This is a genomic window from Streptomyces sp. NPDC006602, from assembly GCF_042870385.1.
Classification (GTDB): Bacteria; Actinomycetota; Actinomycetes; order Streptomycetales; family Streptomycetaceae; genus Streptomyces.
Window position 1 is genome coordinate 733,063 of the sequence record NZ_JBIAHG010000002.1, and the last position, 112,389, is coordinate 845,451.

The following is a 112,389-nucleotide window of genomic DNA, read 5'->3' on the forward strand; positions in this document are numbered from 1 at the left end:
ACCCGGCTGCGCCGGGACCGGATCGGGTTCATGTTCCAGTCGTTCAACCTCATCCCGACGCTGAACGCGGCCGAGAACATCACCCTGCCCATGGACATCGCGGGCAAGAAGCCCGACGAGAAGTGGCTGGACCAGGTCATCGACACGCTGGGGCTGCGGGACCGGCTGGGGCACCGGCCGTCCCAGCTCTCCGGCGGCCAGCAGCAGCGCGTCGCGTGCGCCCGCGCGCTCGCCTCCCGGCCCGAGCTGATCTTCGCGGACGAGCCGACCGGCAACCTGGACTCGCGGGCGGGCCTGGAGGTCCTCGGGTTCCTGCGCGAGGCCGTCGACCAACTCGGGCAGACCGTCGTGATGGTGACGCACGACCCGGGCGCGGCCGCCCACTCCGACCTCGTGCTCTTCCTCGGGGACGGGCGGATCGTGGACGAGATGGAGCGGCCGACGGCGGAGGGGGTCCTGGAGCGCATGAAACGGTTCGACGTGACCCGGGCCCCGTTCACCGCCGAGAACTCAGGCACCTCGTCCGACGTCACCCTCGACAAGGACTGATCCCGTGCTGAAGGCGACCCTTCGCAGCTTCCTCGCCCACAAGGGGCGGCTGCTGCTCTCCGCGCTGGCCGTCGTCCTGTCCGTGGCGTTCGTCGCGGGCAGCCTGATCTTCTCCGACACGCTCAGCCGGACCTTCGACCGGCTCTTCGCCTCGACGGCGCCCGACGTGACCGTCAGCCCGAAGGAGGATCTCGACGAGGCGGTGCCGTCCGGCCGTACGGCCACCCTGCCGGCCGAGCTCGCGGCCCGGGTGGCCAGGATCGACGGGGTCGCCGCCGCGCGCTCGGACGCCGAGGTCCAGAACATCACCGTCGTCGACGACGAGAACGAGTCCGTCGGCCCGACCACCGGCGCACCGACCATCGGCACCGACTGGAACCCGGACGAGCGCAGCCCGGTGGAGCTCACCTCAGGTCACGCCCCGCGCGGACCGGCCGAGGCGATGCTCGACTCGGAGACCGCCGACCGCAAGGACGTGGGGATCGGCGACACGCTCACCGTGATCGCGGGTCCGGGTTCCTTCAAGGTCGAGGTCGTCGGCATCGTCACCTTCACCACCACCAACCCCGGTGCCGCACTCGTCTTCCTCGACCCGCCGACCGCGCAGCAGAAGCTGCTGGGCGACGCGAAGGCCGCCACCAGCATCTCGGTCGACGCCGACGAGGGCGTCAGCGACGACCAGCTGAAGCAGCGCGTGGCCGCCGCGCTCGGCGCGGACACCTATGACTACCGGACCGCCGACGAGCAGGCCGAGTCCGACGTCGAACAGCTCGGCGGATTCCTCGACATCATCAAGTACGTCATGCTCGGCTTCGCCGGCATCGCCGTGCTGGTCGGCGTCTTCCTCATCGTCAACACCTTCTCGATGCTGATCGCCCAGCGCACCCGCGAGCTGGGCCTGCTGCGCGCCCTGGGCGCCGACCGGCGCCAGGTACGCCGATCCGTCCTCACCGAGGCCATGCTGCTCGGCCTGGTCGGCTCCACACTGGGCCTGGCCACCGGCATCGGGCTCGCGGCCGGGCTGATCGAGCTGATGAACGCACTCGGCATGAACATCAAGGCCAGCGAGATGGTGATCGGCTGGGGCACGCCGGTGGCGGCGTACGTCGTCGGCGTCGGCGTCACCTTCGTCGCGGCCTACCTCCCGGCCCGGCGCGCGGCCGGAGTCTCCCCGATGGCCGCCCTCGCGGACGCCGAGATCGCCGGGATCGGCCGGCCGCTCAGGACGCGGGCGATCGTGGGCGGTGTCGTCGGCGCGCTCGGCGCGGCCGCGCTCCTCGGCTGCGTGACGGCGTCGGAGACCGGTTCAGCGGCCTCCCTGCTGGGCCTCGGCATCATCCTCACCCTCCTGGCCACCGTGATCGCGGGCCCGCTGCTGGTGCGGCCGGTCATCCGGGTGCTGGGCGGCGCCTTCCCCGCGCTGTTCGGGTCCGTCGGCCGGATGAGCCAGCGCAACGCCCTGCGCAATCCCCGCCGTACCGGCGCCACCGCGGCCGCGCTGATGGTGGGCCTGGCCCTGGTCGGCGGGATGTCGGTGGCGAGCGCCTCCATGAGCGAGTCCTTCGACCAGCAGATCGACGAGACGCTGGGCGCCGACTTCGTCGTGCAGAACGGCAACTTCCTGCCCTTCCCGCAGGAGGTCACCGACGCGGTACGGGACACGGAGGGCGTGGGGCTCGTCGTACGGTCGCGGTTCGCCCCGGTCGCCGTACGGCTGCCGGACGGCGACCGGGTCGAGACGACCGCCGCGGCCTACGACCCGCAGCTCGACGAGGTCGCCAACATCACGTACGCGCAGGGCGACACCGCGGCCGCGCTCGCGGACGGCAGGTTCGCCATGGACGTGGACTTCGCGCGTGACCACGGCGTCCGGGTCGGCAGCGCGATCCCCGTCGAGTTCCAGGGCGGACGCACCACCGAACTGACCGTGGGCGCCCTCACCGACCAGGACGCCGCCGAAGGGTTCGGCACGGAAGGTGGTCTGTACTTCGGCCTGGCCACGCTGGAGAGGTTCGCGCCCGGCGGGCAGGACTCCGGGCTGTACGTGAACGCGGCCTCCGGGACGAGCGCCGACGACCTGCGTACCGGCCTGGAGCGCACGCTCGACCCGTATCCGCAGGTACAGGTGCGCGACCTGGCCGACTACAAGGAACTGGTCCACGACCAGATCGCCGTCCTGCTCTACCTCGTGTACGCGCTGCTCGGGCTCGCGATCGTCATCGCGGTCCTCGGCGTGGTCAACACCCTCGCCCTGTCGGTCGTGGAGCGCACCCGGGAGATCGGTCTGCTGCGGGCCATCGGGCTCGCCCGGCGTCAGCTGCGCCGGATGATCCGGCTGGAGTCGGTGGTGATCGCGGTGTTCGGCGCGGTGCTGGGGCTCGCCCTGGGGCTGGTGTGGGGCGTGTGCACCCAGCAGGTGCTGGCGCTGCAGGGCATGAACGCGCTCGCGATCCCCTGGACCACGATCGTCGCGGTCGTGGTCGGCTCGGCGGTGGTGGGTGTCGTGGCGGCCCTGCTGCCCGCGTTGCGTGCATCTCGCATGAATGTGCTGGCGGCCATCGCGCACGAGTGATGGAATCACGGCGGGTACTCAAGTCGCTTTCCGCTGAGGAGAGTTCATGACCCGTCCGTTCCGTTTCGGCGCCAGCATGATCGTCCCCGGGCCCGCCGAGGAGTGGCGCGCCAAGTGCCGCCGGGCCGAGGAGCTCGGTTACGACGTGATCCTGGTCCCCGACCACCTCGGCATGGTCGCGCCCTTCCCGGCGCTGGTCGCGGCGGCGGAGGCGACCGAGCGGCCGCGGCTGGGCACGTTCGTGCTCAACGCCGGTTTCTGGAACCCCGCGTTGCTGGCCCGCGAGGTCGCCACGACCGACGCGCTGACCGGCGGGCGGCTGGAGCTGGGCCTGGGCACCGGATACGTGCAGGCCGAGCACGACACGGCCGGACTGCCGTACGGCTCGCCGGGCGAGCGGGTGGACCATCTGCGGCGCACGATCGAGGAGGTGGAGCGCCTGCTCGGCTCCCCCGATCTCCCCCACTCTCGACTTCGCTCGAGCGGGGGGACCCCCATGCCGCGGCCGGTGCAGCCCCGGGTGCCGCTGATGGTCGGCGGCAACGGCGACCGCATGCTGCGGCTCACCGCCGAGCACGCCGACATCGCGGCGTTCACCGGCGCGCGCCCGGTGCCGGGGGACACGGCGGGGAAGCTGCTGCCGATCACACCCGAGGAACTCGACGAGCGCGTGGCCCGGTACCGGGATCTGGCGAAGGGGCGCGTGGAGCCGGCCGAACTGAACCTCCTCCTCCAGCTGGTGGTGATCACCGACGATCCCGAGGCGGCCGTCCGGCCTCTCGTGGAGCGGGTGCCGGACGTGACCGTGGAGCAGGCCCTGGAGCTGCCCCTCGTGCTGGCCGGCACGCTGGAGGAGATCACCGCGAAGGTGCTCGCGCAGCGCGAGCGGTACGGGTTCTCGTATCTGACGGTCCTGGAGCCGTACATGGAGGCGTTCGCGCCGGTGGTCGATCGGTTGCGGGGTCGATGACCGTCCGGATGCTGGAATTCCGCGTCCCGGTCCGGTGGGCGTGATGGGATCGGCGTATGACTGACCTGCGGATACGGGCCGCGACGCCCTACGACCTGGACGCCGTGCTGGCCTTCTGGAAGGTGGCCGCCGAGGGGACGAGCATCAGTGACGACCGGAGCGGTGTGGAGCGGCTGGTCGCCCGCGACCCCGAGGCCCTGCTCCTGGCCGAGCTCGGCGGGGAACTGGTCGGCACGGTGATCGCGGGCTTCGACGGCTGGCGCTGCCACCTCTACCGGCTCGCGGTCCACCCGGACCGCCGCCGCCGGGGCATCGGCGGCGCCCTGCTCACGGCCGCCGAGGAGCGCTTCGTACGGCTGGGCGGGCGGCGCGGGGACGCGATGGTGCTGACGCGCAACGAGACCGGGCACCATGCGTGGCGGGCGGCCGGGTACACGCCCGAGGAGCACTGGCGGCGCTGGGTGAAGCCCCTCACCGACTAGGGAACCGACCGCCGAAGGCACTCTTTTGCCCATCCTTTACCATTGGAGGGCCACTCGGTCCTCCATGAAAGGTGTGAGCGTCCGCCCATGGGCGAGCCTCCCAGTACCAGTACGCGACATCGCGCGATCCTCCCCGCCCTGTCCGACCATGGGACGGAGGTGACCCGATGACGGAAGTGCTCCTGCTGCTGGTGGCGATCCTGCTCTCGCTGATCTGTGGCGCCTTCGTCGCCGCCGAGTTCTCGCTGACCACCGTCGAGCGCGGCGAGCTGGAACGCGCGGTGGAGCGCGGCGAGCGGGGCGCGGCCGGCGCCCTCAAGGCCGTACGGAACCTGACCTTCCAGCTCTCCGGCGCGCAGCTCGGCATCACGGTCACCAACCTGGTGGTCGGCATGCTCTCCGAGCCGTCGATCGCCGCGCTGATCGCCGGCCCGCTGGAATCGGCCGGCATCTCGCGCTCCACGGCGAGCTCCCTGGCCCTGGTGCTCGGTACGGCCCTGTCGACGGTGTTCCTGATGGTCGTCGGCGAGCTGGTGCCGAAGAACTGGGCGATCTCCTCGCCGCTGGCGGTGGCCAAGAGCGTGGGCAACGCGCAGCGCTGGTTCAGCGCCGCGTTCCGCCCCTTCATCTCCCACCTCAACAACACCGCCAACCGTGTGGTGCGCCGGTTCGGTCTGGAGCCCGCCGAGGAGCTGGCCTCCGCGCGCGGGCCGCAGGAGCTGGCCGCACTGGCCCGGCACTCCGCCCGGGAGGGCGCCCTGGAGGCCGACACCGCCGAGCTGTTCGTACGGACCCTGAACCTCGCCGACCTGACCGCGGAGAACGTGATGACACCGCGCGTGCAGGTCATCGCCCTGGACGTCCAGGCGACCTGCGAGGACGTGGCGAACGCGACCCGGGCGACCGGCCTGTCCCGGTTCCCGGTCTACCGCGGCAACCTCGACTCGGTCGTGGGCACCGCGCACATCAAGGACGTCGTGGCGGTGCCCGCCGAGCGCCGCACCCGCGTGTCCGTGTCCGAGCTGATGCGTGAGCCGCTGCTGGTCCCGGAGTCCCTCACCGTGGACCGGCTCCTGGACCGGCTGTCCGGCAAGCGCACGATGGCCGTGGTCATCGACGAGTACGGCGGTACGGCGGGCGTGGCCACCCTGGAGGACATCGTCGAGGAGGTCGTGGGCGAGGTGCGGGACGAGCACGACCCGCACGAGACGCCCGACCTGGCCCGGGCGGGCACCGACGACGACGGCCGCACCCTGTATTCGGCGGACGGCTCCACCCGCACCGACCAGCTCGCCCGCGTCGGTCTGAAGGCGCCCGAGGGGCCGTACGAGACCCTGGCCGGCCTCGTCGCGACGGAGCTCGGCCGCATCCCCGCCGTCGGTGACCGGGTCGAGGTGGCGGGCTGGCGGCTGGACGTGGTGGACGCGTCGGGCCGCAGGGCCGCGCGGCTGGTGCTGCACGCGCCGCTGAACGAGGGAATGACGGAGGTGGAGGGCCAGTGACCGCCGTTCAGTTGCTGATCGGTCTGGCGACCCTCGTCGTCAACGCCTTCTTCGTGGGCGCCGAGTTCGCGTTGATCTCCGTGCGCCGCAGCCAGATCGAGCCGCATGCCGACCTGGGCGACCGGCGTGCGAAGAGTGTGCTGTGGGGGCTGCAGCACGTGTCCGCGCTGATGGCGGCCGCACAGCTCGGCATCACGCTGTGCACGCTGGTGCTGGGTGTGGTCGCGGAGCCTGCCATCGCGCATCTGCTGGAGCCGGTGTTCCACGCGTCGGGCGTGCCCGCCGGTGCCGGACACGCGGTCTCCTTCGTGATCGCGCTGGCCCTGGCGACGTATCTGCACATGCTGCTCGGCGAGATGGTGCCGAAGAACATCGCGCTCGCGGAGCCGGTGCGCAGCGCGCTGCTGCTCGGCCCGCCGCTGGTCGCCCTGTCCCGGGCGCTGCGGCCGGTGATCTTCACGATCAACGCCTTCGCGAACGCCCTCCTCAAGCTCCTCAGGGTCGAGACCAAGGACGAGGTCGCGGCCACCTTCTCGGACGCCGAGCTGGCCCGGATCGTACGGGACTCCGGCGAGGCGGGCCTGATCGACGACCGTGCACTGGAGCGGCTGCACGACGCGCTGGAGCTGGGGCGCCGGCCGGTGCGGGACGTGGTGCTTCCCCTGGAACGCGTCGTCTACGCGCGCGTGGGCATCACTCCGGAGCAGTTGGAGCAGTTGTCGGCCGAGTCCGGGTTCTCCCGCTTCCCGGTGGTGGACGACGGGCGCCGCATCGTCGGCTACCTGCATGTGAAGGACGCGCTCGACGCCGCCCCGCGGGACGTGCCGTTCCGGGTGCAGGACATGCGGCCCAGCGCCCGGGTACGGGAGAGCACGCCGCTGGACGACGTCCTCACCGCGATGCGGGGCAGCCGTACGCATCTCGCGGCCGTGCTGGGCTCGGACGGGCGGCTGACCGGCCTGGTGACCATGGAGGACGTGCTGCGGGAGTTGTTCGGGCAGCGGACCTGAGCGGTGAGACGGGGCCCGGGGCCGACCGACCGACGGGTATGGCCCCGGGTTACCATCGCTGACGCCATGCAGAAGAACCCCACACACACCAGCCTCGTCGCGGTCGGCGACTCCTTCACCGAGGGCATGTCGGACCTGCTGCCGGACGGCTCCTACCGGGGCTGGGCCGACCTGCTCGCCGGGCGGATGGCCGCGCACTCCCCCGGCTTCCGGTACGCGAACCTCGCGGTGCGCGGAAAGCTGATCGGGCAGATCGTCGCCGAGCAGATCGACGTGGCGGCGGCCATGCGGGCCGACGTGGTCACGCTGGTCGGCGGTCTCAACGACACGCTGCGCCCCAAGTGCGACATGGGGCGGGTGCGCGCCCTGCTGACGGAGGCCGTGGAGCGACTCGCCCCGTCCTGCGAGCAGCTGGTGCTGATGCGCAGCCCGGGCCGCCAGGGGCCGGTCCTGGAGCGCTTCCGGCCGCGCATGGAGGAGCTGTTCGAATGCGTCGACGGCCTCGCCGAGAAGCACGGCGCGCTGGTCGTCGACCTGTACGGCGCGCCCTCGCTGGGTGACCCGCGCATGTGGGACGTCGACCGGCTGCACCTGACGGGCGAGGGCCACCGCAGGGTCGCGGAAGCGGTGTGGCAGGGCCTCGGCTACGAGCCCGAGGACACCGAGTGGCGCACGCCTGTGCCCCTCACGCCACCGCCTGGCTGGGGCGCCCGCCGGGCCGCCGACGCCCGCTTCGCCCGGCAGTACCTGCTGCCGTGGATCGGCCGCCGCCTGTCGGGCCGCTCCTCGGGCGACGGCCTGCCGCCGAAGCGGCCGGAGCTACTGCCGTACGAAAGGCCGACGGGGTAATCCGCCGACCACGCGGGGCACTCGTCGCGCGGTAGGTCGCGGCCTGTGAGGAGGATGGGCGTTCAGCCGCGCAGCGGTTCAGCCAGCCGTCCGAGCAGTCCGGCGACCAGGGCGGTCTGGGCGGGCACGGTGTCGGGGTAGACGAATTCGCCCCGGGCGTGGGCGCCGTCGCCGACCGCGCCCATGCCGCACAGCACGGGCAGGCCGAGGGCGGCGACGAAGTTGGCGTCGCTGGCACCGCCGACGGCGGCGTCGGCCAGGTCGCGGCCCTGTTCGCGGGCGACTTCGCGGGCGAGGTCCAGGAGGGGGGCGGAGGCGGCGTTCAGGGTCATGGGCGGGCGGTTCCAGGCGTGGTCGACTTCGATGCGGACGCGGGGGTCACTGACCCTGATGGCGTCGAACTCGGCGTCCACGCGGTCCTGTTCGGACTCGACGCCGACCCGGATGTCGATGGTTGCGGTGGCCCGGCCGGCGACGACGTTGGTGGCGGAACCACCCCTGATCAGCCCGGTGTTGACCGTCGTGCCCCGCTCGGGGGCGGCGACGGCCGCGGCGGCGACCACGAACTCGGACAGCGCGCTGATCGCGTTCGCCCCGTCCTGGGGCGCGAGCCCGGCGTGCGCCTCGACGCCGGTGGCCGTGACCCGGAAGATCCCGGAACCCTTGCGGGCGGTCTTGACCGCTCCGTGGGCGGTCGGCTCCAGGACCAGCGTGACGTCGGCCTTCTGCGCGACCTCCTCGATCACGGGACGGGAGGACAGGGAGCCGATCTCCTCGTCGCCGTTGAAGAGAAAGGTCACGGTGGGGACGGGTGCGCCGCTCTCCCGGGCGAGCCTCAGGGCCCAGACGCCCTGGGCCAACCCGGTCTTCATGTCGAAGATGCCCGGTCCGCTGAGCTTCCCTCGGCCGTCGCCGTCCGGCTCCGGCTGCTGCCATCCGGCGAGCGTGCCGGTCGGCCATACGGTGTCGTAGTGGCCGACGAGCGCGACGTGCCCAGGACCGGTGCCGGTGTAGGTCAGGGTGAGGGTGTCTCCGCACGTGCCGCCGGAATGGCGGTGCTCGTGGTCGGGCCGCCCGAGCCGGTGGACGGTCACCTCGCGCAGGAGGTCCAGGCCTGCCGCGAGGCCGGGCAGGTCGTAGCTGCCGGTCTCGTGGCGGACGAGGGTCAGGATGTCGGTGACGATCTCCGACGAGACCTCCTGGGCGCGGGCGGTGAGGGCGGAGGCAGCGGGCGATGCGGTCATGATCGGCTTTCTCGTGTGTCCACCACGTCCCGTACTTCTCGTACGGAGGTGGGGGGTGGCGTGGATGGGTGAGGGTGGGGTCAGCTGACGCCGAAGGGGATGCCGAGCAGGTACCAGGCCACGAAGAACGCGACCCAGACGATCCACACGACGGCGGCGATCGGGATCGTGAAGGAGGCGAGGGTGCCGATGCCGGCGGACTTGCGGTACTGCTGGATGAAGCCGAGTGCCATCACGAAGTACGGGCTCATCGGGGTGACGCAGTTGGTGACCGAGTCGGCGACGCGGTAGACGGCCTGGGTGGTCTCGGGCTCGATGCCGATGAGCATCAGCATGGGCACGAGGACGGGGGCGGCCAGCGCCCACAGGGCGGAGCCGCTGGTGATGACGAGGTTCATGAACGTGATCAGCACGGCGATGCCGACCAGGACGGTCCAGCCGTGCATCTCCAGGTCACGCAGGGTCTCCGCGCCCTTGACGGCGAGGATGTTGCCGATGTTCGTCCACTTGAAGTAGGCGAGGAACTGGGAGATCGCGAAGAAGAGGACGAGGATCGGGGCCATCGAGCGGGTGCCGTCGACCATTGCGGCGATGACGTCGCGTGCCGCCGCGAACGTGCCGGTCATGCGGCCGAAGACGGTGCCGAGCACGGCGAAGAACACACCCAGGACGAGAGCCATGCCGCCGATCAACGGGGAGTCGACGATGCCGCCGCCCTCGCCGCGCAGGGGTGAGGACGCCGGGGTCATCGCCAGTGCCAGGAACGTGATGAAGCCCAGCGCGACCAGACCGGTCACGCGCAGCGCGCGGTGCTGCTGTTCCGTGACCTCGATCGCCTCCAGTTCCTCGGCGTTCAGCGCGGTGACCGGCTCGTCGGGCTCCAGGTCGGCGCGGCGGGCGAGGACCTTGTCGACGACGAGCGTGATCACCAGGGCCACGAGGACGGACGAGCCGAGGCCGAAGAAGTAGTTGGCCACGGGGGTGACCACGTAGTCCGCGTCGATGGTGTGGGCGGCGGCGGTGGAGATCGACGACAGCAGGACGTCGGTCGTGGTGAGGGACGGCGAGGCGTCGTAGCCGGCGGAGATGGAGACATAAGCGACGATGCAGCCGAGCACCGGGCTGCGGCCCGCAGCCCGGAAGACGAGTGCGCCGAGCGGTATGAGGGTGACGTAGGCGGCGTCACCGGCGACATGGCCGACCATGGCCGTCATCGACAGCGCGAAGGTCAGGTACCTGCCCGGCACCCGCGCGACCATCCGGCGCAGCAGCGCCGAGAACAGTCCGCTCCTCTCGGCGACGGCGATGCCGAACATCACGGTGAGGATGGTGGCCAGCGGCGGGAAGGCGGCGAAGTTGTCGACGGCTCCCTCGACGGCCATGGTGAGGCCGTCCCTGCTGAGCAGGTTCTCCACCTTGATCGTCTCGTGCGTGCCGGGGTGTACGGCGCTGACGCCGGCCGCTGCCAGGACGGCGCTGAGGACGGCGACGACCCCCGCGAGGATCCAGAACAGCCAGAACGGGTTGGGCAGTTTGTTGCCGGCCTTCTCGATCGCCGCGAACGCGCGGAACGCGGCGCGCAGGGCTCTCGATGGAGGCTCGGTCGGCTGGGGTTGGGTCGCGGTGGCACTCATGGGTACCTCTTCGTGCATTCAGAGGGAACTGCCGGGGACGTTCCTGCAAACCATGGCACTCAAATGAGAGATTCTCCAGCCTCGGTGTGTAACAGTGGGATTAACCGGCAAGCTTCGGCAGTCTAAGGTGGGACACCATGACCCGTCCTCTCCTCGACGAGCTCGACCGGCGCCTCATCGGTGCACTTCACCTGGCGCCCCGGGCCACCTGGGACGACATCGGCGCGATCCTGTCCGCCGACGCCAGCACGCTGAAGCGCCGTTACGACCGGCTGCACGAGGCCCGGATGGTCCGCGTGATCGGGCAGTCCGACTGGGGAATGCACTCCACGGCGATGCCGGTGCACGTTTTCCTGGACATCGCGGGCGAGACGCCGCTGGCCGTCCTCGACCGGCTCCGTGACCTGCCCCATCTGCAGCTCCTGGCCCAGATCTCCGGCGACCATCCGCTCTACGCCGTCGTCCACGCCCCCTCGGAGGCGGCCACGAGCGAGGCGATCGACCGGATGTTCTCGGTCCCCGGCGTCCGCCGCGTCAAGGCCCTGCCCGCGCTCAGCACGCTGCGCCGGGGCATCACCTGGGACCCTCGGTTCCTGACCGACACCGAACGGGCCGAGCTGCTGAAGCTGACCGGCGCGCCGGCGGAAGGCACCGCGACCGCGACCGCGACGCCCCCCGCGAAACCCCTGAGCGAGGCCGAGCGCACGGTCGTCGCCCAGCTGATCCAGGACGGCCGGGCCTCCGCCGCGAGCATCGCCCGGGCCGCCGACCTCGCCACCTCGACCGCCCACCGCGTCGTACGCCGCGTCCTGGACGAACGCTGGGTCCAGCCGCGCCTGGAGATCGTGTCGCAGTGGCTGGGCTTCCAGACCCCGTTCATACTGCGTCTGCGGGTCGCCCCCGGCGAGACCCCCGACGTCATGCGCCGCCTCGATCAGCTCGCCCAGACCCGACTGGCCGTCCACGTCGCCAGCGACCTGTCCGTCCTCGCCACCGGCCTGGTCACCGACCGCTCCGCCCTCGCCCTCTTCATCGACAACGAGTTGGCCAAGATCCCCGGCATCCTCACCGTCAGCGTCGACGTCATGCTCGCGGAGCCGCGCCGCTACTGGCTGGACCGGGACCTGGCCTCCGGCCTCGGGGAGTTCCACGCGCCGACGCTGCTGCGATGACGTGGGGAGCGAGGTCGGCCCAGCGGCACGTCAGCCTCCTCCCGGAGCCTGCCCGCGACCAACTTGGCGCCTCTGACCTGCACTTTATGGACTGAGGGGACGTGCAAGGGCCGCCCTGGACAGCGGGTAAACTCCGTACACGTGACTTCCGCTCCCGCCAAGCCCCGCATCCCGAACGTCCTCGCCGGACGCTACGCCTCCGCCGAGCTCGCCACGCTCTGGTCGCCCGAGCAGAAGGTGAAGTTGGAGCGTCAGCTCTGGCTCGCCGTGCTGCGGGCCCAGAAGGACCTCGGGATCGAGGTGCCGGACGCGGCGATCGCCGACTACGAGCGCGTCCTCGACCAGGTCGACCTGGCTTCCATCGCCGAGCGCGAGAAGGTCACGCGGCACGATGTGAAGGCGCGGATCGAGGAGTTCAACGACCTCGCCGGGCACGAGCAGGTACACAAGGGCATGACGTCCCGCGACCTCACCGAGAACGTGGAGCAGCTGCAGATCCGGCTCTCGCTGGAGCTGGTGCGCGACCGTACGGTGGCCGTGCTGGCGCGGCTCGGGAAGCTGGCGGGCGAGTACGGCGAGCTGGTCATGGCCGGCCGCTCGCACAACGTGGCCGCGCAGGCGACGACCCTCGGCAAGCGCTTCGCGACCGCGGCGGACGAACTGCTCGTGGCGTACGGCCGGGTCGAGGAACTCCTTGCCCGCTACCCGCTGCGCGGCATCAAGGGCCCGGTCGGCACGGCGCAGGACATGCTGGACCTGCTCGGCGGGGACGCGGGCAGGCTCGCGGAACTGGAGCAGCGGATCGCCGGGCATCTGGGCTTCTCGCAGGCGTTCACCTCGGTCGGCCAGGTCTACCCGCGCTCACTGGACTACGAGGTCGTGACCTCGCTGGTGCAGCTGGCGGCGGCCCCGTCCTCGCTGGCGAAGACGATCCGGTTGATGGCCGGGCACGAGCTGGTGACCGAGGGCTTCAAGCCGGGCCAGGTCGGCTCGTCCGCGATGCCGCACAAGATGAACACCCGTTCCTGCGAGCGCGTCAACGGCCTCATGGTCATCCTGCGCGGCTACGCGTCGATGACCGGCGAGCTGGCCGGCGACCAGTGGAACGAGGGTGACGTGTCCTGCTCGGTGGTGCGCCGGGTGGCCCTCCCCGACGCGTTCTTCGCCCTCGACGGTCTGCTGGAGACGTTCCTTACGGTGCTCGACGAGTTCGGCGCTTTCCCGGCGGTCGTCGCCCGTGAGCTGGACCGCTACCTGCCGTTCCTCGCCACCACCAAGGTGCTGATGGGCGCGGTGCGCGCGGGCGTCGGCCGTGAACTCGCGCACGAGGCGATCAAGGAGAACGCGGTGGCCTCCGCGCTGGCGATGCGCGAGCAGGGCGCCGAGCGCAACGAGCTGCTCGACAAGCTGGCCGCCGACGAGCGGATCCCGCTGGACCGCGCCGGGCTGGACGCGCTGATGGCCGACAAGCTGTCCTTCACGGGCGCCGCGGCCGACCAGGTCGCCACCGTGATCGGCCGCATCGAGGAGATCGTCAAGCAGCGCCCGGAGGCCGCGGGTTACACCCCCGGAGCGATCCTCTGACGCGCTTGACTCCCGAGGAGTTGGAGGCCGCCCGCGGCCGTCTGGTACCGGACGTCGTCGCGGACGACCTGCGCGTGCTGTTCTGCGGCATCAACCCCGGTCTGATGACGGCCGCGACGGGCCACCACTTCGCCCGCCCCGGCAACCGGTTCTGGCCGGTGCTGCACCTGTCCGGGTTCACACCGAGGCTCCTGAAGCCGTCCGAACAGCAGGAATTGCTGTCGTACGGGCTCGGCATCACGAACGTCGTGGCCCGGGCGAGCGCGCGGGCCGACGAGCTGGGCGCGGAGGAGTACCGGGAGGGCGGGCGGCGGCTGGCGCTCAAGGTGGCCCGGCTGCGGCCGCGTTGGCTGGCCGTCGTCGGGGTCACCGCCTACCGGGCCGCGTTCGACGACCGCAAGGCCCGGGTGGGGCCGCAGGAGCGGACGATCGGGGACACGCGCGTGTGGGTGCTGCCGAACCCGAGCGGGCTGAACGCGCACTGGACGGCGGCGACGATGGCGGAGGAGTTCGCGCGGTTGCGAGTGGCGGCCGAGGACTAGGGTTTGCCGGTCGGACTCCCGGGGCCTTCGCCGTCTCGCGGCACGAGGACACCCCCTGGGGGGACGTCATCCCTCCCGCCACGCGGTCGCTTGCGGCAGGAAACGGTGCTCGGCCGCGTAGGCCGCCATGCGGGCGTTGCGCGCCTGGGCCTCGGGCCCGTCCGGCAGGTGGAACTCCTCGCCCGCCCGCGCGGAACCGGCCTGCGCGCTCGTGGCGGTCGCCAGCCGTCGGCGCGCGTACCGGTCGAGCGCCTCGGGTACTTCCGCCGGCTTCGCACCCGAGAGGGCGTCGCCGAGCACGGCCGCGTCCAGGATCGCCTGCGCCGCGCCCTGGGCCTGGAACGGCACCATCGCGTGGGCACTGTCGCCGAGCAGGGTCACCCGTCCGATGTTCCAGCGGGCGAGCGGGCTACGTGTGTAGATGCCATAGCGGAACACCTGCCCCGCGCGTTCGAGGACCTTGAGCACCCGGGAGTCCCACCCGTCGAACACGTGCAGTTGCTCTCCCGGCTCCGCCCGAGCGGTCCACGACTCCTGCGCCGCCTCCGCGCCGAACACGGCGACGACGTTGAGCAGTTCCCCGCGGCGCAGCCGGTAGTGGACGAAGTGCCGGCCCGGTCCGAGCCAGACGCCGAGTTCCGGCAGATCGAGATCGGCCACCTCGTCGGCCGGGAGCAGCGCGCGGTAGGCAGCGGTCTTGGAGAAGACCGCCTCGTCCGCGCCGAAGAGCCACTGGCGGGCCGCGGACCGTATCCCGTCGGCGGCCACGACCAGGTCCGCGCCCAGGCGCTCACCGCCTGCCGTGGTCACATAGGCGGACTCGTCATCCTGGTCGATTCCCACGACAGCGGTGTTCAGGCGTAACGACCGGGGCGGCACCGCGGCGGCCAGGGCCTGGTGCAGATCGGCCCGGTGGAGGAGCAGGTAGGGCGCCCCGAACTCGACCTCGACCTCGCGGCCCAGCGTGTAGCGGCAGATCTCGGACCCGTCGGACCAGGTGCAAAAGCTCAGGTGGGAGGGTCGGGCGGCCTGCGCGGCAACCGCGTCGAGGAGGTCCAGTCGGCGCAGCACGCGTGTGGCGTTGGGCGCGAGCTGGATCCCGGCCCCGACCTCGGCGAACCGGGACGTCTGCTCGACGAGCGTGACCTCATGGCCGGCGCGGCGCAGGCTCAGTGTCGCGGCGAGTCCCCCGATACCCGCCCCTACGACGATCGCCCTCATGCCACGACCTCACTTCGACGCCAGTCGCACGCCATGCCCACGACCGGCGACATTGCCGAACACGAGGGCATCGGTCAACGGAAAGCTCCGAACAGGCCGGTACTGGCTGCTGGTTCAGGGTGGGTCGATCTCGGTGACCACCGCGAGGAGTCGGACCTCGTCCGAGGTGTTCCGGTCGGCGACGGCCACCGCGAGCCAACGGCCGGTCCCCTCCACCTCCCACAGATAGGTCATGCGTGCGTCGGCGCTGAACGACGCCCACGGCTCGGGTATCTCCTCCCGGTCGGTGCGCAGCAGGGTGGTCTGCAGGCTCAACGGGTCCGTGTGTCCCCAGCGCGGCGCCAGCAGTTCGTACAGGGCGTCCCGGTCCTTCTCGTACTGCTCCACCGTCGTGGCGCGCACGCCGCAGTCGCAGTCCGCGAGGCCCTGACTGCTGTCCAACACCGCGACGTGGTACCCGGGTCCCTCGACGCCGAAGTCCGACCGGCGGCGCTCCGCCGGAAAGGGGCGGAAGCACAGCTCGTCGATGAGGGCGATGTGCCGTGCGATGTTCATGTGGTCCAGTAAACCCGGCACCACTGACAATTGGCGTGCCGTCAGACATCCCCGGCGTCAGGCGTCCCGGTGCCGCATGCTCCACGCTCCCGCCAGCAGCGCCGCCACCGTCCACAGCGCGGTCACCCCGAGCCCGGACCACGGCCCCAACGTGCCCTCGTGCGTCTGGTACAGCACCACCTGGCCCGCCTTGTCGGGCAGGAAGTCGGCGACGGTGCCCGTCGCGTCCCCGACGACGAACGAGACGACGAGGATGAACGGGATCAGAAGGGACAGGGTGGCGACTCCGCTGCGCAACAGGGCCGCGAGTCCGGCCGCCAGCAGTGCCATCAGCATCAGGTAGATCCCGCAGCCCACGACCCCGCGCACCTGTTCGCCGACGGTGAGTCCGCTCGCCGCGTCGCCGAGCCCGGCCCGAGCCACGACGAGGGCGGCGAAGGCGGTGAGCAGTCCCACCAGGAGGGACGGTACGGCGATCGCGGTCACCTTGGCCGCGAACCATCGACCGCGCTGCGGCACCGCGGCGAAGGTCAGTCGGAACCCACCCCCGTGGAGCTCCGAGGAAACGGCCATCGCGCCGAAGGAGATCGCGGCGATCTGGCCGAGCACGGCCCCGGACAGGGCCATGAACAGCGGGTCGAACTCGGGGTCGGACGTCTCGGAGGCCCCGGCGACGGCGGAGAAGGCGGTGGTCGCGGCGAACACCGCCAGCAGTGCCCCGCACAGCGAACGGAGCGTGCGGATCTTCAGCCACTCGGCGCGCAGGACGGGTGCGAACGACATGTCAGGCCTCCAACGGCTGCGTCGTGGACGGGTGGGAAGCGGGGGCGGCGAACTCGGTTTCCGAGGCCGTCAGATCGAGGTAGGCCTGCTCCAACGTGGCCTCCTCCGCCGTCAGTTCGAGGACCGGCACGCCCGCAGTGGACATGAGGCGGCCGATGTCGTCCACGCGCGCGTGGTGCACGGTCCAGTGCCCGTCCGCGTGCTGCTCGGCGTCGTGGCCGTGCCGGGCGAGGACCGCCTTGAGCGCGGTGGGGTCCGACGTGCGGATGCGTACGCGGGGCCGCACGCGCGCGTGGATGAACTCCCGCATCGGGGTGTCGGCGAGCAGGCGGCCCCGGCCGAGGACCACGAGGTGGTCGGCGAAGGACGCGGTCTCGTTCATCAGATGGCTGGAGACCAGGACCGTGCGGCCCTCGGCCGCGAGTCGGCGCAGCAACTCGCGGATCCAGATGATGCCTTCGGGGTCGAGGCCGTTCGACGGCTCGTCGAGCATGACCACCTCGGGGTCGCCGAGCAGGGCGGCCGCGATGCCCAGCCGCTGGCGCATGCCCAGGGAGTACGTCCGCACCCGGCGCCGGGCCACCGAGGCGAGCCCGGTCTCCTCCAGTACCTCGTCGACCCGGCGGTCCGGGATGCGGTTGCCGGCGGCCAGTGTGCGCAGGTGGTCGCGGCCGGTGCGGGAGCCGTGCGCGGCCTGCGCGTCGAGCAGGGCTCCGACGTGGTGGAGGGGTTCGCGGAGTGTGGCGTAGGCGCGGCCGCCGATGGTGGCGGAGCCGGAGGTCGGCCGGTCGAGGCCGAGCACCAGCCGCATGGTGGTGGACTTTCCGGCGCCGTTCGGGCCGAGGAAGCCGGTGACGCGACCGGGGAGGACACGGAAGGTGAGGTGGTCCACGGCTCGCCGGGTGCCGTACTCCTTGCTGAGGTCCTGGACGTCGATGCTGGTCATGGCAGCAGCCTGGCCGAGGGACGGGGCGCGGGCCTCCCCCGCCGGTGGGGACCGTCTCCCCCACGCGGGGGAGGTCCGTTGTCAGTGGGGGCTGGCACGATGACGAAATGGCCCGCATGCTGCGCCCGTTCACCCGGGCGGTGACGTACACACGATGGCTGCATCTGTTCATGGCTGTCGTGTGGCCGGCCATGTGGTGGTACATCTTCGATCCGGTGTGGGCGTGGTTCACGGCGGTGGTGCTGCTCGCAGTGGCGGGACTCGTGCCCGCGATGCGCACCGTCGAAGGGCTGCAGGCCAGGCTGTTGCTGCTCGGCCAGCGGCACGACGACGGGAACGCGGACATCGTCACCGCGCCGTCCGTCACCTGGGGCGACCGCGGGCGCACCACGCTGTGGCTGGAGACCCGGCTGCTCGTGGGCTGTGCGGTCTCCTTCCTCACGATCCACCTGCCCATGCTCACCGACGACTTGGTGCGCACCGCTCGGGGAGGCAGTCCGGACCCGGCCACATTCATCCAGGTCCCGGGCCACCACTGGTGGTACGCCCTGCTCACGCCCCTCCCCCTGATCGCGCTGGCCGCCGTCGTGGTCGCCTCCGGAGAGCTGATCACCGTCATTGCCCGCCGTCTCCTCGGCCCCTCCCCCGCGGAGCGGCTCGCCGCCCTGGAGGAGCGCACCGAGCAGTTGCTGGAGCGCACGCGCATCGCCCGGGAGCTGCACGACTCGATCGGCCACGCGCTGACCGTCGCCGTGGTGCAGGCGGGCGCGGCACGCGCGGCGAAGGACTCCGCGTTCACCGAGCGGGCCCTGGACGCCATCGAGGAGACCGGCAGGGCCGCGCTGGAGGATCTGGAGCGGGTGCTGGGCATCCTGCGGGAGTCGGAGCGGCCCGTGAGCAGTCGGCCCACGCTCACGGACGCCGACCGGCTGCTGGAGTCCGCCCGCGCCTCCGGGGCGAAGGTCGAGGCCGAACTGACCGGTCCCCTGGACACCGTGCCCGGCCCCGTCTCCCGGGAGGGCTACCGCATCCTGCAGGAGTCGCTGACGAACGTGCTGCGGCACGCGGGAGCGGTCCCCGTCCGGGTCCGTATCGAGGTCACCGGCGGCGCGCTCGGCCTGGAGGTGCGCAATCCGCTCACCGCCGAGATACCGGGTCCCGGGCGGGGCAGCGGGCTGCGCGGCATACGCGAGCGCGCGGCGCTGCTCGGGGGACGGGCGCGGACCGGCCCGGACCAGGGTGACTGGCAGGTGCAGGTAGAGCTGCCGTTGCGCTGATCTACGCTGGCCGGATGCCGGTCACCGTTCTCCTCGTCGACGACGAACCCCTCGTACGTGCCGGTCTGCGGGCCGTGCTGGAGGCGCAGCCCGACATCGAGGTCGTCGGGGAGGCTGCCGACGGGGCGGCGGTGATCCCGCTGGTGCGGCGGCTGCGGCCGGACGTGGTCGCCATGGACGTACGCATGCCGCTCATGGACGGCATCGAGGCCACGCGCGCGGTGCTGCGGACGGTCGACGAGCCGCCGAAGATCCTTGTGGTGACGACGTTCGAGAACGACGAGTACGTGTACGAGGCGCTACGGGCCGGTGCTGACGGGTTCCTGCTGAAGCGGGCGCGGCCGGCCGAGATCGTGCACGCGGTGCGACTGGTGGCCGAAGGCGAGTCGCTGCTGTTCCCGGCCTCGGTGCGGCAGCTCGCCGCCGAGTACGGCGACGACGGCGGCAACCCCGCGGCCCGTGCCGTGATGGCGCGCGCCCAGCTGACCGAGCGGGAGGCCGAGGTGCTGCGGCTGATGGCACGCGGGCTGTCGAACGCGGAGATCGCCGCCCGGCTGGTCGTCGGGACGGAGACGGTGAAGTCGCATGTGAGCGCCGTACTGGCGAAGTTGGGGGCGCGGGATCGGACGCAGGCCGTGATCGCGGCGTACGAGTCGGGGTTCGTGGCACCCGGCTGACCTCGGCTCGTCGCCGGTCCGGGGGGATGCGCTCCGGAACCCGCTGCTGGGCCGGGCGGACGGCCGACTCAACCCGTCGGGGGCCCGCAGGCCCGCTGACCGGAACCCGTCGGTGGAGGCAGGCGGTCGGCTCGTGCGTCCCGGCACTCGCCGGGGTGCGCCGCGCCGAGTACGATCCGGCCAACACGCGCACGAGCTGGGAGGACGGACGTTGGGGCGGCTGACCGGCGGGGATCCCTCGCTGCTGCGAAGGATCAATTCCGCGGTGGTGCTGCACGCGCTGCGTGCCACGGACTGCGCGACGCTGACCGAGATCACCCGGGTGACCGGACTGTCCCGGCCGACCGTCGAAGGTGTCGTCGAAGGGCTGATCGAGGCGGGTTACGTCGTCGAGAAGGCCGCCGACGAGAGTGTGGTGCGGCGCCAGGGGCGGCCCGCGCGGCGGTTCCGGTTCCGTGCCGAGGCCGGTCATCTGCTGGGCGTGGAGATCGGGGCGCACCGCGTCGCCGTGCTCCTCTCCGACCTGGACGGCCGGGTGATCGGCGCGCAGGCCAAGGACGTCGACGAGACGGCCTCGGCGGACGAGCGCCTGGAACGGCTGCGCACCGCGGTGGCCGAACTGCTGCGCCGGGCCGGGGTCGCGCGCGGCTCCCTGCGGGCCGTGGGCGTCGCCACGCCGGGGATCGTCGAGGCGGACGGCACGGTCCGGCTGGGGACCGCGCTGCCCGAGTGGACCGGTCTGCGTCTCGGCGAGCGGCTGAGCCGCTCCTTCAAGTGCCCGGTCCTGGTGGAGAACGACGCCAATGCCGCGGCGGTCGCCGAGCACTGGAAGGGCGCCGCCACCGAGTCCGACGACATCGTGTTCGTGCTGGCCGGGCTGAGCCCGGGCGCCGGCGCGCTGATCGGTGGGCAGCTGCACCGGGGCTACGGCGGGGCGGCCGGCGAGATCGGTGCCCTGCACCTGCTGGGCCGCGAGGTCACCCCGGAGACGCTGCTGTCCACCACGGACGAGCCCCTGCACCCCCTGGACGAGCAGGCCGTCGCCGAGGTCTTCGCCCAGGCACGGGAGGGCGACCAGCGGGCCCGCGCGGCCGTCGACCGTTTCATCCAGCGGCTGGTGCACGACGTGGCGGCCCTCGTGCTGGCCCTCGACCCGGAACTGGTGGTCGTCGGCGGCTGGGCGGCCGGACTGGACGGCGTACTGGAACCGCTGCGGCGCGAGTTGGCGCGCTACTGCCTGCGGCCTCCGAACGTGGCCCTGTCCCTGCTGGGCGAGGCGGCCGTGGCGACGGGCGCGCTGCGGCTGGCGCTCGACCATGTGGAGGAGCAGCTGTTCGCGGTGGAGGGGACGATGACGGCACGCCGCTGAGGGCCGCCTTCATGGAACAGCGCCCCGGAGCCAGCTCCGGGGCGCTGTTCCATGAAGGCGGCCCTCACGACGGTCAGGAGGCCCGGCGCTCCGGGCCCTGGTGGAACTCGACGCCGCTCGGGTCACCGAAGGTCAGCCGGCAGGTGTCCGCGCGGTAGGTGGCGACGGAGACCGCGGCCGTGCGGCCCTCGGCGATGTAGCGGGTGGTGACGACGAGGACGGGCGCCCCGGGGAGGCGGTCCAGCTGCCGGGCGTCGTCCGCGCGGGCGGAGCCCAGCTCGACGGCGCTCTCCTGGCCCTCCAGTTCCAGGCGCTGGAGCTCGCGCAGCACGGCACGCGCGCGTGCCGCTCCGGCGGGCGCGCCGACGGCGGAGACGTCGGGTACCGCCGACGACACGATGTAGAGCAGTTCGGCGGCGACGGGCTGGCCGTGCGTCGTGCGGGAGCGGCGCACCAGGTGGACGGGCTGGTCGGTCCCGGTCTCCAGCGCGTCTGCGACCGCCGCGGGCGGCACCTCCTGCGTGCAGTCGACGGGCTGCCAGTCGTCGCCGGCCGCGCCCGGCCAGGCGTGCTGCTCCGTGCCGACGGCCACGCCCATGCGGGGCGGCGCGACGGTCGTACCGACTCCGCGGCGCCGCTGGAGACGGCCTTCCAGTTCGAGCTGTTCCAGGGCTTGGCGGAGCGTGGCGCGGGCCACGCCGAAGCGGGCGGCGAGGTCGCGCTCGTTGGGCAGGATCTCGCCCACCGTGAACTCGGTGTCCAGTGCCTCACTGAGTACGGTCTTGAGATGCCAGTACTTCGGTTCCGGCACCGTTTCCAGCTGCGTGGTCCCCACCCTTGCCTCCGCAATCGCCGTGGTCCGGCGGCGTTTTAGCGCCCTTGTTTATTAAAGGTTGTTGCACTTCTCTGCGACCATAGGACGACCCCCACCCTTGGTCAAGACCAATCCTCGATCCCTGGCGCAGCGCATGACGGTGTTGCCGCACAGCGTTCACGAGGCGTTCGTGCAGCGGGCCGGGCGCCGGGCGTCAGAGTGCGGCCAGGGACCGCAGCTTGTCGGGATTGCGGATGACGTAGACGGACTGGATGCGCCCGTCCAGGACGTCCAGCTGGAAGACGGAGTCGGGCTTGTCGCCCGACAGGGCCAGGATCGCGGGCCCTGCGTTGAGTTCCAGGAAGCGGATGGACAGGTCGGGGATCCCGCCCTTCTGGGCGACACCGACGATGAAGCGGCCCACCTTGTCGGCCGTCTCCAGGACCCGCAGCGGCGCCTTCGACTTGCCGCCGCTGTCGCCCACGAGCCGTACGTCCGGGGTGAGCAGGGACATGAGCCCCTCCAGGTCGCCCTCCTCAGCGGCGGCGAGGAACCGCTCGGTGAGGTCACGGCGCTGCACGGGGTCGACCTCGTAGCGTGGCCGGCGCTCCTCGACGTGCTTGCGGGCCCGCCCGGCGAGCTGCCGCACGGCCGGTTCGCCGCGCTCGAGCATTCCGGCGATCTCGGCGTACGGATAGCCGAAGGCCTCCCTGAGGACGAACACCGCACGCTCCAGCGGCGACAGCGACTCCAGGACGACGAGGACGGCGAGGGACACCGAGTCGGCGAGGACCGCCCGCTCCGCGGTGTCGGGCACGGTGTCGCCGAAGTCCGTGACGTACGGCTCGGGCAGCCACGGGCCGACGTACGTCTCGCCGCGTGCCTTGACCTGGCGCAGCCGGTCGATGGCCAGGCGGGTGGTGATGCGCACCAGATAGGCGCGCGGTTCGCGCACCTCGGTCCGGTCGGCGCCCGCCCAGCGCAGCCAGGCCTCCTGCACCACGTCCTCCGCGTCGGCCACCCGCCCGAGCATGCGGTAGGCGACGCCCAGGAGGACCGGGCGGTGCTCTTCGAAGACGTCGGTCACGGTGTCGGCGGTCACGGATCCATCCCAGCGGACACCTGCGGTCGTGTCCAGGCGATTGCGGAGGCGCGCCGCCCCAAGGACTCCAAGGGGCTACCCGCCGGTAGCAATTGCTGACAAGCTGTCTACCATCGCGTTCGTCAACGACTCCCCACCGTCGAGGAGCAGCCTCATGTCCGCCACCGTCGCCTTCAAGGTGCCCACCGCACAGGGCCCCCAGTCGGTCACCGTGTCCTACACGCGCAAAGGCAGGGGCGAACCGCTGCTCCTGCTGCACGGCATAGGTCACCACAGGCAGGCCTGGGACCCGATAGTGGACATCCTCGCGACCGAGCGCGACGTGATCGCCGTGGACCTGCCCGGGTTCGGCGTCTCCCCCGGCCTGCCGGACGGCCTCGCGTACGACCTGCCCACGACCACGTCGGTGTTCGGCGCCTTCTGCGAGGCGATGGAGCTCGACCGGCCGCATGTGGCGGGCAACTCGCTCGGCGGGCTGCTGGCGCTGGAGCTCGGCCGGGAGCGGCTCGTGCGCTCGGTCACAGCCTTGTCGCCGGCCGGGTTCTGGTCGCAGGCCGAGCGGCGCTACGCCTTCGGCGTGCTCCTCGCGATGCGGCGGATCGCCGAGCGCATGCCGCTTCCGGTGGTCGAGCAGCTGGCGCGCACGGCGGTCGGTCGCGCGGCCCTGACGAGCACCATCTACGCCCGCCCGACCCGCCGTTCGCCCGAGGCCGTCGTCGCCGAGACGCTCGCGCTGGCGCGGGCTACGGGATTCACCGAGACCCTTCGGGCAGGCAGCGCCGTCCAGTTCACCGACGACGTGCCCGGCATCCCCGTCACCCTCGCCTGGGGCACGAAGGACAGGCTGCTCATCCGGCGCCAGGGCGTGCGCGCCAAGCAGATCATCCCCCGGGCACGGCTGGTACGGCTGCCCGGCTGCGGCCACTGCCCGATGAACGACGACCCCGCGCTGGTTTCGCGCGTCATCCTCGACGGCAGCCGCTGAGGGGCCCGCCCTCGGGACGCGAGGGCCTTGAGGGCCTCTCACGGGACCGCCGGGTCACGGGCAAGGGCGGCGTGCGGGCGAGTAGTTGAGCGGTGGCCGTTGGCCTGGTCCCGCCGCGGCACGGTCAGTTGTTCACTTGCGGTTTCCGTGGGCGCTGCGGCGTACGAGTAGGTGTGGCACTGCACACTGGCCCGAACTCGTCCCTGGAGGCGCATCCATGTCACACCGTCCGTTCCCGGGCCGCCGCGGCGTCCTGCGCGGCTCCCTCGCCGCCTCGGCGGCCCTGACCCTGCCCGCCGCCGTCGGTGCGGCACCGGCGTTCGCACTGTCCGGGCGCCCCGGGGCGGGCTGGGGCGTGCAGACGGGAGACGTCACCGACGACTCGGCACTCGTGTGGGTGCGCTCCGATCGTCCGGCCCGGATGGTCGTGGAGACCTCCGCCACCGAGTCGTTCCGCAACCCGCGCAGATGGCACGGGCCGCTGCTCGGCGCGGACACGGACTTCACCGGGACGACCCCGCTGCGCGGACTGCCCGCGGGCGAGCAGATCCACTACCGAGTCCTGCTCGCCGACCCGGACGACCCGCGACGCACCGGCGAGCCGGTCACCGGCACCTTCCGCACGGCGTCCGCCAAGCGGCGCGACGGCGTGCGGTTCGTCTGGTCGGGCGATCTGGCCGGGCAGGGCTGGGGTATCAACCCGGAGCTCGGCGGTTACCGGATCTACGACGCGATGGCGAAGCTCGACCCGGACTTCTTCCTCTGCAGCGGCGACAACATCTACGCCGACGGCCCGCTCACCGAGACCGTGCCCCTGCCGGACGGGCGTACCTGGCGGAACCTCACCACCGAGGAGAAGTCGAAGGTCGCCGAGACACTGGCGGAGTTCCGCGGCAACTTCCGCTACAACCTCCTCGACGAGAACCTCAGGCGCTTCAACGCCCAGGTCCCCTCCATCATCCAGTGGGACGACCACGAGGTCACCAACAACTGGTTCCCGGGCGAGATCCTCGCCGACACCCGCTACACCGAGAAGAGCGTCGACGTGCTCGCCGCCCGCGCCCGGCAGGCGTTCTCGGAGTACTTCCCGATCTCGACCCTGCGCCGCCCCGGCGGCCGCGTCTACCGGGTGCAGCACCACGGTCCGCTCCTCGACGTCTTCGTCCTGGACATGCGCACCTACCGCAACGCGAACTCGCCGGACGACCAGGCCACCGACCCGCGGGGCATCCTCGGGCGCGAGCAACTGGAGTGGCTCAAGCGTGAACTGGCCCGCTCCCGGGCGGTGTGGAAGGTGATCGCCTCCGACATGCCGCTCGGCCTGGTAGTCCCGGACGCCACGGACGGCAGGCCGAACATCGAGGCGGTCGCGCAGGGCGACCCCGGCGCCCCGCTCGGCCGTGAGCTGCAGATCGCCGAACTGCTGCGGTTCATCAAGCACCGGCGGATCACCGGCACGGTCTGGCTCACGGCCGACGTGCACTACACCTCGGCCCAGCACTACGACCCGTCGCGGGCCGCGTTCAAGGACTTCGCGCCCTTCTGGGAGTTCGTCTCCGGACCGCTCAACGCGGGCGCCTTCCCGGCGAACGCGCTGGACGGCACCTTCGGCCCGGACCGGGTCTTCGTCAAGGCACCCACCACGGCCAATGTCTCTCCCGCAGGCGGATACCAGTTCTTCGGCGAGGTCGACATCGACGGGGCCGGCGGGGAGCTGACGGTACGGCTGCGGGAACAGGACGGCACCGTGTTGTTCACACGGGTGCTCCAGCCGGGCCGTATCGGTCAGTAACGGCCACATAAGAATCGTACAAAGAAAAACAAAAGGTACGGAACCATCTTTTACCGATCAGTCACAAAGCGTTCGTGATCACGCAACACCGTTCCTCCACAGTGGGTGCATGACTCGAAAAGTGTCCGATGTGACGCGTACCAAGAACGGTCGCCCTGTCCACCACTGGCGGCGCGACGTGGTCGAACTCGCGGCCCTGTTCACCGCCGTTGCGGTGGCGGACGCCGTGGCAAACCTGGTGGGGCACGGGCCCGACGGCCCCGAGCTGCTGCTGGTCTCGGCGATGGTGCTGATCGCCACGGCGGGGTTCCACACATGGTGGTCACGCCGCCACGGTCACGCCCCTCCGACCGGCGATACGGGTGCCCGGCCGCTGCCCATGGAGCAGCAGGCCGGGCCGTCCGACCGGGTGTCGGCGACGCCGGACCCGGTGGCCGCGGAGAGCACCCTGTGGCGGATGCGGACCACCGTGAAGGACACACCCGGCTCGCTGGCCGCCCTGTGCACGGCCCTCGCCGGGCAGCGGGTCGACATCCTCAGCCTGCAGACGCACCCGCTGGCCGACGGCACGGTGGACGAGTTCCTGCTGCGTGCTCCCGGCGACCTCGCGGGCGCCGAGATCACCCGTGCGATCGCGGCGGCCGGCGGCAGCGACACCTGGATCGAGCGGGCGGATGCCCACGACCTGGTGGACGCGCCGACCCGGGTGCTGGGCCTGGCCGCCCGTACGGCCCTGGACGCGGCGGAACTGCCGTTGGCCCTGCGCCAGTTGCTGGGCCGCTGCACCATCCGGTCCCTGCCCGCCAAGCCGGTGGCCGGTGACGGCCGGGGAACGGAGGCTGTACCGGCGGAAGGCGTACTGGAGGACACCGTGATGCGGCTCCGGGCGCCGGAAGGCGGAGTGATCACCGTGGAGCGGCCGTACCTGCCGTTCACCCCGACGGAGTTCGCACGGGTACGGGCGCTGGTGGAGCTGGACGCGCGGCTCGGTCCGCGGATGCCGCGCAGCCACGACGTACTGACCCTGCCCGAGGGCAACGACATCACCGTACGCCGGGCCGACGTGGACGACCTGGAGGCCGCGAAGGCGATGCACGAGCGGTGCTCGCAGCGGACCCTCGGCATGCGGTACCACGGTCCGGTCGGTGACGCCGACCGCTACCTCAACCACCTGCTCAGCCCCCGTTTCGGCCGGACGCTCGCCGTACAGACCGCCTCCGGGCGCGTCGTGGGGCTCGGCCATCTGCTGTGGGACGGGGACGAGACGGAGGTCGCGCTGCTCGTCGAGGACGCCTGGCAGCGGCGCGGCATCGGCGGCGAACTCCTCGGACGGCTGGTGGCGATGGCCGTCGAGGCCGGCTGCGCGAGCGTGTACGCGGTGACGCAGTCGTCCAACACCGGCATGGTCGCCGCGATGCGCGGCCTGGGGCTCCCCCTCGACTATCAGATCGAGCAGGGCACCCTGGTCATCACGGCCCGCCTGGACGTGGCTCCGGTCGGAGCGCCGCCGGCGTACGAGCAGGAGCGGGAGCTGGAGCTCAGCGAGGAGACCGTCCGCGACTAGGAGTCGCGGGCTCCGGCCGGGTGGACGGTTCGGCACGTGGTGCCGAACCGTTCGCCCAGCGCCCGGTCCAGGTCCTCCCACAGGTCCTCGACGTCCTCGAGGCCCACCGACAGCCTGAGCAGCCGGTCGCTCACGCCCGCGCCGCGCCGGTCCTCGGCGTCCACGATGCGGTGACTGATGGAGGCCGGGTGCTGGATGAGGGTGTCGACGCTGCCGAGACTCACGGCCGGGGTGATCAGGCGGACGCCGCCGATCACCTCGTGCGGGTCGCCGTACACCTCGAAGGCGATCATCGCGCCGCCGATGCGCGGATAGTGGACGCGGCCGACGCGCGGGTCGGCGGCCAGCCGCCGGGCGAGTTCCGCGGCGTTCGCGGACGCGGCCCGTACCCGCACCGGGAGGGTCGCGAGGCCGCGCAGCAGCAGATAGCCGGCCAGCGGATGCAGCACACCGCCCGTGGCGAACCGGACCTGCCGCAGCCGCCCGGCGAACTCCTCGTCGCAGGCCACGACCCCGGCCATGACGTCTCCGTGCCCGCCCAGGTACTTCGTCGCGCTGTGCAGCACCAGGCGCGCACCGTGCTCGGCGGGACGCTGGAGCACGGGGGTGGCGAAGGTGTTGTCCGCGAGCAGCGGCACCGAGCCGCAGGCGTGGGCGACGGCCCTCAGGTCGACCTCGGCGAGCGTGGGATTGGCCGGGGACTCCACCATCACCAGGCCGGTGTCCGGTCGCAGCGCGTCCGCGATCCCGGCCGGGTCGGTCCAGGTCACCTCGGAGCCGAGCAGCCCCGCGGTGAGCAGGTGGTCGCTGCAGCCGTACAGCGGGCGCACGGCCACCACGTGGCGCAGGCCCAGGGACGACCGTACGAGAAGGACCGCGCTCAGCGCGGCCATGCCGCTGGCGAACGCGACCGCGGCCTCGGTGCCCTCCAGACGGGCGAGGGCCGTCTCGAAGCGGGCGACGGTCGGGTTGCCGAGCCGCCCGTAGACGGGCGGGCCCTTTGGCTCGGCGCCGGTGGTCGCGAAGGCGTCGATGCGGGCGGCCTCGCCGCGGCTGTCGTACGAGGGATAGGTGGTGGACAGGTCGATCGGCGGGGCGTGCAGTCCCTGCCGGGCGAGGTCGTCGCGGCCGGCGTGGACGGCCTCGGTGGCCAGTGCTCTCGTGGCGGTGCGTACGGCGTCATGCGAGGACGTCTGCCCGCTCGCTGTGTCCCTGCTCGCTGTGTCCATGGACGGAAGGGTGAACACCGGCCGGGTCACAGGGGTGGGATCCCGTGCTACGTTCGGCCGATGGCCGAATCTGTCGTACTGGATCCGGTGGACCTGCATCTGCTGCGCCTGCTGCAGAACGACGCCCGGACCACCTACCGGGACCTCGCCGCGCAGGTCGGGGTCGCCCCGTCGACCTGTCTGGACCGGGTGACCCGGCTGCGCCGCGCCGGCGTCATCCTCGGCCATCAGCTCCGGCTCGATCCCGCCAAGCTGGGCCGGGGCCTGGAGGCGCTGCTGTCCGTACAGGTGAGGCCGCACCGGCGGGAGTTGGTGGGACCGTTCGTGGAGCGGATCCGGGCACTGCCGGAGTCCCGGACCTTCTTCCACCTCACCGGCCCGGACGACTACCTCGTCCATGTGGCCGTCGCGGACATGACCGACCTGCAACGCCTGGTCATCGACGAGTTCACGTCCCGGCGTGAAGTCGCCCGCGTGGAGACCCGGTTGATCTTCCAGCAGTGGGACTGCGGGCCTCTCCTGCCTCCCGGTACGCCCTCGGCTCAAACCGGGTGACGTGCGGCGACCCGTCGTACGAGGATGGTCCACATGTCTGAGACCAAGAGCCCGCTGCCCCGTGAAGTCGCCGACGCGTATGTCGACGAGCTCATCGCCCTCGACCCGGTCACCGGTACGTATCTCGGTGTGAAGGACAGTTCGAGCAGGCTGCCCGACCTCTCACCCGCGGGCCAGGAGGCGCTCGCGGAGCTGCACCGGGCCACGCTGGCGCGGCTCGACGAGGCCGAGCGGCAGCCCGGTGCGGACAGTGACATCGAGCGCCGGTGTGCGCGGCTGCTGCGTGAGCGGCTCAGTGCGGAACTGGCGGTGCACGAGGCGGACGAGGGGCTGCGCTCGGTCGGCAACCTGGGCACGGTCGCGCACTCGGTGCGGGAGGTCTTCACGGTCACACCGACGGAGACCGACGAGGACTGGGCGGCCGTCGCCGAGCGGCTGCGCGCGGTGCCCACCGCCCTGGCGGGCTACCGCGAGTCGCTCACGCTGGGCCTGGAGCGCAAGCTGTACGCGGCCCCGCGGCCGACGGCCACCTTCGTCGATCAGCTCACCGAGTGGGCGGACACGGACGGCAAGGGCCGGGGCTGGTTCGAGGACTTCGCGTCGGCGGGCCCCGAGTCGCTGCGCACCGAACTCGACGAGGCGGCCCGTGCGGCGAACGCGGCCGTGGCCGAGCTGCGGGACTGGATGCGCGAGGTGTACGCGCCGGCCATCGAGGGCGCCCCGAACACGGTGGGCCGGGAGCGCTACGCCCGCTGGTCGCGCTACTTCAACGGCACCGACCTCGACCTGGACGAGGCGTACGCGTACGGCTGGGCCGAGTACCACCGCCTGCTCGGCGAGATGAAGCAGGAGGCCGAGAAGATCCTGCCCGGCGCCGAGACGCCGTGGGTGGCGCTCGCGCACCTCGACGAGCACGGCAAGCACATCCAGGGCGTCGACGAGGTCCGCGACTGGTTGCAGGGCCTGATGGACCAGGCCATCGACGCGCTCGACGGCACGCACTTCGAACTCGCCGAGCGGGTGCGGAAGGTGGAGTCCCGGATCGCTCCGCCCGGCGGCGCGGCGGCCCCGTACTACACGCCCCCCTCGGAGGACTTCTCACGCCCGGGCCGCACCTGGCTGCCGACGATGGGCCAGACCCGCTTCCCCGTCTACGACCTGGTCTCGACCTGGTACCACGAGGGCGTCCCGGGTCACCATCTCCAGCTCGCGCAGTGGGCGCACGTCGCCAAGGACCTCTCCCGCTACCAGGCCTCCATCGGCATGGTCAGCGCCAACGCGGAGGGCTGGGCGCTGTACGCGGAGCGGCTGATGGACGAACTCGGCTTCCTCACGGACGCGGAGCAGCGCCTGGGGTACCTCGACGCGCAGATGATGCGGGCCGCCCGGGTCATCGTCGACATCGGCATGCACCTGGAGCTGGAGATCCCGGCGGACTCCCCCTTCCACCCGGGCGAGCGCTGGACTCCGGAGCTGGCCCAGGAATTCTTCGGCGCGCACAGCAGCCGTCCGGCGGACTTCGTGGAGAGCGAACTGACCCGCTATCTGACGATCCCGGGGCAGGCGATCGGCTACAAGCTCGGCGAGCGGGCCTGGCTGCTGGGCCGGGAGAACGCCCGCAAGCGGCACGGCGACGCCTTCGACCTCAAGTCCTGGCACATGGCCGCTCTTTCGCAGGGCTCGCTGGGACTGGACGACCTGGTGGACGAACTGTCGCAGCTCTGACTCTCGCAGGGGTCAGCGCCGGAAGCCGCCCTCCGAGTCGATCACATTGCCGGTGACCCAGCCCGCCTCGTCCGTCGCGAGCCACGCGATGAGGCGGGCGGGGTCGTCGGGCATCCCCCAGCGACCGCCGGGGAACATCGCGGCGACGGTGTCGTACGCCTCCCCGGTCAGGTAATCCGTGTCCACCGGGCCGGGGTTGACGGTGTTCACCGTGACCGTCTGCTCGGCGAGTGTGGTCGACAGGGAGCGGGTGATCGAGGCGAGGGCGCCCTTCTGGAGGGCGTAGGCCATCTCGCCTGGCATGCCGGCGCCGTGGTCCTGGCCGGAGGTCATCATCACCACCCGGCCGCCCGGGGTGCGCGGCGGCAGCTCGGCCCGCAGCCGGGCATAGGCCTGCACGAGCAACAGCACCGAGCGGGTGTCGGTCGCCCAGTGGGCGTCGAGCATCGCGGCGTCGATCGTGTCGAGAGTGCCGTCGGAGCCGCTGAGGGCGTGGTTGGCGACGAGGATGTCGAGCCGCCCGCCGAGCGCCGAGGCGGCGGTGGCGATCAGCTCGGCGGGCACGGCCGGGTCGGACAGGTCACCTGGCCCCGATACGACCCGGGCGTCCGGGTCGCCCAGCACCTCGCGCACTAAGGCGGCGACCTCCTCGGGCCGGTCGGCGCCCCAGGGCATCTCCTCGTCGTGCGGAACGTGATGGTGCAGATAGACGCTCGCCCCGTACGCGGCGAGCCGCCGCGCCACCGCGTATCCGATACCGGCACGCCGACTGGCGCCGGTGACCAGGGCGGTACGGCCACGCAGAGGCAGCGGGTCGCGGCGCAGTTCTTCGGGGATGGGGTGGGGAAGAAGAGGCATGGAGATCAGGATGCGCGGTGACCCAGCGACGCCGCAGCCGAATTTACGCGGCGGCGCAGTCGGGCGGCCGCCGCGCGAGGAGGCGGTCCCGGCAGCCGCCGCACGAGGAGGCGGTCCCGGCAGCCGCCGCACGAGGAGGCGGTCCCGGAAGCCGCCGCACGAGCCGGATCAGTCCCGCAGCCGCCCCACGAGGAGGCAGTTCCGACAGCCGCCGCGCGAGGGGCCGGTTCCGGCGGCCGCGCCACGAGCCCGATCAGTCCGGCAGCCGCCGCAGCTGTACGAGTCCCAGCCACGTCTCGGGGCCGGGACGCACATGGGCCGCGCGTACGGCGTACCGGCCTGGAGTGAGGGCGACCCTCACGTGGTCGGTGCGTGCGGAGGCGGCGCCGGGCCACGCCGCGTCGAACAGCAGCACGGCTCCGGGCACGTTCCAGCGCATCTCCGGCTCCCACGCCGCCGCGGCGAGCGCCGCCGGGATCTCCGCGAGGAGCGCGGCCTCGGAGTCGGCCGCGGACCACCGTACGAAGGTGTGGTGGTCCGGCAGATAGGTGGTGGAGGCGGGCTCGTCGCCGAACACCAGCGCGGCGCTGTCCCCGACGGGCAGCAGCCCGATGAACCCGTCGACCTCGCACGCCCGGTCGTAGTCGGACGCCGTCTCGTCGCCGTCGGCCCCTGCCCAGAACGGCAGGACCGTCTCGGGCACCGCTATGAGCGGACCGCCGCCCGACTCCACCCACTCCACCGTGCCCGGTTCCGCGTATCGCACCATGCGCCAGAACCTACACGTTCGCAAAGCCGACCGAACTCCGGCCTCAACAGCCGCAGTCCTCCGCGTCCGCCGGTGCGGTCAGCTGGTCGGCGGCGCGCCGCTCGCGGCCCTGCCAGGTCTCGAACTCGAAGCCCTCACGCGCCCAGTACTCGAAGCCGCCGAGCATCTCCTTGACCTGGTAGCCGAGTTCGGCCAAGGCCAGGGCGGCCCGGGTGGCGCCGTTGCAGCCGGGACCCCAGCAGTACGTCACGACCGGCACGGACTTGTCGAGCAGCTGCTCGGCCTGCTCGGGGATGAGCGCGGTCGGGAGATGGACCGCGCCCGGGACGTGGCCCTGGTCCCAGGACTCGGTGGAACGGGAGTCGAGGACGACGAATCCGGGGTCACCGCCTGCCGCGAGTGCCGCGGCGACGTCGGACACGTCGGCGTGGAAGACGAGGTTGGCGCGGAAGTAGGCGGCGGCCTCGGCCGGGGCGGCGGGGGCGACGCGCAGGACGGGGTTGACGGCGGTCGTCGTGGTGGTGGTCATGGGGAGGCCCTCTCCGTGATCGTTCCGATGACCGGAAATCTACGGTCGCCGTTCACCGAACTGAAGGGGTGATTCACGGCGCGGACCTTGCCGGGCCGGGGATTCCCCTGCTATCTCTCGGTGATGACCGTGTATTCCCCGGACGCCACCGACTGGCGCATCCTCGACGTCCTCCAGCGGGAGGGCCGGGCCAGTTTCGCCGAGCTGGCCCGGGCCGTGTCCATGTCGCCGAGCGCGGTGACCGAGCGGGTACGGCGGCTGGAGGAGGCCGGCGTCATCAAGGGGTACGCGGCCGTCGTGGACCCCGAGCGGCTCGGCCTGCCGATCCTGGCGTTCGTCCGGCTGCGCTACCCGAACGGCAACTACAAACCCTTCCACGACCTGGTCGCGGCGACGCCGGAGATCCTGGAGGCGCACCATGTGACGGGCGACGACTGCTTCGTCATCAAGGTCACGGCGCGCTCCATGCGCCATCTGGAAGAGGTGTCGGGCAAGATCGGCGCGCTGGGCTCGGTGACCACGAGCGTCGTCTACTCCTCGCCGCTGCCAAGGCGCCCGCTGGGCCGCTGAGTTCAGCCGACCCCGCGCTGCCGCAGCACCGACCCCGAGCGCCCCTTCACGACCTCCAGCTGCGCGTGGATGCGCCGCCGCAGATCGGCGACGTGGCTGACGATGCCGACGCTGCGGTCGCGCTCGCGCAGCGAGTCGAGGACGTCGAGGACCTCGTCGAGGGTCTGGTCGTCGAGACTGCCGAAGCCCTCGTCGATGAAGAGGGTGTCCAGGCGGACCCCGCCCGCCTCGTCGGTGACGACGTCCGCGAGGCCGAGGGCGAGGGCGAGCGAGGCGAAGAAGGTCTCGCCGCCGGACAGGGTCGCCGTGTCGCGCTCGCGGCCGGTCCAGGCGTCGACGACGTGCAGTCCGAGGCCGCTGCGGCCGCGTCCGCTGCGGTCGTCGGAGTGGACGAGGGTGTAGCGGCCGGACGACATGCGCTGCAGCCGTACGGTCGCGGCGGCGGCCACCTGTTCCAGCCGGGCCGCCAGGACGTACGACTCCAGGCGCATCTTGCGTTCGTTGTCCGACGAGGTGCCCGCGGCGAGGCCGGACATGCGGGCCACGCGGTCGTACTCCTCGCGCAGCGGCGCCAGGCGCCGTACTCCCGCGGTGGCTCGCGCGGACAGCCGGTCGAGTTCCGTGCAGCGCCGGTCTGCCGCGTCGCGCGCGGAGGCGGCGTCGCGCAGACGCTGGGCCGCGGCGGCCGCGGTCCGCTCCGCCGCGGTGAGATCGGCGGGCGGCTTCTGGGCGGCGGCCGCGGTGTCGGTCTCGGCGAGGACGGCCCGTACGGCGGCCTCCTCGAACTGCCAGGCGTCCAGCCGCCGTTGCAGCTCGCGGTGGGCCGCCTCGTCGAGGAGCGCGGCGGCCGCCGCCGGTGGGGTGTCGAACCCGGCGCGGAAGGCGGCGTCGGCGAGACGGGCGTCGGCGTCCTTGAGGCGCTGGGCGGTGTCCTCGGCGGCGCGCGCGGCGTCGGCGGCGTCGGTGAGCAGCGCGGCCCGCCGCTCCAGTTGCGCGGCCCGCGCGGCGACGCTGTCGGCGGCACCGCGCGCCTGCGCCAACTCGCCTTCCAGAGTGGCCCTTTCGTGGTCGAGCCGCTCGCGGTGGCCGACCCGGGAGGCGGCTCTGACCGCAGCCTGCTGCTGGGCGGCGGTCCGCTGCTCGTGCTCGGCCCGGGCCCGGCGCAGCTCCTCGTTCGCGGGATGCAGCGCGGCGGCGTCCCTGCGGGCCTGTGCGTAGAGCCGCTCCAACTCGTCGGCTTCTTCGGCAAGTTGTCCGGTGGGGGTGTCACCGGCCTCCGCGGTGGCGGCGGCCAGTGCTTCTCGTACGACGCCCAGGCGCCGTTCGTCCTCGGCGCGCTGTTCGTCGGCGCTCTGGTAGGCGGCGAGGGCGCGCTCCTCCGCCTCGCGGCCGACATGGCCGGCGACCTTGCGGGCGGGGGCGGGGTGTTCGGTGGCCCCGCAGACGGCGCACGGTTCGCCGTCGGCGAGGTTCGCGGCCAGTTCGGCGGCGATCCCGTTCAGGCGCTGTTCCTTGAGGTCGAGCCAGTGCGCGCGGGCCTGGACGGCGCGTTCCGCCGTGGCGAGTGCCTGCCGCTGTGCCGCGTCGGTGTCGACCGCGAACTGGTCGCGCTGCCGGGCCGCCCTCAGCCGCCGCTGGGCGGGTTCGCGCCGGACGGCGAGCTGTTCTGCCCGGGCGGCGGCGTCCTGCGCCGACTCGATACGGCTCTGCAGTCCGGCCCGGGTCGCCTCCCACCCGGCGAGCCATGCCTGCGCCTCCTGCCGGACCTCCTCGTCGTCCCGCTCCTGACGCTCCAACTTCTCCCGCTCCTGGACGAGTTCCGCCAGCCGTCGCTCGCCGCGACGGGCGGACTCCAGGCCGCCCAGCTCCTCGGCGGCGCGGCGGGCGGCCGCGGCGAGTCCGGCGGCACCGGCGTCGGCGAAGACGACCGGCGGCCGGGAGAGCGGATGCCTGTCGGCACCGGCGCGCTCCGGACTGGTGTCAGCCGACTCCTCGCCGAGAACGGCTCCGGGAGGAAAATCGGCCTCCCCGTCCCCGAGGGCATCTCGCAGCACGGCACGCGCGCGTGCCTCCTCCGCCGCGGCCCGCCGGTGGTCCGCGTCCGCCGCCTCCCGGAGTTCCAGCGCCGGCGCCACCGCCTCCGCCTTGCGTGCCCGCTCCATCCGCGCCTGCGCCTGCCGGTACGCGTCGGACCGCTCCTCCAGCAGCGCGGCCCGCTCCCGCGCCTCGGCGAACCGCCGCTGCAGCCGGGCCCGTTCGCGTACGTCGGCCAGGGCGCGGTCGGTCGCGGCCTGGGCGGACTCGGCGGCCGTGAGGCGGCAGTGGGCGATGGTCAGCTGTTCGCGGACGGTGCTGCGGGCGACGGCGGCCGCACACAGCACGGCGTCGGCGAGGCCCGGTTCGCCCGGTTCCAGGTCCGGCAGCTCCATGGCGGCACCGGCCGCCTGCTGCATGCGGTGCGCGTCGGCCAGCAACTCGGCGTCGCCCTCGCGCACTCGGGCCTCGGCCGCGCGGCGGCGTTCGGCGAGCCGCTTCTCGACCTCGGCGAAGCGGTGGGTGTCGAAGAGGCGGCCGAGCAGCCTGCCGCGGGCCTCGGCGTCGGCGCGCAGGAAGCGCGCGAAGTCGCCCTGGGGCAGCAGCACGACCTGGCAGAACTGCTCGCGGCTCATGCCGAGCAGCTGAGTGATCTCCTCGCCGATCTCCTGGTGGGAGCGGCTGAGGTCCTTCCAGGCGCCGGCCGCGGCGTCGTACTCGCGCAGCCAGCTCTGGGCCTTGTCGAGCGTCGTGCCCGAGCCGCGCTTCTTGGGCCGCTCCCAGGGCGGCTGCCGGGTGACCTCCAACCGGCGTCCGGCTACGGTGAGTTCGAGGCGTACCTCGGTGCGCGTACCGGCCGCGGCGTGGTCGCTGCGCAGCGTCATGCCCTGACCGGACTGCCGGGCGCCCGGCACGGTGCCGTACAGCGCGTAGCACACGGCGTCCAGGACGGAGGTCTTGCCGGCGCCGGTCGGTCCGTGCAGCAGGAAGAGCCCGGCGGTGGACAGTTCGTCGAAGTCGACGGTCTGGGACCCTCCGAAGGGCCCGAACGCGGTGATCTCCAGCTGGTGCAGCCTCACCGCGCCACCTCCCGCACGGCCTCGTCCGCCCGCACCGCGTCGAACGCGTCCCGCAGCACCACCTGCTCGCGCTCGTCGGGTCCGGCGCCGCGCACGTGGGCCACGAAGTCCTCCGCGATCTGCTGGTCGGTGCGCCCGGCGAGCCGCGTGGCGTACGACACGGCGGGGTCGTCCGGCGTCCGCTCCGGGTCGAAGACGAGGCTGAGCGTGTGCGGGAACCGCCCGCCGAGTCGGGCCATGGGGTCGGCGGGCCGGACCGGGTCGGTGAGGGTCGCCTCGACCCAGGCCTCCTCGTGCCGGGCGAGTTCCGGGTCGGCGAGCAGGTCCTCCAGGGTTCCCCTGATGCGGGCCAGCGCGCGCGGGACCGGGCAGTCGACGCGCTCGGCGGTGACCGCCCCGTCGGCGTCCAGGTCGACGAGCCACATGCTCTTGCGGTGCCCGGCCTCCGAGAAGGAGTAGGGCAGCGGGGAACCGGAGTAGCGCACGCGCTCGGTGATGGTCTGGCAGCCGTGCAGGTGCCCGAGCGCCGCGTAGTCGACACCGTCGAAGACGCCGGCGGGCACCGCGGCCACCCCTCCTACCGTGATGTCCCGTTCGCTGTCGCTGACTTCGCCACCGGTGACGAAGGCGTGCGCGAGGATGACGGAGCGGGTGCCACGCGCACGTGTGGTGAGGTCCGCGCGGACGCGGTCCATGGCGGCGGCGAGCACGGTCTCGTGTCCGGCCCTGTCCACCGCGAACTCGTCCTTCACCAGGGCGGGTTCGAGATACGGAAGCCCGTAGAAGGCCACGTCGCCATGGTCGTCGGAGAGCATCACCGGCGTCCCGCACGCGGACGGCTCGGTCCGCAGATGGATGCCCGCGCGATCGATGAGGCCCGCGCCCACGCCCAGCCGACGGGCCGAGTCGTGGTTGCCGGAGATCATCACCGTGGGCACACCGAGGTCGGCGAGCCGGTGCAGCGCGTCGTCGAACAACTCGACCGCGGCGAGCGGCGGCACCGCGCGGTCGTACACGTCCCCCGACACGACGACCGCGTCCACGCCGCGCTCCCGCACGGTCGTCACGAGGTGGCCGATGAACTCGGCCTGGGCCCCGAGCATGTTCACCCGGTGGAACGCCCGGCCGAGATGCCAGTCGGAAGTGTGCAGCAATCTCACAAACCCACTCCGAACCGCATGTCTCCCCCTGCTCCGCCCCTGGAACCAGCACGAACCAACACAAGCTCGCGGTCAGCAGCCACCACGCTAACGCCTGCCGACACCTGACCCCCCACGAACCTCGACCTGTCACCACCATCCGACGGCGGATGGTCAGGATTGTCCGTGATACTCCCCGTACGCCTCCCCGCCCAGGTCGAACCGGGCCGTCCCCGCGGTCGCGTCCGCGAGCCACGCCCGGAAGGCCTCGACGTCGGCGTCCGGCAGCCCTATCTCGATCGTGACCGCCTCGCCGTAGCGCACGTCCCGTACCTCACGGCCGGTCGCGCGCAGGTCGTTGTGGATCTTGCCGGCGCGCTGGTGGTCGACGGTCACCGTGGCGAGGCGGAAGCGGCGGCGGGTGATCGCGCCGAGGGTGTCCAGGGCCTCGCCGACCGCTCCGCCGTACGCGCGGATGAGGCCGCCCGCGCCGAGTTTGACGCCGCCGTAGTAGCGGGTGACCACGGCGACGACGTACCGCATGTCGCGGCGCAACAGCATCTGGAGCATGGGGACGCCGGCGGTGCCGCCGGGTTCGCCGTCGTCGCTCGCCCGCTGGATCGCGGCATCGGCGCCGATGACGTACGCGAAGCAGTTGTGCGTGGCGTCCGCGTGCTCCTTGCGGACGGCCGCGACGAAGGCCTGGGCCTCCTGCTCGGTGGCCGCCGGGGCGAGGGCGCACAGGAAGCGGGACCGATTGACCTCGGTCTCGTGCACGCCCACGCGGGCGACTGTGCGGTACTCGTCCTGCATCCGGCCACCCTATGCGGAGTGATCCGCCGCCCGGTCCCCGGCCGTCTCGCGGTCGCTTCTTCCTGCCGCGCCCCACGACCGTCTCGCGGTCACTTCTTCTTCTTGCCGCGCGCCACGGTCAGGTCCGTGAGCAGGGCCGTGCCCGGAGTGAGGTCCTGCCAGTCGGTGCCGCGCCAGGCCAGTACGGCGATCGCCGAGGTCGGGAACTTCAGCCGGACCGCGTCGAGCGCGTCGTCGAGGCCGTCTCCGGCAAGGGCGAGGACCAGTTCCTCCAGCCCGGGGTTGTGCCCGACGAGCAGCAGGGTGTCGACCTCTGCGGGCACCTCGTGCACGACGGCCAGCAGCTCGGGTACGTCGGCCGCGTACACCCGCGCGTCGAGCCGCACCGGCGGTGGTGTGCCCCACTGCGCCGAGGCCAGTTCCCAGGTCTGCCGGGCGCGTACCGCGGTGGAGCACACGGCGAGGTCCGGCAGCAGGTCGGCGTCGGCGAGGGCCCGGCCCGCGGCCGGCGCGTCCCGGCGGCCGCGCGGGGCGAGGGGGCGTTCGTGGTCGGGGACGCCTTCCGGCCAGGCGGACTTGGCGTGCCGCAGGACGACCAGGTGCCGCAGCGGACCGGCTCCCGCCCGCGCGATCATGGCGTCGATCCCACGTCACGGGTGAGTTCGACACCGAGCAGCCGGTCGGCGTAGGCGTACGTCTCGAAGCGTGCGCCCTCCGGCAGGTCCGAGGTCTCGACCGACCCGAGGACCCGGAGCACGGCGCACACGTCCAGGTCGTCCTCCCAGGCGGTACGGAGCTCTCCGCGCACCTCCTCGGGGATCGCCCGGGACGGCCTGCGCGCCCAGTCGGCGACCGCGCGGCGCCACCGTGCGAGGGTCTCGCGGGCCTCTGCCAGCGCATCCGCGTCGAGCCGCACGGGCTCGCTCCGGCGCCTGGAGAGCAGCGCCAGGCGTACGACGGCGGGGTCGGCGCCGTCCGGGATCGGGACGGACGCGTCCTCCACGGGGGCGACGGCGATGCGGACGCCGTCGGGGGCGGGCCCGCTGTCGGCCATGACGTGGATGACCTGGGCCTCCCCCAGCCCCGCCGAGACGTCCCGGCTGTCCTCGAACGGCCGGATGCCGAGGGCCGCGGCGGCCGCCCGAAGCTCCGCCTGCTGTCGTTCCCCGGTCAGCAGCGCCCAGACGGGCGTACCGCCGATTTCGAGGGCCCGGAACAGGACGTCGGCGACCAGCAGCACGCGCAGGGCGGTCGGGTCGCAGCCCGCCGCATGGGCCTGGATCCGGGTCAGACCCCGGCGGGCGGGAGCGGCCTCGACGGGCTCGCCGGTTCGGACGTCGATGATGCGGAGCACGTGGCGAGCGTAGGCGTGCGGAGAGGACCGCGCCACCGTCGGCCCGAACAGGCGTTCAGTTCGGCGTGCCCGGAAACCGCACATGGGGCCGACCCCGAGACCCTTCCCTGGTCACGGCGGCCCGTACCCCGCACACACCGGGGTGTCCCCGACGGGTCGCACATACGCGGAATCCTTTCTCCGGCGAGTCCGGCGTAAGTATGGTGATCCTGTGAAGACACTCGTGTGGGCGGTCGAGGGCGGCTCGACGATCTCCCGGTACCGGACGGACACCGGGAACGTCACCGACACGCTCGGGGACGGCAGCCGGATCGTCGGCACGGTGGATGGTTGGCGTGAACACCGTGATCATCTCGTCCTGGCGGAGGTGCGCGATCACCCCGGATTCGCGTTCGGCGACATCTGTGACGCCGGGCTGGTCGACGAGCTGATCGCAGGCACGACGAGGCCGTCCGCTTCTCCGCCGAGTCGCATGTAGGCCGCTCCACTTCTGGGCGCCGCGGGGCGGGGGACCGGAAGTCATCGGCACGGTCATCACACTCGAGTCCGTCAAGGGCACCGTCGGCGTGGCCGGCGACCAGCACGGACGGCCCTGGACGGTGGACCTGCGTTTCCAGCTCTGTTCGACGAGAAGAAGGGTTCAGTCCATGAGCTCCAGGATCCAGCCGACCGCTCAGGTCGACGAGACGGCCACGATCGGCGACGGGACGACGGTCTGGGACCTGGCCCAGGTACGGGAGGACGCGCGGCTCGGCAGCGGGTGCATCGTGGGCCGGGGGGCGTATGTCGGCCCGGGGGTGCGGATCGGCGACAACGTGAAGCTCCAGAACTACGCGTTGGTCTACGAACCCGCGGTGCTCGGTGACGGGGTGTTCGTCGGACCTGCGGCGGTGCTCACCAACGACTACTTCCCCCGTTCGGTGGACCCGCAGGGCCGGTTGAAGCGCGGTGGCGACTGGGAGGCCGTGGCGGTGGTGGTGGCGGAGGGGGCGTCACTGGGGGCCCGTTCGGTGTGTGTGGCACCAGTGCGCGTCGGTCGTTGGGCACTGGTCGCGGCGGGTGCCGTGGTGACCCGGGACGTGCCGGACTTCGCGCTCGTGGCCGGCGTTCCGGCGCGCCGGATCGGCTGGGTCGGCCGGGCCGGCGTGCGACTGGTCGAGCGGGAAGGCGAGTCGGGCGGATGGGAGTGCCCCGAGACAGGCGCGCTGTTCGACGAGAAGGACGGTGAACTCGTCGAACACGCATGACTCTGTTTCTCGCATGTTTCTCGCAAAACGCAAATCGTCGAACATCTACAGGCATAACATGTGTGCGATCTGTGCAGACCGAGCACAATAGGCGCACGAACTAGTAGTGCCCGGGGGGGTACGGGGTGGGGACACCTATGCCTGCTGCCAGGAGCCAGGACCGCTCCGACGCCTGACGTCTGCCTTCCGCCGTGCGGCCATCCGCGCCGCGGCGATCACCAGTCTGCGCAAAACAGGACCCACAGGGGGGTTGGTGTGCCCAAAAGATGACCACCACACGTCTGGCGGCACTCGGTCGTGAGGAACCGACGCTGCTCGCGCTCGCCCAACGGCTCCTCGCCGTCGCCGAGTCGGGGCTTGCGTCGATGCTGCTCCCCGGCGGCGAGGCCTTCGCGTTCACCATGGCCGGGCGCAAAGCCCCCGACGGTTCCTGGAAGTTGGAGCGGCGGGGGACCAGCACCCGGTACGCGGCCATCACCGCGCTGGGGGTCCGGTTCCTCCCCGAGGACCGCCAGCGCGCGGTGCTCGCGGGACGTACCGCCCAGGAGTTCACGGGTCTGCTGATCGAGTCGCTGCCCGCGGTGACCAATCTCGGTGATGCCGCGCTCATCGCCTGGGCCGCCGCCGAGACCGGGCATCCCAAACTGTCCGACGCTCTCGGGCGGGTCGAGGCCCTGGACGAAGAGGGCCGGCCTCAGTACACCGTCGAGGCGGCGTGGGTGCTGTCCGCCCTCGCGGCGGCTCGGAGCACGGTCGATGTGGAGAGACGTTTCTCCGCAGCTCGCGACCGTCTGCTGCGAGCCCGGATCGGGGACAGTCCGCTGTTCCCGCATGCCACCGGGCCAGGCCTGGTGCCCTGGTACCGGGCGCACGTGAGCTGCTTCGCCGACCAGACGTACCCGCTGCAGGCCCTGGCCCGCGCGCACGCCGGCGGCGACGGCGATCCGGAGGCGCTGGCCGCGTCCGAGTCGTGCGCGGCGCGCATCTGCGAGTTGCAGGGCGAGGGCGGGCAGTGGTGGTGGCACTACGACGCGCGCACCGGCGGCGTCGTGGAGGGTTACCCCGTCTACAGCGTCCATCAGCACGCGATGGCGCCGACCGCCCTGTTCGATCTCGCCGACGCGGGCGGTACCGACTTCGGCGCGTCGATCCGCAAGGGCCTCCGCTGGATGACGGACGTGCCCGAACTGGCCGCCCGCCCGGAGAAACAGGAGCCGTTGATCCTCGACGAGCTCGGCGCCACCTGGCGCAAGGTCTACCGGGGTGATCCGAAAAAGGCCGTACGCGCCGCCCGAGGACTCGGCACCCGAGTCGCTCCGAACCTCCGGTTGAAGTTCCTGGACCGGGTGTACCGCCCCGTCTCCGTGGACCACGAATGCCGGCCGTACGAATTCGGCTGGATGCTCTACGCCTGGTACGGGAGCCGAATATGAACGCGCGTCAGACTCTGTTCGGGGTCGAGCTGGACCCGCTGACCATGGATGAGACCGTACAGCGCTGCCTCAGTGCGGTCCGGGACGGCCACCAGCTCGAGATCGGGGTGGTCAACGCCGCGAAGCTGGTGAACATGCGGCGGGACGACCGGCTCGCCCGGGCCGTGGCCGGCTGCGACCTGGTTCTCGCCGACGGGCAGGCCGTGGTCTGGGCCGGCCGGATCCTGCGCGCCCCGCTGCCGGAACGGGTGGCCGGTATCGACCTCTTCCTGCGGCTGCTGGCCGAGGCGGAGACGGCGGGGATGTCCGTGTACTTCCTCGGGGCCAAGCAGGAAGTGCTTGAGGAGATGCTGCGCCGGGTGGCCGACCGCTTCCCCGGCCTGAAGGTGGCCGGCAGCCGGAACGGCTACTTCGAGGATTCCCAGCAGGAGGCCATAGCGGGCGCGATCGCCGACAGCGGCGCCCAGATGCTGTTCCTCGGCATGACCTCGCCCAAGAAAGAGATCTTCACGGCCGCCTACGGCGAACGCACCGGCGCCCGCGTCGTGCACGGGGTCGGCGGCTCCTTCGACATCCTGGCCGGGGTCACCAAGCGGGCCCCGGAGTTCTGGCAGCGCTGGGGAGCCGAGTGGCTCTACCGCGCGCTGCAGGAGCCGCGGCGCCTCGGCCGGCGCTATCTCACCACCAATGCTGCCTTCCTCCTCATGACGGCGCGGGAGCTCATCCGGCTCACCCCGTCGACCGTTCCCGCGAACAGGAGACACTGATGCGCGTCGTCGTGGTTGGACAGGGATACGTCGGCCTGCCACTGGCCATCCGCGCGGCCGAGGTCGGACACGAGGTGATCGGCTACGACGTGGACTCCCGGCGGGTCAAGAGCCTTGCCGCCGGTGAGTCCTTCGTCGAGGACGTCTCCTCCGAGCGGATCCGCGCGGCCATGGACCGCGGCGCCTACCGCCCGAGCGAATCGGCCCGCGACTGCGGCGGTTTCGACATCGCCGTCGTGACCGTCCCGACCCCGCTGCACGAGGGCACTCCCGACCTCCGTTACATCAGGGAATCGGCCCTCACCCTGGCCCGCTACCTGCGCCCCGGAGCCACCGTCGTCCTCGAGTCGACCACGTATCCCGGCACCACCCAGGAGCTGTTCGCCCCGATCCTGGAGGACGGCTCGGGCCTGACCGCGGGCACCGACTTCCACCTCGGCTACAGCCCGGAGCGGATCGACCCCGGAAACGCCGTCTGGGGCTTCAAGGAGACCCCCAAAGTCGTCTCCGGCGTCAACGCGTCCTCGCTCACAGCCGTTCAGGACTTCTACGCGCAACTCGTCGACACCACCGTGCCGGTGAGCTCGCCGAAGGAGGCCGAGCTCGCCAAGCTCCTTGAGAACACCTTCCGGCATGTGAACATCGCGCTGGTCAACGAGATCGCGATGTTCGCCCACCACCTGGACATCGACGTCTGGCAGGCCATCGAGGCCGCCTCCAGCAAGCCCTTCGGCTTCATGAAGTTCACGCCCGGACCGGGCGTCGGCGGCCACTGCCTGCCCATCGACCCCTCGTACCTGTCCTGGCGGGTGCAGCGCGAACTCGGCCAGAGCTTCCGCTTCGTGGAACTGGCCAACGACATCAACAACCACATGCCCGAGTACGTGACGCGCCGCATCACCGACTTGTTCAACGAGAGACGTCGTTCCGTGAACGGCTCGCGCGTCCTGCTGCTCGGCCTGGCGTACAAGAAGAACACCGGCGACGCCCGCGAGTCGCCCGCCCTGCGCATCTCCCAACTGCTGCTCGACATGGGGGCCCAGGTCAGGGCCGCGGACCCGCACGTCGTCGAAAGCCTGCCGATGGACACCCGGCTGGTGCGGGTCGAACCGGCGCCGGAGGAGCTGGCCGCCGCCGACGTGGTCGTCCTGCTCACCGACCACGACAGCTTCGACTACGAACTCATCGCCGAACACGCCCCTTTCGTCCTCGACTGCCGTCGGCGGCTGTCGTCCGGACCCACCATCGAGGTGCTCTGAGCCATGCCGCGAGTCGTCTGCGTCGCCGGGGCGCGCCCCAACTACATGAAGATCAAACCGGTGATGGACGCCCTGGAACACCGGGGCGCCGAGGTGGTCCTCGTCCACACCGGTCAGCACTACGACCCGGCCATGAACGACGTGTTCTTCGCCGACCTCGGCATCCGGCCGCCCGACCGCTTCCTCGGTGTCGGCTCCGGCACCCACGCCGAACAGACCGGACGCGTGATGACCGCGTTCGAGCCACTGCTCACCGAGGTGGCCCCGGACATCGTCGTCGTGGTCGGAGACATCAACTCCACCCTGGCCTGCGCCCTGGTCACCGCCAAGGCCGGACCGCTGCTGGCCCACGTCGAGGCCGGCCTGCGCAGCCGCGACTGGAGCATGCCGGAGGAGGTCAACCGCGTCGCCACCGACCGCGTCAGCGACTACTTGCTGGCCCCCTCGCCCGACGCCGCCGAGAACCTGCGCGCGGAAGGGTACCGGGACGACCAGATCCACCTCGTCGGCAACGTCATGATCGACACGCTGCTGGCCAACCTGGACCGGGCCAGGGCCTCGGACATCCTCAGCCGATACGGCCTGTCCAGGGGCGGGTACGGCCTGGTCACCCTGCATCGCCCCGCCAACGTGGACGACCCCGAGGTCCTCGCCGGGCTCCTGAAGGCCCTCGGGGAGATCGCCGGCCGCCTCCCGCTCGTGCTGCCCGTTCACCCGCGGGCGGCGGCGCGGCTGGCCGACATCGGCGTCCCCGGAGGCATCAGGCTCGTACCGCCCGCCGGATACCTGGACTTCATCGCCCTGCAGGACTCCGCTCGCGTCGTACTGACCGACTCGGGCGGAGTACAGGAGGAGACCACCGCGTTGGGCGTGCCGTGTGTGACCCTGCGGGACAACACCGAGCGGCCCATCACCGTCGAGCAGGGCACCAATACGCTGGCCGGCCGGGATCCGGCGCGCATCGTGTCCACCGTCAACCGGGTGCTGGACGATCCTCCCGCGCCGCGTCGGCCCGGACTGTGGGACGGTCGCGCGAGCGACCGGATCGCCGACGTGCTGCTGGCGGGAGACACCGCGAGCACCCGGCCGAGACCCACCGACCAATCGCTCTCCGTATGACCCGCTTGCAACATATGCTCGTCGAACATCTGGTCGCGAGGGGGGGACCTCATGGATCTCGCTGAGATCTTCCGGGTCATGCGCAGGCGCTGGTACGTCCTGCTGCCCGGACTGCTGCTGACCGTCGGCCTGACGGTCGCCGTGGCCGTGGTGGTTCCGGTCACCTACAAGTCGCAGAGCACGGTGGTCCTCCTGAACTCCCAGAAGGCCACGGTCGCCTACGACGGCAACCCGTTCCTGAGCACCCAGACCTCGCTCACCGGCATGGCCGACAGCCTGGCCCGCAACCTCAACTCCGATGTCTCCGTGCGGGAGCTCAAGTCCCGTGGTGCCACCGGCACGTTCGACGCCAAGCTCGCCGACAACGCCCAGGGGCCGCTCATGTGGCTCAGCGTCACCGGCACCGAAAAGAGCGCCGTCCTGGCCTCGGACCGCATCCTGACCACGTATGCCAAGGAGCGGCTGGAGGAGTTCCAGAAACAGCAGTCCGTCGCCGAGAAGGCCATGATCCGCATGACGACGATCGTGCCGCCGCAGAGCCCGGTGGCGCAGACCAAGACCCGGCTCCAGTACATGATCATGGCCGGAGGCCTGGGCCTGGTGCTGAGCATGGTCGTCGTCTTCTACGTGGAGGCGCGCCGCCGGTCGCACTCACCGGTGCGCCCGGAAGAACCCGAACAGCCGGACGACACACCCGAGTCGGCGACCGGTTCCCCCGCCACCGCTCCCCGGTCGACGGCCGAGGAGCCGGTGGCGGAACAGACGATCGCTCTCCGCACACCGCCCGCCTGGTCGCGGTCCACCGGGGACAGGCGGGCCGCGGAGCCGAGGGCGGGGCGGCCCGCCATGGTCGCGGCACCCGCCACCGAGCCGCTCGACGAGGAGTCGACTCATGGACAGCGTTCGCACAACGGACAGCGAGAACGCTGACCCCAGCGACACCCCCGCTCCTGCCACCGCCCCCTCCTTCGGCACGAAGGTCCGTTCGGCAGCCCGCTGGAGCCTGATCAACACCGTCGTCGTGCGCCTGGGCAACTTCGCGACCGGCATTGTGCTGGCGCGCTTCGCCCTCGGCCCTGCGGAGTGGGGCGTCTACGGCATCGCCCAGACCGTGCTGCTGGTCCTCCTGTCCGCGAACGAGCTGGGCGTGGGCCTGGCCATCGTGCGCTGGGAGGGGGACGCACGGCGGTTCGCGCCGACCGTACTGACCCTCAGCGTCCTCTCCAGCGGCCTGCTGTACGTGGCGCTGTTCGCCGCGGCACCGACGGTGGCGGGCCTGCTCGGCTCGCCGGACGCCGCGGGCGTACTGCGGGTGATGTGCCTGTGCGTGGTGATCGACGGGTTGGCACAGGTGCCCGGCGGCTTCCTCACCCGTGAGTTCGCCCAGGGCAAGCGGATGATCATCGACGGGCTCAACTTCGTGCTCAGCACCTCGGTGACGCTGCTGCTGGCCTTCGAGGGCTGGGGCGCGATGAGCTTCGCCTGGGGAGCCGTGGCGGGGAACGTCGTCACACTGATCGGCTGCGCGCTGGCGGCGCCGGGCACCCTGAAGTTCGGCTGGAACCCCGAGCAGGCCCGGGCGCTGCTCAGGTTCGGGCTTCCGCTGGCAGGGGCGAGCATGCTGGCCCTCGCGGTGGTCAACGCCGACACCCTGGTGGTGGGCGCGACGCTGGGCAACGTGTCTCTGGGCTTCTACGTGCTCGCCTTCAACATCTCCGGCTGGCCCGTGAGGATCATCTCCGAGGCCGCCCGCCGGGTCTCCTTCGCCGGCTTCTCCCGCCTGGCCGACTCGCCGCAGGCGCTCGCCCAGGGCTTCAGCCGTGCCCTGGGCGTGGTGATCACCGCCACCGTCCCGCTGTGCGTCCTGCTGGCCGGCCTCGCGGGGCCGGCCATCCAGCTGATCTACGGCAGCCAGTGGGGACCCGCGGCCGCGGCACTGCCCTGGCTGATGGCCCTCGGTCTGATCCGCATCGGCAGCGAACTCGCCTACGACTGCCTGGTCGCGATCGGGCAGCGCCGGTCGCTCTTCCTGGTGCAGGGCCTGTGGCTGGCCGCCCTGATCCCGGCGCTCCTCGTCGCCGCCCGCCTGAACGGCATCGTCGGAGCCTCACAGGCCCATGTCCTGGTCGCCGGCGGCCTGGTGGTGCCCGTGTTCCTGTTCGCGCTGAGCCGTGGCGGCATCGGAGTCGGCCGGATCGCCAGGGCCTGCGCGTGGCCCTTCCTCGGCGGGGCCGTGATGGCCGTGATCATCCTCGGCCTGGAGCCCCGGTTCGGCGACGGCCGGCTCGCCCTCCTCGCCATCAGCACGATCGCCCTGGCCGGTTACACGCTGTGCGTCATGCCCAGCCGCGACTTCCTGCGCGGCGTCGATCGCGGCGACCGGCCCCACCGTGGCCGACACCGGGCTTCCGCACCGGTTCGGACTACCCCACAGGACATGAGGACACCCTGATGTCACGACGTATCAGCCGGAAATCGCTCGCGCACCTGGCGCTCGCAGCCTTGCTGGCGGTCCTGGCCGTGGCCTGCTCGGGATCTGACCGGACCGCCTTGCCGGACTGCCCCGATGACGCACGAACCTGCCCCGCGAGCGGGTCCTCGGCGGCACCGAGCGCCGGTCCGTCGACCGCGGACGGCCAGGCGACGGACCGCCCCGCCACCTCGCCGTCCCCGACGGGGAAGCCCACCTCGACGGCGGGTGCCGGCAGTGCGTCCGCCGCACCCCCGGCCAAGGCCGCTTGCGCCTCTCCCGGCGCCTGCGGCTTCCCGGACGCCACCACCACCGGTCCGCGGATCCCTCTCAAGCCCCACAAGACCGGGTACATGGCCGTCCGTACCAACGGGCTCGTCATCCGCGGGTGGGACATCACCGGCTCGCTCGACATCTACGCGAACGACGTCACCGTCATCGACACCAAGATCACCTCGGACAGCTGGTGGGGCGTCAACCTGCGCCCCGGTTACAGCGGCCTGCGGGTCCTGCACTCCACCATCACCGCCGTGCCCGGCAAGGGGCCGGACAACGGCGGCGTGGACTACGCGGTGTCGAACATGGGAGGCAGCTCCGTCGAGGTCGGCTGGTGCGACGTCTCGGTGTTCGGTGACGCCCTGTCCATGGGGCAGGGGAATATCCACGACAACTACGTCCACGACATCGTTCCCTTCGTCAACCTGGGCGGCGAGTGGCAGCACACCAACGCGGTGATCAGCGGCGGCGGCAACACCGGCCACCTGATCATCCGCCACAACACCCTGCTCAACGCGACCAGCCTCAAGCAGGGGGCTTCGGGAAGCATCGGTCTGTTCGCGGACACCGGGGTCGTCCGCAATGTCACCGTCGACCACAACTGGATCGCCGGCGGCGCGTACGCCCTGTACGGCGGCGACACCGGCGCCACCGGGATCAAGGTCACCGACAACATCTTCTCGACGCAGTACCACCCCTCCTCCGGCGGCTACGGCGTGGTCGCCCACTGGAACGCGAGCGGCGCCGGAAACGTGTGGCGGAACAACCTGATGTCCGACGGCCGCCCGATCCACCCCGAGCCGGCCTCGTGAACGGGGCGCCCACCGGGGAGGCGAGACCATGATGCGTCGTGTCGCGCGGGCACCCTGGACACTGCTCAAGGCGGTGTTCGGCTGGCTGGTGCTCTTCGAGACCAGGAACAAGATCCTGCTGGCCCCCTCCGCGATCAGGCTCCGCCGCGTCGAGAACGCCGAGACCCGGCGGCTCGCGGCCGGCCTCCCGTCCGCGCCCTCGGCGCTGGTCGCCACGGTGATCGCCACCCACCGCCGCCCGGAGGCGCTGCGTGCCGCGGTGCGCTCGGCGCTGGCGCAGAGCGTGGCCGACCAGGTCGTCATGGTCGTGGACGACGGCGCCGGGCTTCCCGAACTGCCCGATGATCCAAGGCTGTTCGCCGTTTCACTGGCGAGCAACACCGGTGTCGCCGGAGTCGTCCGCAACATCGGGATCCGGCTGACACGGTCCCGCTACGTGGCGTTCCTGGACGACGACAACCTGTGGGAGCCGGACCATCTCGCCCGCGCGCTGGACGTACTGGAGTCGCCCGGCGGCCCCGACGGCGTCTACACGGCGCTGCGCCGCGTCCTGCCCGACGGAAGCGAGCGTGACGTCCTGTCGGTGCCCTACGACCGGCGCAGGTCCGCCCGCGAGTCCTTCCTGGACACCAACGCCTTCGTCGCCCGCCGCAATCGCTCACTGCACTTCAGCCGCCTGCGCCGGACGCCGGAAGTGCTGCCCCGGGAGGACTGGGAGCTGATCCACCGGTACGGCCGCAGGCACCGGGTGCGCCATGTGCCGCACCCCACCGTCCGCTACCTGATGAACCCGGCCAGCTTCTACACCCGGTGGGGACCGCCCAGTTGAAGCCGCCCGGCTCGCCGACCGTCGCTCACCTTCCATTCCGATCAGTTCCGTTTCGATCGTTCCGTTCCGACCACAGGTGGTTGATCCCGTGCCCCGATCCCGCGCCCTCAGAAACAGATTCGTCGACGCACCCGGCTCGCTGGGCGAACGCCTGCGCATCGCCCGCTGGGAGCGGTTTCAACGCTGCTTCCCCGGCATCGAGGGCATGCGCGTCGTGGACCTGGGCGGGACGGCCGAGATGTGGCTGCGTGCCCCGGTGCGCGCCAAGCACGTCCACCTGATCAATCTGGAGGAACATCCCGCCGAACTGCCCGACTGGATCACCGCGGAGGTCGCCGACGTCACCGACCCGGCGGTCGCCGCCGAACTGAGCGGCCACGGCGGCTACGACCTGGTGTTCTCCAACTCGACCATCGAGCACGTGGGCGGCCACAGCCAACGCCGGAAGTTCGTCTCGGCCGTCGAATCGCTGGCCCCGCTGCACTGGATCCAGACGCCGTACCGCTACTTCCCCGTCGAGCCGCACTTCGTGGCGCCCGGCTTCCAGTTCCTGCCGCTGGCCGCCAGGGCCCGTCTGGTACGGCACTGGCCGCTGGTCCACAGCCGCCCCGACAGCCCGGAGTCGGCGATGAACGCGGTGATCAACATCGAGCTGCTGACCCGCACCGAGATGCGCTACCTGTTCCCCGACTCGGTGCTCCTCAGCGAGCGGGTGCTCGGTGCGACGAAGTCGCTGACAGCCGTGCGAACGGAGCTCGCATGCTGAACAACCTGATCAACAGACATGACGCGGACCGGCTGTTGCGCAAGGTGCGGAAACTGGACCTGGACCCGGTGCTGGCCAAGCTGCGGGTGCGGGGCGGCGCGCGAGTGGTCCAGCACTGGTCCCAGGTCGACCCGTCGCTGACCGAGTGGTGGGCGATACCGGCGGTCATCAAGCGGTGGAATCTGCTGATGACCGGCGACGCGGACACCTCCTTTCCCCAGTACGTGGCCGCCAAGCACTTCGCGCCGCGCACCGATCTGCGCGGCCTGTCGTTGGGGTGCGGCACCGGCGGAAACGAGCTGCTCTGGGCGAAGACCGGCGCGTTCGGTCTCCTGGAGGGCGTCGACGTGGCGCAGCAGCGGATCGACTTCGCCACCCGCGCCGCCGCCGAGCACGGCCTCGCCGACGTCCTGCGCTTCCGGGTCACCGACGTCAACCGGATGACCAGCGACGGGGAACGCTTCGACGTCCTGCTGGGCCTGCAGTCGCTGCACCATTTCGACGACCTCGACGAGACCCTGCCCCGCCTGTCCCAACTCATCGAGCCTGATGGTCTGTTCGTGATCGACGAATTCGTCGGCCCAACCCGGTTCCAGTGGACCGACGGCCAACTGGAGGCGGCGAACGCGCTGCTGGCCCAGCTCCCCGAGGAGCGACGGCGCCTGGCCGACGGCCGCATCAAGCGCCGCGTCGTGCGGCCGAGCAGGCTGTCGATGGTACTGGACGACCCCTCGGAGGCGGTCGACGCGGCGGCGCTGCTGCCGGGCCTGCGGCGCGCATTCGACGTCGTCGAGGAACGGCCGTACGGGGGGACGGTGTTGCACATCGCGTTCTCCGGGATCGCGCACAACTTCCGTGACCAGGAGCCGGGGACGCTGGCGCTGCTGGAACGGTGTTTCGCTGCGGAGGATGCTGCGCTGCCGGAGGTGGGGCACGATTTCGTGGCTATGGTGTGCCGGCCACGGAGTGCTGCGGGCTGAGGGAAGTGCCACGATGTGCCGTCGGCCGGCTGCGGCGCCCTGGTCGCGCCCACGCGGCGGAGCCGCATATCGATACAGCCCCGCGCCCCCTTGGCGGCGACCCGGTGGACGTTCGCTGTCAGGGTCCCGGTGTTCCGCGCAGGGCGCCCGGTCGGGCCAGGGCCGCCGCCGCCGCGCGGCTGGCCGGGCGGCCCAGCGCTGCTCGTGTCGTCTCCCGGAGCAGGACCGCGGTGCGGAAGGCGGCCGTGGAGAGGGCGCCATGCCGTTGCCGGTACAGGCGGACACGGTTGAGGGTGAGCAGGGTCCAGAGGCGGGGCGACACCTGGGAGTCGCCCCCGAGGTGCACGGCCTCGGCTGTCGGCTCCAACTGCGTGGCGTATCCCCGGTCCCGCGCGCGCAGGCAGTACTCGGTCTCCTCCGAGTAGAGGAAGAAGGACTCGTCCCACGGACCGCAAGCGGCCAGGCAGTCCCCCGAGATGGCCATGAGGGCGCCGGTCGCCCAGTCCGCGCGCGTGGGCCGCTGATACGCGGCGGGGTCGGTGACGAGCTCGCTCAGGGCCGGGAAACGCCCGGCCCGGGTATTGCCGATCACGGCCTCGCCAAGGGCCCGGAGCACGCTCGACTCGCGGCGCAGCGAACAGTGGGGCGTGTTGCCGCCTTCTTCGTACAGGAGAGGTACGGCGATCCCGACTCCGTCCCCGAGTCCGTCGACGAGACGTTTGGCGCAGCCCTGTCGCATCCGGATGTCGGGGTTGCAGATGAGAGCGACCCCGTACTCACCAGCCGCGCCCAGCGCCGCGTTGACCCCAGCCGCGTATCCGGCGTTGCGGCCGCTCCGGACGACCGTGGCGTCCGGCGCCAGCGCCCGCAGCACGTCGACGGTGTCGTCGGAGGAGTCGTTGTCGGCGACGACGAGCCGCCAGTCGAGACCGGCCATGCCATCGGGAAGTGAGGCGAGGAACCCGGGGAGCACCGAAGCGCTGTTCCAGGTGACGACGATGACGGCGACGGCGCTCATCGGGACTCCACGAGTTGGGGAAGCCGGGCTTCGGATGCCGCACGGGGGACGGGGACCACGGCCCGTGCCGCGGCCGCCTCGCGGCGGACGAAGCCGAGGTGGCTGCCGCCGGCCCCCAGGATCAGGAAGAACATTCCGGCGTACATGGGAAAGCTGAGCGCGTCGAAGGTGGCGCTGATGACCAGGGCGACCAGCGCCGAGGCGAGAAACGCCTGCCCGAGTTCCCGGTCGGCATCGGTGCGGGCGAGCCGGCGGATGGCACCGCCGGTGTGTATCCCGGTGACGAACAGGGCGAACAGCGCGACGAGCCCCACGAGGCCCATCTCGGCCAGGGTCAGCATGTACTGGTTGTCCGTGAAGAAGTACAGGTCGGGAGTGAAGGTGCCGAACCCGCGCCCGAACCAGGGGTGTTCGTCGAAGTAGGGGACGATCGCGCTGTACTTCACGGTGCGCGCCTGGGTACTGCTGTCGGAGTTGGACAGGAAGCTGGCGAACAGGTTGGTGATGGTTCCGATCAGCCCGGGAATGATCACCTTGAAGCCGGCCACCGAACCCACGATGATTCCGAACGCGGCCCAGCGCCGCTGCGGCTTCCAGCGGGGCACCATCACCAGGATCGCGATGAAGGCGCCGATGATGGACGTCCTGGACACCGTCAGCGGAAGCGCACCCGCCATGATCGCCACAGGGGCCCAGCGGCGCAGTGCACCGGCGTGCCGGCGCACCGGATCGAACGCCTGGTGCACGGCGAAGGGAACCAGGATGGCCAGCATCCCCCCGAACTCCAGCGGATGGGCCGTGGTGGAGCGCGGCCGGGTGAACGAGCCGCGGTCCATGGCGCTGATCCCGGCGGTGCTCGACTGCAGGCCGGGGATGTGAATGGAGTCGGCGACGTTGGTCGCCGCGAAGAAGTCGTAGTAGCCGATCAGGGCGACCACCGTGCCCAGTACGACGAGCCGGCGCATCAGGACCTCCAGCCGGCCGCGCTCCTGGATGCCGGCCGAGGCCAGCACCACCAGCGCCACCCACACCCCGAGCCCGATGAGCCCCCGGTCGGCGCCGAGGACCTCCTTGTGCGAGCTGTCGCGGGTCGCGTCCGCGAGGTACGACAGCAGCACCGCCGCGGCGAGCAGGCACATCGCCACGCGCGGGAGCCTGGTGCCCTCGGCCGGACGGATGCGGCCGCCGAGCCAGGTCGCGAGGTACCAGAGAAGCCCCAGCAGGGCGAAGACGTTGGCCGGGGTGCCGACACCGCCCAGCGCGGGCAGGGTGAGGTTCGACGGGACGAAGAAGGCCAGTACCAGGTAGCCGGTGAGGATCGTCGTGGCGTCCAGCTTCCGCGTCAGCAGACCCCTCGGCGCCCGCTCGGGAGGCCGGGCGCGATGGCGCCGGGGAACGTACCCGGCCTGGGCCCGTCCCCGACGGCGGACCACCGCGACGCCCTCGGCCAGGATGGACAGCAGGAACGCGCTGACGACCCCGACGATGACGATCGACGCGATGTTCTGGTACCGCGCCTTCGGCTGCGAGACCGGTGTCTGCGGCAGAACGACGGGCGCGGTCTGCACCAGGTACACCTTCGGCACCTTGGAGGCGGCCTGCAGCGCCTTCAACTGCTCCCCGGCGAACTTGGTGAGGGTGGTGGTCTCCCGCAGCACCTTCGCCTGGTCGGTTCCCGTGACGCTCAGGGTGAGCAGCGGGCTGTCGGCGTCCGGCGCGAACCCGGCCGTGTACCGGTCCGTGACGCCGCGGGAGTGCAGTTCCTTGGCCGAGTCGCTCGACTGGAGCGTCCTGATGAGCACGTCGGCCGTGACGACCAGTGAACCGCCCGCGTTCGATATGGGGTTGCCGAAGGTGGGCGCCAGATCGGCGACCGCCGTGGAGTCGAGCAAGGTGACGGAACTCTGCGACTGGTAGGACACCGGGATGGTCCGGTACAGGTACCCGCCCGCGAGAACACTGAGCAGGGTGAGGGGCACCATGAAGTACCAGCGCCTGCACATGATCGCCCAGATGTCGCCAAGGCTCATGAGAACTCCCCCCGTCCCGGTGCTGCGGGACCGAACGCCCGGGCTCGGGCACAGCTTAGGGGTCCTCGAACTGTGAGCGCCCGATCAGGTCGCGCGACCTGATCGGGCACAAAGCAAGGACCCCTGAGGCCTCGTGATCCGGTGGCGGTCCGCCTCCGCGCCTGCGAGGATCGGTGCCGACGGAAGGAATCCCTGTGTCGCCTCGTGACGTCGCCGAAGCGCTTCTCCGCCGCTGGTACGTCCTGGTGTTCGCGCTCCTGCTGACGGCTGCCGCGGCCTACCCGGTGCTGCGCCCCACCCCGCAGTACCTGAGTTCGGCGGTGGTCGTCCTCAAACCGCCCGTGACGGGGAACCAGCCGAACCAGCTGACGAACCTTCAACCGCCGCTCGCCACCCTCTCGTACGGCGTCATCCAGCAGCTCGCATCGCCCGCCGGGCGCAAGGAGTTGAACGCAGCCGGCGTTCACGGGACGTACCAGCTGATCCCGCGCAACAGCGGCACCAGCGCGACGCCCGCCTATCTGATCCCCTCGTTGCAGGTGCAGGCGCGGGGGGCGAGCCCCGTCGAGGCGAACACGGCGGTCCGCCGGATCATCGACGTCTACGCCGGGCATGTGGCCGACCTCCAGGACGCGCAGCGGATCGCGGCCGGGGCGCGGATCAGCGCATCCGTCCTGGTCGCACCGAGCGCCGCCCAGGTGCAGGGCACCAGGAGCCGCGCGCTGGCCGGTACGGCTCTGCTGGGCGCGGGTGCCGCCATCCTGAGCGCGCTGTGGTTCGACCAGTACGCGCTGCGCCGCAGGAACAAGAAGGAGAAGTCCCGGGGCCCACGCCACCACGTCGGCGGGGTTCCGGTGGCGGGCTGAGCTCCGAAGCGGGCGCACGGCACCGTGCGCCCGGCCGGCCACGGTCCTCGGATCGAGCGTGGACATCAGATGCCGCGGCGCTTCCAGGACTCCCACCACAGCCACTCCCGCCCGCGCTCGGCCACGGCCGACCACACCAGCGGCTGCAGATACGGCATGGCCTTCGGACCGATCCGCCTGCGCAACCGCAGCGCGCGGTACTCGGGCAGCGCCGCGTACTCCGGCAGACACTCCCCGGCGAAGGCCACGAGTTCGTCGACCGGGACCAGCTCGGTGCGCCCCCGGTCGTAGGCGCGGTAGGCGCGGCGCAGCGCGAAGCGGGCGAGGCGGGTGTGCACCGCGGTGGCCAGTCGATCGGCCTGCGGCAGCAGGTCTGAGCATTTGTCGAGTACGGAGTCGTAGGCGACGAGGCGCTGGCGGAGGTCGTCGAGCTGACCCCCGAAGTCGGTGGTGGACATGTTGTTGCCGTGGACGCGGTAGAAGGCCTGGTCGGCCCCGCGTACGTAGCCGACGTCCGCGCGGGCGGCGAGCCGCATCCACATCTCGATGTCGCCGGCGTGCGGAAGTGCGGGGTCGTAGCCGCCCACCTCGCGCTGCAGGCTGGTGCGGACGACGACCTCGGGCGAGGTGATACAGCCGGTGCCCTCGCGGAACCGGCGCTCCAGCCACCAGTGCCCGGGATAGACGGCCGAGCCGGTGCTCCGTGTACGGGCCGGTGGCAGCGGGCCGCCGTGCTGGAAGCGCAGGGGTCGGCCGTAGGCGAACCCCGCCTCGGGGTGGGCGTCAAGGAGCGCGGCGGCCCGGACCAACGCGCCCGGGACCAGCCGGTCGTCGGCGGAGAGAAGGGCGACGTAGTCGCCGTCGGCCCACTCAAGGAGGCCCTCGTTGTACGTGGCGATGTGGCCCTTGTTGGTTTCGTGGACGCGGACTTCGATGCGCGGGTCGGAGGCGGCCAGCTTGCGCGCGGTCTCCGCCGAGTCGTCGGGCGAGGCGTCGTCGATGATGAGCACCCGGACGTCGACGCCGTCCTGCTCGTCCAGGACGCTGCTCACACAGTCGGCGAGGAAATGGCCGTACTTGTAGCAGGGGATCACAACACTGACGGTGGACATCGGTGAGGAAGCCAATCCCCGGTGCCGGCCTCGGGGAGGCCGGCACCGGTGGGCACTAGTGCTTCTTGCGGACGGTCTTGCTCTTCAGGACCCAGCTGCGGGACTTCACCGTGTGGTGGTGCTTGTCCCGGGCCGTGACCGTGATCTTGAACCGCGTGCCGTCCGGCAGCGGGGCGGACAGGTGGACGGACATCTCGTGGGTGGCCCGGTCGTAGGTGAGAACGGCCTTGACGTGGAGCTTCCTGGCGGCTTCGGCTTGCGCGCCCGGCAGGACGGTCACCGTCGCCTTCACCGATCCCAGTTGGGTCGTGCTGGGCAACGACGTGACGAGGGCGTCCGCCGCGTCGGCGGTGTGCGCCAGCAAGGAGGTGGTCACCTCCGAGGTGGTGCCCGGTGTCAGCGCCGCGGACGGGTTGTCGGCGGTGAAGACCGGTCCTACCCAGTAGTTCGCGGATCCGTAGGAGCCGTTGGGGAAGGCCACGTCACTGCCGTACCGGTAGAGCCCGTTGTGGGCCGTGCTGATGTCGGCGATGGCGGTCAGCGGATACGACTTGTGGGCCGACGCGAAGTAGCCGCCGTCCACCGCGTAGTTGCCGTTCGGCGCGTGGTAGGAGACGACGTACGGGGTGTCGGCGCTGATCGCCACCGGGGTGGCGAAGGTCATCGTCTGCCAGCCGGAGGCCGACTCGCTGGTGAAGGTGCCGGAGGCGAGGAGCGTGCCGTCGGCGGACCAGAGGCTGCCGGTGTGGGTTCCGGTGTTGGTGGCGCCCTTGTAGAAGGTGACGCCGGTGACCCAGCCGCTCGCCGAGGACTGGAACCGGGTGCCCAGTTCAAGGGAGTTGGGGTCGTCGGTGACGGCGGTCCTGGCCGGCACGGTACTGGAGTTCCACAGCGTGCAGGGGCAGGTGACCGCGGGCGGGGTGGAACTGGTGGTGAAGCTCCAGGTCACCGGGTTCGCCATGGCGTTGCCCCATAGGTCCTCGGCCTGCACGGAAGCGGTGTACGTGGTGTGCAGCTCCAGCTCCGTCGACGGTGTGAAGGTCGCCTTGTTCGACGCGGGGAGCGTGTTGGTGCCCGGCACGGTGTTGCCGTTCGGGTCCTTCAGGGTGAACGTGAGCGTGTCGGCGTCGATGGCGTGGTCGAAGACGGCCGACACCGGTGCCGTGATCGACGTGCCGGTCGCGCCGGACGTCGGGGAGGTCGAGGTGACGGTGGGCGGGGTTGTGCTGGCCGTCGAGGTGTCCAGCACCACGTCGACCCAGTAGTTGCTGCCCGAGGACGCCGAGGACGGGAAGGCGCTGGTCGAGCTGTAGCGGTAGACGCCGTTGCCGCCGTCGGTGCCGGACTTCAGGGCCGTGAGCGGGGCCAGGCCGGCGGCGCTGTCCGAGAAGTAGCCGCCGTCGTAGGAGTATCCGCCGTTGGGAGCGAAGTACGAGCCGACATAGGTGGTGTTGGCCTTGACGGTCACCGGGGTGGCGAAGTTCAGCTGCTGCCAGCCGGACGCCGTCTCGTTGGTGAAGGTGCCGGTGGCCAGGCGGGTGCCGGAGGCGGTCCACAGGCTGCCGGTGTGGGTTCCGGTGTTGGCGGGAGACTTGTAGAAGCGGATTCCGGTGATCGAACCGGCCACCGTGGTACGGATCTTGACGCCGAGCTCCAGCGGGCCGGCGTCGCCCGCGTTGACCGTGCCGGGCACGGCGGTGGCGGGCCAGATGGTGCAGGGGCAGGCCTGGGGGCCGACGGTCAGCGGGATGGTGGTGGTGGCGCCGATGTTGACGCTGTCGTCCACCGCGCGGACCTTGATGGACGCCGAGCCCGGGGCCGTCGGCGTCCAGCTGTAGCTCCAGGACGCCAGGCCGGTGGCGGCGTTCCAGGTCGTTCCGCCGTCGGTCGACACCTCGACGCGGGCTACCACGCCGCCGGAGTCGGTGGCGGTGCCCTTGATGGTGACCGGCTTCAGCGCCGGGACGGTGACCCCGGAGGCCGGACTCGTCACGGTGACGGCCGGGCCGGTGGTGTCGGTGGTGGCCGTGGCGGTGACCAGGTTGCTCTGCAGGGACTTCGGCTGGACGCCCATGTCGGCGAGGACGTTCACGGTCGCCTGCTGCATGCGGGCGTCCTCGGTGACCACCACGTCATCGGGGTTGTACGTCGGGAGATTGGTCAGACCCCACGACCACTGCACGGTCCCCGCCCCGAACACCAGGGCCCCGGAGTCCTGGTCGCGGAACTCGACGAGATTGTGCTTCGCGGTGCCGTTGCCGTACATGTTGCCCCAGTCGAGGCGGTACTTGCCGTCGTTGATGTCCACCGTCGTGGACGACAGGTCGATCGCCCCGGTGGGCCTGGTGCCGTTCTCGATGTCGCTGTCCCACTCGTAACCGAGGGTGCCGGCCGGGAAGGTGGCGGTCTGGCTCGACGTGAGGTTCGCGATGGAGGTATTGCGCCACAGCCGGTTCTTGCCGTACGAGCCGGGGACCGTGATCGCGTCGTTGCGGTAGCCGTTCACCGTGAACATGGAGCCGGTGAGGATGTTCGGCGGCTGGTAGGTCTGGCCGTAGTTGGTGCTGGCCGGGTCCATCCAGGTGCCGGTCCAGGTGCCGCTGGGGTCGGCGATGCCGTTGTTCTGCGCCATCTTGGTCATCTTGTAACAGACCAGGGTGCGGTTCGCCGTGCTCGTACCGTCGATGCTGGGGGTGAGCCGGGTCTTCCAGAAGACCTCGTTGCCGCTGAAGAAGGCCTGCCGGACGCCGGCCTTCCTGGCCGCCAGGACATTTGAGTACTGGCTCTGCGTCCAGTACTCGTCATGGCCGGAGGACAGGTACACCTTGTGGTTCTTCAGCAGGGTGGAGCCGTTGGTCGACACGTCCACGCCGGACAGATAGCTGACGTCGTAGCCGTTGCGCTCCAGCCAGGACAGCATCATGAACTCGGAGCCGTAGATGCCGTTGTCACCGCCGATGTCCAGCGGCCGGTTGTAGCTGACCTCGTAGGCGCGGCCGTCCGGCGCGGGCCCGGTGCCTCCGTAGAGGTCCTGGCCGCCGTAGTCGTTGTAGGCCTGCCAGGTCTGGTCGCTGGTCTGCACGACGATGTCGGAGGTGCTGGAGTCCTTGCGAACGACGAACGGGTACGGCATCAGGCCGTCGCCGTCCGTCTGCGTCAGGTTCGCGATGTACAGGCCGGACACGGCGTCGCTGGGCACAGTCCAGTTCGCGGTCACGGGCCAGTTGCCGCAGTCGACCAGGCCGGTGCTGCTCTTGGTGGTGCAACTCGCGGGATTCCCAGCGTAGTTGGCCGGATAGGTCACGGCCGCCTGGGCCGCGGTCGACATCTGGCGCGCGCCGTCGCCGCCGTACCAGCCCAGGCGGTAGATCTCGACGCGGTACGAGACCTTCGACTGGACCTTGAACTGGACGGTGTCACCCGCCTGGACGCTCTCCTTGGTGGTGAAACCCTTGATGTCGCCGTAGGAGTTGGGCGAGTACCAGTCGGACATCGGGCTGCCCGGCTTGGAGTTCTCACAGACGACCGGGTTCGAACCTGATCCGCACGGATCGGATGCCGCCTGGGCGGGTGTGGCCTGCGGGAGCACCGCCCATATCAGTGCTGCTGCGACGGCGAGGCGGCCGCCCCGGATCCGTCTGATCCATCTGTTCATGTGTACCTCTCAGCGGTGCTGTGCAGGTCCGACCTGGGAAGTCGGGGTGAGGAGGCGTGAAGTGGGGACCGATCAGCCTCGGAGCGCGTCGGCAAGCGCATCCACGACCCGCTGCTGCTGGTCATGGGTGATCTGCGGGTAGAGGGGAAGCGACAGGATCCGGTCCGCCGCCTTCTCCGCGTTCGGGAAGTCGCCGCGGGCGTGGCCGAGATGGCGGTACGCCGGCGTGAGGTGGACCGGGGCGGGATAGTGCACCCCCGCGCCGATGCCCTCGGCGTTGAGCTTGCCCACGATGTCGTCGCGCTCCGCCCCGGCGACCTGGACGACGTACAGATGCCACACGTGGACGTTGCCGACCGCCGTCGTCGGCAGCACGATCCGCCCGGCGGACGACAGGTCGGCGAGCAGTGTGTCGTAGCGGGCCGCGGCCGCACGCCGGGCCGCGTTTCCGTCGGCCAGCCGCGTCAGTTTCGCCCGCAGGACGACGGCCTGCAGCCCGTCCAGACGGCTGTTGAACCCGGGCACGTCATGGCGGTACTTGGCGACGCCGCCGTGGTTCGCGATCGCGCGCACCAGGCCGGCCAGCTCCTCGTCGTCGGTCAGCACCGCGCCCGCGTCGCCGTAGGCACCCAGGTTCTTCCCCGGGTAGAAGCTGGTGGCCGCGATCCCGCCGCTGCCCGGCGACCGGCCGTCGCGGGTCGCGCCCTGGCACTGCGCGGCGTCCTCGACGACCCTCACGTGGTCGGGCAGTTGGCCCGCCAGCTCCGTCACCTCGGCCAACTGCCCGTACAGGTGCACGGGTACCACCGCGCGGGTGGCCGGGCCCACCGCGTCCAGCGCGGCCCGGGGGTCGAGCAGATGACTGTCGGGCAGGCAGTCCGCCAGGACCGGCCGCGCGCCGGTTCTGGCCACCGCGCCCGCGGTGGCGATGAAGGTGTTGGCGGGTATCACGACCTCGTCGCCGGCCCCGACTCCGCAGGCGCGCAGGGCGAGTTCGACGGCGTCGGTTCCGTTGGCGACACCCACGCAGTGCGCGACACCGCCGAAGCCCGCGTACTCGCGCTCGAATTGGCGGACCTCGTCGCCTCCGATGAACGCGGTGTCGGCCAACACCCGCTCGAATCCGGCCCGTACCTCGTCGGCGACCTCGGCGTGCGCCGCCTTGAGGTCCACCAGCGGAATCTGGTTCATGCGACTGGTCCCCCCAGTTGTTCCGTCATCAGTTCGTCGAGCGCAGGCGCTGCCGCTTCCCGCAGCCGCCGGGCCGGGCTCCCCGCCCAGACCTCGCCCGGCGGCACATCGCCGAGCACGGTGCTCCCCATCCCGATCTGCGACCAGGCGCCGACCGTCGTGCCCTCCCGGAACAGGGCCCCGGAGCCCACATAGGCCCCCCGCTGGAGCCGTACGCCCCCGCCCAGGCGGACCCCGGAGGTGAGCGTGGCGCAGTCCTCGACCACGACGTCATGGGTGAGGACGACCTGTGGCATCACGGCGACATGCGCGCCCACCCGCACGGCGGCGGTCAGGACGCAGTGCGCGAGCAGCACCGAGCCGGGGCCGACCTCAGAGGTCGCCGACACCGCGGCCGTCGGGTGGATCACGGTGGCGTAGCGGTCTTCGGGCAGGCCGAGTCTGCGGACCAGACGGGCGCGGACCGCGTAGTCCCTCGGGTTGCCCACGCAGATCACCACCCGAGCCTCGGGCAGGCCGTGGACCAGGTCGCAGCCGCCGAGGACGGGCACGCCGTCCACCTCGGTGCCGTGCAGGGCGGCGTTGTCGTCGAGGTGCCCGAGCAGTTCGACGTCGCCCGCGTCCCGTACGGCCTGTGCGGTCTCCCTGGCGAAGCCGCCCGCGCCGACGATCAGCAGCCCGCTCATCTCCGGGCCTGTTCGCGCAGCGCCGCCACCACGCGGTCCTGCTGGGCCTCGGTCATCGTGTGGAACAGCGGCAGGATCAGCGAGTCGCGGCTGATGCGCTCGGTGACCGGCAGCGGCGCGCAGGGGTGGCCCCGGTGGGCGGGTTCGAGGTGCGAGGCCATGATCCCGCGCCGGGCGGAGATGCCGGCCTCGGCGAGCGCGGCGAGCAGGTCGTCCCGGCCGACGGGGAAGTCCTCGTCCAGGAGCATCCAGTAGGACTGGAAGTTGCTCTGCCCGTGCGCGGGGTCGCGTACGGGGGTGAGGCCGGGGACGCCCTGCAGCAGCGCGTCGTAACGGGCCGCCAGCTCGCGGCGGCGGGCGATCATCGCCTCGAGTTTCCCGAGCTGGACCAGGCCGATCGCAGCCTGGACATCGGTCATCCGGTAGTTGTAGCCGACCTCGAGGTAACTCTCCAGGACCGGCTTGTTGCTCGCATGGCGCTCTGCCGCCGACGCGTTCATCCCGTGCTCGCGCAGCCGGCGCAGGCGTGCCGCCCACTGGGCGTCGTCGGTGGTGACCATGCCGCCCTCGCCGGTGGTGACGACCTTGCGGGGGTGGAAGGACCAGGCGGCGATCAGCGCGCCGTGTCCCACCGGCTTGCCGCCGACGGTCGAGCCGATGGCGCAGGCCGCGTCCTCGACCAGCGGAAGGTCCCAGTCGGCGCAGGCGGCGCGCAGGCTGTGCACATCGGCCGGTACACCGCCCTGGTGGACGACGAGGACGGCCTTGGTACGGGAGGTCCGGACCGCGTCCACGGTGGCCGTGGTCAGGTTGCCGGTGGCGGCCTCGACGTCGGCGAACACGGGCTCGGCCCCGACGTAGCGCACGGCGTTGGCGGTGGCGATGAACGACAGCGACGGCACCACGACCTCGTCGCCGGGCCCCACCCCGAGCGCGACGAGCGACAGGTGCAGGGCGGTGGTGCACGAGCTGACGGCGATGCCGTGCTCGGCGCCCACCCGCTCCGCGAAGGCCCGCTCGAAGGCGGCGACCCGGGGGCCCTGGGCGACCCACCCGGACAGCACCGCGTCGGAGGCCGCCTTGGCCTCCTCCTCGCCGAGCCAGGGGATCATCACGGGGATGCGGTCGGTGCTCACTTGGCTGCCTCCCCAGCGGCGGCGCGCTCCGCACGCCACCACTCCACCAGGTCCTTGAGCCCCGTACGCAGGTCGATCCGCGCGGTGAAGCCGAGCCGCTCGGCAGCCTCCGTGGTGTCCGCGAGCCGCCGGATCACCCCGTTCACCGCGCGGGCGGGCCCGTGCTCCGGCTCCAGGTCCGACACACCCATCGCCTCCAGCAGGCCGTCGGCGAGCTCGCGCAGCGAAGTCTCCGTACCGCTGGCGACGTTGAACACCTCGTCGGTGAGATCCGACTCGGCGGCCAGCACATTGGCTCTGGCGATGTCCCTGACGTCGACGAAGTCCATGGTCTGCGTGCCGTCGCCGAGGATCAGGGGCGGCTCGCCCGCCTCGATGCGCTCCATCCAGCGGATGAGCACCTCGGTGTAGAGGCCGTGGATGTCCATCCGGGGGCCGTAGACGTTGAAGTAGCGCAACGCCACATAATCCAGGCCGTACATGGCGTGGAAGCTGCGGAGCATGCCCTCGTTGAAGGCCTTCGCCGCGCCGTAGAACGTGTCGTTGTTGTACGGGTGATGGCGCTCGGTCGTCGGAAAGCCCTCGGCCATGCCGTAGACGGACGCCGAGGACGAGGCGATCACCTTGCCCACACCGGCCTCGGCCGCCGCCTCCAGGACGTTGAAGGTGCCGTCGACCATGACCTCGTTGGCCAGCCGGGGCTCCTGCGCGCACTGGGTGATGCGGATCGCGGCGAGGTGGAACACCAGGTCGGCGCCCTCGGTGACCTTCCGTACGGTGGCGGCGTTCCGGATGTCGCCCTCGACGACCTCCACGACGCCGCTGGGCAGGGCCTCGGCGAGGTTGGCCATCCGGCCGCGCACGAAGTTGTCCAGCACCACGATCTCGCGGGCGCCGCCCTCGGCCAGCAGGTCGACAAGGTTGGAGCCGATGGTGCCGGCTCCCCCGGTGACCAGGATCTTCTTGCCACGTACGCTGCTCAACTGCACTGCCCTCTCAGTGGAATGAACCGTCAACGCCCGGCACGCAGGCCGACGACCGCGCCCCGGAATTCCAGACTCCGGGACGCCGCCTCAAGAATGTCCAGCACCCGCAGGCCCGCCCGGCCGTCGGTCAGCGGCGCACGGCGCCCCCTGATCGCGTCGCCGAACTCGTCGACCATGCTGCGCAGCGCTTCCTTCTCGACGAGGGCGGGCGCGACCATGTCTCCCGAGCGGTACGAGATGAGCATGTCCCGGCGCTCGTCCACGCCGATCTCCTGCGGCGCGGCCAGGTCCACACCCCGGTCGAAGATCGCCACGCGCTGGGCGGGATTGAGGTCGTCCCAGATCAGGGTGCGCTTGGAGCCGCCCACCATGGTGGTCCGCACCTTGGTCGGAGACAGCCAGTTGACGTGTACGTGGGCGATGGCGCCGGTGTTGAGCTGGAGCGTCAGATAGGCCACGCAGGCCTGTCCCGCGCCGATCGGGTCGGCCCCGTGGGCGGCGACGGCGACCGGCTCGACATTGTCGGGGAGGATGAAGTCCAGGATCGACAGATCGTGCGGGGCCAGGTCCCACAGGACGTCGATGTCCTTCTGGACGAGTCCGAGGTTGATGCGGACCGAGTCGACGAAGTGGATCTCGCCGAGTTCGCCGGAGCGGACCAGCTCCCGGATGCGGCCCACGGCGGGCGTGTAGCAGTAGGTGTGGTCGCACATCAGGGTGAGCCCGCGCTCTTCCGCCTCGGTCACCAGGCGCATCCCGTCGGCGTAGGTCGCCGCGAGCGGCTTCTCCACGAGGACGTGCTTGCCGGCGCGCAGGGCGGCCAGGGCGATGTCGAGGTGGGTTCCGGCGGGCGTGGCCACGGCGACGGCGGCAACGGTGGGGTCGGCGAGGACGGCCGCGTAGTCCGAGGTGGCCTGGACCGTCGAGTAGCCGCCGAGGACCCGCTGGGCCCGGTCCACGTCGAGGTCGCACAGCCAGCGCAGCCGGAACTGCTCGCCGGCCTGGAAGTTGCGTACGAGGTTGGGGCCCCAGTAGCCGGCCCCGACGACCGCGACCCCCAACGGCTCCATGGTCTGCGTCACTTGGTTCCTTTTCTTACGGTCCATCAGTAGGCCCCCGTTCCTCGCACCACTGCGGACCCGGTGCGCGCCAGGATCGACAGGTCCAGGCCCATCGACCAGTTGTCCACGTATCCGAGATCGAGCCGGACGGCCTCCTCCCAGGGCAGGTCGGAGCGGCCGCTCACCTGCCACAGCCCGGTGAGGCCGGGCTTCACGAGCAACCGGCGCTTGACCTCCGGCGTGTACTCCTCCACCTCCTCGGGCAGCGAAGGACGGGGGCCGACGAGCGACATGTGGCCCCTGACCACGTTGACCAGCTGCGGCAGTTCGTCGAGCGAGGTGCGGCGCAGAAACGAGCCGACCCGGGTGACCCGCGGGTCTTCCCTCACCTTGAACAGCAGGCCGTCGCTGTTCTGGTTGAGGTGCTCCAGATCCGCCCGGAGAGCTTCCGAGTCCGGCCGCATCGTGCGGAACTTCAGCATGGTGAAGTGGTCGCCGTACCGGCCCACCCGCTGCTGCCTGAACAGCGCCGGCCCGGAGCTGTCCAGCCGGACGATCAGGGCGATCAGCAGCATGGGCAGAGCGACGACCACAAGGAGCGCCCCCGCGAGCAAGCGGTCCAGCAGTTCCTTGGGCAGTCGGGACATCCGGGAGAGGTTCGGCGCCTGAAGCCGTAACAGCGGCACCCCGTTGGTGGGCCGTACGGACAGCCGGGAGGCGGACGCGTCGGCCAGCACGGGGGCCAGCAGGAAGTCGACGCCCTGCACGGCCGCCGTCCAGGACATCCGGCGCAGCAGCAAGGCGTCGGACTCGGGAACCGGCAGCGCCACCACGGTGCCGATGCCCAGGGCCCGGACCACGTCGTTCAACTCGCCGACGCCGCCCAGGACGGGGAGCCCCACCTTGCGGATGTCCGCGGCGTTCTCCGGATCGCTCAGGCACACGCCGGTGATCTGGAGTTCCTGCGCGCCGCCGCGCTGCAGTACGGCGACCAGCTCCACGATGCCGCGCGAGGGCCCGACCAGGAGCGTCGCGCTCCGGTCCCGGCCCCGTGCCCATCGTCTGTGCAGCCGACGGCGCAGCGTGTAGCGGACCGGCAGGGCGATCGCGGCCATCGGCAACGCGGCCATGCTCATGTCATGCAGGAGTCCCGAGTCGTGCGTGAACAGGCAGTACGCACCCGCGGCCAGCGCCGGCAGGGCGACGGCACCACGGAACACCCGCCGGAACTCCTCGGTCCCCAGGCCCAGGGCACTGCGGTCGTAGGAGCGGTGCGCGAGCATGACCACGATCCATGTCGGAGGCAGCACCAGGGCCACCGCCCAGCGGCCGTACGCCGCGTGGATCAAGAAGGCCGCGGCAACGGCTGCGAAGCCGTCCGCGACCAACAGGACGATCCGGTACTTCTGTTCCCAACGTCTTCGACGAGCTTCCGGAGTTCTATGTTCCACAACCAGTTGCTCATGCGTGACCTCAATGGTCATGCTCCCCCCACCACATGCGCGGTACCCCTGACCGAAGTGCCCTGCACACAGCGGCACTGGAAAGCGAGGGAGCTTCAGCGGTTCCCCAACCGCCTCATGCCCCCAGCATGCTGGTTACTGCACTGTTCAAATCCGTTCACAAAACCGAACCCTGACATCCAGTCAAGGACTGGTTCCCACCCAAAGCGGTCCGGCGGCCTCAATCTAGACCACCGAACGCAGTCACGGGAACACTTGGACGAAACACACATCGCAATAGTGACACTGGCGGCATACTGCCCACGTGACGAGCATCGTGATCCCGGCCCACAATGAGGCGCGAGTCATCGGCCGGCTCCTCGATTCGCTGCTGGCCGATTCCTCCGAGGACCAGACCGACATCGTGGTCGTATGCAATGGCTGCACGGACGACACCGCACACATCGCGGCCGCACGTGGCCCGCGCGTGCGGGTGGTCGAGATCCCCACCCCTTCCAAGCACGCCGCCCTGCGCGCGGGTGACGACCACGCGCGCGGCTTCCCGCGCCTCTACGTGGACGCCGACGTCGTGATCGCGGGCGCCGACGTACGGGCGCTGACCGAGCCCCTGGACGACGAGGCTTCGGGCATCCTCGCCACCGCCCCCGAACGGCAGATCCCGCTGGCCGCCTGCGCATGGCGGGTGCGTGCCTACTACCAGGTGTGGCAGCGACTCCCCGCCGTACGCGAGGGGCTGTTCGGCCGAGGCGTCATCGCGGTCTCCAAGGCCGGGCACGCCCGGATCGCCGCCCTGCCCCCGCTGATGGCGGACGACCTGGCCGCGTCCCTGGCCTTCGCCCCTCACGAGCGGCTCGTGGTCGGCGCGGCCCGCGTCGTGGTCCAACCGCCGCGCACGTGGTCGGACTTGATCAGGCGGCGGGTCAGGGCCGCGGTGTCCACCGCCCAGGTCGAACAGCATCAGCGACCGGAAGAAGCCTCGGCACGCACGAGCAAGGCAGACCTCAAAGCCGTTCTCCGCAGGGAGCCGAAGCTGTTCACGGGTGTCGTAGTCTTCGTCGCCGCGGCGGTTGTCGCCCGGCGGGAGGCCAGGAAGGCCATCCGGGCACAGGACTTCGGCACCTGGCTACGGGACGAGAGCAGTCGGCAGAACTGATCGCACCGCACCTGGAGTCCTGATCATGTATCTCACCGACCGCTCCACGCCCCCAGGGGCGGACACCGCCCAGGGCCGAAGACGCGGCCTGCGGCCCAAGGTCGCCCCGGTCGTGCTGGTGCTGGGCACGGTCAGCCTGATCACCGACATCTCCTCGGAGATGGTCACCGCCGTCCTGCCGCTCTACCTCGTCACGACGCTCGGTTTCACCCCGCTGGGATTCGGCGCCCTCGACGGCGTCTACAACGGCGTCAGCGCGTTGGTCCAGCTCACCGGCGGCCACCTCGCCGACCGGGTGCGCAACCACAAGCTGATGGCCGGGCTCGGATACGGCCTGTCCGCGCTGTGCAAGCCGCTGCTCCTGCTCGCGGGCAGCCTCGCCACGCTCGGCACGGTCCTCGCCCTGGAACGGACCGGCAAGGGCCTGCGCACCGCCCCGCGCGACGCGATGATCTCCCTGTCCACGCCGCCCGCGAACCAGGGCCGGGCATTCGGCGTGCACCGGGCGATGGACACCACCGGCGCGATGCTCGGCCCGCTGGCGGCCTTCCTCATCCTGCGCGCGGCGGCCGACGGCTACGACGCCGTGTTCGGCGTGAGCGCGTGCGTCGCTGTGTTCGGCGTGCTCGTGCTGGTGCTGTTCGTACCCGGCAGGCGGCAGAGCCCGCAGACGGACGAAGCAGGCGCGGCGGACGGCAAGGCGCCCATCCGGGTACGCGAGGCGCTGGCGCTGCTGCGGCTGCCGCGGCTGCGGGCGCTCGCCGGCTGTGCCGCGCTGCTCGGACTGACCACCGTCAGCGACGCCTTCGTCTACCTGCTCCTGCAACGGCGCGCGGGCATCGGCGAGCAGTGGTTCCCGCTGCTGCCGCTGGGCACCGCCGCGGTGTTCCTGCTGCTGGCCGTGCCCCTCGGCACGCTGGCGGACCGGGTCGGGCGGCGCACCGTCTTCCTCACCGGGCACTTGGGTCTGCTCGCCGCCTACGCCCTTCTGCTGTGGGCCCCGGCCACGCCGGCCCTTCCCTACCTGGTACTCGCCCTGCACGGCACGTTCTACGCGGCCACCGACGGCGTGCTCCCGGCCGCCCTCGCCGGCATCGTGCCCGAGCAGCTGCGCGCCACCGGCCTCGCCATCGTCGGCACCAGCCAGGCACTGGCCCGGTTCTGCTGCTCGCTGGCCTTCGGCGCCGCCTGGACGCTCTGGGGAGACGGCCCGGCGCTGGCCGGCTCGGCGGTCGGACTGCTGTGTTGCGCGGCCGTCGCGGGGCTGGTGCTGAAGCCGACCGGCGCGACCCGATGACCACGACAGCGAAAAGGATCCAGATGCCACCGCTGCGCCACCGCCTGCTCATACTCGTCACGGCGGTGCTGCTCCTCGCGGGGCTGGGGACCGGCATGGTCCTGCACGCCGCCGCCCGCGCGGATCGGGCGAACCAGCCGCGGTCGGGCGGACCCGCTGTCGGCACGGGCAGGTTGACGCTCGACCAGAAGGACCGCCTGACGTTTGTCAACGCGGCCGCCGGCCCGCACCGCACCGCGGTCGCCGCGGTCCCGGCCGGCGACCCCGGCGGCGGGCGGATCGCCTCGAACCTGAAGTGCGCGCGCTTCTACGCGGCGGCCGGCACGGGCGTCTGCCTCCAGTCCAACCCCGGCGTCCTCAAGCAGAGCAACCGTGCCCTGCTCCTGGACGTCGACCTGCGCACCCGGCGCACCTTCCCGCTCGCGGGCGCTCCCAGCCGGGCCCGGGTGTCACCCAGCGGCCGCTTCGCCGCCTGGACCGTCTTCGTCTCCGGCGAGTCCTACGCGTCCGCCTACTTCTCCACCCGGACCTCGATCCTGGACACCCGCACCATGCGGCTGACGCCCAGCCTGGAGACGTTCTCCATCGTCCGGGACGGCAAGGCCTACCACGCCTCGGACATCAACTTCTGGGGCGTCACCTTCGCCTCCGACGACGACACCTTCTACGCCACCCTCAACACCGGCAACCGCACCTACCTCGTCCGCGGTTCGCTCTCCCGGCGTACGGTCACCACTCTGATCCAGAACGTGGAGTGTCCCTCGCTCTCCCCCGACGGGACCCGTGTCGCCTTCAAGAAGCGGGTCCTGGCCGGTGCCACCCTCTGGCGTGAGTACGTCCTCGACCTGAGCACCCTCCACGAGACGGCGCTCGCCGAACGACACAGTGTCGACGACCAGGCCACCTGGCTCGACAACAAGACCGTCGCCTATGCCCTCCCCACCGAAGGCAAGGTCGCCGGCAGCGACCTGTGGAGCGTGCCCGCGGACGGCACGGGCACCCCCCGCCTGCTGATCGCCGGTGCGTCTTCCCCGGCGCCGTTGTAGACCCGGATCGCGACCGCGAGGAATCACCGCGCTCCGCCGGCTGTTGTCCCAGGCAGCAGCCCTTGTACGAATCCCCAGGAGGCCGAGCGTGTACGGCGACCCAGCAACGGTCCGCAAGATCCTCACCGAGCTCGGCGACACCTGGGCGATCGTGGGTCTTTCGTCGAACCAGCGGCGTGCCGCATATGGCGTCGCCGATGTCCTCCAGCGCTTCGGCAAGCGCATCGTGCCCGTGCACCCGAAGGCGGAGACCGTCCACGGCGAAAAGGGATACTCCTCCCTGGAAGCGATCCCCTTCGAAGTCGACGTCGTCGACGTGTTCGTCAACAGCGACCTCGCCGGGGCTGTCGCCGACGAGGCGGTGGCGAAGGGTGCGCGGGCGGTCTGGTTCCAGCTCGGCGTCATCGACGAGGCGGCGTACGACCGCACCCGGGCCGCGGGACTGGAGATGGTGATGGACCGCTGCCCGGCGATCGAGATCCCCCGCCTGGGCTGACGGATCACCGGGGGCAGCGGGGCCCGGCGCGACGTGGCGTCACCGCGCCGACGCCGGCAGGAACACCACCGCCCCGGCGACCACCGCGCACGCTCCCGCCATCGTGTGCAGCCGGGCCCTGCGCAACACCCCGCGCACCTGCCACGCATGGGCCACCGCACGGTGGACCATCGCCGCCTTCGCCGCCGTCGGCTCGGTCATGCTCGGCGGGCTCGCGACCCGGGTGGCGTGGTCGCCGGACGGCAGCCGACTGGCCGCCACGCCGCCTGCCGGGCAGGGGCCGTTGGTGGTGTGGTCGACGCTGACCTGGCGGGTGCAGAGGGAGTTCGGCACCCCGGGCGGACGGGGCTGGGCACCGGCGCTGGCCTGGTCGCCCGACGGGTCGCTGCTCGCCGCGCCGGGGGCCGGTGAGGCGACCACGGTGGTCGAGGTGTGGGACGTGACACGGGGCACCGTGGTGATGACCCTGCGGCCCGACGGCCGTCCGCCGGGGCCCGTGTGGTCCGTGCGCTGGTCGCCCGACGGCCGCCGGCTGGCCACGACGTACGGCGGCGGCCGTACGCTCCTGTGGGACGTGCTGACCTCCCGGGGGACGACCGAGCCGGGTCCGCCGTTGCCCGAGTCTCCCGAGTACCTCGCCGAGTTGGGGACCATGGCCGCCGCGGTCGACGCGGCCGTACCTCTGGACGCGCTCGCGGACGTCTCGGCGCTGCTTCGACCGGTGGCGCCCGCGGGACGCCGGCTCGCGCACCAGGGCCGGGCCGCTCGCGCCGCTGCGGGACCTCGGCTGGCCGCGCGCCGCGCATCCGGCGCTGACCGCGGTGGTGGCGTCCCGGCTGCCGCCGGACCCGCGGTACATCCCACCGCCGGGCACCCCGCTGCAGGAGCTGCGCACGACGCTGGAGTGGGGGCTGCGGGGCAGCGGCGAGCAGCCGGAACGGCCGTCCGTGACGGCGGACGGGCTGGCCGCGGCGCTGGACCGGGTGCACCGCGAACTCCTGCCTCTGCTTGCCCTGTTGGGCCCCGATGCGGTGTGCCAGGACCCATCACTGCCGCTCAGGCTCGCGGACGGGACCTGGGCGACGGACGCCGAGGCCGCTGCCCGGCTCCCGGACCTGCCGTCGCGACTGCCCGTGCCGCTCGGCGACGACGTCCCCGGCCCCACCACGGCCGGCGCCCCGGCCCAGTGGGCCCGCCACGGCCCGCCGGACCGGCTCGTGCCGGGCCAGATGGCGCTTCCGGCACCGCTGCTGAACGCGTTGTGGGCGCAGAAGGACCCGGTCGCCCTCCCGTCGGCGCACCTTGCAGGCGCCGGTGTCACCGTCTCGCAGCCGGCAGCGGAAGGGGCACAGCGTGCACTGGAGGCCGCCGTCGACGGCACGGTAGAAGTCTGCCGGCACCCATGTGACCGCCCCGTCCACCCCGTCACCCCGCTCGCGAACACCGCACGGTCACCCGGATTTCCACGGTACTCCGTTCCCGCCCGCCGCAGGGCGCCGACATAATCTTCGAGTGACCTCCACCACTCCGCTCCCCAACTCCGTTGCGCCGCAACGCTTTCCGGTCGTCGTCGTGGGCGCCGGGCCCGCCGGGCTCACCGTCGGCAACATCCTGCGGGCGGCCGGTGTCGAGTGCCTGGTCCTGGAGACGGAGACGCGCGAGTTCATCGAGCAGCGGCCCCGGGCGGGCGTCATCGAGGAGTGGGCCGTGCGCGGCCTGCAGCGGCGCGGTCTCGCGGACACCCTGCTGGAGCGGGCGCAGCAGCACACCGAGTGCGAGTTCAGGTTCGGCGGGGAGCGCTTCCGCTTCTCGTACGGGGAGCTGACAGGCACTCACCACTTCGTCTATCCGCAGCCGTTGCTGGTGACGGACCTGGTGCGCGAGTACGCGGACGTGCGGGGCGGCCAGGTGCGGTTCGGCGTGCGCGACGTCCAGCTGCACGACCTCGACACGGACCATCCCTCGGTGTCGTACGTCTCCGCGGAGACGGGCGGGCGGGAGGTCGTCGAGTGCGACTTCGTCGCGGGCTGCGACGGGGGGCGCGGGGTGACCCGCGGTGCCCTGCCCGGGCAGGCGCACATCTCCCGGCACGACTACGGCGTCGGCTGGCTGGCCCTGCTCGCGGAGGCGCCCCCGTCCAACGACTGTGTCGTCTTCGGCATCCACCCGAACGGCTTCGCCGGGCACATGGCCCGCAGCCCCGAGGTGACCCGCTACTACCTGGAGTGCCCGCCAGGCGACGATCCGGAGAACTGGTCGCAGGAACGCGTCTGGTCCGAGCTCCAGGAGCGGCTCGCGGCCACGGGCCTCGGTCCGCTCACCGAGGGGCGGCTGATCGAGAAGCGCGTCCTGGACATGCACAGTTATGTCGTCGAGCCCATGGTGTTCGGCCGGCTCTTCCTGGCCGGGGACGCCGCCCATCTGACCGCCCCCATAGCGGCGAAGGGCATGAACCTCGCCCTGCACGACGCCTTCCTCCTCGGCGACGCCCTCGTCGGGTACCTCACCAAGGGCGACGAGAGCGGCCTGGACGGCTATTCGGAGGCGTGTCTGCGGCGCGTGTGGGACTACCAGGAGTTCTCCCAGTGGCTCTCCGAGGTCTACCACGGCACCTCGTCGGGCGACGCGTACCGCGCGGGCACCACCTTCGCCCGACTCCGCCGCCTGTTCACCTCGCCCGCCGCGGCGGCGGCCTTCGCCGAGCAGTACCTGGGCACGGCCACCGCCTACTGACCCGGCTCGGCCGGGTCCGTCAGTCGTGCAGCGGCCGGTCGCTGAGCCGGTGGTCCGCCACGTTCAGCGCCTCGTCCACCAGCCGGCGCAGATGGCCGTCGCGCAGGGAGTAGATCACCCGGCGGCCCTCCTTGCGCGTGTTCACCAGCCCGGCCAGCCGCAGCCGGGCCAGATGCTGGCTGACCGCGGGCCGCGCCGCCCCGCACGCCTCCGTGAGCGTCGTGACGTCGGCCTCCCCCGCCGTCAGGGCGTGCAGCAGATTGAGGCGGGTGCGGTCGCCGAGCAGGGCGAGCAGTTCGGCGGCGAGCGCGAACTGTTCCTCGCCCGGGGTGCGCGGGTGCGCATCGTTCGCAGGTGATAGGTGCATGCGTGCGCTCATACGCACATAATGGCGTCGTGGGCGTCGCGCGTCCACTCCCGGCGCAGCGGAAGGGGATCCACGTGAGCGACCGGCACGACCACGAGCACAACCACGCCCATGACCACGGACGTCATCACGACCACGGGCATGAGCACGGGCCCGCCCGTTCGCGTCTCCTTCCCCGCCTGCCCCACCGCCTCGCGCACCTCCTCACCCCCCACTCCCACGAGACCGGCGACAAACTCGACTCCGCGCTCGAGTCCTCGGCGCGTGGCATGCGGGCCCTGTGGATCTCGCTGGCGGTGCTGGGCGCGACGGCGCTGGCGCAGGCGTTCGTGGTGGCCGTCTCCGGGTCGGTCGCGCTGCTGGGCGACACGGCGCACAACACCGCGGACGCGCTGACCGCCGTACCGCTGGGGATCGCGTTCGTGCTGGGGCGGCGCGCGGCCACCCGGCGGTTCACGTACGGCTACGGCCGCGCCGAGGATCTGGCGGGCATCGTGATCGTGCTGACGATCGCCGCGTCCGCGGCCTTCGCGGGGTGGGCGGCGATCGACCGGCTGCTCGATCCGCGTCCGGTTCACCACCTGTCGGCGGTCGCGGTGGCCGCGCTGGTCGGCTTCGCGGGGAACGAGTGGGTGGCCCGTTACCGGATCCGGGTCGGCCGTGACATCGGCTCGGCCGCGCTGGTCGCCGACGGACTGCATGCCCGTACGGACGGATTCACGTCCCTCGCCGTGCTGTTGGGCGCGGGCGGATCGGCCCTCGGGTGGCAACTGGCCGACCCCATCGTGGGGTTGGCCATCACCGCGGCCATCACGCTGGTGCTGCGGGACGCGGCGCGCGAGGTGTTCCGGCGCGTGATGGACGCCGTCGACCCGGCTCTCGTGGACCGGGCCGAACAGACACTGCGGGAGGTCGAAGGGGTGCGTGCGGTGGGCGAGTTGCGGCTGCGCTGGATCGGGCACCGGCTGCGCGCCGAGGTGGCGGTCGTGGTGGACGGCGAGGCCACGGTACGTCAGGCGCACGGCATCGCCGTGGACGCCGAGCACGCCCTGCTGCACGCGGTTCCCCGTCTCACCGCGGCCCTGGTGCACGCCGACCCCGCACCGGTGCCGGGCGAGGTGGATCCGCACCACACCCTCGCCCACCACACGGCGGCCTGAGCGTCAGGAGACCCCCAGCCCCTCCAGCACCACCGCACCCGGCAGCTCCGCGAACGCCTTCCCCGGCACCAGCAGCTTGCCGCGCCGACGCCCGCTGCCCACCAGGACGTACGGCAGGTCGACGACGGCCGAGTCCACCAGCACCGGCCAGGAGCCCGGCAGTCCGATCGGCGTGATGCCGCCGTACTCCATGCCGGTCTCCCCCGTCGCCCTGTCCATCGAGGCGAACGAGGCCTTACGGGCGCCGAGTTGGCGGCGGACGACGCCGTTGACGTCGACCCGGGTGGTGGACAGTACGACACACGCGGCGAGCGTGCTCTCGCCGCCGCGCTTGCCCGCGACGACCACGCAGTTCGCGGACCGCTCCAGCAGCTCGCGTCCGTAGTGCTCCACGAAGACGGCGGTGTCGGCCCACCGCGGGTCGGTGTCGACGTAGACGATCTGCTCGGCGGGGACGCTGCCGCTCCAGTGACGTACGGCCTCGGCGACCGGACCGGTCAGCTCGTCGAGGCAGTCGGGTGCGGGGATGGCGTGGTCGAAGTGTCCGATGGGTGCGTCCATGACCGCACGCTAACAAAGCCGCCCGGGGCGCCTCAGTGCACGGGCGGGACGGAGACGGCCATCAGCATCCCCATCGGAACGTCGCCCTGATTGCCGTACGTGTGCGGAGTGTTGGCCTCGAAGGAGGCGGTCGCGCCCGCCGGGACGCGGTACTCCACGCCGTCCACGGTGAGCGCCAGTTCACCCTCGGTGACGTGGAGCAGCTCGGCGGTGCCGGTGGGATGCGGGTCGGAGGCGCTGCTCTCGCCGGGCATCAGCCGCCACTCCCACAACTCCAGCGGGCCGGGGGCCTCGGTTCCGGCAAGGAGGAGGTTGTAACTGCCGGCGTCGGTGTGCCACAGCCGTACGGCCTGGTCGCCTGGGACGACCCGGACCTTGGGTCCCTGCTCGTAGTCGAGCAGGGTGGTGATGCTGATCCCGAGCGCGTCGCCGATCTTGACGACCGTGCCGAGGCTGGGGTTGGTCCGGGCCTGCTCGATCTGGATGAGCATGCCGCGGCTGACTCCGGCGCGAGCGGCGAGCACGTCCAGGGTGAAGCCGCGCACCGCGCGCCAGTGCTTGACGTTGCGCGCCAGGGACTGGGTCAGCAGGTCGAGGTCCGACACATTCCGTCCAACTTCTAGGCCGATATTCGGGTTGATCGTCCGGGTCGATCGGGTCGATCGCCAGGTTCAATATTTTGGATGACAGGGTTCATTTTACTGAACTACGGTGTGGTGCACCCGATCGTTCACCGAACTGTACTGCGAGGCCCCCGTGACAGCACTCTTCGCCCTGGCCACCAGCCTGTTGTGGGGGCTGGCCGACTTCGGCGGCGGACTGCTGACCCGGCGCACCCCGGCGCTGACGGTGGTGGTCGTCTCCCAGACGATCGCGGCGATCGTGCTCGGTGCGATCGTCGTCGCCACCGGCGGCTGGAGCGAGGCCGGTCCGCGGTTGTGGTTCGCGGTGGCCGCCGGGGTGGTGGGTCCCGTCGCCCTGCTCTGCTTCTACAAGGCGCTCGCGCTGGGCCCGATGGGCGTGGTCTCCCCGCTCGCCACCCTGAGCGTGGCCGTCCCCGTCGGCGTGGGCCTCTTCCTCGGCGAGCGCCCGGGCCTCCTGCAGGTCGCGGGCATCGCGGTCGCCGTGGCCGGGGTCGTCCTCGCGGGCGGAGCGCAGCTGCGGGGCGCGCCCGTGCAGCGCCGGACCATCCTCCTCACCCTGGTCGCCGCCCTCGGCTTCGGTACGGTGTTCGCGCTGATCGCGGAGGCGTCGACGACCGTCAGCGGCCTGTTCCTCGCCCTTTTCGTGCAGCGCGTGACCAATGTGGCCGTGGGCGGCGCCGCGCTGTACGTCTCCGTGCAGCGGGGCGGCGAGGCACTCCCGCAGGGCGGCTTCCCCTGGGCCTTGCTGCCGGCCCTCGCCTTCGTCGGGCTCGCGGACGTCGCGGCGAACGGCACGTACTCGGTCGCCGCCCAGCACGGCCCGGTCACCGTGGCCGCGGTCCTCGCCTCGCTGTACCCGGTGGTGACCGCCCTGGCCGCGCGCGGCTTTCTCAGCGAACGACTGCGGGTGGTCCAGGCGGCGGGAGCGGGCCTGGCCCTGGTGGGCACACTGCTGCTCGCGACCGGCTGAGTCCTCGGTCAGTCCAGCTCGGCGAGCTTCGACGCCGTCTCGTCGTCCAGACCGGCCAGCCGGCTCAGCTGCTCCGGGGTGACCCCCTCGGGAATCGGCACCGGCGCCGGCGTCCTGAGCGGCGGCTGCCAGCCGTCGCCGGGAGTCCAGCGGCGTACGACCCGGGCGGGCGCCCCCGCCACGACGGCGTGGTCGGGCACCACACCACGGACCACGGCCCCGGCGGCGACGACCACGTTCCGCCCGATCCGCGCGCCGGGCAGGATCACCGCGCCCGTCCCGATCCAGCACCCCGGCCCGACCTCCACCGGCTCCATCCGGGGCCACTGCTTGCCGATGGGCTCGTGCGGGTCGTCGTAGGAGTGGTTCGTGGACGTGACGTACACATACGGCCCGAAGTAGCAGTCGCTGCCGATGGTGACCGTCGTGTCGGCGATGACATGGCTGCCCCGGCCGAGAACGACTCCGTCACCGATGCGCAGGATCGGGTCAGGGCCGAGGTCGAGGTCGGGCATCAACCCGGCGGTCAGGGTGACCTGTTCGCCGACGATGCAGTGCGCCCCCAGGTGGATCCAGGGTTCACCGAAGACCGTGCCGAGCGGAAAGGCCAGCCGGGTGCCGATGCCGAGTGCGCCGAAGCGGAACCGTCCCGGGTGGGCGGCGGTGACCGAGCCGGTCCGCTGCACCCAGGCCCAGCCCGCGTGCACGACCCGCTGCGCCAGGCCGCGCGGCCATGATGAGAACGTGTTCTTGCGCTTCGGCACCCGCTCACCGTACTCAGCGTGACCTGAGCCCATGAGATCGAGGGGCTGTGATCTTCGCCCCACCCGGTGGCGTACGGTGCCGGTGTTGTCGACGACGAGGAGAGGGCGAGGAGACGGCGATGGTGCAGAGGGCGTTGATCACGGGCATCGGCGGCAAGGAACCGAACATCCACCAGGAGGCGTTCGTCGCGCCCACGGCCTCGGTGATCGGCGACGTGACGCTGGAGGCGGGCGCGAGCGTCTGGTACGGGGCGGTGCTGCGCGGCGACGTCGAGCGGATCTCCGTCGGCGCCCAGAGCAACATCCAGGACAACTGCACGCTCCACGCCGATCCCGGCTTCCCCGTCACGATCGGCGAGCGGGTGTCCGTCGGCCACAACGCCGTGGTCCACGGGGCGAGCGTCTGGAACGACTGCCTGATCGGGATGGGTGCGACGATTCTCAACGGTGCGGTGATCGGGGCGGGTTCGCTGGTCGCCGCGCAGGCGTTGGTGCCGCAGGGGATGCAGGTGCCGCCGGGTTCACTGGTCGCCGGCGTGCCCGCGAAGGTGAAGCGGCAGCTGACGGAGGAGGAGCGTCAGGGAGTGACCTTGAACGGCACCATGTACGCGGACCTGGCCAAGGCGCACAGCAAGGTGCACGAGGACTGAGCCTCAGTCGGCGGCCGGGACGGGCTCCGGCTCGGATCCGGCCGTCTGCTGCTGAGCCGTCGCCTTCTTGGCCTTGCGCTTCAGCACCAGCATCGACGTGAGCCCTATGAGCAGCGCCGCCACCAGCCCCAGCCACGAGAACCGCTTCAGCCACGACTCGGCGACGATCCCGACGTAGTAGATGACGGCCGTCGTGCCGCCCGCCCACAGGATCCCGCCGAGCATGTTGGCGATCAGGAACTTCCAGTAGGGCATCCGCAGCACACCCGCGAGCGGACCGGCGAATATCCGCAGCAGGGCGACGAAGCGGCCGAAGAAGACGGCCCACATGCCCCACTTCTCGAAGGACCGCTCGGCGGTGGCGATGTGCCCCTCGCTGAAGTGCTTGGGGAACTTCCTGCCGAGCCAGGCCAGCAGCGGCCGCCCGCCCTTGCGGCCGATGGCGTAGCCGATGGAGTCGCCGACGATCGCGCCGACGCTGGCGCACGCGCCGAGGATCACCGGGTCGATGCCCGCGTGCTGCGAGGACATCAGTGCGGCCGACACCAGGATGATCTCGCCGGGCAGCGGTATGCCCAGGCTCTCCAGACCGATGACGATTCCCACGAGGGCGTAGACGGCGACCGCGGGCACCGTGTCGAGCCATTCCTGGACGTGCAACGCCGGTTCCTCCGATTCGCGTCCCTGCGTTCCCGGGCGTGCGCCCGGGAACGCGCGCACACCCGGGAAGCCTACCGGGTCACCGGGATGCCGCGGCGTCCCACAGGTCGCACCGGCCTTCCCTGCCCACGGTGCCGCTCAGTACGCGCCCCGAAAGCGGTGCGCCGGATCATCCGCCCACCTCCGCACTCGTCCGCAGCCGCAGCTCGCCTGCCGACGCCCCGACCCACACGGACCGGCGGCCCGTCCCGAGCACCCAGTCGTGGCGCTTGGGATCCACGAGGACAGGGTGCGGGCGTCGACGCGGACGCTGACCCGCCGCCGCTCCCCCGCGCCGAGCGTGAGCCTCCGGTATCCGCCCAGCACCCGCACGGCCTGGACGAGTCGCAGCCGTGGCGAGCGCCGCACGCCTTCGGCGTCGTACCAGCGGTAGCCGGCGTGTTTCTTGTCCGCATGCTGCCGCCGGACATCTTCCGGGCCGTCAGGAGCGGCTGATCGAGGCGGTGGCGGCGGCCAACCCGCGGACCACGGTCGTCCTCAACACCTCGTCCGCGACGTCGATGCCCCGGCTGCGGCGCACCGGCGCCGTGCTCCCTGTTCGGCGACAGCGACCCCGGCGGCCGTCTCACCCAGTCCTTCCCGACCGACGATCACCACCCCGTGGCCGGTGAATTCCGCCGCTACTCGGGCGTGGACGGGACCGAGGCGGAGGGCTCCGAAGACGGGGCCACCCCGGTGGGGTGACCCCCGACCGTCGGACGCCCCGACGCCCCGACGCCCCGACGCCCCGACTAGCCGAGGAACGTGCCGACGGTCGTGTCCAGGGTCGTGGTGACGGTGACGGTGTCGGTCACCGTCGCCGCCGTGTCCGGCGCGACGCCCGGAAGTGTCCGTGCTTCCTGGACAGGCGCGACCGGCACGGAGCCGCCGTCGCCGGTGTCGGCGCCGACCTGGGCCATCCGCTTCTCGAACTGCGGCGGCGGGTGCGGCTGATCGCCCCGCGGAGCCTTGGGGCCCTGGTCCAGTGGATCGGCGTCGGGCGACGGCGACGTGGCCGACGGCGAGCCCGGTGCCCCGGGGCTGCCCTCCCGCATCTCGCCCCGCGCCTCCGCACCGCCGGTGGTACCGCTCAGGGCGGCTTCCCACACCCACTGCTGGTCCGCTGATCCGTCCCGCTCGGCGACGACCACGGCCTTCCCGGGGCCGGGCGCGACGAGCAGGCCCTCACCCCGGCGCAGCAGCAGTTCGCCGCGGACCGTGAGGTCGTAGCGGACCTCACCGGCATGCACCACGCAGTCGGCCAGGACGACCGAGCCCTCGTCGGCGTCGGCGTCGAGGCAGAGGGTGGGATCGACGGTGCTGCGCAGCAGACCGTCGCCCTGGTACGACCACTGCTGGGAGCCTGCCGCCGAGCACGCCGTCAGCACGGTCCCGACGCCGTCCCCGGTCCTGCCCCCGCGTACGTCGAGGCACAGGCCGGCGGCGACGTTGCGGAGCCTGCCGTGTCCGACCTCGACGGGGCTGCCCACGGAAGCGGCGGACGGGGACCGACCGGACGACGTGTCTCCCACGGCGCCCGGGGAGACCAAGTGGCCACTGGGTGCGCCCCAGGTGGCCCTGGGTCCGGGGGCCCCGCCCTCGTCGGACCACCCCTTGGCGACGAGCACGGTCACGAGCAGGGCGAGGGACGTGAGACCGGCGCCCACGAACACCGCCTTCCTGTGCCTGCGCGGTGCGGCGAGGTGGTCGGCCGATGCAGGGCGGTGGCGGCCGCCGGGCGCGGCCTGGGCGTTCCCCCGGCCGGGCCGTGAGTCGAGGTAGCGGCGGGCGCCCCAGCCGAGCACGGTCTCGGCGAGCAGCTCCTCCAGGCCGCCCTCGAAATGGCTGAGCTGCTCGGCCGCGTGCCGGCAGTACCGGCACACCGTCAGATGCTGTTGCACGTCGGGCAGCAGGCCGCCGCCCCGGCGAATGGGGACGTCGAGGAGACGGTTGTAGAAGCGGCATTCGCTGGTGGGCGCGAGTTCCCGGTGGGCCCGTACACAGCCCGCCCGGAATTGCTCCCGCGCCTGCTCCAGACCGGCCCTCGCCCGGGCCGGGTCCACGCCCAGCAGTCGGGCCGGTACGGGTATGGGCTCGGCCTCGACCTCGGCGTGCCACAGCAGGCATTGGGAGGCTCCCGGAAGAGCCTGGAATGCGCGCTCGGCGAGTTGCCGCCTTTCGGGGGTGACCGACCTCGCGGCGCGCAGACCTCGGCCGCCGGTCGGTTTGCGGACTTCCGGCAGAACGGCGGAAATTCCGTCGTCCGCGGCCCACTCCTTGACAGTTTCTCGTACGGCCCTGAGGAGTTGGGGGCGTACGGCACCGCCGCCTGCCCGTCCCAGCACCCGGTGGAACGCGGCGGCGGTCGCCATCGACGCCGAAGAGGCCGACGACACCAGGCAGATGACCGCGTAGTCGTAGGTCGCCCGCCAGTGCCGGGACATCAGAAGCGCGACGGCGTGGGCGTCCGTGCCGTCCGTTTCGAGTCGGGCCATGAGATCACGGTCGGATTCCCCGGCGCTCGATCCGGGCCGGGGCGGGTACGGGGGCCGTGGGGGGTAGGGGGACTGCACTGGACCAATTCCTTCCAAGCCACAGGACGGCATACCGAATATGCGTCCGTAGGAAAGCAGGTGCCTGATTGGTGCATACCTATGCCCGGTCAGGTGCACGGCGGTTATGAGCGGTCGTTATGAGCCGTCCGTCAGGGGGCCGCTCACCTTCGCACAAACGACTCACAAGAAACAAGAAGTTCGAGCGACCCACATTCAAAAAGACGCCACTTCAGAAAAGTTACCGGCGGTATCCGCACCCGCATTCGAAAAAGCACGGAAGCGGGTCCGTCAAGTTGTGTGCACGGGTGGCCGGTCAGCTACGCGAAGCCAAGAAGCCGGGCAACGGTGACGCACCTGCCGACTTCCGCCGCCGCTCCCGCAAACCGGCCTGGGCGGGCCGCAACTTGAGGTCGGGTCTGGTGGCCGCCTCCGGCACGCTGCCGCGGTGATCGGTCAGCCGATGCCGAACGCCCCTTCGGGGGGTACGGGTGACGGTACGGCGTCCGCGTCCAGCACCGGTTCCGCGCCGCCGATGAGGTCCCGGAGGGCGGGCCCGGATTCGACTCGGGCCGGGAAGGTGTCGGAGGCGGTGCGCCGGGTCAGGGCGGCCGTGTCGAGCGGGTGGTGTGCGGCGACGAGCACCGCGTTGCCGAAGCGCCGGCCGCGCAGCACGGCCGGCTCGGCGATCAGCAGCAGCTCCTCGAACACCGCGGCGAAGGTGGCGAGTTGGGAGCGCAGGAAGGCGAAGGGCGCGGCGTCGGCGAGATTGGCGAGGTAGACGCCGTCGCCGCGCAGCACGCGCGCGGCCTCGCCGGCGTAGGCGACGGACGTGAGGTGCGCGGGGACACGCGATCCGCCGAAGACGTCGGCGATGAGGATGTCGGCGGACTGCGAAGGGGCTGATTCCAGCCAGGCACGCGCATCGGCGGCGTGCAGCGCGATCCCCGCGTCCTCCGACAACGGCAGGTACTCCCCGACCAGCTCCAGCAGGGCCCGGTCCGCCTCGACGACGTCCTGCCGCGAGCCGGGCCGGGTCGCGGCCAGGTACCGGGGCAGTGTGAGCGCGCCCCCACCGAGGTGCAGCACGTCCAACGGACACCCCGCCTCCGCCACGATGTCCAGGACATGCCCGAGCCGCCGCGCGTACTCGAACTCCAGATGCTCCGGCTCGTCCAGGTCGACGTACGACTGCGGCGCCCCGTTCACGGTCAACAACCAGGCCCGCTCCCGATCGACGTCGGGCATCAGCTTGGCAACCCCGTGATCGACGTCGCGGGTGACGGGTATGGGCTCGTTCACCATGCCATTGTGCCCTTTTCGCAGCCTGCCTCAGGGGCGTGGGGCTGCGACACTGTGCGGCTCCGCCTCGCGGGCGCGACCAGCCACAACAGCCCCGCAGTTCCCCACGCACACCAGCCACCCTCAGAGAACGACAGTCACGGTCCCCGCCCCGACGGTCCTCCCACCCTCACGGATGGCAAATCCCAGCCCGGGCTCCAACGGCACCTCACGACCGAGCTCGACGGTCATCGTCACCGTCTCCCCGGGCCGCGCGACAGCGACCTCGCCCAGGTCCACGTCCCCGACCACGTCGGCCGTACGGATGTAGAACTGCGGCCGGTACCCGGTCGCGACCGGCGTCGTACGACCGCCCTCCCGCGCCGAAAGGACGTACACCTGCGCCGTGAAGCGGCTCCCGGGCACCACACTCCCCGGCGCAGCCACCACATGCCCGCGCCGGACGGCGTCCCGTGGAACCCCCCGCAGCAGCAACGCCACGTTGTCCCCGGCCTGCGCCTCGTCCATCGGCTTGCCGAAGGTCTCCACACCCGTGACCACCGTCTCGACGAAAGCGCCGAGCACCTCGACCCGGTCCCCGACCCGCACCGTGCCCCGTTCGACCGCGCCCGTGACGACCGTCCCCCGCCCGGTGATGGTGAGCACGTTCTCCACCGGCATCAGGAACGGCGCGTCCAGATACCGCTCGGGCATGGGCACATACGTGTCCACCGCGTCGAGCAGCGCCTCGACGGACGCGGTCCAGCGCGGGTCCCCTTCGAGGGCCTTGAGCCCGGAGACCCGTACGACGGGCACGGAGTCACCGCCGTAGCCGTGCGCGGTGAGCAGGTCGCGGACCTCCAGCTCGACGAGGTCGGCGAGCTCCTCGTCGGCCATGTCGGCCTTGTTGAGGGCCACGACCACGTGGTTCACGCCCACCTGCCGGGCGAGCAACACGTGCTCGGCGGTCTGCGGCATGATCCCGTCGAGCGCGGAGACGACGAGGACGGCCCCGTCGAGCTGCGCGGCACCGGTGACCATGTTCTTGACGTAGTCGGCGTGGCCCGGCATGTCCACGTGCGCGTAGTGCCGGGTGTCGGTCTCGTACTCGACGTGCGCGATGTTGATGGTGATGCCCCGCGCCGCCTCCTCGGGCGCCCGGTCGATGCGGTCGAACGGCACGAACGTGCCGGAGCCGCGGTCGGCGAGGACCTTGGTGATGGCGGCGGTGAGGGTCGTCTTGCCGTGGTCGACATGACCCATCGTGCCGATGTTCAGATGCGGTTTGGTGCGGACGTACGCCGTCTTGGGCATGGCGATACCTCGAAGTCTCTTCGTGAACAGATCTCCTCGTAGGAGATGGGGACCCCAAGGACTCGCCGACCCTCCCCCTGCGGGGTCCGCCGGACGATCCGGAGAGGGTCAGCTTCGGGCGCCGTCGACAGCGGCCGGGAAGAAGGGGGCGGCAGCCTTCGGGGCATCCGCGACCGCGGATGCTGCGAGGAGGAAGGCGTACCGGAACATGACGCAGATCATTGCCGACGCTTTGTCCCACGTCGAATGGTTTTTGACCGTGCCGATCCGCACAACGGACGGGATCCATACGGCGATCACACATGTCCGTCGGTTACCGTCGCTGGATGCTCGATGCCACCACCCGCTCTGGGGGCACCGCCACGGCCACTCCCCGGGCCGCCGCCACTGAGCTCGCCCTCGTCGCCGTTGCCACTCCAGAGCTCGCCGTACCCGCGCCCGTGGGCCTCGCCGCGCGCTGCACGAGAGTGCTGCTGTCTCCGTGGTCGCGGCTGTCCCTGCTCATCGCCCTGCTGGCGGGCGCCGCGTCGGCCGTACTGCTCTTCGAACCGCAGCGCCTGCTGGCGGACGGCTGGCCGCCGCAGCTCGGCGGAGCGGCGGCTGCGCTGGTGTTCGCGGCGGCCTACGGGCTGTGCACGGTGGCATTCGTGCCGCGCCCGCTGTTGAACCTCGGGGCGGGCGCGCTGTTCGGCTCCCAACTCGGCGCCGGTTCGGCGATCGTGGGCACGGTGCTCGGCGCCGGGCTCGCCTTCGGTCTCGGCCGGATCCTCGGACAGGACGCCCTGCGCCCGCTGCTGCGCGGCCGGTGGCTGAAGGCCGCGGACGGTCAGCTCAGCCGGCACGGCTTCCGGTCGATGCTGGCGGCGCGGCTGTTCCCCGGAGTGCCGTTCTGGGCCGCGAACTACTGCGCCGCCGTCTCCCGCATGGGCTACGTCCCGTTCCTCGTGGCGACGGCGCTCGGCTCCATACCGAACACCGCCGCGTACGTCGTCGCGGGCGCCCGCGCCTCCGCGCCGACCTCGCCGGCCTTCCTGATCGCGATGGCCTGCATCGCGCTGCCCGCGCTGGTGGGCGCGGTGGTGGCCTGGCGCAAGCGCCACCACCTGCGCGGGGTCCGGTAGCCGGTTACACGGACTCCAGGACCATCGCGTTGGCGAGCCCGCCCGCCTCGCACATCGTCTGCAGGGCGTAGCGGGCGCCGCGCTCCCGCATCGCGTGCACGAGGGTGGTCGTCAGCCGGGTGCCGCTCGCGCCGAGCGGGTGCCCGAGGGCGATCGCGCCGCCGTGCACGTTGACCTTGGCGAGGTCGGCGCCGGTCTCCTGCTGCCAGGCCAGCACCACGCTGGAGAACGCCTCGTTGACCTCGAACAGGTCGATGTCGTCGAGGGACAGGCCGGCCCTGCGCAGCACCTTCTCCGTCGCCGGTATGACGCCGGTGAGCATGAGGACCGGGTCGGAGCCGGTGACGGCGAAGCTGTGCAGCCGGGCCAGAGGGCGCAGTCCGAGGCGGGCCGCGGTCTCGCTGGACGTGATGAGCACGGCGGACGCCCCGTCGTTGATCGGGCTGGCGTTGCCCGCGGTCACGTTCCACTCGATCTGCGGGAAGCGCTCGGCGAAGTTCGGATCGTGGTAGGCGGGCTTCAGCCCGGCCAGGATCTCTGTGGTGGTGCCCGGCCGTACGCACTCGTCCCGTGTCACGCCCTCCAGGGGCGCGACCTCGGCGTCGAACAGGCCCGCGTCCCAGGCCGCAGCGGCCTTGTGGTGCGAGGAGAGGGCGAAGGCGTCCATCTGGTCGCGTGTGATCGACCACTTGGCGGCGATCAGCTCGGCGCTGATCCCCTGCGGGACCAGGCCCTCCTGGTAGCGCTCGGCGACTCCGGGACCGAAGGGGTCCTTGCCGGCCGGCACGTTCGACCACATCGGGACGCGGCTCATCGACTCGACACCGCAGGCGACGACGAGGTCGTACGCGCCGGAGATGACGCCCTGGGCCGCGAAGTGCACGGCCTGCTGGGAGGAGCCGCACTGGCGGTCGACGGTGGTCGCGGGGACGGTCTCCGGGAACCCCGCCGACAGGACGGCGTAGCGGGTGGTGTTCATGGCCTGCTCACCGACCTGGTCGACGGTGCCGCCGATGACGTCGTCGATCAGCGCCGGGTCGACGCCGGAGCGGTCGACGAGGGTGCGCAGGGTGTGGGCGAGGAGTTCGACGGGGTGGACGTGCGCGAGGGCGCCGTTCGGCTTGCCCTTGCCCACGGGAGTGCGTACGGCTTCGACGATCACTGCGTCACGCATGGTGCGGCCTCCAGGATGACTACCGGGACTACCGGGCCAGACCGGCGTTTCCGGTGAACACCGGCGATTACCGGAGAGTAGGAAATCCAAACTCACCATAGCGTCGCAGGTTGGAAATTCCAACCCTCCCCTAGACTGAACGTCATGGCCGCCACCAAGGACCCGCGCCCCTGCTCCATCGCCGACACCCTCGCACTGGTCGGGGAGAAGTACTCCCTGCTGGTCCTGCGCGAGGCGTGCCTCGGCAACGGCCGCTTCGACCAGCTGGTGCGCAACATCGGCGCCCCCCGCGACATCCTCGCCACCCGGCTGCGCCGGCTCGTGGATGCCGGGATCCTGACGAAGAAGGCGTACAGCGAGCGGCCGCGGCGCTTCGAGTACCGGCCGACGCAGGCAGGACTCGAACTGGAGCCGGTCCTCATGACCCTGATGGCGTGGGGCGACCGCCATCTGCACAAGGACGACGACCGCCCGATGCTGGTCGAGCACTCCTGCGGCAACGAACTCGCCCCGGTCGTCACGTGCGGGGCCTGCGGAGACGCGGTCCGGCACGAGGATCTGACGGCCCGTCCCCAGGCCGAGGGGTGGACAGTGGCGGGCCCGGCCGCCGCCTAGCGCCCGCTGCCGCATCCAAACCCCTGTGCCAGGGCCGTCACTTCAGGACGCTACGCTGCCCTCGACACAACCGATCACCGCGCCCGGCGGCTCGGTGTGCCCGTCGCTCCTCACCACGATCAGCGCTTGGACTCCGTAACTTCATGTCTTGGTTTGAATCCCTCATCCTCGGACTCGTCCAGGGGCTGACCGAGTTCCTCCCTGTCTCTTCCAGTGCGCACCTGCGCCTGACGGCGGCCTTCTCGGGCTGGGAGGACCCGGGCGCGGCCTTCACGGCGATCACCCAGATCGGCACCGAGGCAGCCGTCCTGATCTACTTCCGCAAGGACATCGGGCGGATCATCTCGGCCTGGACGCGTTCGCTCGCGAACAAGGAGATGCGCAGCGACCACGACGCGAAGATGGGCTGGCTGGTCATCGTCGGCTCGATCCCGATCGGCGTGCTCGGCGTGACGCTCAAGGACCAGATCGAGGGGCCCTTCCGCGATCTGCGGATCACCGCGACGATGCTGATCGTGGTCGGCGTGATCATCGGCGTCGCCGACCGGCTCGCGGCGCGCGACGAGAGCGGCGGCCGGCACCGCGCGGCCACACAGCGAAAGACACTTGAGGACCTGAGCGTCAAGGACGGCCTGATCTACGGCCTCTGCCAGGCCTGTGCCCTCATCCCGGGCGTCTCCCGCTCCGGCGCCACCATCAGCGGCGGCCTCTTCATGGGCTACCAGCGCGAGGCCGCGGCCCGCTACTCCTTCCTCCTCGCCGTCCCCGCGGTGCTCGCCTCCGGCCTGTTCGAACTCAAGGACGCGATGGAGAGTGACCACGTCTCCTGGGGCCCGACGATCTTCGCGACGGTGATCGCGTTCGGGGTGGGCTACGCCGTGATCGCGTGGTTCATGAAGTTCATTTCGACCAAGAGCTTCATGCCGTTCGTGTGGTACCGCATCGCCCTCGGCATCCTGATCGTCGTCCTGGTCACGATGGGCGCGCTCAGCCCGCACGCGGCGGAGTCGGCGGGCTGACGCCCACCCGTGACCACATGACGGCCCACCCGTGATCAATGACATAGGAGTTGAGTAGCCATCCGGTAGCGGACTGTCAGTGCTTGCCCCTAGGCTTGTGCGCATGTCCCCCGATTCCATGGCTCCGGCTTCCGTGCGGTCTGCCGCCGAGGTGAACGAGCAGATCCGCGCACTCTGGCTGCGCGCGGGCGGAACCCTGTCGGCCCAGGAGCGCGCGGAGTACGAGCTGTTGGTCGTCGAGTGGGCGGCCGCGATCCGCGGCACCGTCGTCGAGGCGGCCTGAACAGCCGCCCTTCAGTGCCGAGTTGAGGCAGCCGAGTTGAGCGCCGCAGCTGACGGGCGACACAGGAGCCTGCTACGTCGGGGCGACCTCACCGGTGTGTGATCCGTCGGTCCCCGGCTCCGGCGGTGCGTCGCTGAGCTCCTCGCGCACATAGTTCCAGACCACCGCGATCAGCGCGGCGACCGGTACGGCGAGCAGACTGCCCACGATTCCGGCCAGACTGCCGCCCAGCGTGACCGCCAGCAGGATCACCCCCGCGTGGAGGCCGAGCCCACGACTCTGGATCATGGGCTGGAACACGTTGCCCTCGAGTTGCTGCACCACGACGATGATGGCCAGCACGATCAGCGCGTCCGTCAGACCGTTCGAGACCAGCGCGATGAGCACCGCGACGAAACCGGCGAACAGGGCGCCCACGATCGGCACGAACGCGGAGACAAAGGTCAGCACCGCCAGCGGAAGCACCAGGGGTACCCCTACGATCCACAGGCCGAGACCGATCAGGACGGCGTCGAGCAGTCCGACGGCCGCCTGGGAGCGCACGAACGCGCCCAGGGTGTCCCAGCTGCGCGCGGCCACGGTCGGGATGTCGGTGGCGAGCCGGCCGGGCAGCTGACGGGCGAGCCACGGCAGGAACCGCGGTCCGTCCTTGAGGAAGAAGAACATCAAAAAGAGCGCCAGGACGGCGGTGACCACGCCGTTGACCACGGTGCTCACGCCCGTGACGACAGTGGAGACCATGTTGCCGAGGCCGTCCTGGGCGCGGGCGACCGCGGTGTCGATGGCCTTGGTGATCTGGGCGTCGCCGATGTTCAACGGCGGTCCGGCGGCCCACTCGCGCAGCTTCTGGACGCCTTCGACCACGCCGTCGGTCAGCTCGCCGGACTGGGACGCCACCGGTACCGCGATCAGCGCCACGACACCCAGGGCGACCAGCACGAACAGTACGGTCACCGCCGACGCGGCCAGGGCGGGGGACCACCCGCGGCGACGCAGGAAACGAGCCAGGGGCCAGGTCAGCGTGGTGAGGAGCAGGCCGACGACGAGCGGCCAGACGACCGACCACATCCGGCCCAGCACCCACAACGCGACCGCGAGCATGACGAGCACCAGCAGCAAGTCGACGGAGATGCGCGCCGATGTGCGCAGCGCGGTGCGGGCTCTCGCGGAACTCAACGGGGCGGACATGGGCTAACCCTATTGGCCGTACGGCCGATCTCCTGCCACCGAATATCACCCCACCCCCCTTGGCGGCGCCCTCCTCATGCCCAACACTGAGCCGATGACGCAGCGTGTGGAGCTCGCGACCGTGATGGACCGGCTGGCAGTCGACGAACTGATCACCGACTACGCGACGGCGGTGGACGACGGCGACTGGGAGGCGTATCGAGGGCTGTTCACACCCGACGGACGGGCGGACTACCGCTCGGCCGGGGGCATCGAGGGGGACGCCGGGAAAGTCGCCGCATGGCTCGAGGAGAGCATGCGGCTGTTCGCGATGCGGCAGCATCTGATCGTCAACCGCCGGGTCCGCTTCGGCCTCCTGGAGCAGGACACCGGCGACACGGCCGATCTCCAGGCCGACTACATCAATCCGATGCGCCTGGCCGACTCCGAAGGCGGCCCGGCAGCCCCCGACTTCGTGTGCGGCGGGCGGTACGTCTTCGGGCTGCTGCGCACGCACGACGGCTGGCGGCTGCGCGAGGTGCTCGTCCAGGAGAAGTGGCGGCGTCTGCCGGACCCGCAGCCGGCACCTGTGATCAACTGAACCGACGCCCACTGTCCCGGGGTCGGCCGCGGCACGCACACTGGAGAGACAGACGGGGTAGGAGGCGCCGTATGAAGTCGTTCGGCCACTGGCTCGCCTCCCCGTGGCGGCGCTCGACCGTCGCCGCGGCGGCGGGTGCCCTGCCCGTACTCGCCTTTCCCGCCCCGTCGCTGTGGTGGTGCGCGTACGTCGCCCTCGTCCCCTGGATCGTGCTGGTCCACTCGGCGCCGACCGGGAAACGGGCGGCGTACGACGGCTGGTGGGGCGGGTTCGGCTTCATGCTGGCGATGCACCACTGGCTGCTGCCGAGCCTGCACGTGTTCACCTTCGTCCTCGCGGCGCTGCTGGGCGCGTTGTGGGCCCCCTGGGCCTGGCTGGTGCGCCGCTGTCTCGCCGGAACACCGTCCCGCGCCCGGATCGCGGCCGCCCTGCTCGTGCTGCCGTCGGGCTGGCTGATGGTCGAACTCGTGCGCTCCTGGCAGGGACTCGGCGGCCCGTGGGGGGTCCTCGGTGCCAGCCAGTGGCAGGTGGAACCGGCGTTGCGGCTCGCCTCGGTGGGCGGGGTGTGGCTGCTGAGCTTCCTGGTGGTGGCCGTCAATGTCGCGGTCGCCGTGCTGGTCGCGGTCCGTGAGTCCCGGGTGCCGGCCGTGGCCGGACTCGTCGCCACGGCGGCGGCCGCCTCGGCGGCCTGGGCGTGGTCGCCGCGCCCCGATGTCGACGGACGGACCAGGATCGCTGTCGTCCAGCCGGGTGTCGTCGAGGGCGCCGACCGGCGCTTCGCACGGGAGGAACAGCTCACCCGCGAGTTGGTCGGACAGGACGTCGACCTGATCGTGTGGGGCGAGAGCAGCGTCGGCCACGACCTCGGCGGCCGGCCCGACCTCGCGGCGAGGATCGCCACTCTGTCGCGCGACACCGGCGCCGACATACTCGTCAACGTGGACGCCCGGCGCTCCGACAAGCCGGGCATCTACAAGAGTTCGGTCCTCGTCGGACCCGACGGCCTCACCGGCGACCGCTACGACAAGATGCGGCTCGTGCCCTTCGGCGAGTACATCCCGGCCCGCTCGCTGCTCGGTTGGGCGACCTCCGTCGGCAAGGCCGCGGGCGAGGACCGCAGGAAGGGCTCCGAGCAGGTGGTGATGAACGCCGGGAACGGGCTGCGCATCGGCCCGATGGTGTGCTTCGAGACCGCCTTCCCCGACATGACCCGCCATCTCACCGAGGACGGCGCCGACGTACTGGTCGGCCAGTCCTCGACGTCGACGTTCCAGCACAGCTGGGCCCCAGAACAGCACGCCTCGCTGGCCGCGCTGCGCGCCGCCGAGACCGGCCGCCCGATGGTCCACGCGACCCTGACGGGCGTGTCCGCGGTCTACGGCGCGAGCGGGCAGCGCATCGGGGAGTGGCTCGGCACGAGCGCGAGCACGAGCGCGGTGTACGAGGTGCCGCTGGCCGACGGCGTCACGCCGTACGTCCGCTTCGGCGACTGGCCGGTGCAGGCGGCCCTGTTGATCCTCGGCGGGTGGGCCCTCACCGAGGGCGCACGGGCGCTGCGGATCAGGCGCCCGTCTCCTGAACCGCGCGTACCACCCGCTCGCACAGCTCATGAGTCGCCAGCGCGTCCCGGGCGCTGAGCACCTTGCCCGCGCGCACGGCGTCGAGGAAGGCACCCACCACCTGCTCGATGCCGCGCTGCCGGGCCACCGGCACCCAGTCGCCGCGCCGCCGCACGGTGGGCTGGCCCTTGTGGTCGATCACCTCGGCGAGGTTGACCACCTGACGCTTGGTGTCCTGCCCGGACACCTCAAGGATCTCCTCGGCCGAGCCGCTGAGCCGGTTCATCACGCCGAGCGCGGTGAAGCCGTCCCCGGCGAGCTGGAGCACGACGTGGTGCAGCAGGCCGTTCTCCACGCGGGCGCGCACGGTCACGTCGTCGATCGGGCCGGGCACGAGGAAGCGCAGGGTGTCCACGACGTGGATGAAGTCGTCGAGGATCATCGCGCGCGGCTCCTCCGGGAGCCCGATCCGGTTCTTCTGCATCAGGATCAGCTCACGCGGGTGGTCGGCGCACTGCGCGTACCCGGGGGCGTAGCGCCGGTTGAAGCCGACGGCGAGGCTCACGTTCCGCTGCTCGGCGAGCTCCACCAGCCGGGTGGATTCGGCGAGTTCGTACGCCAGTGGCTTGTCGACGTACGTCGGTACGCCCGCCTCCAGCAGCCGCGTCACGATCTCGGGGTGCACGGCGGTCGGCGCGTGCACGAAGGCGGCGTCGAGATCCTGGCCGAGGAGGGAGTCCAGGTCGGTGTGGCGCTGCTCCTCGGGGAGGTGGAGGCTGTCGGCGACCCGGGTGAGCGTCGCCGGAGTGCGGGTCTGGAGGTGCAGCTCGACCCCGGGGCGGCCGCCGAGCACCGGCAGATACGCCTTCTGCGCGATGTCGCCGAGTCCGATGCAGCCGACCTTCACGGGGTCTCCTTCAGCGGTGGTTGCCTGCCGGTGTCATGCCGGAAGCATACGGCCGTGGTGGGCGCCGCCGGTGGGCGCGGGCGGGGAAAAACCCGTGGTGGGGGCAGGCCCGGTGGGCGACGATGCGTGCATGACGACGCAGCGCAGTGAACCCGCCCAGAACGCCGACGAACGCACCATGCTGGAGGGCTGGCTGGACTACCACCGGCAGACCCTGGCCGTGAAGTGCGAGGGACTCACCGACGCCCAGCTCAAAACCGCCTCGGTGGAGCCGTCCGAGCTGTCCCTGATGGGCCTGGTGCGGCACATGGCGGAGGTGGAGCGGGGCTGGTTCCGCAAGGTCCTGGTGAGCGACGACCCGGGGCCGATCTACTACACCGAGGAGGACCGGGACGGCGAGTTCCATCTCACCGATGCGGACACCTGGGAGGAGGCGTACGGCACCTGGCAGGCCGAGATCGAGGTCGCCCGGCGCAATGCCGCGGAGTTCGGCCTGGACGACCTCTCGCGCGGCAAGAGCCGGTTCACCGACGAGCCGTTCAACCTGCGATGGATCTACACGCACATGATCGAGGAGTACGCCCGCCACAATGGCCACGCCGACCTGATCCGCGAGCGCGTCGACGGCGCGACGGGAGACTGACCGCGACGGAGACTGAGGTCGGCGGCCGCGGGGACCGGCCTCGGCGGCGGGCCCACGTCAGCCGCTGCCGGACCGACCCCTCCGTACGGGGCCGGAGATCACCCGTGCGGGGCAACCTCCGCTTGTCCGCTGTCCAAAGGGCGCCAAACGCAGCAGAGTTGCGCGGGTGCATCGAACGACGACAACCGCAACGCTCCTGGTCACCGTGGCTGTCTCGGCCCTCTCCGGCTGTGTGACGGTCCAGCACCCGCCCGTGTCCGGCCCGCCGGCACCGCCCTCCCGGCCTTCGGCGCCCCGGCCGGACGGGGAGGCGGAGCCGCAGATCGTGCAGGCGCCGGTCCGCGAGGCCCTGGAAATGATCGGCCCGTCCCGCCGTCCGGACCCGACGTCGGCCGCGTCGCACGGTGCCGCCCGCTCGGGCCCGCCGCAGGCACAGAAGCCGCCTCCGCCTTCCCACCGGGCGCACCCGGCGCACCCGGCACATCCGGAACCTCGCCGCCTCGAGGTCGGACACCCCGGGAAACCGCCCGTCGAGCTCCCCGACGTGGCCAGGTCCATTCCCATGGACGCGAAGGACGTCTGCGCCCTCGGCAGGCGGTACGGCGGCTGGCGGGCGGACAGCCCGGAGTCGGTGATCTGCGAGCAGGCGTACGGGCGTTGAGGCCGCAGCCGCACTCCGGCCGGTGCCAGGGCGGCCCGCACGCTCAGCCGCGGGAGGCGTCCCCTTCGCCGAGCCGCAGCTCCAGCCGGATGATCGCCCCGCGCACCCCCTCCCCGTAGCCGTCGTCGCCCAGTGCGTCGGACGCTCCCCGCGCCCGGCGCAGATGGCTGCGGGCGGCCTCCGTGCGGCCGAGCTTCACGTAGTCGGCGGCCAGGTTCACATGCAGCGACGGGTACAGCGCCCGCACGGCGAGCGCTCCCTCGTGCTCGCGGAGCCGGTCGTCCGTCAGCTCCTCCGCGGCCGTCAGCGCTCTCAGGTCCCAGGCAAGCTCGTCGAACGGGTCGTCCTGGGCATCGGCCATGTAGTGGGCGAGCGTGCAGCGGTGCAGGGGGTCGCCGTCCTCACCGATCTCCGCCCACAGGCTCAGGAACCGCTGCCGGGCCTCCTCCCGGTCCCCCGCGTGATGCAGCATGACGACCTGCCCGATCCGCGTCATCACGGCATCCGCGCTCGCCTGTTCCTGTCGCTCCGCCACCGCGTCCTCCGCACCCTCGCCGACTGTCCCTGCCGACGCTAACCGCCGTCACGGACAAACACGGTCAGGCGGCACCGGGCCGGTTCAGACGTGGAACCGGCCCGGCGGCGGGGGCAGCCAGGTTCGGAATCAGGCCAGGTTGTGGGAAGCGGGCCAGGTTCGGGCGTCAGCCCAGGTTCGGGATCGTCCAGTCGATGGGCTCGTGGCCCTGGCGGGCGACCGCCTCGTTGATCTGCGTGAACGGACGGGAGCCGAAGAACTTCTTGGCGGACAGCGGGGAGGGGTGGGCGCCCTTGACCACCACGTGCCGGGTCTCGTCGATCAGCGGGAGCTTCTTCTGCGCGTAGTTGCCCCACAGCACGAAGACCGCCGGGTCGGGCCGGTCGGCCACCGCGCGGATCACCGCGTCGGTGAACTTCTCCCAGCCCCGGCCCTTGTGCGAGTTGGCCTCGCCGCCGCGGACCGTGAGCACCGCGTTGAGCAGCAGGACGCCCTGCCGGGCCCACGGCATCAGATAGCCGTTGTCCGGGATCTCCAGCCCGAGCTCCTGCTTCATCTCCTTGTAGATGTTGCGCAGCGAGGGCGGGGTCTTCACACCGGGGCGGACCGAGAAGCACAGGCCGTGCCCCTGACCCTCGCCGTGGTACGGGTCCTGGCCGAGGACGAGGACCTTCACCCGCTCGTACGGGGTCGCGGCCAGCGCGGCGAAGACCTCCTCGCGCGGAGGATGGACGGGACCCTTCGCTCGCTCCTCCTCGACGAACTCCGTCAGCTCCTTGAAGTAGGGCTGCTGCAGTTCGTCGCCCAGGACCCCGCGCCAGGAATCGGGCAGCATGGCGATGTCGGTCACGTCAACTTCCTTAGGGTGTGCGGTCGCTGGGACGTGCGCTCACGTCCAGGCCACAGAACCTACAGCCGAGCACTGACAGCCGGCCCCGCGGACCGCACGACCAGCCCCCTACCAGCTGGTCTTCCAGGACAGCTCCCACATGTCCATCATCGTCGCCGGGTCGATGACCTTCTCCAGACCGGCGATCTCCTCGTTCGCGGCCACGTACTGCTTGCCCTGCCACAGGGGCAGCAGCCGCGCGTCGTTCACGAGGATCTGCTGGGCCTCCTCGATCTGCTTGGCCACGGCCCCGCGGTCGCTCACCGCGCGCGACTCCGGCAGCAGCTTGCCGGTGATCTCAGGTGATTCGTACGGAGTACCGAGCGCGTTCTGCTTGCCCACGAAGGGCGCTATGAAGTTGTCGGCGTCGTTGAAGTCGGGGAACCAGCCGCGCCCGAACACCGGGTACTCGCCCTTCTGGTATCCCTCCACGTAGGTCTTCCAGGGGCGGCTCTTGAGGGTGACCTTGAACAGGTCTGAGGCCTCGAGCTGCCGCTTCAGCTCCTCGAAGGCGGGCTTGGTCGTCGAGCCGTAGCGGTCGCTCGTGTACCAGAGCGTCAGCGGGACGCGCTCGGTGATGCCCGCATCCCTCAGGATCCGCTTGGCCTTGGGCACGCTGGGGACCCCGAAGTCGTCGAAGAAGCCCGTGGTGTGGCCCACCAGCCCCCTGGGGACCATGGAGTACAGCGGCTCGACGGTGTCCTTGTAGACGTTGTGCACGAGCGCCGGGCGGTCGATGACCTGGGCGACCGCCTTGCGGACCGCGGGCTTGGCGGCCCACGGGTCGCTGGGGTTGAAGACCAGGTAACTGATCTCGGTGGTGGGGTTCGCGAGGAGCTGGACCTTCTCCGCCTTCTGGTTGGCATCGAGGTCCACGGTGTCCGAGGCGCCGAGACCGCGATAGATGACCGCGATCTGCTTGTCCTTCAGGGCCTTGACCAGCTCGTCCGACTGCTGGAAGTAGCGGATGGTGACGGCGCTGTTCTTGCGGTCCGCTATGCCGTGGTAGTTGTCGTTGCGGACGAGCTCGGCCTTCTTGCCCTCCTCGAAGGAGGCAAGGCTGTAGGGCCCCGAGCCGCTGATCTTTCCGTCCTTGCGGATCGCGTCCGCGGGGTACTCCTCGGGATCCACGATCGACATGGCGGGCGTGGTCAGCACCAGGGGGAAGGTGGCGTCAGGCTGGCTGAGATGGAAGACGACCTCACGGTCACCCTTCACCTGCACCCGCGAGAGAGTCCCCAGCAGACCCGCGGGACCGCCATTGAGGTTGATCTTCTTGATCCGGTCGAACGAGTACTTGACGGCCTTGGCGTCCAGCGTGTGCCCGTCGGAGAACTTCAGGTCCTTGCGCAGCACGCATCTGTACGCGGTGCTCGTATCGTCCGTGAACCCACAGCTCTCGGCGGCGTCGGGCTCGGGCTCGGCCCCACCGGGGCTGTAGTTCAGGAGGGTTTGGTACACATTGCGGAACAGCTCCCAGGAGCTGTCCCAGGAAGCCGCGGGATCCAGCGTGGCCGGAGCGCTTGTGGTCCCCACGACGAGCTGCGCCTCGTCGCCGGAGGCGTCCGAGGAGAACACACCACATCCGGCCACCACGGATATGGACGCGAGGGCCGCGAGCGGCGGCAGGTATCGGTTCCGCATGAACACGCGCTTGCTCCTCGAAATGCCGTACCAAGGGTCGGCAGACCATACCGCAGCGCTCCGCCCGCTGGACCTCCCCGGGCCTGTGACGTGTCCTGCACGTGGACACGGGCGCCGTTTCCGTCAACGAGCGCCCGTGCCGAGGTTCACGAAAGTCAGCCCACGCCGGCGTTCAGGAAGATGCCGCCGTCGACGACGAGCGTCTGGCCGGTGATCCAGTCGGACTGCTCCGACGTGAGGAAGGCGGTGGCGCCGCCGATGTCGGAGGGCATGCCGAGCCGGCCCAGCGGGTAGCCCGCGGCGGCCTCCTCCTCCCGGCCCTCGTACAGGGCCTTCGCGAACTGGGTCTTCACGACGGCCGGGGCGATCGCGTTGACCCGCACCCTGGGCGCGTACTCGTGCGCCAGCTGGAGGGTCAGGTTGATCATCGCGGCCTTGCTGATGCCGTAGGCGCCGATGAAGGGCGAGGCGGAGACGCCGGCCACGGAGGCGATGTTGACGATCGCGCCGCCGTTGTCCTTCTGCCAGGCGTGCCAGGTCTTCTGCGCGAAGCCGAGCGCCGAGACGACGTTCGTCTCGAACACCTTGCGCGCCACGTCCAGGTCGAGGTCGGCGATCGGCCCGAACACCGGGTTCGTACCGGCGTTGTTCACCAGGTAGTCGACGCGGCCGAAGGCCTCCATCGTGCGCTCCACCGCGACGGCCTGGTGGCCCACGTCGTGGGCCTTGCCCGCGACGCCGATGACCCGGTCGGCGCCGAGCTGCTCGACGGCCTCCTTGAGGGCCTCCTCGTTGCGCCCGGTGATGCAGACGCGGTCGCCGCGCGCGAGAAGCGCCTCGGCGATGCCGTAGCCGATGCCGCGGCTGGCGCCGGTGACCAGGGCGACCTTGCCCGAGAGTTCCACAGTTGTCATGTCCCTGTTCCTCAGCCCTAGTTGAGCGGTCCGCCGGCCACGTACAGCACCTGGCCGGAGACGAACCCGGCGGCGTCACCCGTGAAGAAGGCGATCGCGTTGGCGATGTCGTCCGGGTTGCCCACGCGCTGGACCGGGATCTGGGTGGCGGCCGCGGCCTTGAACTCCTCGAAGCCCATGCCGACCCGGGCGGCGGTCGCTGCGGTCATGTCCGTGGCGATGAAGCCCGGGGCGACGGCGTTGGCGGTGATGCCGAACTTGCCGAGCTCGACGGCGAGGGTCTTGGTGAAGCCCTGCAGACCGGCCTTGGCGGCGGAGTAGTTGGCCTGGCCGCGGTTGCCGAGCGCGGAGGACGAGGACAGGTTGACGACGCGGCCGAAGCCGGCGTCCACCATGTGCTTCTGGACGGCCTTGGTCATCAGGAAGGAGCCGCGCAGGTGCACGTTCAGGACGGTGTCCCAGTCGGAGACGCTCATCTTGAACAGCAGGTTGTCGCGGAGCACGCCCGCGTTGTTGACGAGGATCGTCGGGGCGCCGAGCTCCGCGACGACACGTGCGACGGCAGCCTCGACCTGGGCCTCGTCGGAGACGTCCGCGCCGACCGCGATCGCCCTGCCGCCCGCCGCGGTGATCTTCTCCACGGTGTCCTTGCAGGCAGCCTCGTCGAGGTCGATCACGGCGACCGCGCGCCCTTCGGCGGCCAGTCGTACGGCGGTGGCGGCGCCGATGCCGCGCGCTCCCCCGGTGACCACGGCGACCCGCTGCTCAGTGGTGGACATTGCTGGTTCTCCTCGTCTTCGAGAAGGACGCCCATCTGGTGAGCGACCGCTTAGTACCTTCAGCAGACGTGACGCTAGAAGCCCTGGCACCCGGTGTCAACGTCACACGAGCCCGGTGTGATCCATTACCTGTGCGGCCGACCCCGGGCAGGCCGCGCCCGCCGCCATCGTCCCGCACCGGTGCCCGTCAGGGGCACCCGATCGGCCCAGCGCCGCGCGCCCCTGCGCCACATGGCCCATAGCGTCGGAGCGCGGGCCACTCGTGGCCGGAAAGGAGGCGCTCGATGCGCCGTCGTACCGGTGCCGCCGGCACGCTGATCGCGATCACCGCGATAGTGCCGTTGGCCGACATCGCTCACGCCCAGGATCTGGACTGCCGCGACTTCACCTACCAGGAGGAGGCGCAGGCCGTGTTCGACTCGAACCCCACCGATCCGAACCGACTCGACGAGGATCAGGGCGCGGACGACGGCATCGCCTGCGAGGCACTGCCCCGGCGCGGCGCCCCCGTCATCTCCTCGACCGCCGCTCCCGTCAGTCCCTCGACTCCGGCGGCCGTCACTCCCGCGACTCCGGCGGCCGTCACCCCGACGCAGGGCGTGCGCGGCGGGCTGGGTGGGGCGTCGGCCTCCGGTCCGAGCGGGTGGGCCACCGGAATCGGCCTGGCCTTCGTGGCCGGCGGCGTCCTCGCCACCGGCTATGTGGTGAAACGACGTCGGGCCTGACGGCCGGCACACGGCGTCGGCTCCGTCACCGCACCAGCAGGCCGAGGAGCCGGTCGGTCTCCGCGGCCGGGTCGGTGGTCAGTCCGGTGTGCACGGGCCCCGGCTGGACGACCGTCGAGCGGGGCGCGATCAGCCAGCGAAAGCGCCGCCCGGCGTCGTCGCGAGCGGCCTGACCTGCCGCGTCGCCGCCCGTGCAGACACCTTCGACGGCTCGCAGGGCGGCCCTTACGCCGGCCACGTCCGCCTCCGGATCCAGGGCGAGGAGCCGCGCCTCGTCGAGGTGGGTGCGCGCACCGACGTACGACTTGGCGCGGCAGTAGACCAGCACCCCGGCGTTGATGCACTCGCCGCGCTCGATGCGGGGTACGACGCGCAGCAGCGCGTACTCGAAGACGTCCCGCTCGTTGCGCTCGCTCCCCCTGATGAAGTGGCGCTCGCTCACTTGCTTCCCTCGATGCCGTTGATGCGGTCGTGGACGACGGCGGCGCGCGCGGCCAGCGGACGCGCGTAGGCCCGACGGAGGTCGTCCAGTGTGTCGAACCCGGGCTCGTCCGACAGCCACGCGTCCGGGATCTTCGCGGTGACCTCGGCCAAGAACTCCTCGGTGACCTGAGGCGCGAGCGCGGCGGCCGCCCCGGCGACGTCCGGCGCGAAGGACGTGAGCACGTGGTCGGAGGCGTCGTACGGGCGGACCGCCGAGGCCTCGGCGCCGGACCAGTTGTGGTGCCAGATCATGGTCGCGCCGTGGTCGATGAGCCACACATCGCCCTGCCACATCAGCAGGTTGGGGTTGCGCCAAGAACGGTCGACGTTGTTCACCAGCGCGTCGAACCAGACGATCCGCCCGGCCTCCTCGGGGCTCACCGTGAACGCGAGCGGGTCGAAGCCGAGAGCGCCGGAGAGGAAGTCCATGCCGAGGTTGGTGCCGCCGCTGGACTTGAGCAGTTCCTGCACCTCCTCGTCGGGTTCACCGAGCCCCAGCACCGGGTCGAGCTCGACCGTCACCAACCGTGGCACCCGCAGCCCCAGCCGACGGGCGAGCTCACCGCAGACGACCTCGGCGACGAGTGTCTTGCGGCCCTGTCCCGCGCCGGTGAACTTCATGACGTACGTCCCGAAGTCGTCGGCCTCGACGAGCCCCGGCAGCGAGCCTCCCTCACGCAGGGGCGTGATGTAGCGGGTCGCGATGACTTCCTTGAGCATCGCCCCAGATTACCGACGTGTGGACGGGCATCGGAGGCGGCCCGGGCGGCGGTGCGCCGCTCGGACAGGAAACCGACAGGGCCGGACAGCGAACCGACAGCGCCGCTTTACCCACCGCTCATCGAGAGCAGGTCAAGATTTCGACGTCGTCTGAACAGGCGATCTGCGCCGACCGTACCTGTCGGCAGATCACGCAACCTTCCGAAGGGAAGCGCACCATGACCAGCGCATCGTTCAAGTCCACCTCGGGGCCGGGCCGTCGTACCGTCGTGGCGGCGGCCGGAGCGGCTGGGCTCGCCGTCGCGCTGACCGCGTGCGGCGGCTCGGACGACGACTCGTCGAGCTCGTCCGCCCCCGCCGACTCGTCCGGCAGCAGCAGTCCCACCGGCGACGGTTCGGCCGACGGCAACGCCGGGGGCGGCACGGCGCTCGCGTCGACCGCCGACATCCCCGAGGGCGGCGGGAAGGTCTTCGCCGACCAGAAGGTGGTGGTCACGCAGCCGACGGCGGGCGAGTTCAAGGCGTTCTCGGCCACCTGCACCCACCAGGGCTGCGCGGTGAAGAGCGTCGCCGACGGCGTCATCAACTGCCCCTGTCACAACAGCAACTTCTCGATCACCGACGGCAGTGTGAAGAGCGGTCCGGCGAAGAAGCCGCTGCCCGAGATGCAGATAGCCGTGAGCGGGGACTCGATCACCCTCGCGTGACCGTCAGCGCCGGACCGTACGGCGCTGCCGGCTGACGCAGGCCAGCACCTCGTCCGTGGTCGCGACCGTGGCGACCAATGCGAGGGTGTTGCGGATCATCGCGGGGGTGTAGTCGGAGGGCACCCCCGCGATGGCGTCCGTCGGCACGAGGGCGGTGTAGCCGCGGTTCACGGCGTCGAAGACGGCGTTGGGGATCGCCACGTTGGCCGAGACCCCGGTCACGATCAGCGTGCGGCAGCCCAGGTTGCGCAGCAGGGCGTCGACCTCGGTGCCCTGGATCGGCGACAGCCCGTGCAGCCGTCGTACGACGAGGTCCTCCTCGGCGACCTCGATCGGCGCGGCCAGGCGCACCGCGGTGGTGCCGGACAGCTGCTGGACGGGCAGCCGTTCGGCGGCGCGGAAGAGGCGGGCGTTGCGGCTGGCGCCGCGGCCGTCGGGGCGGCGCTCGGCGATCGCGTGGATCACCTGAACGCCGCCCCGGTGAGCGGCGGCGACCAGCCGGGCGACGTTGGCGAGGGCCCCCGACGTGCTTGCCTCCTCGGCGAGTTCGGGCAGGGCGCTGTCGGGTCCGACGACGCCCTGCTGGCACTCGACGGTGAGCAGGACGGTGGTCGCGGGGTCGAGAAGCTCACTGAGCTGTTCGTACGACGGCACGGCTTCCCCTGGTCGCCGAAGGGGTGGAGGCGGGGCGAGACTAGCCACCATTGCGCGGGGACGGAAGACGACCCATCCTTTTCTGACGTGATGTCAGAGGATCTCCTCTGACACGACGTGAGAGAAAGAGGGGGCCGCATGACCGCCACTCAGCGCCGGGGCCGGAAGATCATGATGACATCCGGTGAGCTGGACGAGTTCCTCACCAGCCAGCGCACCTGCCGGGTCGCCACCGTGTCCGCGACCGGCGCCCCGCACGTGAGCACGCTCTGGTTCGCCTGGGACGGCACGTCGATGTGGCTCTACTCGGTCGTGCGCAGCAAGCGGTGGACCGATCTGCGGCGCGATCCACGCGTCGCCATCGTGGTGGACACGGGCGAGGAGTACGACGAACTGCGCGGCGTCGAGCTGTCCGGCACCGTGGATTTCGTGGGCGAGGCCCCGCGCATCGGGGAGCTGTGCGCGGAACTCGACCTGCCCGAGACCCTGTTCGCCCGCAAGAACTTCCGCCTCGACGAAATGCCGCACGACGGCCGGCACGCCTGGATCCGGCTGACCCCGGAGAAGATCGTCTCCTGGGACTTCCGCAAACTGGGGTCGCAGTAGCCGGTCCGGCTCCTCGGCCGCTGGAGCTCAACCCAGCTTCTCGGCCGCCGTCTTGAGTGCCTTGACCGCCGCCCGGATCGACGGGCGGCGGTCGGCGTCCGCGCGCCAGACGACGTACACATGCCGGCGCACCCGCTGCTTCAGCGGGACGGTGACGACCTCGGGGGGCATCGGGTGCCGCCCCAGCAGGGGGACGATGCACACCCCCAACCCGGCGGAGACCAGCCCGAGTTGGGTGTGGGTCTCGGCGGCACGGTGGCCGACGATCGGCTCGATGCCCTTGGAGCGCAGTGTGAACATCAGCCACTCGTGGCAGAACTCGCCCTCGCCCCAGGTGATCCACTCGTCCTCGGCGAACTCGGCGAGGTCCACCTCGTCGCGGTCCGCGAGCCGGTGGCCGGCCGGCAGCGCCACGTCGGCGGGGTCGTCCAGGATCGGCGCCTTGACCAGGCCGTCGGGCAGCGGCATCGGCTTGTTGTACCAGTCGAGGACGACGGCGAGGTCGAGGTCACCGCGGATCACTCCGGCGATGCCGTTCTCGGGTTCGAGCTCCAAGGAGCGGATCCGCAGGGCCGGGTGCTGTGCGCGCAGGGCGGCGAGCGCGGTGGGGAACAGTCCGCGTGCGGCCGTCGGGAACGCCGACAGTCTGAGCTCGCCGACGACCTGTCCGCGCTGGGCCTCCAGGTCGGACTGGGCGAGTTCGACCTGCGACAGGATGCGCGCCGCGTGCTCGGCGAGCAGCCGGCCGGCGTCTGTGAGCCGCACCCCCCGCCCGTTCTTGGCGAGGAGCTGCTGGTCGACCTCCCGCTCCAGCTTGGACATCTGCTGGGAGACGGCCGACGTCGTGATGTGCAGACCCTCGGCGGCACCGCTCACCGAGCCGTGCCGTGCAAGGGCGTCGAGGGTGCGCAGGCGCTCCAGGTTCAACATGTAAGCAATACTACGAGATACCGCGTGAGAAATCTCGATTGTGCTACGAGGTTGTAGGCGCCATCGTTGTCCCCATGAGCACCGTCACCGCCACCCGCACCGGGATCCGGACCACCTCCCGCCCCCGCCCCGCCCCCGACTGGCGCCTGCGCTTCGGCGCCCTCTCGCTGATCTGGGGCTTCAGCTTCCTGCTCATCAAGGTGGGCACCGAGGGCTACGCCCCCTTCCAGGTCACGCTCGGCCGCCTGGTCTTCGGCACGGCGGTGCTCGCCGCCGCGATGGCCGTGCGGCGGGAGCGGCTCCCACGCGGCGCGCGGACCTGGGCGCATCTGACCGTCGCCGCGTTCTTCCTGAACGCGCTGCCCTTCTCGCTCTTCGCCTACTCCGAGCTGACGATCCCCTCCACGCTCGCGGGCATCTGCAACGCGACCTCGCCGCTGTGGGGCATGGCCCTGTCCCTGGTCGCCCTCTCCGAGGACCGGCCGACCCGGGTCAGGGTCGCCGGTCTCGGCCTCGGCTTCCTGGGCGTCCTGACGGTCCTCGGCGCCTGGCAGGGCTTCCACGGCCTGGACGCCACGGGCACGGCGATGGCTCTCCTGGCCTCGCTCAGTTACCCGGTCGGCTGGATCTACGTCCGTCGCACCCTGGCCGGCGCCGGCCACTCGAACCTGTCGCTGACCGGGGCCCAGCTGCTGCTGGCCACCCTCCAACTGGCGGTCGTCACCCCGCTGTTCACCAGCCTTCCGACCAACTTCGCGATCACTCCCCTGCTGGCGATCGCGGCCCTGGGCGCCCTCGGCACGGGCCTCGCGGTCCTCCTCCAGTACGGCCTGGTCGCCGAGGTCGGCCCGACGACGGCCCAGATGGTCACCTACTTCATCCCGGTCATCGCCACCGCCGCCGGCGTCGCGATCCTCGGCGAGTCGCTGAGCTGGTCCACACCGGTCGGGGCGGCGATCGTGCTGGCGGGGGCGGCGCTGACGCAGGTCAGGCCGAAGCGGGGCGGCGGCCTCGCGGATGCGGCGTCCGAGTCTGCGCCCGCGCCCGGATCCGCGGCCGACAGCCGCGGCAGTCAGGGCAGCTCCGCGCGCCCCCTCACCGAGGCCGGCTCCTAGGGCCTGTCGTTCGGATCACGCCGCAGACGCGGGGTCTGGCAGGGTGCCGTCGGGTCCCTGCGACCTGATCCAAACGACAGGCCCTAGACGTAACTCCGCACCGGGGCCGGACCGACGGCGGAGGCGACCGCGTCCGCCAGCGGTCCGGTCTCGTCGGCGTCGAGTGTCGAGACGGTGACACGGATGCCGGGCGGTGCGCTCATCCGGAAGCGGGCGCCGGGGGCGACGGCCCACCCGGAGTGCAGCAGCCGTGCGACGGCTCCGGTCTCGTCGGGTACGGGGATCCACACGTTCAGGCCGGAGCGCCCGTGGGCCTCGACGCCGCGGGCCGCGAGCGCGTCGATCAGCAGGTCCCGGCGTGCCCGGTAGGCCGCCGCCACCGCCGGTGTGTCCAGCGCGCCGTCGGCCCACAGCCGCAGCACGGCCCCCTGGGTGATACGGCTGACCCAGCCGGGCCCGAGCCGCTGCCGCCCGCGCACCCGGTCGACGGTGACGGCGTCCCCGGTGAGCACGGCGAGCCGCAGGTCGGGGCCGTACGCCTTGGCGACCGAGCGTACGAAGGCCCAGCCGCGGGTGACGCCCGCGAGGGGGTGCAGGGGCTGGTCGACGATTCCGTGGCCGTGGTCGTCCTCGATCAGCAGGGTTTCCGGATGCTCCCGGAGGACGGACCGCAGGGCACGTGCGCGCGTGGCGCTCACCACGGCACCCGTGGGGTTCTGCGCCCGGTCGGTGACGATCAGGGCGCGCGCCCCGGCCGCCAGGGCACCGCGCACGTCGTCCGGGAGCGGCCCCTCGTCGTCGACGCGCACGGGGGCGGTGCGCAGGCCGAGGGCCGGCACGAGGTCGAGCAGACTGCCCCAGCCCGGGTCCTCCACGGCGACGGTGTCCCCCGGCTTGAGGTGGACGGCGAGGACCCGCTCGATGGCGTCCAGCGATCCCGACACGACGGCCAGGGGTCCGTCCGGCACCCCGTCGGCGTGCAATGCGGCCCGTGCGAGCCGCGCCAACTCCGGCTCCACGGGAGCCTCTCCGTACATCACCGGCTGCCGGTCACTCTGCTCGGCGGCCGCCGCGAAAGCCTGCGCCAGGGAGGGCAAAAGGGCCGGGTCCGGGTTGCCGTTCGACACGTTCCGCACCCCCTCGGGTACGTCCGCGCGAATGTGCTCACGCCCGGTGGTGGCCGGCTTGGGCCGCACCCGACTGCCCCGGCGCCCGGCGGTCTCGATGACCCCGCGCTCGCGCAAGGTGCGATAGGCGGCCGCGACGGTATTGGGATTCACACCCAGATCGAGCGCCAACTCCCGCATCGGGGGCAGCAGTTGCCCGGGCGCCAGCTCACCGGCACCCACCGCCTGCTCGATGCTCGCCGAAATCTCCGCTGCACGCCGGCCTTCGATCCGGTAATCTCCTAGCACAAAGCCAATTATGCACTAGTGCAATGGAGAGCGCAATGCAGGGGACCCAGCAGACCACGACGCCCGCCGCCTACGCCCCGACCGACCGCACCGTCCCCACGCGCGCCGCGCACAAGGCCTCGTACGACAAGGAGTTGGTGCACGCGATACTCGACGAGGCCTACGTCTGCCACCTGGGCTTCGTCCGTGACGGCGCGCCGGTCGTGCTGCCCACGCTGTACGGCCGGGTCGGCGAGCGGCTCTACGTCCACGGCTCGACGGGGTCGCGCCCGCTGCGGATGACCGGACAGGCCGACCCCGGGCTCCCGGTGTGCCTGACGGTCACGCACGTCGACGCGCTGATCCTGGCCCGCTCGGCCTTCCATCACTCGATCAACTACCGGTCGGTCGTCGTGCACGGCATCGCCCACGACGTGACGGACCCCGAGGAGAAGCGGGTGGCCCTGGACGCGCTGGTCGACCACGTCGTACCGGGCCGGTCCCGCGACTCGCGGCCGGCCAACCGGAAGGAGTTCGCCGCCACCGCCGTGATCCGCCTCGACCTCGACGAGGTCTCCGCCAAGCTCCGCACCGGCGGTGTCAACGACGAGCCCGAGGATCTCGCCCTCCCGCACTGGGCCGGCGTCGTCCCGCTGCGCAAGGGCTACGAAACTCCCGTCGCCGACGCCGGCCTGGCCCCCGGCACCGAGGTCCCGGGCTACCTCGAGGCCCTGTGATGCTGATCCATCCCTGGGACGCGCCCCGCGACGACTCCGAGTGGCAACGCTGGCTGGCCGTCCACGACTTCGGGCAGCTGGCCGTCAACGGCCTTCCGGGCGAGCCGCCGTACGTCCAGCCCCTGCACTTCGCCTACGACGCCGAGCGCGGCGAAGTGCTCACGCACCTGGCCCGTCCGAACCCCCTGTGGGAGGCCCTGGAGGCGAATCCCGGGGTCCTGCTGAGCGTGGTCGACGACTATGTGTACGTCCCCGGCCCCTGGCAGGCACCGCCGGATGGCCCCTCCGAGCACGGCACGCCGACGAGCCTGTACGCGGCGGTCCAACTCCGCTGCACCGCCCACGTCGTGGACGACCCGGCCGAGAAGGCCGCGCTCCTCAACCGGCAGGTCGGCCACTTCCAGCCGGAGGGCGGCTCCGCACGGGCGGCGGTGGGCGAGGCACCGTACGGCAGGCTGCTGTCCGGGATCCGCGGGCTGCGGCTCGACGTGGTCGCCGTACGGGCGAAGTTCAAGTACGCGGGGCACCGGCCCGCGGAGGTCCAGGACCGCATCGCGGCCGGCCTCGCGGACCGGAGCGGTCCGCGGGACGCGGCGGCGCGCGGGCACCTGCTGGACAGGCGCGGAACGTGAGCTGCCAGGGGCCCTTCCTTCAGGAAGGGCCCCTCGCGTCACACGAGCACCGCTTCCCCGTCCGCCGCGCCCCGCGCTTCCGCCACCGCGAGTCCGGCGACCGACCCGAGCATCAGCAGGGTGCCGGCCAGCGTGGTCGCGGTGAGCCGCTCACCGAGCAGCGCCACGGCGAGGACCGCCGCTCCCACCGGCTCCAGCAGCATGATCACGGACACGGTGGTGGACCGGACGACGGCCGCGGCCGCGAAGTAGAGGGCATAGGCGAGGGCCGTCGGGACGGCCGCGATGTAGGCCAGCAGCCCCAGGAGCAGGCCTGGTTCGGTGGTGTGCGGCACCAGTCCCTCGGCCAGGGCGAACGGCAGCAGGCACAGGCTGGTGACGCCGAACGTCCACACGGACGTACTGGCGGCGTCCGCACCGCCGTCCCGGCCCCGCACCCGTAGGACCAGCGTCATCACACAGCACCCGCCCGCCGACACCAGCCCGAACAGTACGCCCCAGGGGCGTACCGACGCGTCCCCTCCGCCGAGTCCTCCGAGCATCAGCACCCCGAGCCCGGCGAGCGCCCCGACGACGGCGAGCGCCCCGCCCCGCCCGAGCCGCTCCCCCAGGGTCAGCCGCGCCCCGAGCGCGACGAGCACGGGACCGGCGCCGAGGGTGACGACGGTGGCCACGGCGAGTCCGGTGGCCTCGACGGACGCGAAGTAGGCCGTCTGGAACAGGGCCAGACCGACACCCGTGACACCGGCCCGCCGCACCTTGCGACCGAGCGGTTCCCGTACGGCCGTCCGCGTGCCGCCCGTTCGCAGCAGGCGGGCGGCGAGCAGCAGCACGAGGCCGGCCGTGCAGCGCCAGAAGGACAGGGCGACGGGCCCGATGTCACTGGCCCCGTAGGCCAGGGAGGCCGCAGCACCGGCGGTGCCCCAGGCGACACCGGCGACGATCAGGTAGAGAAGGCCTCGCCCGATGGGCAGGCCGGAAGCAGCATTCGACACGCGTTCTCTCCGCAGATGCGCAACTCGCGCTGAAGTTCGGGAAAGGACACCGCTGGGCGGGGTCCACGGACTTCGTCTGCGGGCAGCACCGTTCCGCCCGGCGATCCGCCGGGCAAGGTCTCCGGATGGCCCGCCTCAGGCGGCCGGCGGCGGAAGAACGATGCGGTGGGAATGCATGATCGGGAGCCTAGGTCTTGTTTCCGCGTGCGGACAACTCCCTTTCCGTGCCGCCGCTCGCCACCGGTTCCGCGGAGCCCTTGGCGGGCGCCGACGACTGCGCGATGAACGCGCCCGCCAGGACCACCGCGCCACCGATGAGCTGCGGCGCCGAGAGGTGCTCGCCGAGCAGCACCCAGGCGAGGACGGTGGCGATGACCGCTTCGAGGCACGCCACGACACCGGCGACCTGCGGGGAGAGCCGGCGCACCGAGACCACGCCGGTGACGTAGGCGAGGACCGTGGCGACGAGCACGATCCAGGCCAGCAGCAGACCTGCGGCAACCGGGGTGCCGTCCATGTCCGCGCTGTGGGCGAGCAGGGACCAGTCCATGGTCCAGGGGCGGGCCACGACGGTCAGCACGGCGGTGCCGACGAGCAGGCCGTAGGCGATGACGCCGAGCGGGTCGGGTGCCTCCTCGCCGGAATCGCTGCCCTGGTCGGACAGGACGAAGTAGCCGACCTGGCAGCAGGCGGCGCAGAGCGCGAGGAGCAGACCGAGGGCGTCGAAGCTCAGGCCCGACCAGACCTCGACGACGCAGGCGAGTCCGGCGACCGCGAGGACCACGCCGAGCGCGGCGGCCCGGGTCACCGGACGCCGCTGCACGAACCGCACCCAGCCGAGCACGAGGGCGGGCGCGAGGTACTCGACGAGCAGGGCGACTCCGACGGGTATCCGGGAGATCGCGGCGAAGTAGCAGGCCTGGACGCCGGCGACGGCGAGCAGACCGAACCCGGCGAGCAGTGCGGGACGGCGGCGCACCAGCGCGCGGTGGCGCACGGCGACCGGAAGCATCACCAGGGCCGCGCCCGCGACCCGCAGCCACACCACGTGGAGCGGGTCGAGGCCCGCCTCGATCAGCGGCTTGGCCGCCACTCCGGATCCGCCGAAGGCGAGCGCGGACGCGAGCGCGAGGCCGAGCCCGACGCCCCTGCCACGGTTGCCCTGACTGCTCTCAGACGTATGCACCGGCACATGATGACAGGCGATGACATGAGCGTCATCCCCTTTGACACCTGTCTCAGCGACTGGACCGCCGTACGTCTTGCGTCAGCCGCTCCGCTGGAAGCGGGTGTCCACCTGCATGAACACCGCGCCCGCGTCGATCCCGGCGCGGCCGAGCACCTCGACGGCGCGCGCCTGCGGGTCCACGACGATCGCCGCGAGGAGGTCGATGCCACGGGCCGGTCCGCCGCCGCGCCGGGCGGCGCGCGCGCAGGCGTACTCCATCGCCCCGGCGGCCAGCGGCGAGAAGCCTTCGGCCTCGGTCACGACCGGTACGGCGCCGGAGTCCTCGACGGTGCCCTGCCAGCGCAGCCCGTAGCCGATGCTGCGCTGCACGAGGTAGCCGAGGAGGCGGGAGAACTGCGGTTCGGCGTCGAAGATTTCCCGTACCTCGGGGTCGCCCTCCAGAAGCGAGTGCAGCAGATGGGCGGTGTCGATCTGTCGGTCCCCGTCCCGGACCGCCCGCCGACGGGCACCGGATACCACCGCTGCCAGTTCGGCACTGAGCCTGGCATCGTTGTCCGTGGGGACCGGGGGCCGGCCGCCGGGCTCTTGGGCCGACTGCCGGGGGATACGGGGTTGCACATCCCCTACCCCATCAGTCCCGCCCTCTTGGGTCATCCGCGAAAGGAAGCATCTTCGCGTCCCACGGGAAGCGGACCCCGGGGGCCGGAATCTCCTCCTTACGGATGAGATCACGCCCGTCGGCCCCGAAAGGCGCGCGCCGCCTTGCCGCGCGTTCCCGCGCGCGTGGGATCTGTTCGACGCTGCGGTGATACGGCGAGTGGGCTGAAGAACTGGCCCCGCACAGCACTCCTGACGGTTCGTCAGTATTGAATGTTGCGGGCTCTGCCGCTACGTTCCGCGACACCGTAGCCCGAGACGAAGAGGTGGTCGCATGGCCGAAGTCAGCGCGGAGGCACGTATCGACGCACCTGCGGAGAAGGTCTGGGCCCGGCTGACCGACTGGTCGGCGTACGGCGAGTGGAACGCGACCCACACCAGCTTCCCGAAGGGCGGCCCAAAGGCCCTCGCCGTGGGCGCGACATTCCAGGAGAACATGAAGCTCATGGGGTTCCCGGCCGAGGTCGAGTGGACCATCGAGGAACTGGGGCCGGCCCGGCTGCTCGCGATCCGCGGCAAGGGCCCGATGGCCGTGACCGTCGCCACGCGCTACACCCTCACCCCCGACGGCGACGCCACGACGGTCCGCATCGACGGCGAGTTCACCGGCGCCGCCGTCTCGCTGATGGCGGGCAAGCTCAAGGACTCGGCGACGGCCGCGCTGAACGAGTCGCTGCGCAAGCTGGCGGGACTGACGGGCTGACGGGCTGACGGGCTGACGGGCTGACGGGCTGACGGCCACGGCCATACGGCTGTCCGCCTCTGCGAAACCGCCCAACCGTCGGCTCGTCGGTTCGTCGGCTCGTCAACGTGAAGGCGCCCCGCGGATCACTCCACGGGGCGCCACGTCACTGCCGTACGGCCGTCAGTCCTCATCGGCGAGGATCAGGTACAGCCTCTTGCGGGCGTCGTTGATGACGGCGACCGCCTTGTCGCGCTGTTCCTTGCTGCCGGTCTTCCAGACCTGGCCGAAGGCCTCCATCAGACCGAAGCCGGCCTGACGGATCTCGCCGAGGGCCTCCCAGTCGACGCCGCGGGAGGCTTCCTCCCAGGGTGCCTCGGGGCCTTCGTCGGCCGCGGTGCGGCCTGCATCGGTGAGCGAGAACAGCTTCTTGCCGCCCTCCGACTCACTGGTGATCAGCCCCTCGTCCTCCAGCAGCTGGAGGGTGGGGTACACCGAGCCGGGACTGGGCTTCCACGCCCCGCCACTGCGCTCGGCGATCTCCTGGATCATCTCGTACCCGTGCATGGGCCGGTCCTTCAGCAGGGCCAGGATCGACGCGCGCACGTCACCGCGCCGCGCCCTCCCCCGCGGTCCGCCTCGGCCTCGAGGCCCCCAGGGCCCCGGTCCGAAGCCCGGTCCGCCGAAGCCGGGACCGCCACCGGGACCGCCCGGCCCGAAGGGCCCGAAAGCACCCCGCCGACCGTCGCCGCCCCGGCCGCCCGGACGACCGCCACCGCCATGTCCACGTTCGAATCCGTGGGAACGCATCGCAATCACTCCATTCCATCGTTGATCTGTCGCGATGCCTCAACGATATATCGGAACAGTTCGCACGGCAAGGCCCGACGCCGAAGAACCAACTGTCCCGTCTCACTCAATCGAGTCGTTTTCTCAACGAACCGAGTCGTTCGG

The 112,389-nt window shown here is 71.5% G+C and carries 108 protein-coding genes and 2 pseudogenes (1 of these 110 only partly in view); 57 read left to right on the top strand and 53 right to left on the bottom strand.

Annotated elements, in window-relative coordinates; all coding sequences use genetic code 11:
* From ACFYO2_RS08035 to ACFYO2_RS08065, 7 genes are all read left to right on the top strand, one after another.
* Positions 1-549: the 3' portion of an ABC transporter ATP-binding protein gene (locus ACFYO2_RS08035; RefSeq protein WP_388345668.1), read on the top strand. It extends 285 nt beyond the left edge of the window; the window shows 549 of its 834 coding nt (coding positions 286-834); the start codon falls outside the window, past its left edge; the stop codon is at positions 547-549.
* 4 nt (positions 550-553) lie between these two features.
* Entirely contained in the window at positions 554-3,121 is a 2,568-nt protein-coding gene (locus ACFYO2_RS08040; RefSeq protein WP_388345671.1) for an ABC transporter permease, read from the top strand.
* Between the two features lie 46 nt (positions 3,122-3,167).
* Positions 3,168-4,091 (top strand): LLM class F420-dependent oxidoreductase, encoded by a 924-nt coding sequence (locus ACFYO2_RS08045; RefSeq protein ID WP_388345674.1) that lies wholly within the window; start codon positions 3,168-3,170, stop codon positions 4,089-4,091.
* Positions 4,092-4,147: 56 nt separating this feature from the next.
* Positions 4,148-4,573 (top strand): GNAT family N-acetyltransferase, encoded by a 426-nt coding sequence (locus ACFYO2_RS08050; protein ID WP_388345677.1) that lies wholly within the window; start codon positions 4,148-4,150, stop codon positions 4,571-4,573.
* 167 nt (positions 4,574-4,740) lie between these two features.
* Positions 4,741-6,075, top strand: coding sequence for a hemolysin family protein (locus ACFYO2_RS08055; RefSeq protein WP_388345680.1), 1,335 nt, complete (start codon positions 4,741-4,743; stop codon positions 6,073-6,075).
* Complete coding sequence (locus tag ACFYO2_RS08060; protein ID WP_388345683.1) at positions 6,072-7,085, top strand: hemolysin family protein; 1,014 nt, start codon at positions 6,072-6,074, stop codon at positions 7,083-7,085. The genes ACFYO2_RS08055 and ACFYO2_RS08060 overlap by 4 nt, the downstream gene beginning before the upstream one ends.
* A gap of 66 nt (positions 7,086-7,151) precedes the next feature.
* Positions 7,152-7,934, top strand: coding sequence for an SGNH/GDSL hydrolase family protein (locus ACFYO2_RS08065; RefSeq protein WP_388345685.1), 783 nt, complete (start codon positions 7,152-7,154; stop codon positions 7,932-7,934).
* 62 nt (positions 7,935-7,996) lie between these two features.
* Here ACFYO2_RS08065 and ACFYO2_RS08070 read toward each other — a convergent pair whose 3' ends face one another.
* Together ACFYO2_RS08070 and ACFYO2_RS08075 are read right to left on the bottom strand one after the other, a co-directional pair.
* Complete coding sequence (locus ACFYO2_RS08070; RefSeq protein ID WP_388345688.1) at positions 7,997-9,178, bottom strand: M20 family metallopeptidase; 1,182 nt, start codon at positions 9,176-9,178, stop codon at positions 7,997-7,999.
* Positions 9,179-9,258: 80 nt separating this feature from the next.
* The gene (locus ACFYO2_RS08075) at positions 9,259-10,812 is read right to left on the bottom strand and encodes an AbgT family transporter (RefSeq protein ID WP_388345693.1); all 1,554 of its coding nucleotides are present in this window, start codon (positions 10,810-10,812) and stop codon (positions 9,259-9,261) included.
* 137 nt (positions 10,813-10,949) lie between these two features.
* Between ACFYO2_RS08075 and ACFYO2_RS08080 the strand changes: the two genes are divergently transcribed.
* From ACFYO2_RS08080 to mug, 3 genes are all read left to right on the top strand, one after another.
* Positions 10,950-11,984, top strand: coding sequence for an AsnC family transcriptional regulator (locus tag ACFYO2_RS08080; protein WP_388345694.1), 1,035 nt, complete (start codon positions 10,950-10,952; stop codon positions 11,982-11,984).
* Positions 11,985-12,125: 141 nt separating this feature from the next.
* The gene (gene purB / locus ACFYO2_RS08085; RefSeq protein WP_388345697.1) at positions 12,126-13,568 is read left to right on the top strand and encodes an adenylosuccinate lyase; all 1,443 of its coding nucleotides are present in this window, start codon (positions 12,126-12,128) and stop codon (positions 13,566-13,568) included.
* Entirely contained in the window at positions 13,565-14,110 is a 546-nt protein-coding gene (gene mug, locus ACFYO2_RS08090; protein WP_388346091.1) for a G/U mismatch-specific DNA glycosylase, read from the top strand. The genes purB and mug overlap by 4 nt, the downstream gene beginning before the upstream one ends.
* A gap of 66 nt (positions 14,111-14,176) precedes the next feature.
* On the opposite strand, the gene ACFYO2_RS08095 is transcribed toward mug, so the two are convergent.
* The 4 genes from ACFYO2_RS08095 to ACFYO2_RS08110 form a co-directional block, all read right to left on the bottom strand.
* Positions 14,177-15,331 carry an FAD-dependent monooxygenase gene (locus ACFYO2_RS08095; RefSeq protein WP_388345699.1) on the bottom strand — a complete coding sequence of 385 codons (1,155 nt, stop codon included), beginning with the start codon at positions 15,329-15,331 and terminating at the stop codon, positions 14,177-14,179.
* A gap of 114 nt (positions 15,332-15,445) precedes the next feature.
* Positions 15,446-15,886: a hypothetical protein gene (locus ACFYO2_RS08100; protein WP_388345702.1), complete on the bottom strand. Its 441-nt coding sequence runs from the start codon at positions 15,884-15,886 to the stop codon at positions 15,446-15,448.
* Between the two features lie 57 nt (positions 15,887-15,943).
* The gene (locus ACFYO2_RS08105) at positions 15,944-16,669 is read right to left on the bottom strand and encodes an ABC transporter permease (RefSeq protein ID WP_388345705.1); all 726 of its coding nucleotides are present in this window, start codon (positions 16,667-16,669) and stop codon (positions 15,944-15,946) included.
* A 1-nt stretch (position 16,670) separates the two neighbouring features.
* Entirely contained in the window at positions 16,671-17,615 is a 945-nt protein-coding gene (locus tag ACFYO2_RS08110; protein ID WP_388345707.1) for an ABC transporter ATP-binding protein, read from the bottom strand.
* Between the two features lie 107 nt (positions 17,616-17,722).
* Here ACFYO2_RS08110 and ACFYO2_RS08115 point away from each other — a divergent pair, with 107 nt between their 5' ends.
* The 3 genes from ACFYO2_RS08115 (at position 17,723) to ACFYO2_RS08125 (ending at position 20,938) form a co-directional block, all read left to right on the top strand.
* A complete protein-coding gene (locus tag ACFYO2_RS08115) occupies positions 17,723-18,892 on the top strand; it encodes a sensor histidine kinase (RefSeq protein WP_388345710.1) in 1,170 nt (389 codons plus the stop codon).
* Between the two features lie 14 nt (positions 18,893-18,906).
* Positions 18,907-19,569 carry a response regulator gene (locus ACFYO2_RS08120; RefSeq protein WP_388345713.1) on the top strand — a complete coding sequence of 221 codons (663 nt, stop codon included), beginning with the start codon at positions 18,907-18,909 and terminating at the stop codon, positions 19,567-19,569.
* A 211-nt stretch (positions 19,570-19,780) separates the two neighbouring features.
* Positions 19,781-20,938, top strand: coding sequence for an ROK family protein (locus ACFYO2_RS08125; RefSeq protein ID WP_388345716.1), 1,158 nt, complete (start codon positions 19,781-19,783; stop codon positions 20,936-20,938).
* A gap of 73 nt (positions 20,939-21,011) precedes the next feature.
* On the opposite strand, the gene ACFYO2_RS08130 is transcribed toward ACFYO2_RS08125, so the two are convergent.
* The gene (locus ACFYO2_RS08130; protein ID WP_388345719.1) at positions 21,012-21,773 is read right to left on the bottom strand and encodes a GntR family transcriptional regulator; all 762 of its coding nucleotides are present in this window, start codon (positions 21,771-21,773) and stop codon (positions 21,012-21,014) included.
* 193 nt (positions 21,774-21,966) lie between these two features.
* Positions 21,967-22,854, bottom strand: a complete 888-nt coding sequence (locus tag ACFYO2_RS08135; RefSeq protein ID WP_388345722.1) for an RNA polymerase sigma-70 factor — start codon at positions 22,852-22,854, stop codon at positions 21,967-21,969.
* Between the two features lie 154 nt (positions 22,855-23,008).
* Between ACFYO2_RS08135 and ACFYO2_RS08140 the strand changes: the two genes are divergently transcribed.
* The 3 genes from ACFYO2_RS08140 (at position 23,009) to ACFYO2_RS08150 (ending at position 27,195) form a co-directional block, all read left to right on the top strand.
* Positions 23,009-23,839, top strand: a complete 831-nt coding sequence (locus ACFYO2_RS08140; RefSeq protein ID WP_388345724.1) for an alpha/beta fold hydrolase — start codon at positions 23,009-23,011, stop codon at positions 23,837-23,839.
* 217 nt (positions 23,840-24,056) lie between these two features.
* A complete protein-coding gene (locus ACFYO2_RS08145; RefSeq protein ID WP_388345727.1) occupies positions 24,057-25,631 on the top strand; it encodes an alkaline phosphatase D family protein in 1,575 nt (524 codons plus the stop codon).
* A 109-nt stretch (positions 25,632-25,740) separates the two neighbouring features.
* Positions 25,741-27,195, top strand: coding sequence for a GNAT family N-acetyltransferase (locus ACFYO2_RS08150; protein WP_388345730.1), 1,455 nt, complete (start codon positions 25,741-25,743; stop codon positions 27,193-27,195).
* On the opposite strand, the gene ACFYO2_RS08155 is transcribed toward ACFYO2_RS08150, so the two are convergent.
* Entirely contained in the window at positions 27,192-28,424 is a 1,233-nt protein-coding gene (locus ACFYO2_RS08155) for a trans-sulfuration enzyme family protein (protein WP_388345733.1), read from the bottom strand. The genes ACFYO2_RS08150 and ACFYO2_RS08155 overlap by 4 nt on opposite strands.
* A 60-nt stretch (positions 28,425-28,484) precedes the next feature.
* On the opposite strand from ACFYO2_RS08155, the gene ACFYO2_RS08160 reads away from it, so the two are divergent.
* Both ACFYO2_RS08160 and ACFYO2_RS08165 read left to right on the top strand, forming a co-directional pair.
* A complete protein-coding gene (locus ACFYO2_RS08160) occupies positions 28,485-28,979 on the top strand; it encodes an Lrp/AsnC family transcriptional regulator (RefSeq protein ID WP_388345736.1) in 495 nt (164 codons plus the stop codon).
* A gap of 33 nt (positions 28,980-29,012) precedes the next feature.
* On the top strand, positions 29,013-30,704 hold the full coding sequence (locus tag ACFYO2_RS08165) for a DUF885 domain-containing protein (RefSeq protein WP_388345739.1): 1,692 nt from the start codon (positions 29,013-29,015) through the stop codon (positions 30,702-30,704).
* A 12-nt stretch (positions 30,705-30,716) separates the two neighbouring features.
* Here the strand turns inward: ACFYO2_RS08165 and ACFYO2_RS08170 are convergent, their stop codons facing one another.
* The 3 genes from ACFYO2_RS08170 to ACFYO2_RS08180 form a co-directional block, all read right to left on the bottom strand.
* Positions 30,717-31,562: an SDR family oxidoreductase gene (locus tag ACFYO2_RS08170; protein ID WP_388345741.1), complete on the bottom strand. Its 846-nt coding sequence runs from the start codon at positions 31,560-31,562 to the stop codon at positions 30,717-30,719.
* Between the two features lie 253 nt (positions 31,563-31,815).
* Complete coding sequence (locus tag ACFYO2_RS08175; protein ID WP_388345743.1) at positions 31,816-32,331, bottom strand: immunity 21 family protein; 516 nt, start codon at positions 32,329-32,331, stop codon at positions 31,816-31,818.
* A gap of 43 nt (positions 32,332-32,374) precedes the next feature.
* Positions 32,375-32,860 (bottom strand): rhodanese-like domain-containing protein, encoded by a 486-nt coding sequence (locus ACFYO2_RS08180; RefSeq protein ID WP_388345746.1) that lies wholly within the window; start codon positions 32,858-32,860, stop codon positions 32,375-32,377.
* Between the two features lie 123 nt (positions 32,861-32,983).
* Here ACFYO2_RS08180 and ACFYO2_RS08185 point away from each other — a divergent pair, with 123 nt between their 5' ends.
* Positions 32,984-33,430 carry an Lrp/AsnC family transcriptional regulator gene (locus ACFYO2_RS08185; protein ID WP_388345750.1) on the top strand — a complete coding sequence of 149 codons (447 nt, stop codon included), beginning with the start codon at positions 32,984-32,986 and terminating at the stop codon, positions 33,428-33,430.
* Between the two features lie 2 nt (positions 33,431-33,432).
* Here the strand turns inward: ACFYO2_RS08185 and ACFYO2_RS08190 are convergent, their stop codons facing one another.
* From ACFYO2_RS08190 to ACFYO2_RS08210, 5 genes are all read right to left on the bottom strand, one after another.
* The gene (locus tag ACFYO2_RS08190; RefSeq protein WP_388345752.1) at positions 33,433-36,543 is read right to left on the bottom strand and encodes an AAA family ATPase; all 3,111 of its coding nucleotides are present in this window, start codon (positions 36,541-36,543) and stop codon (positions 33,433-33,435) included.
* Positions 36,540-37,703 carry an exonuclease SbcCD subunit D gene (locus ACFYO2_RS08195; protein WP_388345755.1) on the bottom strand — a complete coding sequence of 388 codons (1,164 nt, stop codon included), beginning with the start codon at positions 37,701-37,703 and terminating at the stop codon, positions 36,540-36,542. The genes ACFYO2_RS08190 and ACFYO2_RS08195 overlap by 4 nt, the downstream gene beginning before the upstream one ends.
* Before the next feature lie 153 nt (positions 37,704-37,856).
* Complete coding sequence (locus tag ACFYO2_RS08200; RefSeq protein WP_388345758.1) at positions 37,857-38,495, bottom strand: YigZ family protein; 639 nt, start codon at positions 38,493-38,495, stop codon at positions 37,857-37,859.
* 89 nt (positions 38,496-38,584) lie between these two features.
* Positions 38,585-39,130, bottom strand: a complete 546-nt coding sequence (locus tag ACFYO2_RS08205; RefSeq protein ID WP_388345759.1) for a SixA phosphatase family protein — start codon at positions 39,128-39,130, stop codon at positions 38,585-38,587.
* Positions 39,127-39,849 carry a hypothetical protein gene (locus ACFYO2_RS08210; protein WP_388345761.1) on the bottom strand — a complete coding sequence of 241 codons (723 nt, stop codon included), beginning with the start codon at positions 39,847-39,849 and terminating at the stop codon, positions 39,127-39,129. Before ACFYO2_RS08210 ends, ACFYO2_RS08205 begins: the two co-directional genes overlap by 4 nt.
* Positions 39,850-40,060: 211 nt before the next feature.
* Between ACFYO2_RS08210 and ACFYO2_RS08215 the strand changes: the two genes are divergently transcribed.
* The 12 genes from ACFYO2_RS08215 (at position 40,061) to ACFYO2_RS08270 (ending at position 51,807) form a co-directional block, all read left to right on the top strand.
* A complete protein-coding gene (locus ACFYO2_RS08215; RefSeq protein WP_388345764.1) occupies positions 40,061-40,327 on the top strand; it encodes a hypothetical protein in 267 nt (88 codons plus the stop codon).
* Between the two features lie 169 nt (positions 40,328-40,496).
* Complete coding sequence (locus ACFYO2_RS08220) at positions 40,497-41,096, top strand: acyltransferase (RefSeq protein WP_388345767.1); 600 nt, start codon at positions 40,497-40,499, stop codon at positions 41,094-41,096.
* Positions 41,097-41,362: 266 nt separating this feature from the next.
* Positions 41,363-42,529: a hypothetical protein gene (locus tag ACFYO2_RS08225; protein WP_388345770.1), complete on the top strand. Its 1,167-nt coding sequence runs from the start codon at positions 41,363-41,365 to the stop codon at positions 42,527-42,529.
* Positions 42,526-43,296, top strand: a complete 771-nt coding sequence (locus ACFYO2_RS08230; protein WP_388345772.1) for a WecB/TagA/CpsF family glycosyltransferase — start codon at positions 42,526-42,528, stop codon at positions 43,294-43,296. The genes ACFYO2_RS08225 and ACFYO2_RS08230 overlap by 4 nt, the downstream gene beginning before the upstream one ends.
* The gene (locus ACFYO2_RS08235) at positions 43,296-44,555 is read left to right on the top strand and encodes a nucleotide sugar dehydrogenase (protein WP_388345775.1); all 1,260 of its coding nucleotides are present in this window, start codon (positions 43,296-43,298) and stop codon (positions 44,553-44,555) included. Before ACFYO2_RS08230 ends, ACFYO2_RS08235 begins: the two co-directional genes overlap by 1 nt.
* A 3-nt stretch (positions 44,556-44,558) precedes the next feature.
* Positions 44,559-45,674 (top strand): non-hydrolyzing UDP-N-acetylglucosamine 2-epimerase, encoded by a 1,116-nt coding sequence (gene wecB, locus ACFYO2_RS08240; RefSeq protein WP_388345778.1) that lies wholly within the window; start codon positions 44,559-44,561, stop codon positions 45,672-45,674.
* 51 nt (positions 45,675-45,725) lie between these two features.
* A complete protein-coding gene (locus ACFYO2_RS08245) occupies positions 45,726-46,604 on the top strand; it encodes a chain length determinant protein (RefSeq protein WP_388345781.1) in 879 nt (292 codons plus the stop codon).
* Complete coding sequence (locus tag ACFYO2_RS08250) at positions 46,567-48,126, top strand: lipopolysaccharide biosynthesis protein (protein WP_388345784.1); 1,560 nt, start codon at positions 46,567-46,569, stop codon at positions 48,124-48,126. Before ACFYO2_RS08245 ends, ACFYO2_RS08250 begins: the two co-directional genes overlap by 38 nt.
* Positions 48,126-49,232 (top strand): hypothetical protein, encoded by a 1,107-nt coding sequence (locus tag ACFYO2_RS08255; RefSeq protein ID WP_388345786.1) that lies wholly within the window; start codon positions 48,126-48,128, stop codon positions 49,230-49,232. Before ACFYO2_RS08250 ends, ACFYO2_RS08255 begins: the two co-directional genes overlap by 1 nt.
* 28 nt (positions 49,233-49,260) lie before the next feature.
* Positions 49,261-50,061 (top strand): glycosyltransferase family 2 protein, encoded by an 801-nt coding sequence (locus ACFYO2_RS08260; RefSeq protein WP_388345789.1) that lies wholly within the window; start codon positions 49,261-49,263, stop codon positions 50,059-50,061.
* Positions 50,062-50,149: 88 nt separating this feature from the next.
* Positions 50,150-50,827 (top strand): class I SAM-dependent methyltransferase, encoded by a 678-nt coding sequence (locus tag ACFYO2_RS08265; RefSeq protein WP_388345792.1) that lies wholly within the window; start codon positions 50,150-50,152, stop codon positions 50,825-50,827.
* On the top strand, positions 50,821-51,807 hold the full coding sequence (locus ACFYO2_RS08270; protein WP_388345795.1) for a class I SAM-dependent methyltransferase: 987 nt from the start codon (positions 50,821-50,823) through the stop codon (positions 51,805-51,807). The genes ACFYO2_RS08265 and ACFYO2_RS08270 overlap by 7 nt, the downstream gene beginning before the upstream one ends.
* Positions 51,808-51,925: 118 nt before the next feature.
* On the opposite strand, the gene ACFYO2_RS08275 is transcribed toward ACFYO2_RS08270, so the two are convergent.
* Both ACFYO2_RS08275 and ACFYO2_RS08280 read right to left on the bottom strand, forming a co-directional pair.
* Positions 51,926-52,825: a glycosyltransferase family 2 protein gene (locus ACFYO2_RS08275; RefSeq protein ID WP_388345798.1), complete on the bottom strand. Its 900-nt coding sequence runs from the start codon at positions 52,823-52,825 to the stop codon at positions 51,926-51,928.
* On the bottom strand, positions 52,822-54,855 hold the full coding sequence (locus ACFYO2_RS08280; RefSeq protein ID WP_388345800.1) for an O-antigen ligase family protein: 2,034 nt from the start codon (positions 54,853-54,855) through the stop codon (positions 52,822-52,824). Before ACFYO2_RS08280 ends, ACFYO2_RS08275 begins: the two co-directional genes overlap by 4 nt.
* Positions 54,856-55,049: 194 nt before the next feature.
* Here ACFYO2_RS08280 and ACFYO2_RS08285 point away from each other — a divergent pair, with 194 nt between their 5' ends.
* On the top strand, positions 55,050-55,721 hold the full coding sequence (locus ACFYO2_RS08285; protein WP_388345803.1) for a hypothetical protein: 672 nt from the start codon (positions 55,050-55,052) through the stop codon (positions 55,719-55,721).
* Positions 55,722-55,786: 65 nt separating this feature from the next.
* Here ACFYO2_RS08285 and ACFYO2_RS08290 read toward each other — a convergent pair whose 3' ends face one another.
* From ACFYO2_RS08290 to ACFYO2_RS08325, 8 genes are all read right to left on the bottom strand, one after another.
* On the bottom strand, positions 55,787-56,833 hold the full coding sequence (locus ACFYO2_RS08290) for a glycosyltransferase family 2 protein (protein WP_388345806.1): 1,047 nt from the start codon (positions 56,831-56,833) through the stop codon (positions 55,787-55,789).
* Between the two features lie 55 nt (positions 56,834-56,888).
* Complete coding sequence (locus ACFYO2_RS08295; RefSeq protein WP_388345808.1) at positions 56,889-60,488, bottom strand: DUF4082 domain-containing protein; 3,600 nt, start codon at positions 60,486-60,488, stop codon at positions 56,889-56,891.
* A gap of 72 nt (positions 60,489-60,560) precedes the next feature.
* Positions 60,561-61,679, bottom strand: coding sequence for a DegT/DnrJ/EryC1/StrS family aminotransferase (locus ACFYO2_RS08300; RefSeq protein ID WP_388345811.1), 1,119 nt, complete (start codon positions 61,677-61,679; stop codon positions 60,561-60,563).
* The gene (locus tag ACFYO2_RS08305) at positions 61,676-62,365 is read right to left on the bottom strand and encodes an acetyltransferase (RefSeq protein ID WP_388345814.1); all 690 of its coding nucleotides are present in this window, start codon (positions 62,363-62,365) and stop codon (positions 61,676-61,678) included. Before ACFYO2_RS08305 ends, ACFYO2_RS08300 begins: the two co-directional genes overlap by 4 nt.
* Entirely contained in the window at positions 62,362-63,501 is a 1,140-nt protein-coding gene (locus ACFYO2_RS08310) for a DegT/DnrJ/EryC1/StrS family aminotransferase (protein WP_388345816.1), read from the bottom strand. The genes ACFYO2_RS08305 and ACFYO2_RS08310 overlap by 4 nt, the downstream gene beginning before the upstream one ends.
* A complete protein-coding gene (locus ACFYO2_RS08315; RefSeq protein WP_388345818.1) occupies positions 63,498-64,490 on the bottom strand; it encodes an NAD-dependent epimerase/dehydratase family protein in 993 nt (330 codons plus the stop codon). The genes ACFYO2_RS08310 and ACFYO2_RS08315 overlap by 4 nt, the downstream gene beginning before the upstream one ends.
* A 23-nt stretch (positions 64,491-64,513) precedes the next feature.
* A complete protein-coding gene (locus ACFYO2_RS08320) occupies positions 64,514-65,569 on the bottom strand; it encodes a Gfo/Idh/MocA family protein (RefSeq protein ID WP_388345821.1) in 1,056 nt (351 codons plus the stop codon).
* A gap of 23 nt (positions 65,570-65,592) precedes the next feature.
* Positions 65,593-67,032, bottom strand: coding sequence for a sugar transferase (locus ACFYO2_RS08325; protein ID WP_388345824.1), 1,440 nt, complete (start codon positions 67,030-67,032; stop codon positions 65,593-65,595).
* 283 nt (positions 67,033-67,315) lie between these two features.
* On the opposite strand from ACFYO2_RS08325, the gene ACFYO2_RS08330 reads away from it, so the two are divergent.
* From ACFYO2_RS08330 to ACFYO2_RS08360, 7 genes and pseudogenes are all read left to right on the top strand, one after another.
* A complete protein-coding gene (locus tag ACFYO2_RS08330) occupies positions 67,316-68,164 on the top strand; it encodes a glycosyltransferase (protein ID WP_388345827.1) in 849 nt (282 codons plus the stop codon).
* Between the two features lie 25 nt (positions 68,165-68,189).
* Complete coding sequence (locus ACFYO2_RS08335; protein WP_388345830.1) at positions 68,190-69,461, top strand: MFS transporter; 1,272 nt, start codon at positions 68,190-68,192, stop codon at positions 69,459-69,461.
* A 23-nt stretch (positions 69,462-69,484) separates the two neighbouring features.
* Complete coding sequence (locus ACFYO2_RS08340) at positions 69,485-70,507, top strand: TolB-like translocation protein (RefSeq protein WP_388345832.1); 1,023 nt, start codon at positions 69,485-69,487, stop codon at positions 70,505-70,507.
* Between the two features lie 88 nt (positions 70,508-70,595).
* The gene (locus tag ACFYO2_RS08345) at positions 70,596-71,003 is read left to right on the top strand and encodes a CoA-binding protein (protein ID WP_388345834.1); all 408 of its coding nucleotides are present in this window, start codon (positions 70,596-70,598) and stop codon (positions 71,001-71,003) included.
* 460 nt (positions 71,004-71,463) lie between these two features.
* Positions 71,464-71,538, top strand: a pseudogene (locus tag ACFYO2_RS08350) (hypothetical protein); the annotation flags it as partial.
* Positions 71,539-71,824: 286 nt separating this feature from the next.
* The gene (locus ACFYO2_RS08355) at positions 71,825-72,508 is read left to right on the top strand and encodes a hypothetical protein (RefSeq protein ID WP_388346107.1); all 684 of its coding nucleotides are present in this window, start codon (positions 71,825-71,827) and stop codon (positions 72,506-72,508) included.
* Between the two features lie 7 nt (positions 72,509-72,515).
* Positions 72,516-73,736, top strand: a complete 1,221-nt coding sequence (locus ACFYO2_RS08360; RefSeq protein WP_388345835.1) for a 4-hydroxybenzoate 3-monooxygenase — start codon at positions 72,516-72,518, stop codon at positions 73,734-73,736.
* Between the two features lie 19 nt (positions 73,737-73,755).
* Here the strand turns inward: ACFYO2_RS08360 and ACFYO2_RS08365 are convergent, their stop codons facing one another.
* A complete protein-coding gene (locus ACFYO2_RS08365; RefSeq protein WP_388345838.1) occupies positions 73,756-74,115 on the bottom strand; it encodes an ArsR/SmtB family transcription factor in 360 nt (119 codons plus the stop codon).
* 62 nt (positions 74,116-74,177) lie between these two features.
* Between ACFYO2_RS08365 and ACFYO2_RS08370 the strand changes: the two genes are divergently transcribed.
* The gene (locus ACFYO2_RS08370) at positions 74,178-75,263 is read left to right on the top strand and encodes a cation diffusion facilitator family transporter (protein ID WP_388345840.1); all 1,086 of its coding nucleotides are present in this window, start codon (positions 74,178-74,180) and stop codon (positions 75,261-75,263) included.
* A 3-nt stretch (positions 75,264-75,266) separates the two neighbouring features.
* Here ACFYO2_RS08370 and ACFYO2_RS08375 read toward each other — a convergent pair whose 3' ends face one another.
* Positions 75,267-75,824 (bottom strand): YbaK/EbsC family protein, encoded by a 558-nt coding sequence (locus tag ACFYO2_RS08375; RefSeq protein ID WP_388345842.1) that lies wholly within the window; start codon positions 75,822-75,824, stop codon positions 75,267-75,269.
* Positions 75,825-75,856: 32 nt separating this feature from the next.
* Positions 75,857-76,429 carry an XRE family transcriptional regulator gene (locus ACFYO2_RS08380; RefSeq protein WP_388345843.1) on the bottom strand — a complete coding sequence of 191 codons (573 nt, stop codon included), beginning with the start codon at positions 76,427-76,429 and terminating at the stop codon, positions 75,857-75,859.
* Between the two features lie 151 nt (positions 76,430-76,580).
* Between ACFYO2_RS08380 and ACFYO2_RS08385 the strand changes: the two genes are divergently transcribed.
* Complete coding sequence (locus ACFYO2_RS08385; protein WP_388345845.1) at positions 76,581-77,438, top strand: EamA family transporter; 858 nt, start codon at positions 76,581-76,583, stop codon at positions 77,436-77,438.
* A gap of 8 nt (positions 77,439-77,446) precedes the next feature.
* Here the strand turns inward: ACFYO2_RS08385 and ACFYO2_RS08390 are convergent, their stop codons facing one another.
* Complete coding sequence (locus tag ACFYO2_RS08390; protein WP_388345848.1) at positions 77,447-78,202, bottom strand: acyltransferase; 756 nt, start codon at positions 78,200-78,202, stop codon at positions 77,447-77,449.
* 119 nt (positions 78,203-78,321) lie between these two features.
* Here ACFYO2_RS08390 and ACFYO2_RS08395 point away from each other — a divergent pair, with 119 nt between their 5' ends.
* Positions 78,322-78,852: a gamma carbonic anhydrase family protein gene (locus tag ACFYO2_RS08395; RefSeq protein WP_388345850.1), complete on the top strand. Its 531-nt coding sequence runs from the start codon at positions 78,322-78,324 to the stop codon at positions 78,850-78,852.
* Between the two features lie 3 nt (positions 78,853-78,855).
* Here the strand turns inward: ACFYO2_RS08395 and ACFYO2_RS08400 are convergent, their stop codons facing one another.
* From ACFYO2_RS08400 to tuf, 5 genes and pseudogenes are all read right to left on the bottom strand, one after another.
* The gene (locus ACFYO2_RS08400; RefSeq protein WP_388345853.1) at positions 78,856-79,512 is read right to left on the bottom strand and encodes a DedA family protein; all 657 of its coding nucleotides are present in this window, start codon (positions 79,510-79,512) and stop codon (positions 78,856-78,858) included.
* Between the two features lie 327 nt (positions 79,513-79,839).
* A pseudogene (locus ACFYO2_RS08405) lies at positions 79,840-79,920 on the bottom strand (hypothetical protein); the annotation flags it as partial.
* Positions 79,921-80,303: 383 nt separating this feature from the next.
* Entirely contained in the window at positions 80,304-82,046 is a 1,743-nt protein-coding gene (locus ACFYO2_RS08410; RefSeq protein WP_388345856.1) for an RICIN domain-containing protein, read from the bottom strand.
* A 513-nt stretch (positions 82,047-82,559) separates the two neighbouring features.
* On the bottom strand, positions 82,560-83,405 hold the full coding sequence (locus ACFYO2_RS08415; protein ID WP_388346093.1) for a spermidine synthase: 846 nt from the start codon (positions 83,403-83,405) through the stop codon (positions 82,560-82,562).
* 123 nt (positions 83,406-83,528) lie between these two features.
* On the bottom strand, positions 83,529-84,698 hold the full coding sequence (tuf, locus tag ACFYO2_RS08420; RefSeq protein ID WP_388345859.1) for an elongation factor Tu: 1,170 nt from the start codon (positions 84,696-84,698) through the stop codon (positions 83,529-83,531).
* Positions 84,699-85,024: 326 nt separating this feature from the next.
* On the opposite strand from tuf, the gene ACFYO2_RS08425 reads away from it, so the two are divergent.
* Positions 85,025-85,819, top strand: coding sequence for a TVP38/TMEM64 family protein (locus ACFYO2_RS08425; protein ID WP_388345862.1), 795 nt, complete (start codon positions 85,025-85,027; stop codon positions 85,817-85,819).
* Between the two features lie 4 nt (positions 85,820-85,823).
* Here ACFYO2_RS08425 and ACFYO2_RS08430 read toward each other — a convergent pair whose 3' ends face one another.
* On the bottom strand, positions 85,824-86,993 hold the full coding sequence (locus ACFYO2_RS08430) for a thiolase family protein (protein ID WP_388345865.1): 1,170 nt from the start codon (positions 86,991-86,993) through the stop codon (positions 85,824-85,826).
* A 144-nt stretch (positions 86,994-87,137) separates the two neighbouring features.
* Between ACFYO2_RS08430 and ACFYO2_RS08435 the strand changes: the two genes are divergently transcribed.
* The 3 genes from ACFYO2_RS08435 (at position 87,138) to ACFYO2_RS08445 (ending at position 88,910) form a co-directional block, all read left to right on the top strand.
* Positions 87,138-87,608, top strand: coding sequence for a winged helix-turn-helix transcriptional regulator (locus ACFYO2_RS08435; RefSeq protein ID WP_388345868.1), 471 nt, complete (start codon positions 87,138-87,140; stop codon positions 87,606-87,608).
* 143 nt (positions 87,609-87,751) lie between these two features.
* Positions 87,752-88,627 carry an undecaprenyl-diphosphate phosphatase gene (locus ACFYO2_RS08440; RefSeq protein WP_388345870.1) on the top strand — a complete coding sequence of 292 codons (876 nt, stop codon included), beginning with the start codon at positions 87,752-87,754 and terminating at the stop codon, positions 88,625-88,627.
* Between the two features lie 103 nt (positions 88,628-88,730).
* Positions 88,731-88,910: a hypothetical protein gene (locus ACFYO2_RS08445; protein ID WP_388345872.1), complete on the top strand. Its 180-nt coding sequence runs from the start codon at positions 88,731-88,733 to the stop codon at positions 88,908-88,910.
* A 72-nt stretch (positions 88,911-88,982) separates the two neighbouring features.
* Here ACFYO2_RS08445 and ACFYO2_RS08450 read toward each other — a convergent pair whose 3' ends face one another.
* Positions 88,983-90,098: an AI-2E family transporter gene (locus ACFYO2_RS08450; protein WP_388345875.1), complete on the bottom strand. Its 1,116-nt coding sequence runs from the start codon at positions 90,096-90,098 to the stop codon at positions 88,983-88,985.
* Between the two features lie 94 nt (positions 90,099-90,192).
* Here ACFYO2_RS08450 and ACFYO2_RS08455 point away from each other — a divergent pair, with 94 nt between their 5' ends.
* On the top strand, positions 90,193-90,678 hold the full coding sequence (locus ACFYO2_RS08455; protein WP_388345878.1) for a nuclear transport factor 2 family protein: 486 nt from the start codon (positions 90,193-90,195) through the stop codon (positions 90,676-90,678).
* A 71-nt stretch (positions 90,679-90,749) separates the two neighbouring features.
* Entirely contained in the window at positions 90,750-92,315 is a 1,566-nt protein-coding gene (lnt, locus tag ACFYO2_RS08460) for an apolipoprotein N-acyltransferase (protein WP_388345880.1), read from the top strand.
* On the opposite strand, the gene ACFYO2_RS08465 is transcribed toward lnt, so the two are convergent.
* Positions 92,239-93,144, bottom strand: coding sequence for a Gfo/Idh/MocA family protein (locus tag ACFYO2_RS08465; protein WP_388345882.1), 906 nt, complete (start codon positions 93,142-93,144; stop codon positions 92,239-92,241). The two genes, lnt and ACFYO2_RS08465, sit on opposite strands and share 77 nt — an antisense overlap.
* Positions 93,145-93,274: 130 nt before the next feature.
* Here ACFYO2_RS08465 and ACFYO2_RS08470 point away from each other — a divergent pair, with 130 nt between their 5' ends.
* Positions 93,275-93,787: a DinB family protein gene (locus ACFYO2_RS08470; protein WP_388345885.1), complete on the top strand. Its 513-nt coding sequence runs from the start codon at positions 93,275-93,277 to the stop codon at positions 93,785-93,787.
* A gap of 205 nt (positions 93,788-93,992) precedes the next feature.
* Complete coding sequence (locus tag ACFYO2_RS08475; RefSeq protein ID WP_388345888.1) at positions 93,993-94,448, top strand: hypothetical protein; 456 nt, start codon at positions 93,993-93,995, stop codon at positions 94,446-94,448.
* A gap of 43 nt (positions 94,449-94,491) precedes the next feature.
* Here ACFYO2_RS08475 and ACFYO2_RS08480 read toward each other — a convergent pair whose 3' ends face one another.
* From ACFYO2_RS08480 to fabG, 5 genes are all read right to left on the bottom strand, one after another.
* On the bottom strand, positions 94,492-94,983 hold the full coding sequence (locus ACFYO2_RS08480) for a hypothetical protein (protein WP_388345891.1): 492 nt from the start codon (positions 94,981-94,983) through the stop codon (positions 94,492-94,494).
* Between the two features lie 166 nt (positions 94,984-95,149).
* Positions 95,150-95,833, bottom strand: a complete 684-nt coding sequence (locus ACFYO2_RS08485) for a uracil-DNA glycosylase (RefSeq protein ID WP_388345894.1) — start codon at positions 95,831-95,833, stop codon at positions 95,150-95,152.
* A gap of 108 nt (positions 95,834-95,941) precedes the next feature.
* Positions 95,942-97,522, bottom strand: coding sequence for an ABC transporter substrate-binding protein (locus ACFYO2_RS08490; RefSeq protein WP_388345897.1), 1,581 nt, complete (start codon positions 97,520-97,522; stop codon positions 95,942-95,944).
* A 149-nt stretch (positions 97,523-97,671) separates the two neighbouring features.
* A complete protein-coding gene (locus tag ACFYO2_RS08495) occupies positions 97,672-98,430 on the bottom strand; it encodes an SDR family oxidoreductase (RefSeq protein WP_388345900.1) in 759 nt (252 codons plus the stop codon).
* Positions 98,431-98,447: 17 nt separating this feature from the next.
* Positions 98,448-99,209 (bottom strand): 3-oxoacyl-ACP reductase FabG, encoded by a 762-nt coding sequence (fabG, locus tag ACFYO2_RS08500; protein WP_388345903.1) that lies wholly within the window; start codon positions 99,207-99,209, stop codon positions 98,448-98,450.
* Between the two features lie 284 nt (positions 99,210-99,493).
* Here fabG and ACFYO2_RS08505 point away from each other — a divergent pair, with 284 nt between their 5' ends.
* Complete coding sequence (locus tag ACFYO2_RS08505) at positions 99,494-99,934, top strand: excalibur calcium-binding protein (protein ID WP_388345905.1); 441 nt, start codon at positions 99,494-99,496, stop codon at positions 99,932-99,934.
* Between the two features lie 25 nt (positions 99,935-99,959).
* On the opposite strand, the gene ACFYO2_RS08510 is transcribed toward ACFYO2_RS08505, so the two are convergent.
* The gene (locus ACFYO2_RS08510; RefSeq protein ID WP_388345908.1) at positions 99,960-100,376 is read right to left on the bottom strand and encodes a DUF3037 domain-containing protein; all 417 of its coding nucleotides are present in this window, start codon (positions 100,374-100,376) and stop codon (positions 99,960-99,962) included.
* Entirely contained in the window at positions 100,373-101,137 is a 765-nt protein-coding gene (locus ACFYO2_RS08515) for a HipA family kinase (RefSeq protein WP_388345911.1), read from the bottom strand. Before ACFYO2_RS08515 ends, ACFYO2_RS08510 begins: the two co-directional genes overlap by 4 nt.
* 218 nt (positions 101,138-101,355) lie before the next feature.
* Here ACFYO2_RS08515 and ACFYO2_RS08520 point away from each other — a divergent pair, with 218 nt between their 5' ends.
* Positions 101,356-101,844 (top strand): Rieske (2Fe-2S) protein, encoded by a 489-nt coding sequence (locus ACFYO2_RS08520; protein WP_388345914.1) that lies wholly within the window; start codon positions 101,356-101,358, stop codon positions 101,842-101,844.
* Between the two features lie 3 nt (positions 101,845-101,847).
* Here ACFYO2_RS08520 and ACFYO2_RS08525 read toward each other — a convergent pair whose 3' ends face one another.
* Positions 101,848-102,498, bottom strand: a complete 651-nt coding sequence (locus ACFYO2_RS08525; RefSeq protein WP_388345915.1) for a cysteine hydrolase — start codon at positions 102,496-102,498, stop codon at positions 101,848-101,850.
* A 138-nt stretch (positions 102,499-102,636) separates the two neighbouring features.
* Here ACFYO2_RS08525 and ACFYO2_RS08530 point away from each other — a divergent pair, with 138 nt between their 5' ends.
* Positions 102,637-103,104 carry a pyridoxamine 5'-phosphate oxidase family protein gene (locus ACFYO2_RS08530; protein WP_388345918.1) on the top strand — a complete coding sequence of 156 codons (468 nt, stop codon included), beginning with the start codon at positions 102,637-102,639 and terminating at the stop codon, positions 103,102-103,104.
* Positions 103,105-103,131: 27 nt separating this feature from the next.
* Here the strand turns inward: ACFYO2_RS08530 and ACFYO2_RS08535 are convergent, their stop codons facing one another.
* Entirely contained in the window at positions 103,132-104,034 is a 903-nt protein-coding gene (locus ACFYO2_RS08535; protein ID WP_388345921.1) for a LysR family transcriptional regulator, read from the bottom strand.
* Positions 104,035-104,108: 74 nt separating this feature from the next.
* Here ACFYO2_RS08535 and ACFYO2_RS08540 point away from each other — a divergent pair, with 74 nt between their 5' ends.
* Positions 104,109-105,149 carry a DMT family transporter gene (locus ACFYO2_RS08540; RefSeq protein ID WP_388345924.1) on the top strand — a complete coding sequence of 347 codons (1,041 nt, stop codon included), beginning with the start codon at positions 104,109-104,111 and terminating at the stop codon, positions 105,147-105,149.
* Positions 105,150-105,232: 83 nt separating this feature from the next.
* Here ACFYO2_RS08540 and ACFYO2_RS08545 read toward each other — a convergent pair whose 3' ends face one another.
* The gene (locus ACFYO2_RS08545) at positions 105,233-106,564 is read right to left on the bottom strand and encodes an aminotransferase class I/II-fold pyridoxal phosphate-dependent enzyme (RefSeq protein ID WP_388345927.1); all 1,332 of its coding nucleotides are present in this window, start codon (positions 106,562-106,564) and stop codon (positions 105,233-105,235) included.
* 35 nt (positions 106,565-106,599) lie between these two features.
* On the opposite strand from ACFYO2_RS08545, the gene ACFYO2_RS08550 reads away from it, so the two are divergent.
* Together ACFYO2_RS08550 and ACFYO2_RS08555 are read left to right on the top strand one after the other, a co-directional pair.
* Entirely contained in the window at positions 106,600-107,280 is a 681-nt protein-coding gene (locus ACFYO2_RS08550; RefSeq protein ID WP_388345930.1) for a pyridoxamine 5'-phosphate oxidase family protein, read from the top strand.
* Positions 107,280-107,912 carry an FMN-binding negative transcriptional regulator gene (locus tag ACFYO2_RS08555; RefSeq protein WP_388345933.1) on the top strand — a complete coding sequence of 211 codons (633 nt, stop codon included), beginning with the start codon at positions 107,280-107,282 and terminating at the stop codon, positions 107,910-107,912. Before ACFYO2_RS08550 ends, ACFYO2_RS08555 begins: the two co-directional genes overlap by 1 nt.
* A 38-nt stretch (positions 107,913-107,950) precedes the next feature.
* Here the strand turns inward: ACFYO2_RS08555 and ACFYO2_RS08560 are convergent, their stop codons facing one another.
* The 3 genes from ACFYO2_RS08560 to ACFYO2_RS08570 all read right to left on the bottom strand — a co-directional run bounded on the left by ACFYO2_RS08560 (position 107,951) and on the right by ACFYO2_RS08570 (position 110,714).
* On the bottom strand, positions 107,951-108,907 hold the full coding sequence (locus tag ACFYO2_RS08560) for a DMT family transporter (RefSeq protein WP_388345936.1): 957 nt from the start codon (positions 108,905-108,907) through the stop codon (positions 107,951-107,953).
* Positions 108,908-109,094: 187 nt separating this feature from the next.
* On the bottom strand, positions 109,095-110,099 hold the full coding sequence (locus ACFYO2_RS08565) for a DMT family transporter (RefSeq protein WP_388345939.1): 1,005 nt from the start codon (positions 110,097-110,099) through the stop codon (positions 109,095-109,097).
* 75 nt (positions 110,100-110,174) lie between these two features.
* Positions 110,175-110,714, bottom strand: a complete 540-nt coding sequence (locus ACFYO2_RS08570; RefSeq protein ID WP_388345941.1) for a Clp protease N-terminal domain-containing protein — start codon at positions 110,712-110,714, stop codon at positions 110,175-110,177.
* A 313-nt stretch (positions 110,715-111,027) separates the two neighbouring features.
* Here ACFYO2_RS08570 and ACFYO2_RS08575 point away from each other — a divergent pair, with 313 nt between their 5' ends.
* Complete coding sequence (locus ACFYO2_RS08575) at positions 111,028-111,456, top strand: SRPBCC family protein (RefSeq protein WP_388345944.1); 429 nt, start codon at positions 111,028-111,030, stop codon at positions 111,454-111,456.
* Between the two features lie 162 nt (positions 111,457-111,618).
* Here ACFYO2_RS08575 and ACFYO2_RS08580 read toward each other — a convergent pair whose 3' ends face one another.
* On the bottom strand, positions 111,619-112,245 hold the full coding sequence (locus tag ACFYO2_RS08580) for a PadR family transcriptional regulator (protein WP_388345946.1): 627 nt from the start codon (positions 112,243-112,245) through the stop codon (positions 111,619-111,621).
* Positions 112,246-112,389 lie beyond the last annotated feature (144 nt).

Coding starts and splice junctions, on each gene's coding strand:
- ACFYO2_RS08045 (WP_388345674.1), top strand. CDS start 3,168: ATGACCCGTCCGTTCCGTTTCGGCGCCAGCATGATCGTCCCCGGGCCC.
- ACFYO2_RS08050 (WP_388345677.1), top strand. CDS start 4,148: ATGACTGACCTGCGGATACGGGCCGCGACGCCCTACGACCTGGACGCC.
- ACFYO2_RS08055 (WP_388345680.1), top strand. CDS start 4,741: ATGACGGAAGTGCTCCTGCTGCTGGTGGCGATCCTGCTCTCGCTGATC.
- ACFYO2_RS08065 (WP_388345685.1), top strand. CDS start 7,152: ATGCAGAAGAACCCCACACACACCAGCCTCGTCGCGGTCGGCGACTCC.
- ACFYO2_RS08070 (WP_388345688.1), bottom strand. CDS start 9,178: ATGACCGCATCGCCCGCTGCCTCCGCCCTCACCGCCCGCGCCCAGGAG.
- ACFYO2_RS08075 (WP_388345693.1), bottom strand. CDS start 10,812: ATGAGTGCCACCGCGACCCAACCCCAGCCGACCGAGCCTCCATCGAGA.
- ACFYO2_RS08080 (WP_388345694.1), top strand. CDS start 10,950: ATGACCCGTCCTCTCCTCGACGAGCTCGACCGGCGCCTCATCGGTGCA.
- ACFYO2_RS08095 (WP_388345699.1), bottom strand. CDS start 15,331: ATGAGGGCGATCGTCGTAGGGGCGGGTATCGGGGGACTCGCCGCGACA.
- ACFYO2_RS08100 (WP_388345702.1), bottom strand. CDS start 15,886: ATGAACATCGCACGGCACATCGCCCTCATCGACGAGCTGTGCTTCCGC.
- ACFYO2_RS08105 (WP_388345705.1), bottom strand. CDS start 16,669: ATGTCGTTCGCACCCGTCCTGCGCGCCGAGTGGCTGAAGATCCGCACG.
- ACFYO2_RS08110 (WP_388345707.1), bottom strand. CDS start 17,615: ATGACCAGCATCGACGTCCAGGACCTCAGCAAGGAGTACGGCACCCGG.
- ACFYO2_RS08115 (WP_388345710.1), top strand. CDS start 17,723: ATGGCCCGCATGCTGCGCCCGTTCACCCGGGCGGTGACGTACACACGA.
- ACFYO2_RS08120 (WP_388345713.1), top strand. CDS start 18,907: ATGCCGGTCACCGTTCTCCTCGTCGACGACGAACCCCTCGTACGTGCC.
- ACFYO2_RS08140 (WP_388345724.1), top strand. CDS start 23,009: ATGTCCGCCACCGTCGCCTTCAAGGTGCCCACCGCACAGGGCCCCCAG.
- ACFYO2_RS08145 (WP_388345727.1), top strand. CDS start 24,057: ATGTCACACCGTCCGTTCCCGGGCCGCCGCGGCGTCCTGCGCGGCTCC.
- ACFYO2_RS08150 (WP_388345730.1), top strand. CDS start 25,741: ATGACTCGAAAAGTGTCCGATGTGACGCGTACCAAGAACGGTCGCCCT.
- ACFYO2_RS08155 (WP_388345733.1), bottom strand. CDS start 28,424: ATGGACACAGCGAGCAGGGACACAGCGAGCGGGCAGACGTCCTCGCAT.
- ACFYO2_RS08160 (WP_388345736.1), top strand. CDS start 28,485: ATGGCCGAATCTGTCGTACTGGATCCGGTGGACCTGCATCTGCTGCGC.
- ACFYO2_RS08165 (WP_388345739.1), top strand. CDS start 29,013: ATGTCTGAGACCAAGAGCCCGCTGCCCCGTGAAGTCGCCGACGCGTAT.
- ACFYO2_RS08170 (WP_388345741.1), bottom strand. CDS start 31,562: ATGCCTCTTCTTCCCCACCCCATCCCCGAAGAACTGCGCCGCGACCCG.
- ACFYO2_RS08175 (WP_388345743.1), bottom strand. CDS start 32,331: ATGGTGCGATACGCGGAACCGGGCACGGTGGAGTGGGTGGAGTCGGGC.
- ACFYO2_RS08180 (WP_388345746.1), bottom strand. CDS start 32,860: ATGACCACCACCACGACGACCGCCGTCAACCCCGTCCTGCGCGTCGCC.
- ACFYO2_RS08185 (WP_388345750.1), top strand. CDS start 32,984: ATGACCGTGTATTCCCCGGACGCCACCGACTGGCGCATCCTCGACGTC.
- ACFYO2_RS08200 (WP_388345758.1), bottom strand. CDS start 38,495: ATGCAGGACGAGTACCGCACAGTCGCCCGCGTGGGCGTGCACGAGACC.
- ACFYO2_RS08205 (WP_388345759.1), bottom strand. CDS start 39,130: ATGATCGCGCGGGCGGGAGCCGGTCCGCTGCGGCACCTGGTCGTCCTG.
- ACFYO2_RS08220 (WP_388345767.1), top strand. CDS start 40,497: ATGAGCTCCAGGATCCAGCCGACCGCTCAGGTCGACGAGACGGCCACG.
- ACFYO2_RS08225 (WP_388345770.1), top strand. CDS start 41,363: ATGACCACCACACGTCTGGCGGCACTCGGTCGTGAGGAACCGACGCTG.
- ACFYO2_RS08230 (WP_388345772.1), top strand. CDS start 42,526: ATGAACGCGCGTCAGACTCTGTTCGGGGTCGAGCTGGACCCGCTGACC.
- ACFYO2_RS08235 (WP_388345775.1), top strand. CDS start 43,296: ATGCGCGTCGTCGTGGTTGGACAGGGATACGTCGGCCTGCCACTGGCC.
- wecB (WP_388345778.1), top strand. CDS start 44,559: ATGCCGCGAGTCGTCTGCGTCGCCGGGGCGCGCCCCAACTACATGAAG.
- ACFYO2_RS08245 (WP_388345781.1), top strand. CDS start 45,726: ATGGATCTCGCTGAGATCTTCCGGGTCATGCGCAGGCGCTGGTACGTC.
- ACFYO2_RS08250 (WP_388345784.1), top strand. CDS start 46,567: ATGGACAGCGTTCGCACAACGGACAGCGAGAACGCTGACCCCAGCGAC.
- ACFYO2_RS08255 (WP_388345786.1), top strand. CDS start 48,126: ATGTCACGACGTATCAGCCGGAAATCGCTCGCGCACCTGGCGCTCGCA.
- ACFYO2_RS08260 (WP_388345789.1), top strand. CDS start 49,261: ATGATGCGTCGTGTCGCGCGGGCACCCTGGACACTGCTCAAGGCGGTG.
- ACFYO2_RS08270 (WP_388345795.1), top strand. CDS start 50,821: ATGCTGAACAACCTGATCAACAGACATGACGCGGACCGGCTGTTGCGC.
- ACFYO2_RS08275 (WP_388345798.1), bottom strand. CDS start 52,825: ATGAGCGCCGTCGCCGTCATCGTCGTCACCTGGAACAGCGCTTCGGTG.
- ACFYO2_RS08280 (WP_388345800.1), bottom strand. CDS start 54,855: ATGAGCCTTGGCGACATCTGGGCGATCATGTGCAGGCGCTGGTACTTC.
- ACFYO2_RS08290 (WP_388345806.1), bottom strand. CDS start 56,833: ATGTCCACCGTCAGTGTTGTGATCCCCTGCTACAAGTACGGCCATTTC.
- ACFYO2_RS08295 (WP_388345808.1), bottom strand. CDS start 60,488: ATGAACAGATGGATCAGACGGATCCGGGGCGGCCGCCTCGCCGTCGCA.
- ACFYO2_RS08300 (WP_388345811.1), bottom strand. CDS start 61,679: ATGAACCAGATTCCGCTGGTGGACCTCAAGGCGGCGCACGCCGAGGTC.
- ACFYO2_RS08305 (WP_388345814.1), bottom strand. CDS start 62,365: ATGAGCGGGCTGCTGATCGTCGGCGCGGGCGGCTTCGCCAGGGAGACC.
- ACFYO2_RS08325 (WP_388345824.1), bottom strand. CDS start 67,032: ATGACCATTGAGGTCACGCATGAGCAACTGGTTGTGGAACATAGAACT.
- ACFYO2_RS08335 (WP_388345830.1), top strand. CDS start 68,190: ATGTATCTCACCGACCGCTCCACGCCCCCAGGGGCGGACACCGCCCAG.
- ACFYO2_RS08340 (WP_388345832.1), top strand. CDS start 69,485: ATGCCACCGCTGCGCCACCGCCTGCTCATACTCGTCACGGCGGTGCTG.
- ACFYO2_RS08365 (WP_388345838.1), bottom strand. CDS start 74,115: ATGAGCGCACGCATGCACCTATCACCTGCGAACGATGCGCACCCGCGC.
- ACFYO2_RS08375 (WP_388345842.1), bottom strand. CDS start 75,824: ATGGACGCACCCATCGGACACTTCGACCACGCCATCCCCGCACCCGAC.
- ACFYO2_RS08395 (WP_388345850.1), top strand. CDS start 78,322: ATGGTGCAGAGGGCGTTGATCACGGGCATCGGCGGCAAGGAACCGAAC.
- ACFYO2_RS08410 (WP_388345856.1), bottom strand. CDS start 82,046: ATGGCCCGACTCGAAACGGACGGCACGGACGCCCACGCCGTCGCGCTT.
- tuf (WP_388345859.1), bottom strand. CDS start 84,698: ATGCCCAAGACGGCGTACGTCCGCACCAAACCGCATCTGAACATCGGC.
- ACFYO2_RS08425 (WP_388345862.1), top strand. CDS start 85,025: ATGCTCGATGCCACCACCCGCTCTGGGGGCACCGCCACGGCCACTCCC.
- ACFYO2_RS08430 (WP_388345865.1), bottom strand. CDS start 86,993: ATGCGTGACGCAGTGATCGTCGAAGCCGTACGCACTCCCGTGGGCAAG.
- ACFYO2_RS08435 (WP_388345868.1), top strand. CDS start 87,138: ATGGCCGCCACCAAGGACCCGCGCCCCTGCTCCATCGCCGACACCCTC.
- ACFYO2_RS08440 (WP_388345870.1), top strand. CDS start 87,752: ATGTCTTGGTTTGAATCCCTCATCCTCGGACTCGTCCAGGGGCTGACC.
- ACFYO2_RS08445 (WP_388345872.1), top strand. CDS start 88,731: ATGTCCCCCGATTCCATGGCTCCGGCTTCCGTGCGGTCTGCCGCCGAG.
- ACFYO2_RS08450 (WP_388345875.1), bottom strand. CDS start 90,098: ATGTCCGCCCCGTTGAGTTCCGCGAGAGCCCGCACCGCGCTGCGCACA.
- ACFYO2_RS08455 (WP_388345878.1), top strand. CDS start 90,193: ATGACGCAGCGTGTGGAGCTCGCGACCGTGATGGACCGGCTGGCAGTC.
- lnt (WP_388345880.1), top strand. CDS start 90,750: ATGAAGTCGTTCGGCCACTGGCTCGCCTCCCCGTGGCGGCGCTCGACC.
- ACFYO2_RS08470 (WP_388345885.1), top strand. CDS start 93,275: ATGACGACGCAGCGCAGTGAACCCGCCCAGAACGCCGACGAACGCACC.
- ACFYO2_RS08495 (WP_388345900.1), bottom strand. CDS start 98,430: ATGACAACTGTGGAACTCTCGGGCAAGGTCGCCCTGGTCACCGGCGCC.
- fabG (WP_388345903.1), bottom strand. CDS start 99,209: ATGTCCACCACTGAGCAGCGGGTCGCCGTGGTCACCGGGGGAGCGCGC.
- ACFYO2_RS08505 (WP_388345905.1), top strand. CDS start 99,494: ATGCGCCGTCGTACCGGTGCCGCCGGCACGCTGATCGCGATCACCGCG.
- ACFYO2_RS08515 (WP_388345911.1), bottom strand. CDS start 101,137: ATGCTCAAGGAAGTCATCGCGACCCGCTACATCACGCCCCTGCGTGAG.
- ACFYO2_RS08520 (WP_388345914.1), top strand. CDS start 101,356: ATGACCAGCGCATCGTTCAAGTCCACCTCGGGGCCGGGCCGTCGTACC.
- ACFYO2_RS08530 (WP_388345918.1), top strand. CDS start 102,637: ATGACCGCCACTCAGCGCCGGGGCCGGAAGATCATGATGACATCCGGT.
- ACFYO2_RS08535 (WP_388345921.1), bottom strand. CDS start 104,034: ATGTTGAACCTGGAGCGCCTGCGCACCCTCGACGCCCTTGCACGGCAC.
- ACFYO2_RS08540 (WP_388345924.1), top strand. CDS start 104,109: ATGAGCACCGTCACCGCCACCCGCACCGGGATCCGGACCACCTCCCGC.
- ACFYO2_RS08550 (WP_388345930.1), top strand. CDS start 106,600: ATGCAGGGGACCCAGCAGACCACGACGCCCGCCGCCTACGCCCCGACC.
- ACFYO2_RS08555 (WP_388345933.1), top strand. CDS start 107,280: ATGCTGATCCATCCCTGGGACGCGCCCCGCGACGACTCCGAGTGGCAA.
- ACFYO2_RS08575 (WP_388345944.1), top strand. CDS start 111,028: ATGGCCGAAGTCAGCGCGGAGGCACGTATCGACGCACCTGCGGAGAAG.
- ACFYO2_RS08580 (WP_388345946.1), bottom strand. CDS start 112,245: ATGCGTTCCCACGGATTCGAACGTGGACATGGCGGTGGCGGTCGTCCG.